Source organism: Pseudomonas sp. MDT1-85 (genome assembly GCF_054898065.1).
Genome location: NZ_CM142715.1, coordinates 4,697,517 through 4,812,859 on the forward strand (window position 1 = coordinate 4,697,517; position 115,343 = coordinate 4,812,859).

The window sequence follows — 115,343 nt, forward strand, 5'->3', positions numbered from 1 at the left end:
CGCACGGACTTGCTTGATCGAGGCAGCCCAGTTGCCGCGGACCAGCGCCATATAGCGCTTATCGACGCCATCGCCGCGTAATGCCGTGTGCAAGTGGCGCAACATGCTGCGCTTTTTGGCAATCATCAGCAGGCCGGAGGTATCACGATCGAGACGATGAACCAGTTCGAGCTCCTTGCAATCCGGACGCAACTGACGAAAGGCTTCAATCACGCCGTAGGTCAAGCCACTGCCACCATGAACCGCAATGCCGCAAGGCTTGTTGATCACGATCAGCGCTTTGTCTTCGTAGACAATTGAGGCTTCGAGCCGCTGCAGCAGCCCTTGGGCCAGCGGCACAGGCTCGTCGCGCTCAGGCACACGAACCGGCGGCACGCGCACGATATCGCCCGCCTGCAGCTTGTATTCGGGCTTGATCCGACCCTTGTTCACCCGCACTTCGCCCTTGCGCAAAATGCGATAAATCAAGGTCTTGGGCACGCCTTTGAGCCGAGCGAGAAGGAAGTTATCAATACGTTGGCCGGCATATTCCGGCGAGACCTCCAGCAGTTGTACGGCTGGGGTCGAAGGGGCAGTAGTCGTCATGGCGCGGATGATAACAATTTTTTATGGAATTGAAGCACTTAATCATTGCTGCTATAGTCGCGAACGCCGCCAAAAGCGGCCTGGACAGCGGAACCACGGTCAAAAACCGGCCCTGACCAACGCAATTCACCAGGACGCGAGGCCGTCCTACGGGGCTTTCGCTACGTAACGGTGGAGTTTGCAGTTGTAACAAGCGCAGGTGACATAAGGCCTGAATCATGCCGCAAAGCAGAGTTTTCACTCGCCTTCCGAGCAAATATTCACGGCCAGTTCACAAAGTGCAGTCAGCTGCGAACGACCCCGAGCGAACGCTTCGGAAACACCGCCTAAATTAGCCATGATGCGTGACCTCCCCTTTCGGAGCTTACGGTAAATGCCAACCCGCTGCGGATTCTGCGCGCGGCAGCACCCGAATTATCAGGGATACGTGTAGGGTGGAGATGCACAACCGCTGGACTGTGTAGCAATAGGCTTTATCAAGACGCTTCATCTCGTCCACAGCCGCCGGTTGATTCCTCCTCCTGACTGAGTGCTTAAGTAGCCACAGCAAGCAGGACGCGTACGTCGCGACACCGGCCCAATTGGCCGGGGTTCGCTAGACACTGGAGTGGCCAACCACTCCTGACGCACCTGACACCGACCATGAGAAGTCGTGTGTGCCGAACGCCGTTTCCGGCAGCCCGGAAACCGACGGTACTACATGAAAAGAATGCTGATTAACGCAACTCAACCCGAAGAGTTGCGTGTTGCACTGGTAGATGGCCAGCGCCTCTACGACCTGGACATCGAATCCGGTGCACGCGAGCAGAAGAAGGCCAACATCTATAAAGGCCGGATTACTCGCATCGAACCAAGCCTTGAAGCTGCCTTTGTCGATTTCGGCTCTGAGCGCCACGGCTTCCTGCCCCTCAAAGAAATCTCCCGCGAATACTTCAAGAAAGCCCCCGAAGGCCGCGTCAACATCAAGGACGTCCTGAGCGAAGGCCAGGAAGTCATCGTTCAGGTCGAAAAAGAAGAACGTGGCAACAAGGGCGCCGCCCTGACCACTTTCATCAGCCTGGCCGGTCGTTACCTGGTGCTGATGCCGAACAACCCGCGTGCCGGTGGTATCTCCCGTCGCATTGAAGGTGAAGAGCGCAACGAACTGCGTGAAGCCCTGAACGGTCTGGTTGCCCCGGCCGACATGGGTCTGATCGTTCGTACTGCCGGCCTTGGCCGCAGCAGCGAAGAAATGCAGTGGGACCTCGATTACCTGCTGCAACTGTGGACCGCCATCAAAGAAGCTTCGCTGGATCGTTCCGCGCCGTTCCTGATCTATCAGGAAAGCAACGTGATCATCCGCGCCATCCGCGATTACCTGCGCCAGGACATCGGCGAAGTGCTGATCGACAGCGTTGAAGCCCAGGACGAAGCCCTGACTTTCATTCGCCAGGTGATGCCGCAGTACGCCAGCAAAATCAAGCTGTACGAAGACAGCGTTCCGCTGTTCAACCGTTTTCAGATTGAAAGCCAGATCGAAACCGCCTTCCAGCGCGTTGTCGAACTGCCTTCCGGCGGCTCTATCGTTATCGATCCGACCGAAGCCCTGGTGTCCATCGACATCAACTCGGCGCGCGCCACCAAAGGCAGCGACATCGAAGAAACCGCACTGCAAACCAACCTTGAAGCCGCCGAAGAAATCGCCCGTCAGTTGCGCTTGCGCGACATCGGCGGCCTGATCGTCATCGACTTCATCGACATGACCCCTGCCAAGAACCAGCGCGCCGTGGAAGAGAAAGTCCGCGAATGCCTGGAAGCCGACCGCGCCCGCGTGCAAGTCGGTCGCATCTCGCGCTTCGGCCTGCTGGAAATGTCCCGTCAGCGCCTGCGTCCATCGCTTGGCGAAAGCAGCGGCATCGTCTGCCCGCGTTGCAACGGCACCGGCATCATCCGTGACGTTGAATCGCTGTCGCTGGCGATCCTGCGCCTGATCGAAGAAGAAGCCCTGAAAGACCGTACCGCCGAAGTTCGCGCCCAAGTGCCGATTCCGGTTGCAGCTTTCCTGCTCAACGAAAAACGCAACTCGATCACCAAGATCGAACTGCGCACCCGTGCCCGCATCGTCATTCTGCCGAACGATCACCTCGAAACGCCGCACTTCGAAGTTCAGCGTCTGCGCGATGACAGCCCAGAAGCCAGTATCAACCAGTCCAGCTACGAAATCGCGGCTGCCGCTGCCGAAGTCGAAGAAGTCCAACCCGCTGCCGCGACCCGCACCCTGGTTCGCCAGGAAGCCGCGGTCAAGACCGCTCCGGCCCGCGCCAACGCTCCGGTTCCGACCGAAGTCGCCGCTGCTCCGGTGGCTGCACCAGCGGCCGTAGCGCCAGAGCCAAGCCTGTTCAAAGGTCTGGTGAAGTCGCTGGTCAGCCTGTTCGCCACCAAGGAAGAGCCTGCTGCGCCGGTTGTGGTTGAAAAGCCAGCCACCGAACGCCCTGCTCGCAACGAAGAGCGCCGTAACGGCCGTCAACAGAGCCGCAACCGTAACGGTCGCCGCGATGAAGAGCGCAAGCCTCGTGAGGAACGTGCACCGCGTGAAGAACGCGCACCACGTGAGCCACGTGAAGCCCGCGAAGAAGCTCCAGCAGTCGCCCAGGAACGCGCTCCGCGTGAAGAGCGCGCACCACGCGCCCCTCGTGAAGAACGTGCACCGCGCGCCCCGCGTGAAGATCGCAAGCCACGTGGCGAGCGTGAAGAACGTCCGGTTCGTGAACTGCGCGAGCCTCTGGATGCCGCCGCTGCCAACGCTGAAGAGCGTCCAGCCCGCCAGCCACGTGAAGAACGCGCTCCACGCCCACCGCGTGAAGAACGTCAGCCACGTACCGAGCAAGCCGCTGCTGCCGTTGCTGAAGAAGAGTTGACCACCAGCGAAGAGCAACTGCAGGAAGACGGTCAGGAAGGCGCCGAAGGTGATCGTCCACGCCGCCGCTCCCGTGGCCAGCGTCGTCGCAGCAACCGTCGTGAGCGTCAACGCGATGCGAACGGCAACGTGATCGAAGGTTCGGAAGAGTCTGAATCGGCTGAACACGCCGAAGCGCCAAGCGCTGCCGATCTGGCCGCCGGCCTGGCTGTTACCGCAGCCGTTGCCAGCTCCGTGATCAGCGCGCCTGCTGAAGCACAAGCCAACGAGCAAGCTGAACGCGCCACTGCCGCCACGCTGGAAACCGCTCCGGTCGAAGCGCCAGTCGTTGAAGCGACCACGCCGGTAGAAGTCACTGCCTCTCCGGAAATCGAAGTGGCACCGGTTCGCGAAGCCCAGCCTGAAGTTGAAGCTGCCGCTGAAGCGGCCGTCGTCGCTGAACCAGTGGCTGCTACTGAGCCTGTGGTTGAAGCGCCGGCTGAACCGGTACGTGAAGTTCGCGAAGAACAAACCGCGTTCAACTGGGTTGCCGAGCCACCTGTAGCTGCCGAAGCTCCAGCGCCAGTCGCTGAAGCTCCGGTTGTTGAAGCCATGGTCTGCGAGCCAGTGGTTGCTGCGGCCGAACCTGCTCCAGCGGTTGTTGAAGCGCCGGTTGTTGCCGAAGAGGCTGCACCGGTGGCCGAAGCCGCCCCTGTCAGCGCTCTGACCCCAAGTGGCCGTGCGCCGAACGACCCGCGTGAAGTACGTCGTCGCCAGCGTGAAGCCGAGCGCCTGCAAGCCGAACTGGCTGCCGCTGCCGAGCCAGCACCGGTTGTTGCTGACGTTGTCGAGGCAGCCCCTGCCCCGGCCGCTGAAGTCACTGCCGAGCCGGTTGAATCCGCGATCGACGAAGCTCCGCGCTCCGTTCAGGAAGCGGTAGAGCAACACGAGCAAGCCCAGGAAAAAGAGCACGAGCCTAAACCCCTCGTCTGATTCCATCGGCCACTAAAAAGCCCCGCCTGGTGATCCAGGCGGGGCTTTTTTTATGCCCGAAAACAACACACATACCCTGTGGGAGCGGGCTTGCTCGCGAAAGCGGTGGGCCAGCTTGCATAGATGTTGGATGTTAAACCGCTTTCGCGAGCAAGCCCGCTCCCACATTGGATCTGCGCCAAGGTTACTTAAAGGTTAATGCATCAGGCACATCCACATCCCACAACACACCCGGATCCTCCACCGCCACCTCGACCACCCTCGCCTGTGCGAACAGCGACTTGGCGCCTTGATCACCGGTCAACGCCATCAATCCCGGACCAAAGCTTCGCCCGAACCCCACCGGGTGCCCAAATTGCCCCTCATGCACCGGCACGCTGATGGCATCCTCGGCAATATTCGCAACAACCTGTTCAATGCTGGACGGCAGGATAAACGGCATATCCCCCAGCATGATCAGCCAGCCACCGAGTTGCGAGCACGCCGCCACACCCGCGGCAATGCTGTCGCCCAGACCGGTCGACTCGATCCGCACAATCTCGCAACCATAGGCCTGAGCCATGCGAATCACTTGCGGGCGATCCGCCGTGGTCACCAGCACGCGCTTCTCAAGCGCGGCCGGCAGATTCACCAGCACCTGCTCAATCATCGAATGCACGGTGACGCCGTCACGACCTGTGCAGTCCACCAGCAGCTTGTCCTTATCGTCACCCGCTACCTGTCGAAACCGGCTGCCCTGCCCCGCGGCCACTACGATAACGCCGATGGGGTCGCTCATACGCCCTCCTGCAACGGCCTCTTCTGTTTCAGCTCGACGCCGTTCTTGATCGCCACAATTTCGGCCAGCAGCGACAAGGCGATTTCCGCCGGTGTGTGGCTGCCGATGTGCAAACCGATCGGGCCGTGCAAGCGCTCGATGGCCTGTTGTGACAAGCCTAGCTGAGCCAAGGTGTCCCGGCGCTTCTGGCTATTGACCCGCGAACCCAGCGCACCGACATAAAACGCCTTTGAGTCCAGCGCCGTGAGCAGCGCCATGTCATCCAGGCGCGGATCATGGGTCAGCGCGACAATGGCCGTGCGCTCGTCGGTCTGGATGGCCAGCACCGCTTCGTCGGGCATGCCCGGGACGAAGCGACCGTGCTGTTCTTCCCAGCCGTAGACGAACTCGGTGCGCGGATCGCAGATCAGCACTTCGAAATCCAGCAGCCGCGCCATCTCGGCAACGTAGCGCGACAGTTGGCCGGCGCCGATCAGCAACAACCGCCAGCGCGGACCATAAATGGCGCGCAAGGTCTGCCCGTCAAACACCAGCGGATCGGTCTTGCTCGCAGGCTGCAGAATCACTTCACCGGTTGCCAGATTCAGCTCCCGCGCAACGATTTCATGGGCCTCGCAGCGCGTCAGCAATTCGGCGACCCACACCGGATCGCCGACGCGCTCCTCCGTCAGACGCAACGTGCCGCCGCATGGCAAACCAAACCGCGCGGCCTCCTCACGGGTGACGCCATAGGTAATCAACTGCACCGGCGGCCCATCGGCCGGGATACGGCCATCGTGCAGCCGGGCAATCAGGTCATCCTCGACACAGCCACCGGACACCGAGCCAATCACCACACCATCTTCACGCAAGGCGAGCATCGCGCCAGGCGCCCGGGGTGCGGTGCCCCAGGTCTGGACCACGCTATACAACATCACCCGCTGACCGGCGCGGCGCCATTCCAGCACGCTGCGCAGGACGTTCAGATCGACGCTGTCCATCAGGCTTGCGCCTTCTGCCAGCCTTGCAGCTGATAACGCACTGGCAGGTCACGAATACGCTTGCCAGTGGCAGCGAAGATCGCGTTGCACAGCGCTGGTGCAATCGGCGGCACGCCCGGCTCACCGACCCCGCCCAACGGCACATCGCCCGGTGGCGTGACCAGATGCACGGCGATTTCTTTCGGTGCCAGAGACATGCGCGCCACCTCGTACATGTGGAAATTGTCCTGCTGAACCTTACCGTCCTTGAAGCTGATCTCCCCCAGCACCGCGTTACCCAGGCCCATGACGCAGGCACCTTCGAACTGCGAGCGAATCCTCTCAGGGTTGATCTGCGGACCGCAATCCACGGCGATGTCGGCCTTGTGCACGATCAACGTGCCATCGTCTTTGACTTCCACCTCGATCACCGCCGCCACATAAGTGACAAAACTATAGTGCACCGCCAGGCCCAAGCCTCGACCCTTGGGCAACTCACGCCCCCAACCGGCCGCTTTGGCGGCGGTTTCCAGCACGGTGCGCATCCGAGCGGTATCAATCGGGTAACGCTCGGGGGATTCACCGTAGTTCCACTCTTCACTCAAAGTGCGCGGATCGATCTGACGATCCGGGCCGAGCAGTTTGATCTGGTACTTGAGCGGATCCTGGCCGGCCTTGTGGGCCAGTTCATCGACAAAGCTCTGAATCGCAAAACCGTGGGGAATGTTCGACACCGAGCGATACCAGCCGACCCGCGTGTGGACCGCCGCTTCAGGGTTTTCCAGGCGCACGTTGGGGATCGCGTAAGCCATGTTGGTAAAGCCCATGCCCAGCTCGAAAGCCGCCTCATGGTTCATCCCCGGCGCGAACAGCGCGGTGATGCTCGGCGCCACCGTGCGGTGCAGCCAGCCGGACGGTAGGCCGTCCTTGTTCAGGCTGGCCTTCAGGTATTCGGCCGACACGGTGTGGAAATAGGAGTTGTGGATGTCGTCTTCACGGGTCCATTGCACCCGAACTGCCTTGCCCGGGAACTCCTTGGCCAGGATCGCCGCTTCAACGACGAAGTCCGGCTTGGATTTGCGGCCGAAACCGCCGCCGAGCAAGGTGACGTTGAACGTGACGTTATCGAATGGGATGCCGAGGCGCTCGCCGATCCGTTCGCGGGTGACTTGCGGTGCCTGGCTTGGGGCCCAGGCTTCGCACACGCCGTCCTTGAAACGGGCGATGGCGACCATCGGCTCCATTGGCGATTGCGCCAGGTGCGGCAGGTAGTAAGAGGCTTCGAGGGTGCTGTCGGCACTGCTCATGGCCTGGTCGATGCTGCCGGTATTGCGCACCACTTTGCCGGGTTTGAGGGACGCGGCCTCGATTTCCTTGCGGTAGGCGATCGAGTCGTAACTGGCGTTGGGGCCGTCATCCCACTCGATTTTCAGCGCCTCGCGGCCCTTGATCGCCGCCCAGGTGTTGCTGGCCACCACGGCCACACCGCCCAGAGGCTGAAACTCGGACGGCAATGGACGGCTTTCGACTTGCAGAACCTTGATCACCCCCGGGACTTTCATCGCGGCGCTGGCATCGAAGGATCTGACCTTGCCACCATAGACCGCTGGACGCGCGATGGTAGCGAAAAGCATGCCGTCGAAATGCACATCGGCGCCGTAAACCGCACGACCATTGACGATGTCCGCACCGTCGATGGCCTTCGTGCCTTCCTTGCCGATGTAACGGAATTCCGAGGGCTGCTTGAGCCGCAGGCTGTCGCGGGCCGGCACCGCCAACGCACCGGCAGCAGCGGCCAACGCGCCGTAGCCCAGTTCACGACCAGTCGGTTGGTGAATGACTTTATGCAGTTGCGCATGGCACTCGCTGACCGGCACTTTCCACTGCGCGGCGGCGGCTTGTTCAAGCATGGTTCGCGCGGCAGCACCGCAACGGCGCATCGGCTCGTACCAGTGACGCATGCTGCGCGAACCGTCGGTGTCCTGGTTACCAAAACGCACTTCGTCGCCCGGCGCCTGTTGCACTTTGACCAGCGCCCAATCGGCGTCCAGTTCATCGGCCACTACCATGGTCAGGCTGGTGCGCACGCCCTGGCCCATCTCCGAGCGGTTGCAAACCACGGTCACGCTGCCATCGGCGGCGATGCTGACATAAACCTTGGGATCATCGATCCAGCCGTTGGGCATGCCGTCGGCGCCGAATTTCTTGTCTTTCTCTGCGGCGAGCGCGTCCTGCCAGCCCCAGCTTGCCGCCAACACCAGCGCACTGGTGGCGCCCACGCCTTTGAGGAAACCCCGGCGGCTGAGGTTGCTCAGCGCAAAATCATTGGGTAGCTGGCTCATGCCTTGGCCTCCTTCAGGTGAGTGGATGCCTGGCGGATGGCGGTCTTGATCCGGTTGTAAGTGCCGCAACGGCAAATGTTGCCGACCATCGCCTCTTCAATCTGCTCGTCGCTGGGGTTCGGATTGGTTTTCAGCAAGGCGGTGGCCGACATGATCTGCCCGCCCTGGCAGTACCCGCACTGAGCCACGGCGCTGTCGAGCCAAGCTTGCTGGACGACTTTGCCAACCGGGTCGGCGTGCAGGTTATCGATGGTGGTGACGTTCTGGCCGACTACCGAGCCAATCGGCGTGATGCAACTGCGCGCGGGCGCACCGTCGATATGAATGGTGCAGGCGCCACACAGGCCCATGCCACAGCCGAATTTGGTGCCGTTGTAACCGGCCACATCACGGATCGCCCAGAGCAGCGGCATGTCCTCGGTGACATCGAGTTGATGATCTTGACCATTGAGTTTCAGGGTAATCATGGGCACGCCCGCATAGTTATAGAGGTTATGGGGTCGAGCAATCTGCCGCGTGGGTTCCTTCACGCAGATCGACTCAGGCTAATAGGCTCTCTTATGCGGACGGCGACGTCTGCACCGGGCCTTTGACGGAGCAAATGCTTGCATCGTTAGGTAGCTAAGTTAACCCAGCATTAACAAAAAAGCCCTGTACATTTGAAGATGTGCAGGGCTTTGGAATCAGCCTGAAAGCGTAGCCTCAATACCGGTTGGGTTCCATTTCCAGGTCGACATTAAAACGTTCTGAAATGTCTTTTTGAATGCGTTGCGCCAGGTTCAGCAACTGCAGACCCGTTGCGGCGCCGTAGTTGACCAGCACCAGCGCCTGTAATTTATGCACACCGGCATCACCGTCGCGAAAGCCTTTCCAGCCGGCCCGTTCGATCAGCCAGCCCGCCGCCAGTTTCATTTGCCCGTCGGGTTGCGCATAGGCCACCAGCTCCGGGTATTGCTCCTTGAGTCGCGCTACCAATGTCGCCGGCACCAAGGGGTTCTTGAAGAAGCTGCCGGCATTGCCCAGCACCGCCGGGTCCGGGAGCTTTTCGTTGCGAATACTGCAAATGGCCTGACTGACCTCGGTAGGCGTCGGGTGATCAATACCCAGCGACGTCAGGCGCTGGCGAACCGGGCCGTATTCCAGGTGCAGATGCGCGGTGCGATTGAGGATGAAACGCACGCGCAGGATCAACCAACGCCCCGGTTCCTGTTTGAACAGACTGTCACGGTAGGCGAAGTTGCACTCAGCCAACGTGAAGTCCCGCAGCTCGCCGGTCTGGCGATCGAGGGCCGTCAGGCCGGCAAACACGTCTTTTATTTCGACGCCGTAAGCGCCGATGTTCTGCATCGGTGCCGCGCCCACTGTGCCGGGAATCAGGCTCAGGTTTTCCAGCCCCGCCAACCCTTGCGCCAAGGTGTGTTGCACAAACGGATGCCACGGCTCGCCCGCCTCGGCTTCGATCACCACCTGGTTACCGTCATCGCTCAGCAGGCGAATCCCCCGTGTGGCCATGCGCAGCACCAGCGCCTGCACATCGGAGGTCAGCAACAAGTTGCTGCCGCCACCGATCACCAGCACGGGCACATCATGTTCCAACCCATAGGCCAGGGCTTCGCGCACGTCGGCATCGCTATGGGCCTCGGCAAACAGCCGGGCCTGAACGTCCACGCCAAAGCTGTTGAACGGCTTGAGCGATACCTGAGCTTGTACCTGCAAACTCATAACCGGCCCTTCAATTCGATCACCAGCAAATCGCTGGCGCGCTCGATCAGGTCCAGTACCGTTTCGAAACCCTGGTCGCTGTCGTGATAAGGATCCGGCACTTCATCGATTTCCGACTGGAAGCGACGCAGGAACAGGTCCAGTTCGGCCTTGCCCTTGGCCGGTTGCAGGGCCTTGAGGTGGCGCAGATTGCTGTTGTCCATCGCCAGAATCAGGTCGTAGGTGGCGAAATCGGCACGGTTCACCTGCTGCGCGCGCTGGGTCGACAGGTCGTAGCCGCGCAGTTTCGCCGCGGCCTGGCTGCGCTTGTCCGGGGCCTTGCCGACGTGCCAGTCACCGGTGCCGGCGGAAGCCACTTCGATTTGATCGGCCAGCCCCGCCTCGCGCAGTTTGTGTCGCAACACGCCTTCGGCCGTGGGGGAACGGCAGATATTGCCCAGGCAGACGAACAGAACCCGCATCAGGCCTCCAGCAAGCGACGAACGCGCTCGAGGTCTTCAATGGTATCGACGCCGGTGGGCGGTGCGATCAGCGCATCGGCGACGTGAATCCGCACGCCGTGCCAGAGCGCCCGCAGCTGTTCCAGAGACTCGGTGTTTTCCAGCCAGCACGGGCCCCAGGTGACAAAGTCATGCAGGAAACCGGCGCGATAGGCATAAATGCCGATGTGGCGGCGATAGGGCACACCTTCCGGCAATTGCTCGCGGCTCTTGGCGAACGCGTCCCGCGCCCACGGCAAGGTGGCACGACTGAACGTCAGCGCCAGGCCATTGAGGTCGCTGACCACCTTGACCACGTTGGGATTGAACAGGGTTTCCACGTCTTCGATCGGCTCGGCCAGGGTGGCCATGCGCGCTTCGGTGTGGGCGGCCAGGTTGGCAGCAACCTGATCGATCACGCTCGGCGGAATCAACGGCTCGTCGCCCTGAACGTTGACCACGATGGCATCCGGGGCCAGGCCCAGTTTCGCTGCGACTTCGGCCAGACGGTCAGTGCCGGAATTGTGGTCTTCGCGAGTCAGCACCACTTCGGCGCCAAAGCCTTTGCAGGCCTCGATGATGCGCGCATCGTCAGTGGCAACCACCACCCGCTGGGCGCTGCTTTTGCTCGCTTGTTCCCAGACGTGCTGGATCATCGGCTTGCCGGCGATCAGCAGCAGGGGTTTGCCTGGCAGACGGGTGGAGGCATAGCGCGATGGAATGACGACGGTAAAGGCTGCGGTCATTTATCCAGACGCTCGTCGGTGGTCAGGGTGCGCGCTTCGCTTTCGAGCATCACCGGGATGCCGTCGCGAATCGGATATGCGAGGCCAGCGCCCTTGCTGATCAGCTCGGTTTTGTCGGCGCTGAGCTTGAGCGGACCTTTGCAGATCGGGCAAGCGAGAATATCGAGCAATTTGGTGTCCATGAACATTCCCTGGATAGAAACGGAGTTAAGGCAAAAGACCAGCCGGCAACAGGCGTATCAGCTGCGTATCGAACCAGGCCACGAAGGCCGGCGATGGCGCAGCATCGACCGCCAGGTACCACCAATCGGCGGCGGCGAAGGCACGGCACTTCACCGCGTCCTTTTCCGTCATCACCACGGGCAATGACGGTGTGAAATTCAAGGCCTGCACGCTGTACTCGGCGTGATCGGCAAATGCATGCGGCACTGGCCGCCAGTGTAGCGTTTCGAGGGTCGTGAAGAAACGCTGGGGATTGCCGATCCCGGCCACGGCGTGAATGGCCTGGCCTGAGGGGAAGTGGTCGAGGGGACGGCGTTCGCCGCTTTGCAGGTTGACCAGTGCCGTGGGTTGCAGCTGGAAGGCAAAACCGTCGATGCGGTCGGCCGTGGCGCCGTTATAAAGCACCGCATCGACGCTTTGCAGACGCTCGATCGGTTCACGCAACGGCCCGGCCGGCAGGCAACGCTGGTTGCCCAGGCCCCGGGCGGCATCGATCAGTACCAGCTCCAGGTGCCGGGCCAGCCGATAATGCTGCATGCCGTCGTCGGAGAGGATCAGGTCCAGCGGCTCGCTCGCCAGCAAGGCTTTGGCTGCGCGGCTGCGGTCCGGGTCGATCATCAGCGGCACGCCGGTGCGCTGGACGATCAACAACGGTTCATCGCCCGCCACGTCCGCACTTTGATCGGCCTCGACCCGCCACGGCAGTTGCGCAGGTTTGGCACCGTAACCACGGCTGACCACGCCGACCCGCAAACCACAGCGCTGGCAGTGTTGGATCATCCACAGAATCAGCGGCGTCTTGCCGGTGCCGCCCACCGTGATGTTGCCGACCACGATCAGCGGCACCGGCGGTTGGTAGATTTCGCCTTCACCCGCCAGAAAGCGCTCGCGCTTGCCGATGACCACACGCCGATACAGCCACTCCAGAGGCTGCAACAGCTTCAGCGCCGGATGGCCTTCGTACCACGCAGCGAGCAATCGATCGGACATGGCCATCAGGACGCTGGTGCCGCCTCGACAGTGGTCATGCGCAAGTGACTGAAACCGAGTTTGCCGGCGGCGTCCATGGCAGTGATGACGGACTGATGGGGGGTCTTGCCATCAGCGCTGATGGACAACGGCATATTGGTGTCGCCATTGGATTCTTTCTGCAGCGCTTCCATCAGGCTGGTCAGGTCGTTCTTCGGCAACAACTGGTTGTTCACGGAGAACACACCTTCGGCGCTGATGGCGATGTCCAGTTGCTTGGGCTGCTGGTCTTCGGCCGGGGAACCGCTGACCGCTTCCGGCAGGTCGACGCGTAACTGGGTTTCACGGGTGAAAGTGGTGGTCACGACGAAAAACAGCAGCAGGATAAACACCACGTCGATCAACGACGCGAGGTTGATGTCTATCGTTTCCCGTGGTTTACGACGGAATTTCACGCTTTGCCCTCAGCCAGATCCACGTCGCGGTCACCCTGCACTACCTCGACCAGTTTGATCGCTTCCTGCTCCATGCCCACCACCAACTCATCTATACGGCGTTGCAGGAAACGGTGGAAGAACACGGCCGGAATACCGACCATCAGGCCAGCGGCGGTGGTGATCAGCGCTTTGGAAATACCACCGGCCAGCACTGAAGCGTTGGTGCCCATGCCCGTGCCCATGAACGCACTGAAAATATCGATCATGCCCAGCACCGTACCCAGCAGCCCCAACAACGGGGCCATCGCGGCGATGGTGCCGAGGGCGTTGATGTAGCGTTCGAGTTCATGAATCACCCGCGCAGCGGCCTCTTCGATGCACTCTTTCATGATCTCGCGACCATGCCTGGAGTTTGCCAGACCAGCGGCCAGGATCTCGCCCAACGGGGAGTTGGCGCGCAGTTCCTTGAGTTTTTCTTTATTGAGTTGTTTGTCCTTGATCCAGACCCAGACCTGCCCGAGCAAGTACTCCGGGGTCACGCGGCTGGCACGCAGGGTCCAGAGACGCTCAGCGACGATCGCCATGGCCGCGATGGAACTCAGAATGATCGGCAGCATCATCCAGCCGCCGGATTTGACCAATTCCCACACAGTGACAGTCCCCTCGAAAAAGTGCGCCACTCTAACATAGGGGGTGGACGCACCGAAGACCGCGATGTCGCATCCGGTCGGGCTTTGATAGTTCGGGTTACTGGCGCGATGGTGGCGGATCGCGCCAGAAGCGCCGTTCTTGAAGCATCGTCCACGGCGGCTTGAAGCGTCCCAGTTGCAGACGAATGGCACCTTGCTCGACGCTGTCGTAGATCGCCAAACCGCGCTTTTGATACCTCGCCACGACCGTGGGATGGGGATGGCCGAAAGAGTTGCCATTGCCACGGGAGATCAGCACCGCTTTGGGTTGCAAGACACTGAGCAACGCCATTGAAGACGAACTGCGACTGCCATGGTGCGGGGCTTGCAGCCAATCCGTCGGCACCGCCAATGGACCGTCGAGCAGCGCCCGCTCGGCTGCGGCATCGATGTCGCCGGTCAGCAGCAACCGCTCGTCATTGGCTTCAATCTGCAGCACGCAGGACTTCTGATTGCTGTCGGTGGCAGACGCCCACTGCCAGAGTTGAAACTTCACGCCGTCCCAGGTCCATTGCTGACCGCTCTCGCAGCCCTCGGCGTGCAGTTCGTCTGGCAGGGCCAGGTGATCGCCACTCAGTACTTGCTTCACCGGTATTGCGCTGGCAATCGCTCGCGCACCGCCGGCGTGATCGGCATCGGCGTGGCTGATCAGCATCAGATCGAGGCCGTTCACGCCCAGTTTGCGCAATGACGGCAGCACCACCCGCTCACCCAGGTCGATATCGCCGAACCGTGGCCCGGCGTCATACAGCAAGGTGTGATGGCGGGTACGCACCAGAATTGCCAAACCCTGACCGACATCCAGCTGCCAAACCTCGGCCATGCCTTCAGGCAACGTATGTCGGGGCGGAAAAACCAGTAACAGCAACATCGGCCAACCCAACGGGCGCAACGGCACGCCTCGCGGCAATAACAGCACAAAGGCCCCCAGCGTGCCGAGTGCCCATACCCACAACGGGACCGCCACCGGCACCCACGCGGGCAACTGCCCGGCTATTAACGCCAAGCCCTTGAACAAAAGATCGATCAGACCGCCGGCCAACCACAGCAATCCTTCGCCCACATAAGGAACCGGCAACAACATCGTCCCAAGCAAGGCCGGCGGCAGGACCACCAGACTGACCCAGGGCACCGCCAGCAAATTGGCCAGCGGCCCGCTGAGACTGATCGGCAACCCCAGCACCAACAACAGCGGGCATAGACCGATTGCGATCAGCCATTGGGCGCGAGTCCAGGTTTGCCACCAGCGCCACGGACCCAATCGGCCGCCAAAAGTGAAAATCAGCACCGCGACCGCCGCAAACGACAACCAGAAACCCGGTTGCAGACTCGCCAGCGGGTCCAGCAGCAAAACGCCGTCAAGCGCCAGCAACAGCGGCCACCATGCGCCGAGGTGACGAAACCGCAGTCGCCACAACAGCACCAGACCGATCATCAGGCAGGCCCGCCGCACCGGCACCTCGAAGCCGGCCAATAACCCATAACCGAGCGCCGCCGCGAACGCCAGCCCGCACGCCCATGGCAGCCACGGCAAGCGCCTGGGCCACAAACCATAACGTGCCAAACCGGCAATCAACAGATACACCACTCCCGCCAGCAAACCGATGTGCTGCCCGGAAATCACCAACAGATGCACGGTGCCGGTGTCTTGCAGCACCTGCCAGTCCTCACGGCTCAACCCGGCGCCATCCCCCAGCACCAACGCCGTCAGCGCCCCCGTTCGCCCTTGGGCATCCACGGCCTGCAGACGCTGACGGATGCCGTCACGCCAGGCCCACTGCGCCTCCCTCAGGCGCTGGCCATCTTTGACGGTCCCGGTGGCGCCGATGTGCCGGGCCAGCAACCAGGCGTCGTAATCGAACGCATGCGGGTTGAGCAACCCGGCAGGACGCTTCAATTTGACGGCCAGCCGCCAATGTTCGCCGCTGTTGACGGGAGGCCCGCCATACCAGGCCAGGCGCAGGTGCCTAGGCAGCTTGGCGCGACGCGATTGACTGTCCATCAGTTCGAACCGCACCACACCCTCGGCCTGCTGCGGTAACCCGGTCACACGACCTTCGACCCAGCGCGTCTCGCCATCAAGCTTCAGCGCTAGGCGATCATCCAGTGCCCACTGTGCATTCGCGCCCGCCCAACTGAAACCGAACAGAAAAAATGCCAGGGGAAAGGTGCGAAACGGCAGCAACATCAATCCCACTACCGGCAAGAACAGCCACAACCCCGCCGGCGGTAATACCGGTAAAAAACGCAGGGCCAGCAGACCCAACGCCAGCGCCATCATCCCTGTGCGCATAAGCCCGTCCTTGAGAGTCCCCGCCCTAGGCTTAGCTGGTCCGCCGCACGTCTGTCGTTATCAATTGTCACAAAGTCTGAATGGGCGGTTCGTAGAATCCAGACATACTTGCCGCCTGAACCGACCGAGAAGCCTTATGCCCCGGCGCTTATTCAAACGTTACATGCCAGACCCGACCAGCATCAGGGAACACAAATCCTTACGCTTTCTCGGCACTCTGCTGCATGACCCGAACCTCTGGCACCTCAATCGCCATTCCGTCGCGCGGGCGATGGCGGTCGGACTGTTCGCGGCGTTCCTGCCGATTCCATTGCAGATGCTGGTGGCGGCGTTCCTGGCCATCATCGCGCGCGGCAACCTGCCGATTGCCGTCAGCCTGGTCTGGTTGACTAACCCGATCACCATGCCGGCGGTGTTCTTCTGTACTTACCAGACTGGCGCCTGGTTGATGGATGTTCCCGCCCGCAGCCTGCCGAATGAGTTGACCTGGGAATGGATCAGCGGCGAACTCTCGAGCCTGTGGCAACCGTTCTTGCTCGGCTCGGTGGTAATGGGGTTGGTGCTGGGCGCCCTCGCCTATTGCCTGGTAATGATGTATTGGCGCTGGTGGGTGAGTCGACAGTGGAAGCGGCGCAAGAAAAGTCGAATGTGAGAATGTAAAACGGCCTCCGCTTGGGAGGCCGTTTTTTTTGCGGTGTCTGGACTGGCGTCATCGCGAGCAGGCTCGCTCCCACATTGGATCTATGCCGCCATGAAGATCCCTTGTGGGAGCGAGCCTGCTCGCGATTGAAGGCGACGCGGTAGCCCTTACGTACGCATCCCACGCCCGCTCACCAGCAACCGCGCACAACCGATATACAGCACAACAGTCGCCACCAGCATGAAGGTGATCGCCACGCTGATCCTGATATCCGACACACCGAGGATGCCGTAACGGAAAGCGTTGACCATGTGCAGCACCGGGTTGGCCAGCGACACGGTCTGCCAGAACGGTGGCAGTAAACTGATCGAGTAGAACACCCCGCCGAGGTACGTCAGCGGCGTCAGCACAAACGTCGGGATGATCGAGATATCATCGAAGTTGCGCGCAAATACCGCGTTGATAAAGCCCAGCAGCGAGAAAATCGTCGCCGTCAGCACCACCACCAGAACGGTCACGCCCAAGTGATGCACCTGCAATTGAGTGAAGAACAGCGACAGCAGCGTCACGATGATCCCGACCATCAACCCGCGCAGCACGCCGCCCAGGGTGTAGCCGATCAGAATCGTATGCGGTGACACCGGCGACACCATCAATTCTTCGATGGAACGCTGGAACTTGCTGCCAAAGAAACTCGACACCACGTTGCCGTAGGAGTTGGTGATCACCGACATCATGATCAGCCCCGGCACGATGTACTCCATGTAAGTGAAGCCACCCATGTCGCCGATCTGCCGACCGATCAGGTTACCGAAGATCACGAAGTACAAAACCATGGTGATTGCCGGCGGTAGCAAGGTCTGCGGCCAGATCCGGGTGAAGCGCTTGACCTCACGATAGACGATGGTATTGAGGGCAACGAGGTTGGGTTGCAGCTCGGAACTCATACCGCCACCTTCGACAGATTCTTCTCCACCAGGGACACGAACAACTCCTCGAGGCGATTGGTTTTGTTACGCAGGCTCAACACTTCAATGTTCTGCTGCGCCAATTGAGTGAACAGCGCGGTAATGCCCATGGCCTTGTCGACCTGGACTTCCAGGGTATGACTGTCGACCAGCTTGGCCGGGTAACCGAGCAATTGCGGCGCCACTTGCAAGGTGTTCTTCATATCCAGCAGGAAGGTTTCGACATGCAGTTGGCTGAGCAACTGCTTCATGCTGGTGTTCTCGACAATGGTGCCGTGGTCGATGATGCCGATGTTGCGGCACAACTGCTCAGCCTCTTCCAGGTAGTGAGTGGTGAGGATGATGGTGATGCCTTTCTTGTTCAGTTCGGTGAGGAAGGTCCACATCGAGCGACGCAATTCGATGTCTACCCCCGCCGTCGGTTCGTCGAGGATCAGCAGGCGCGGTTCGTGAACCAGCGCTCGGGCGATCATCAGTCGGCGCTTCATGCCGCCGGACAGGGAGCGCGACGGCACGTCGCGCTTGTCCCACAGGCCCAGTTGGGTCAGGTACTGCTCGGCGCGTTCCTTGGCGATTTTCGGCGGAATGCCGTAGTAACCGGCCTGGGTCACGACGATGTCGAAGGTTTTTTCGAACTGGTTGAAGTTGAATTCCTGAGGCACCACGCCGATGGAGCGCTTGAGTTGCGCAGGATTCTTGTCCAGGTCGTGACCGAAGATGTTCACTGTTCCACTGGTCTTGTTCACCAGGGTCGAGAGAATGCCGATGGTCGTGGATTTTCCGGCGCCGTTGGGGCCGAGCAAGGCGAAAAAGTCACCTTCGGCGACGTCCAGATCGATACCACTCAAGGCCTGGAAACCGTTGCCGTAGGTTTTGGTTAGCTGCCGGATGGACAGAGCGGAACTCATATCGGATTTACGCACCAGAAGGGAAGGAAGGAATAAATAAGGGCGGGCGGCGAGCAATGCAACCACGGCGCACGAGCGCAATGGTGCTTGTCGCTGCCACACAAGTACAGTCAAGTGTGTCGATAGTGAGTATTAAGTCAACGCGGTCATGACGGCTTTACGATACGCCGGACGCTGTTTCAATCGCGCATACCAGGCTTGGAGATGAGGCTGCGGCGCACGCTCGATCGGCATCTCGAACCAGGCATAAATGAAACTGCCCAGGGGAATGTCGCCCATACCGATCGCGTCGCCGGACAGGTACGGTTTAGCCGCCAGCGCTTGATCGGCCATCGACAGCAGATCGTCGCACTCCTTGATCGCGGCCTTGATGGCCGGCCAATCCTGCTGGTCTGCCGGGGTGCGCAATACGCCCCAGAACACCGTGCGGAACGGGGCGGCAAAACTTGAGGTGGTCCAGTCCATCCACTTTTCCGCCGAGGCTCGGGCCTGCAGGTCTGTCGGATACCAGGCCGTATCGCTGGCATGACGGGCCATCAGATAACGGACGATGGTGTTGGACTCCCACAGCACAAAACCGTCGTCTTCGATCACCGGCACGCGGCCGTTGGGATTCATCGCGCGGTACTCAGGCGTGTCGACCACGCCAAAGGCACCGCCGGCGTCGATGGCTTCATAGGCCAGGCCCAGTTCTTCGGCCGCCCACAACGGCTTCCTGACATTCGACGAATTTTTCCGACCCCAGATCTTCAGCATGACCGCCCCTTTTGGATGAATGCGCAGGCAGCATACGCCGGATCAGGCGCGACTCAAATCGCTCTGCATGGCACCCAGCAACACCGGCAGTTGCTCGTCGAACAGATGCGGATAGCACTTTTCCAGGTGTTCGAAAAAGAACGCTTCAGGCACATCGGTGAATTGCCCGTGATCGATCAGGTACTCCATCAACTGCTCGCCGTCCAGGTTGAAGGGGTGGAACACGCTGTCGTTGATCCCATCGAATTCCAGCGGCGCGACATTGAACAGTTCGCAGAGTTGTTGATTGAAAGCCGGCGTGGCTTTGACCCAACGATCGTTCAGATACAACTCGGTATAGCCGTGCATCGCGAACACATCGCTCTTGAGCAGTTCGAGCAGACGCGGCGTCGACAGATGATTGCGCACATCTGCCAGACCGATACGCGCCGGGATCCCGCAATGCCGGGCAGCACCGGCCAGCAGCGTGGCTTTGGGCACGCAATAACTCTCCCCTGCCGCCAGCGCATAGCTGCCGCGCAAGGTCTCTGGATCGCGGCTGAAGGTGTAAGGGTTGTAGCGCACGGCCTCGCGCACCGCGTAATAGAGATTGATCGCCTGTTCGAGCGGATCGCGCCCGGTGCCACGATGTTTTTCGGCGAACTCCACCACCGAGGGGTGGTCACTATCGATGAAGCGGCCGGGGCTCAGACATGCGTGCATGGGAACAATCTCCTGGGGGAAGCCACGAGTCTAGCGACACCTTCAGCACAGAGATAACGACGTTTCGGCCAAATATCAGCGTTTGCCGCCCTGTCGATAACAGCTCAACCGTCTGCCCTCGAAATAACTGACAAGTTTCAGCCGTTGCTTCCTACAAACTCAGACCTATCGCTCTGACCTCCACTTTTATGGATGCCGTCTAAGCTCTGAAAGTGGTTTTGCCCTTGGCTTCATGGAGAATTGAATATGTTGCTGTTGTGGATACTGGTTCTGGTGGTCGGGATTGCCTACCTGGCACATCGCCGCACTGCGCCTCTGCCCGCCTTGGGCATCATCGCTGTCTATCTGCTGGCGATGGGCATCTTCAGCCATGCCCCCGTCTGGCTAATGCTGATTTTCTGGGTGATGCTCGCAGCCGTGGCCGCTTTCCTGTTGCTGCCGGATCTGCGCCGAAAACTCTTCACGGCCCCGATGTTCAGCTGGTTTCAAAAAAACTTGCCGCCGATGTCGCAAACCGAGCGTGAAGCCATCGAAGCGGGCACGGTCTGGTGGGACGGCGAGCTGTTCAGCGGTCGCCCGGACTGGAACAAGCTGCTGGCCTATCCAAAAGCGCAACTGAGCGAAGAGGAACAAGCGTTCATCGATGGCCCGACCGAAGAGCTCTGCGCGATGGTCAGCGATTGGCAGATCGGCCAGTTGCTGGATCTGCCGCCCCAGGCTTGGGATCACATCAAACAACATGGCTTTTTTGCCCTGATCATCCCCAAAGAGTACGGTGGCAAAGGCTTCTCGGCCTATGCCCACTCCCAAGTGGCGATGAAACTGGCCACCCGCAGCGGCGACCTGGCCTCGACCGTCATGGTGCCAAACTCCCTCGGCCCGGCGGAACTGCTGCTGCATTACGGCACCGATGAACAACGCAATCATTACCTGCCACGGCTGGCCCGCGGCGACGATATCCCCTGCTTTGCCCTGACAGGCCCGATGGCGGGCTCCAACGTCGGCGGCATGACCGACACCGGGGTGATTTGCAAAGGTGAATGGGAAGGCAAGGAAACCCTCGGTCTGCGTCTGAACTGGGAAAAACGCTACATCACCCTCGGCCCGGTTGCGACCTTGATCGGCCTGGCGTTCAAGGCCTATGACCCGGACCATCTGCTGGGCGACAAAGTCGACCTGGGGATCAGCCTCGCCTTGATTCCGAGCCAGACCCCCGGTGTAGAAATCGGGCGCCGTCACCTGCCGCTGGGCGCCTCATTCATGAACGGTCCGAACTCCGGCAAGGATGTGTTTGTACCGCTGGAGTTCATCATCGGCGGTCAGGAGATGCTCGGTGAAGGCTGGATGATGCTGATGAACTGCCTGTCGGTCGGGCGTTCCATTTCGCTACCTGCCATCGGTACCGCTGCGGGCAAGTTCAGTAGCCTGGTCACGGGCCAATACGCGCAGGTTCGCGAACAATTCAACGCACCGCTGTCAGCCTTCGAAGGGATTCAGGAAGCACTGGCGCGGATCGGCGGCAATACCTGGCTGATGGACAGCGCACGAATGCTCACCGCCAACGCGGTCGACCTCGGCGAAAAACCGTCGGTACCCTCGGCCATTATCAAATACCACCTCTCCGAACGCGGCCGCGAATGCATCAGCCACGCCATGGATGTTCACGGCGGCAGGGCCATCATCATGGGCCCGAACAACTACCTGGCGCGTAGCTGGCAAGGTGCGCCCATTTCCGTCACGGTCGAAGGTGCGAACATCCTCACACGCAGTTTGATGATCTTCGGCCAGGGCGCTATTCGCTGCCATCCGTTCGTGCTCAAGGAAATGGCCCTCGCCCATCGCGAAGACAAACAACAGGCACTGGTCGAATTCGACGCATTGCTGCTCGACCACATTGGTTTTGCCGTATGCAACGCCGCCAGCACGCTGGTGCTGAACCTCGGCCTCGGGCATTTCGAACACATGCCCGGGGACAGGCTCAGCCAAGGCTATTTCCGCGCCCTCAACCGGCAGGCCGCAGCCTTTGCCATGCTGGCCGACCAGAGCATGATGCTGCTGGGCGGCGATCTAAAGCGGCGCGAACGGTTGTCCGCGCGTTTGGGTGATGTGCTCAGCTACCTGTATTTGGCCTCCGGCGCACTCAAGCGTTATCACGATCTCGACTCGCCCGAGCATATGCACCCACTGTTCGCCTGGGCCATGGAGGAGAGCCTCGGCCAGTCCGAACGTGCGCTGGACGAACTGCTGACCAACTTCCCGAACAAGGTACTCGGATGCCTGTTGCGGGTGTTGGTGTTTCCATTCGGTCGTCGCCACAGAGGCCCATCGGACAGGGTGGCGGCCCAAGTCGCAGCCGTCATCGGCCGTCCCAAGGGCGATCCAACGCTTGAGGAGTTGCTGGGAGGCTGCTATCGCCCACAATCGCCAGAAGATTCGGTCGGCGCCCTGCAGCACGCTTGCGATTTGCTGAACGCCGCCAAACCGCTACAGAAAAAACTCAATACGGCGCTGAAAAGTCGCCAGGTCAAACCCACTGTCGGAGAATCACCTATCGATGCCGCTCTGGAGGCTGGCGTCTTGCAACCGGTTGAAGCCCAGGTCTTGCGCGAGGCAGAAGTAGCGCGGCGCAAGGTGATCGATGTCGATGATTTCGATCCAAAGGAGCTGGTATTGGCCAAAGACAAGGTCCGCTGATCCGGCGGACGGTATGTCTGTCATGGGAAAAGGGGCGCAAGAGCTTTATACTCTTGCGCCCGTTTTGCTCTTGAGGACTTATCTCGTGTCCAACGTCGTTGCCGATCATCTCGTCTTGCTCGACCACCTGCGCAGCATCCTGGTCGCCGTAGGTGAGGCCGAACAGGTTCCCGAAGAAAGCCATGCCTTGTTCCTGGAGCGCTTCGACGAACTGCGTGCCCTGTTGCCGGTCGACCCGATCGAAAGCCAATACCTGGGCCAGGACATTCTGTGTCAGGTGATCACTCGCTATCCGCAAATCGCCCACCTGGTCCCGCGCGACCTGCTGTGGTACTTCGCCGGCGATTGCCTGCATTACATGCCCGATGATGAAATCGACCTGTACCAGGCCCTTGAAGAGCGTCGCTTCGAAGCCGAACAGAACGACGAGCCGTTCGACTGGAATCAGGAAAAACAGCTGCTGGCGATGTCGAACCAGGACAGCAAGCACTGATCTCACAGTCAGTCATGTAAAAGGCCCGCATGGTTGAACATGCGGGCCTTTTTTTGTGGCATTGCCGAGTGATGTGGTGTTTGGGCTACCGTCTTCGCGAGCAAGCCCGCTCCCACAATGGACTTTTGTCGTACACAGAATCTGTGTCCACTGAAGATCAAATGTGGGAGCGGGCTTGCTCGCGAAAGGGCCCGTCAAAGCAACCCATCACTCTCGGGTAACTCATACTCCACCGCGACCGCACCCAATGCACCTGGCTTGCCCGGCTTGCTCAAGGTCGGCTCCTTCTCCAGGCATTCCACCAGATAGTCGATAAACACCCGTAACTTGGGCGGTAGATAGCGGGTTGGCGAATGCAGTAGCCAGGCGCCTCCTTGGTAGGACGCCAGAAAAGTCCAGTCCGGCAGTACCTGCACGATCAGCCCCTGTTCCAGCGCATAACGGGCGGTGAAGTACGGCAGGCTGCCGATTCCGATGTGTTGCAATACCGCGCCCAATCGCACGCCCGTGTGATTGGCGGCATAACGTCCGCGCACGCCGACGGTCACGGCTTTGCTGCCTTTCTTGAATTTCCAGCGCGCATCGCTCGGGGTTTCGCCCAGATAGATGCAGCTGTGGTTGAGCAAGTCGTGGGGATGAGTCGGTGTGCCGTGTTCGGCCAGGTACTGCGGCGTTGCACAGAGCAAATGATCGATGGTCAGCAACTGCCGCCCCACCAATCCCGCAGGCGGGCGATCGGTAATACGGATCGCCAGATCGACGTTGTCGTCGATCAAATCCATCTGACGGTCCTCGAGCAACAACTCCACATTCACTTTGGGGTAACGCCGCAGAAATTCCGGCATATGCGGATGAATCACGAATCGCCCGACGGCCTTGGGCACACTGACACGCACCAGCCCTTCTGCTTCATCGGTGAATTGACCGCTGATTTCCATCACCGACTTCGCCGCGCTGACCATCTCCTGGCAACGCTTGAACACCTCTTCGCCACCGTCACTCAGACGTAGCTTGCGCGTGGTTCGTTGCAGAAGGCGCATGGCGAGCGCCTTCTCCAGCCGCGAAATACTGCGACTCACCGCCGAGGGTGAAGTACCTGACTGGCGCGCTACTTCGGAGAAGCTGCCGGTTTCGACCACCTTGACAAAAATCGCCTTTCACCGAGCAGCGGCAGGGGAAGATTTATGCTCACAGCGCAACAGTCCTTTGATGGTTGAACGGATTATCACGCAATTTCATGATTCATATAATAAAGGAAGAAATTTTAATAAGGGTATGAACTATGACGTTTCGCCTCTTTTTCCAGAGTGATGACCTCAAGGCTAATGTGGAAGTCCTGGATTGCACGCCCCGCGAGAACGAATTCGCCGTGGTGCTGCACGCCACCCTGTTTCATCCCCAAGGCGGCGGGCAACCCTGGGATACCGGCTGGATCGGCGAAAGCCAGGTACTTCGCGTGGTTCAGGATCCAGATCGGATCATTCATTTTGTCGACCACCCGGTAAAACTCGGCATGACCTGGATTCGGGTCGATGAGCAACGCCGCCGGTTCAATACGCGCATGCATTCGGCGGGGCACTTGATCGGTCACTGCGTCCAGGCGATGGGCTGGATGCCGACCAAGGCTCATCACTGGCCCGATGAAGGCCGTGTCCAGTTCAAACCGGGTGATGACGTGCAGGAGGTCGATGCCCAGACGATTCAGCACGGCATCACGCAATGGATCACTCATGACCTACCGCGCCAGACGTCATGGCACGAAGGCGCCCGGGAAATCGGTTTCGGTGAACTGCCCGCCTACGGCTGCGGCGGCACCCATGTACAGAGCCTGAAGGATTTGGGCACGGTCACGATCACTTCCCTTTCACAGAAGAAGGGAGCGCTGTCAGTCCACTACAGCGTGGACTGAACATTTGGGCGATGTCGACGCCGAGGACCTGTGTTCGCGGGTTCTGTTGACTATCTGACGTGGTCAAGGGAGTACGACATGGCCGTTCTGTATCTCATAGCATCGCCGTCAGCCCCGCCGCTGAGCACCCTTACCGAGGAATTCCCGGCCAGGTTGGCGGCCTTTAACGGCCTGACCCGCGACATGCGTGACACAGGCATTGCAATCAAAGCGTTAGTGCTTTCGAACAACATGATTTTCGTCGATTGCAAAAGCCTCGACCTGCTGTCCCGTCACTTTGGGCATGAGTTTCGCGGGATGCGCTGCAACGCTGAGGGCCAGGTTGCCCGCAATACGGCGATTATCCGGGGCATTGGCGTAGTCTGGTTCACGCTGGTCAAGAAGCAGGATTAAATGAGCCAGTCGCTCGAGAGCCTCCGAAGTCGTCTACTTGAACAGCCTCATGTGCCGCTCCATCACCTCCAACCTGCCTACCTCCACCCTTTGAACGGAAAGTTTTCGTTCAAAGCGTGGCGCTTTGCCTTGGTTGAACTACCTTTCAAACAAGAAGAAGACATATCGGTTTGAAATGCCACGTTAGGTTCAGCGATCAGATAGCGGATTGGCAAAAGGAGTTACCTCACTATGGTCCTGGCAAGCGTTTTCCGGCTCTTTGCTTTGATTGCCGGTTGCTTTTTAGGGGAGTCAGGTCGGCGAAAAGTGCCGCCTTTAGCTGATGTTGCTGTCGAGCCTGTGCACATCGTTCGGGTCGACAGCTCAGGTATCTGGATCACTAAAAACCGTTATAGCGGTCGCTCGTTGTTCAGTCAGAACAGCGTATTGCAGCGGCTTGCATGTAGCACCAAGGAATATTGCCGGGGCCATTAGTTCAGGGGTCTGGCGGGGTAGAGGGCCGACCAAGGCCCCTTGTAGTGATCCGAGGCAACCCAGTTAGCCTCAAAGATGGCCTATTCAGCGAGGATGCACTTAATGAGCTATCGTACCGTGCCCGCTTTCAAGCGAATTATCCATGGCCTGTTCTGGACGGGCCTCAGCGTGAATGCGGCTCAGGCCGCGCCGGCCAATTGTTCGCAACTGGATAATTTGCCGGCAACGTTCGAGGTCGGTCAGGGGCTCCAGAATGAACTGCGCGTCCCCGTCCCGGTGACACAGCTGGCAGTCGGCGATCCGAAAATCGCCGACGTGCAACCCAGCGGCAGCAACGCCTTCATCCTCACGGGCCTCGCGCCGGGGGCTACCAGCCTGATGGTCTGGACCGCCTGTTCGAAAACGCCGCGCCAAAGCATGGTGTTCGTCAAGGGCAAGGCCACTGCGGCGCTGACCAGCGTCTCGACAGTGCCTTCAGAAGACCCGCTGTTGCCGATCCAGGTGCAAACCGACATCCGCTTCGTTGAAGTCAGCCGGACCAAACTCAAGGAAGCCAATGCCTCGATTTTTGGCCGCCAGGGCAACTTCCTGTTCGGCTCACCGAGAACCTTGCCCACCATCGGCGGCATTGTCACGCCGTCGGTGCCGGTGAACAACGACATGTTCAACTTCGCTTTTGCGTCCAGCGATACTCTAGTGTCGATCAACGCACTGGAAGGCAGCGGTTTCGCCTACACCCTGGCACGGCCAAGCCTGGTAGCGCTCAGCGGGCAGAGTGCGAGCTTCCTGGCCGGTGGTGAGGTGCCGATTCCGGTGCCCAGTTCAGGCAGCGATAACGTGTCCATCGAATACAAGGAATTCGGTATCCGCCTGACCCTGACGCCGACCATCATCGGAAAAAACCGTATCGCGCTGAAGGTGGCGCCGGAAGTCAGTGAACTGGACTTCACCAACGCCGTGAGCATCGCCGGCACCATCGTTCCGGCGCTGACCATACGCCGCACCGACACCAGCATCTCCCTGGCCGACGGCGAAAGCTTCGTCATCAGCGGCCTGATCAGCACCCGTAACAATTCCCAAGTGAACAAATTTCCGGGGCTGGGCGACATCCCGATTCTGGGGGCGTTCTTTCGCGATAACACCATCAACCGTGAAGAGCGCGAACTGCTGATGATCGTCACCCCGCATCTGGTCCAGCCACTGGCTGCCAATGCACAACTGCCGTCATTGCCTGGCGAGCAGCTGCGCAATTACGACCCGAACTTCTATCGCATGTTCTTCCTCGAAAATGGCGATTTCGACAGTCGCTCCGGGCTTTCACAATGAGCCAGAGCCTGAATCAGACTGGCCTCGCCCTCATTCGTAACGGTGACCTTGAGCGCTTGCCGGGCCAGCTTTCTTGCCATTGGCCAGGCGTTCAACGTGTTGTAGCCAAAGGACATTCGATGAAAGCAGTCATTGCAATAATGGCGACATTAATGCTCACGGGTTGTGCCACTAATGGTTTTTCTTCGCGACCTCCTATCTGTGCCAAGCCCGATTCGGATCAAGAGTTGGCCCTGAGTCTGGCCGACAACATGGCCAACGACGGCCGTTTGTATGCCAGCCTGGCGAATCTTGAAGGTTTGCCCGACAACCTGGTTCAGGTTCGCCTGCGCAAGGCTCGGGTGCTGCGCTTGATGGGGCGTAACGAGGCGGGGCCGTTGTATCAAAGCTTGCTCGGCACCTGCATGGCCGCTGACGGGGAACATGGCCTGGGCCAGTTGGCCGCGGCCAAAAATGATTACGCCACCGCGACCACTCACCTTGAGCGTGCGGCGAAAATGGCCCCCACCGACGACAAGATGCGCAATGACCTGGGGGTGGTCTACCTCAATCAACGACGTATCCCTGAAGCACGCTTCGAGTTCATGACCGCCATGGAGCTCAAACAGTCCAATTCACTGGCGGCACTCAATTTGGTGACGCTGCTGATCTATCAGGATAACTGGAAGTCGGCTGCCGAACTCGCGAACCGTGCCAGCTTGAGTCCCCAGCAAGTCGCCGAGGCTCAAAGCCGCGCGGAAAAACTCAAGGCCTCCGCAAAAAAAGTGGCGGCTTCGGAGGGGAATCGCAAAACTGAGGTAGCCGCTGCCTCATCCAGTGCGACCAAGTAAAACGTACGAGGAGTCGAGATGAATACCAAGAGGCTGTTGATTGTGTGCATGGTTTGCCTGTCCACCAGTGCCTGGGCTATTGAACCGGGCCCCTCTTCGAAGGAGCAAAAAGGCACTGAGCAGTGGTTGGTGTTACAGAGTCGCGGTGTATTTGCCTCCCCTAAACTGCAAACCGCTTCGGCCACCGAACGTGACCTGGCCATGCAGCGTTGGCTGAACAGCTTCCTCTACCCGATTCCGGAGTTTTTTGACCAGGATGCGGGCGGCGACGCCACCAGCGGCAGCAACTGAGGGACGTCAATGATTCATCAGCCTCTGGCGTCGTCCAGAGTGGCCTGGCTAATAAGCCAGGCTTAATCATGTGCAGAAAAATACAAATCAGTACGAAGTGGAGCAGGCGATGGGAGTGAATGACCCTCCGCTCGCCTGCTCCACCTCGTACTGATGCAACACAGCCATCCTGTTCGACCGCAAGAAGCTCATTACTTCCCGAATGTCTTGAGTACCCCGATCATGGCGGGGCCTATGGCTATCAAAAAGAAGCTCGGCCACAGACAGAAAATCAGCGGGAATATAAGTTTGGTGCCAATTTTCGCCCCCGCCTCTTCGGCGGCCTGCGTACGCCGGTCACGGAACTCATCGGCATAGATGCGCAGAGTATCGGCCACGCTGGTACCAAAGCGGATGCTCTGCGCCAACAGACTGACCAACCCTTGTACGTCATCCAGACCGGTGCGCACAGCCAGTTGTTTGAGCGCTTCGGTACTGGAAATACCCGCGCGGATTTGTGCATTGACCAAGGCCAGTTCTTCAGCCAACTCAATCTGACTGACTGACATCTCTTCAGCCACTCGCTCGATCGTCAGAGGCAAGGCCAAGCCCGACTCCACGCAGACCACCATCAGGTCCAGGGCATCCGGAAAGGCGGCACGCAGCTTGCCCTGTCTAGCCTGCTTGCGTTTTCCGACATACAGCGCGGGAGCCAACCAGCCGACAGCAGCAGCCGCCAACACCAGCAACAACCCCGTAATCAGGGAAAGCTTGGGGATTATCGGCAACACCAACAGCGCAATGCCAACCAACACCAGTGGCAACAACAAGCGCACCGCCCAGTACATCTGGACCGCCGACTGTGAGCGGTAGCCGGCGTGCATCAATAGGGTTTGGGTGGCGGACGTCTGAGCGGCCTCAGTCGAGCCAAAGCGCTGGCCGACCCGCTCCAGCAATAACTGCAGATTACCCGGTGCGTCTTGCCCTGCACTGCCGGAATGACCGCGTTTGATCAGCGCCAAACGACGCTGCACGGGGTCCTGCAGCCCTAACAGCAGTAGCACCACGGTGACAATCGCGAGTACCGCACTCAGACTCATCGCACCGACAAACAACAGGCGTGCCATCTCCTCATTGCCTGTCACTCGATTGAACAACCCGAGCAAATAGTCCATGACCTGCACCTCCACATGGCGAATAACGCTTAAACCTGAATCCGAATGATTTTTCGAATCCAGAAGATCCCGACCAACATGCAACCAAACGCCCCAAATATCAGCTTATGGCCGATCGGGTCATTGAGCAGCACCGGCAAGTAGTTAGGGCTGGTGAACACGATCACTGCCGCCAACACGAAAGGAATGGCCACCAGTATCCAGGCCGACATCCGCCCTTCGGCCGACAAGGTCTTGACCTTGCGCTGAAAGCGGAAGCGGCCACGGATCAACCGGCTCAGACGCTCCAGCACTTCGGTCAGATTGCCGCCGGTCTCGCGATGGATGAGGATCGAGGTCACCAGCATCATCACCGTCATGCTTGGCATGCGCTCCAACAGGCCTAGCATGGCCCGGCGTACGTCGTTGCCATAGTTGATATCGGCGAAGGTCAGACCGAACTCATGAGCGACCGGTCCTTTGTGCTCCTCGGCGACCAGGCGCAGGGTTTCGTTGAACGGGTGTCCGGCGCGAAGGGCTCGACACATGGCATCCAGTGCATCTGGCAGGCCTTCCTCAAATTCAGCGAAACGTTTGCCACGGTCACGAAAAATTTTCAGCACGGGTAACCAGAACACTCCGAAGGTCACCAGCAGCGCCATCCACCAGACTGCCGAGATCATCCAGATCGAAATACCCGCACAGACGCCCAGGAACAGCCCGAGCAACAGTACCCGATACGCCCGGTATTCGTGTCCGCCCTGCTCGATCACCTGTGTCAGGTTCGCCATAAAAGGCAACTGCTCAAGCATGGCCTCCAGTGGCGACAGGCGCGTCAGGTATTTCTGCCGCAACACCGTCTGCATGTTGGGCAGATTGTTGGCTTTCTCCAGTACGTGCAAACGGCCGCGGATGCGTTTGCGCATCTTGCCGGCCTCGCCGAACACCGGCACCACCACGCCCTGGGACAGGAGGAACACGGCGATAAACACCATGCCGAGGAACATCAGAATGAATTCGCCAGGAATATTGTTCATGACTGCCGTGCCTCCATCCATTCAGGCCTGAACATGTTAAGCGGCAATTCGATACCGCGTTTGGCCAGGACATCGCGGAAGGCCGGGATCATGCCGCTGGGGCGATAATCACCGAGCACCTCACCGTTTTCGCCCATGCCTTGACGCGCAAAGGAGAAGATTTCGGTCATGGTGATGATCTCGCCTTCCATGCCGTTGATCTCTTGCACGCTGACCAGCCTGCGCTTGCCGTCCTCCTGACGTTCCAGCTGGATCACCACATCGATGGCCGAAGCGATCTGCTGCCGCATGGCCTTGATCGGAAAGGTCGCCCCGGTCATCGACACCATGTTCTCGATTCGTCCCAACGCATCGCGCGCGGTGTTGGCGTGAATGGTGGTCAAGGAGCCGTCGTGGCCGGTGTTCATGGCCGTCAACATATCCAGCGCCTCGGCGCCGCGCACTTCGCCGATGACAATGCGGTCCGGGCGCATCCGCAGACTGTTGCGTACCAATTCCCGCTGACTCACCTCACCTCGTCCCTCGATATTCGAAGGCCGGGTTTCCAGGCGCACCACGTGGGGCTGCTGCAGTTGCAGTTCAGCCGAATCTTCGATGGTGACGATCCGCTCGTTCTGTGGAATGAAACTGGACAGCACATTGAGCATGGTGGTCTTGCCGCTGCCGGTACCGCCGGAGATCAACACGTTCAAGCGTCCACGGACAATCGCCTTGAGCAGCAGGGCAATGGCCGGGGTCAACGTCCCCACCGAGATCAGGCTGTCGGTATTGAGCAGGTCCACCGCAAAGCGGCGAATCGACATGCTCGGGCCGTCGATGGCCAGCGGCGGGATAATCGCGTTGACCCGCGAACCATCCTTCAGTCGGGCGTCCACCAATGGCGAGGACTCGTCGATACGCCGCCCCAGGCTGGACACGATGCGGTCGATGATGTTCAGCAAATGCTGATCATCGCGAAAGCGCACATCGGTCCGTTGCAGTTTGCCGAAGCGCTCGACATAGACCGAGGCATGACCGTTGACCAGAATGTCGGACACGCTGTGATCGGCCAGTAACGGTTCCAGGGGCCCCAGGCCGAGCACTTCGTCGGTGATCTGCTTGATGATCAACTGGCGGCTGGCCGTACTCACCGGTGCCGAATGTTCATCGAGCAAGCGTTGGCAAATATCGCGAATCTGTCGCGTGGCTTCGGCCTGTTCAAGGGAGTCCAGCAAGGACAAGTCCATCACCTTGAGCAACTGCTGATAGATCTTTTCCCGCCACTCGGCCTCCACCGGGGTGACCTGGCTTCTGGTTTCGTAAAGAACGTCCGGGGCAGCACGCTCCCAAGCCATTATTTCCTCTGCCGGGTCCAGCAAGTCGTCGCCCTGAGCAGCCGACGATGAGGCGGGTTTACCGGACTGTTTGCGCAAGCGGTTACGAAAGTCGCTGATCATGGGTCATCCCCCGAAAAAACGGTTGAAGGCGCGTTTGAGTAAGCCTTTGTTCCCGGCCACCTGTTGACCGACCAAGTCTTCGGTCATGTCGCTCAGTGCAGCAGTGATCGCTGCCCTCGGCGCATGCAGCCCCAACGGCACGCCAGTGTTCTGACTCTGGCTGACCAGGTTGAAGTCGTTGGGTAATTTCGACAGATTGGTGCAGCGCAGCGCCTCGCCGATGTCTTTGAGGCTGATCGCTCCCGCCTTGTCAAAGCGGTTGACCACAATCTGCAATTGATCCCCGCGCACACCCAGGTCATCGCGAAGAATCCGCACCAGGGAGCTGGCATCGCGCAGATGGCTGACGCTCTGTTGCACCACCACGTACACCCGATCTACCTGTTCCAGCACAGAGCCGGTGAGGTGGTCGATTTGCCGCGGCAGGTCAATCACCACCCAGTCATAACTGGCGCGGGCCAACTTCAACAGGGTGTCAAGTTGCTCGGGTTGGGCATCTTGCGGCAGACACAGCTCACCGGCCCGACCACCCAGCACATGCAGGGTGGGGCTGAAGTGACTGCAAAAACCGCGTAGCGCGACGCTGTCCATGCCGTCGATCTGGTGCAACACCTCCAAATGGCTGTGCGACTGCGCCACATCCAGATAATGCGTTACGCTGCCAAATTGCAGGTCCATGTCCAGCAACAGGGTACTGCCGCCTCTGGCACTGAGCTGCTGAGCCAGGTTGCAGGCCACCAGGGTTCCGCCGGAGCCGCCCTTGGCGCTCATCACGGCGATCAATTTGCCTTCTGCCCCACTGCCGGTCCGAACCTCCATGACCAGCCGATTCAAGGCAGCAACCAACTCCGTCTCGGCGATGGGCTCGGGCAGCACGTCACGGGCGCCGGCCTGCATCGCCATACGCATGCCTTCCTGTTCGCTCAGCAGACCGCAGACCAACATCGGTGGACGCTCATGGGCCGGGTGCAGCAACAGCGCCGCCAGCTCCTCGCGCCACAGGTGGCTGACGCGCAACAGCAACAGATCGGGCATCCGGTCCAGACCGTAGAGCGGGTCGACATGCCCGTTGCTCACCAGGCGAGTGCTCACCTCCAGGCTGGGCATGCGTTGGCAGACGCTCTGCAGATCGCGCAAAGAGGTGGCGTCACGGCTGCTGATCAGCAACCGGAGCCCGGCTTTGCCGGTCGAGGTGGCGACTGGAGTTTCTTTAGTATTCAGCATGGCGTGATCTCCCCGGAATCGGAATGACGCCCGAGGCTTTCGCGTGGCAAGGTTGCCCTGAATACAGGCAGGGTAATGGGCACGCCGAACCCGGGAATAAACAGATTGAAAACGAAGTTTTGCAGACTCAACTGGACGTAGCGGATGGCACGAAATCCATTGGCTCCACTCGTGTCGGCAGGGTTGCCCACCTGAGCGCCGTTTACGTCCAGATAGGTCAACGTCAAGTTGGTGGTGGCCAGATCGGTGATGATCTGGCTCGCACCGGCGTCGGTCGCGGCATTGAAGATCGCCCGCCGCAACACCACCGGATCGCTGATATTGCACACCGACGCCAGGCGCACACCACGGCGCACGACTTCATCCAGCGCATTGATCGTGAAGTACAGGCGGCCGATTTCCAACGCGCCGAACAACAATGTGAATATCAGCGCGCCAATAATGGCGAACTCCACCACATAGGTGCCGCGCATGCGTTTGCGATTCATCACAGTGCCCTCATGACAGTGGTGGCGACCAGCGGAATGCTCAGCGCAATTGGATTACCGAAAAACCCGGGAAGCGATCCGGTGCAATTGCCACCGCCAATCACCGGGCAGAACATAAAAGTGATGGTGACTCGCACATGGTCGATGCCCACGGCGGCGACATCCACCATGCTGGTCGTCAACCCTGGCACCACCGCGGTCCCGGTATTTGCAGGCACGCCATAGACCGCGACGTTTCTCGTCTGGGCCTTCAACGCATCGCTCAGAGCGACAGCGCCAAGCGTCGAGTTCCAGGCCTGGCTGGCAACGAAACGGTCGGCATCACGGCTGGCCTGCAGCAGTACGTTGTACTGGTAGAGCATGCGGCCGAACTCACCCAGAGCCAGCAACAGCAACAGCAGCACCGGCAGAGCGAGGGTGAACTCCACCATGGCCAAGCCCTGCTGGCGCCGCGGATGTTTAAACGAATGAAGTCTCATGACGCCTCCTACGAGTCTGTGCTCGGAGTGCCGATGCCGAGATAGGTTTTGTAGAGCTGAATGATCTGCGGGCCGGAATCGTTCGTCGGATTAGGACCGGGCACGTTGTCGCCTTCGCACTCCTTCACAAACTGGCCGAAGATCTGCGCTTCCGTGCCGCCGTTACTCATCGGCTGCACCACGAAATAGCAACCAAAACCCAGGACGGGGACCGAGGTGGTACCGCCCTGTTGGCCGGTGCAGTTGCCCACCACGATTTTAAGCATCCGGCGCTCGAACACCCCATTGCTCTGACAGCCACTGCCAGTCCCTGCCACACATGCAGCAGCGCTCGCACGCCAGTCGTTGTAGTCCTGTATCGCGTTGCCGCCCGCCGTGAGATCGCCGTTGTTCGAGGTGACGGTTTGCCCCTGGTATTTCATTTGTGGTGGGGAAACCGAGTCGTCGTAAGTAATCGCGGGATTGCTGGACGTGGTCACCAGGTCTGGCGGATAGTCCGAGGCCCGAACCGGGCCGTTGTAGATGCCGAAGCGCGTATTCAAGCCTTGAGACGCAGGGCCCACCGTGTTGCCGGGTTTGGTCTGGACATTTTCCCCCACGTTGCGGCAGATCGAGCCGCCTCCGGCCATATCTGTCCTGACCGAACTGCCGCCCGAACCAAAATCGAGCAACTGAAAGTTGCCTGGACCAATGGGGGACGAATTGCCGGCAGCCGACTTCAATACTTGCAAACCACCAAACTGGAAGCCCCAGAACATACCGGCGTCCGGGTCGTATTGAGCCGGATCGCCACAGACCATCAAAGGTGCGAGATCACACGGGCTGGTAGGGCTGGGGCCTGCGGTGGCGATCGCCGACACTGCTTTGTTCCCCAGACCGCTAGTGCCGAATGTCTGAACGAAGTTCCAGAAAAAACCCGTCAAGCTATAGGTCGGTACCGATACCCGAACGTATTTGGCATCCGCAGGCCCGGGATAGGCGAATGGGCCATAGACGCTGCTTGCCAGTTCCACTACCGCGAAGCCTGCGTTGCCACCCATCGCCGTGGCCAATTCGCTATTACCCATGGCATTGGCATTTTGCGCCAGCGTATTGAGCGCGGCAGTGCGCGTTACGATGGCAGGGTTGCTACCACCTTCCACCTGGCTCAGGGTTTTGGCGCCACTCAGGGCGGCAGCGTCTACAGCGTTCTGCAGGCGCGTCTTGTTCAACAGCATGTGGCCCACGTCGAGCGTCAAACCCGCCATCATTAAAATCGCCGCCAACGCGATTACCATCAACACGCTCACCGATCCTTCCTGGCGCCTTGGCGTCGCAGTGAACGGCTGCTGAATTCGAAGATTCATCATCAAGCCCTCATTTGCCGAATCTGATCCGGATCGGCTCCGCCAATACCTTGGTGCCCAGCACCCCTACCGCTCTGTCAACGCTTGACTACACTCGCTTGGGTTCCGCGGATAATGGTGACAGACCCACCTCCCTCGCCATTACCGCGACGCACCACGCGTTTTGGCGCTGGAGCAGCGGCCACCGCCATGACCGGTGTGGCAGGCGCAACGGTCGCGATTTTTTTCTGGTCGTTCAGCGGATTGCGCAGGGTCAGTTGCAATTTCCCTTCCGTTTGCGCCGTGACCAGGGTTTCAGCCTCTGCCGTTGTCATCTCCAGCGTCACTGCACGCACCACCACCGGCTGGGTCTTGTCGGTACCCGCCGTCTGGTCCACCGCCAATACCCGCAAGTTCTCGAGGATGGTTTTGGACACGGCGTTATTGCCGGCGCCATCAGTGCGTTTAGTCGCCAATACATCGACCCGGTTGCCCGGCAAGAGGAAGCCGCCGACACCGACCACATCGTCCACGCGTACCGAGATGGCACGTTTGTCGGTTGCAATCAGAGAGGCCAGGGTACTGCCGCCCAAGTGCTCACTCAGACGCGCGCCGCGCATGATGTCGCCCTTCAAGATGTCGAACGTTGCGATCTTGCCCACTGCTTTGTCGGTGGAGTCGAAGGCATCGTCCGGGATCGTGTCCATGGGCATGCGCATGGTCGTGACCTGTTGGGCCTCGACCATCTGCCCGAATGGAATTTCTACCGTGGCAACCACCACGCTTCGAAGGTGATCATCCGGGCTGGCATTGAGCCGTGCGCTCAGCCAGGAGTCGGCCATCCATGCAGCACCAAGGCCCATGACCAAAGAAACGCCTACGAGGGTAAGAGTACGAGAGCTCATGTCAGTATCTCCGTATCAAAGAAAGTCGAGCTGGACGAAATAGTTGTGCCAGGCCCATTCCAACTCTTGTGGTGACAAGGCTCCGGAACCGCCCATATAACGCTGACGATCGAGGGCCATGTTCAGGAGATCGCGGGGATGGCAAGGCACCAGGGGCATGCCTTCACTTGCATAAAGCCTTTGCAGCACATAACGCAGCAGCAGCGGGTCAAAAGGAATGCCCAAACGCTCGCTTTCCTGACGCCAGATCTTTTCGTACTCCTCAGGCTTCAAGTAACCGAATTGCAGCTTGTAGCCAATCCGGCGAAGAAAGGCCTCATCGGCCAGCTCCAGGGGATTGAGGTTGGTGGAGAACACCAGAATCAGATCGAACGGCAATTCGCAGTGCCGACCACCGCCCAGATTGATGAAATCGCGCTTCTCTTCCATCGGGACGATCCAGCGGTTCAACAGCTCGGCAGGTGCCATGCGCTGGCGTCCCATGTCGTCGATGATGAACAAGCCATTGCTGGCTTTTAGCTGCAAGGCAGCCTGGTACTGACGGGTGGAGGAGTCATAGCGAACGTCCAGTTGTTCCATGCTCAGTTCGCCGCCCGTAATAACGATCGGGCGTTTGCAGCACAGCAGACGACGATCGATCCCTTCATTGAGCATCAGATTGTTCGGTTGATTGTTGTCATCCAGGCGCTGATGCACCTGCGGGTCATAGATCTCGATCACCGACTCGTTGATGACGATGGCGTGAGGCACCCAGATGGCCTCGGCGAACAGACGAATCAGCCGACTGCTGACATAGGTCTTGCCAGTACCTGCGGGGCCATAAATCATGATCGCGCGCCCGGAATTCAGCGCCACACCCAACTGATCAAGCATCCCTTCGGTAAGCACCACGCCAGCAAGGGCGTTGTGCATATCGTCGGCGTTGATGCGGCCGTGGTGAATGGTCTGGATTTTGATCAGGGAACGGTAAGTACTCACCGGGAAAGGTGCCGCGCCAATGTAGCCACTGCGTGACAAGGCGTCGCGGGCGGCACTGCGCCCCCGCTCAGTCAGGCCAAAACGTAGCATCTGCCCACCGGATTGCCCCATCTGGCCAAGCACTTCAACACGGCCGTCCTTGCGCAGAAACGCCAGGACTTCTTCAAGTACGGCGCCGGTCAATGCCAGTCGCTCCACCAGCCGCTGCATGTCGAGCACACCGGCGTCATGCAGATGTTTGCACACCAACTCGCCGAGAAAACTGTCGGTCAAACCAGTTTCGCGAATAGTGCAGGGCTGAGGAGCCAGTCGCTGCACCGCTTCCCGCTCGCTGGGGTAGACATCACTATCGACGATGACGTGCATGACTAACCTCCGAATCCACCGGCAACCAGTTGCCAGTAGACGCTGTTTAAAGTTCCAAGCAGGATCGCAACCGTATAAGGAAAGGGCTTGCCGGCCACTTCGCCCGAGCTCGGCGCCATATAGGAACGCGCCCGAAGCATCAACCGATAGCGCCCCAGGGTCTGCAATAATTGACCGCGCACCAGCACGATCAGGAAACCGCACAGACCTCCCCACAGCAGACTGAAAAACACTGCCCACAAGGCGTAATGGGGAGGTAGAAAACTGCCAACCATGGCCATCAGTTTGACGTCGCCGGCCGCCATGCCACCCAAGGCATACATAGGCATGAACAGCGCAAAACCGATCAGGAGGCCCATCAGGCTATCCCCCATCCCGTTGATCCCACCTGAATAAGTCTGGCCGGCCAATCCCAAGGCCAGACCTACCAGGATCAGCAGATTGGGAATGCGGTGGCGACGCAAGTCGCTCACCACCGCCACGCCCAGTAGTCCTATCAGCACAACGGTCGCTACCAGCTGTTCCATGGACATTGCGCATCTCCCTAACAGAGTTGTTGTTATCAGCAAGCACCAGGAACAATGGCGTTACAAATAGCCCTGATTCTTGTATCCACCACCCCGCCGAGAAGCGTGAACGCCCCGACCACAGCTACCGTGATCAGCCCACCCGCCACTGCGTATTCCACAATGGTCAGGCCGTCTTCGTCTTTGGCGAACTTCACTACCGAAGCCTTGATTGTTTGCATGATCATTTTGCCCACCTCACTCGAATGTTGTTTTTTGGAGGCAGTGCGTTCTGCTCTGCCTGGATGCAACACTAGTCAGGGGCAAGGCATGGGCGTTAGGAAGATTTTGCACATCACTAGGACTTTTTTGCGGGGACCCCAACTACCGTTAGTTGGCTTTTGGAAGGAACGGCGGGTAAGGAAGGAAATGACTTGCGAATGCGATTGTCGTTGATTCACAAGCGACGAGCGGGTGAGGCCTGGGACATTGATTCCACGCTAACAAACAAACGGGCAGGGTCGATTTTCAAACGAAATATAGAGCGCATAGAACTAAACCATGGGTTCCTTATAAGCATTTAGTCTGCAAAGTGATCGAACGTTAGCAATACTACTCAGCGAAGAGCGGCGCCAAGAACCCCAGAGTAGAGACATGACGTCCAATTTGACCAGAAGGCCATCGCTACTGTGGTTCGATCAGACTCACGATCGTTCCGCCAAGGAACTCATCGCGCAGTTCGAGGGTACTTGCGACTGCAAATTGGCGAAAAACTCCGTGTTGCCCCACGGGGAACAGGCAGACATGATCTGCGTCCATTTCGATCGCCCCGACACACCGGGCCTGAGGTTGTTGCTGGAGATCAAACGCACCACCCCCACCATCCCCATCACCATGTTCACCGTGCAGCACTCGGAAGAACTGGCCGTCTGGGCCATGCGCTCCAGCGTCTGGGAATACATGGTGCTGCCGCTCTCATCCACTGAGAGAAAGCGTTACCTGACGGCCGTGGTGCAGCTGTGCGAATTGCGCAGAAATGCCAACGGCCATGGCCAGACATCGCTGATCGATCACTCCCCGACCCTGCCGGACAGCATCCGGTTGACCTCGGGGCACCAAAAACACCAGGCGCTGAGCAACGTGATGCTGTACATCGATCAGCACTTTCGGGACAGCATCGATCAGAGGGATTTGGCGAAGCGCTGCGGCATGACGACCTTTCGCTTCAGCCGCCTGTTCAAGGAGGCCAATGGCGTTGGTTTCACGGATTACATTCTGAACAAGCGCATGAGCTTCGCCAAACAACTGCTCGACAATAGCCAGATGCCTATTACCAGCATCGGCTATGAGGCCGGCTTCAAGGATCCGTCCTACTTCGCTCGCGCCTTCAAGCAGTTCGTCAACTGCACGCCCAGCGAATACCGTTTGACATGCCAACTCAGAGCGGTAGCAGCGCAACCGGCGCTGGAGGATACAACTGCGGAAGTGCTCGAAAGCCTGGTGCAGAGCCTCGGGAGTTGAGACCGTTACGCAGGCTCGGCAGCTGCTCCCGGATTACCCGAAGGTTTTATTCCAATCAATGAAAATGACAAATAACGCGCATAAAAAAACGCCGCTCAATGAGCGGCGTTTTTTTGAATTTGGAGCGGGAAACGAGACTCGAACTCGCGACCCCGACCTTGGCAAGGTCGTGCTCTACCAACTGAGCTATTCCCGCAAATGGCGTCCCCTAGGGGACTCGAACCCCTGTTACCGCCGTGAAAGGGCGGTGTCCTAGGCCACTAGACGAAGGGGACACGCTGCCCGGAACACATGGTGTGTGTTTCGGTGCCCAGATCCGCATCCGAAGATTTGGTTCTGGTTTCACTCAGCCCTGCCCGAAAGCAAAGCCGTTTAAAACTGGAGCGGGAAACGAGACTCGAACTCGCGACCCCGACCTTGGCAAGGTCGTGCTCTACCAACTGAGCTATTCCCGCATTGGCGTCCCCTAGGGGACTCGAACCCCTGTTACCGCCGTGAAAGGGCGGTGTCCTAGGCCACTAGACGAAGGGGACACACGTACAACATTCACTCCCTACCGCGTTTCGCTGTGTGCTTTACGCTGTAAGTGGCGCGCATTCTATGGATGGATTGAGGGGTCGTCAACCCCCAGATATAAATTTATTTAAATCAATGACTTCGCCCTGCTTTCAGCAGCGATTCAGGCTTTTCCGTCGACTGACCTTTGGCGCCTATATTCTGGCATCCAGCAAGGCGCTATAGTCCACGCCGAGATGATGGCACTGTGCACCTCGCACGCTATTTACTTATATATGCAGCGTTACGGCCGATATAAGTAGAGCCATAGCCGATTCAACTCGTCGAGCGGCCCTAGGCGCCCAAATACCAAGCCACTACACTCGACTCGCATGCGAACCCTATAAAAGAGGTCTTACCGGTGACACCACTCATGATCACCCTGCTAGTCGTAGCCGGGATCGCACTATTGATCGCCATTGGCTACATTAACCATGTGGTGGAGAACAATAAGCTGGAAAAGGCCCGCACCAAGGTTGAACTCAACGATCGCCTGCGTCGTTGCGGCGAAATCACCGAGACCTTCCCCGGCCAATTGATGACACCAGCGCTCAAGCTGCTATTGACCCGTCTGGAACTGAACGTCTGCCAGCGCTTGCTGAACCTGGAAAAATCCAATGCCACTTTAAAGGCACGGATTACCGAGCTAAGTGCCCTCGTCGCCCAAGGCGAATCGATCCCGGTCAACAACCCGCCAGCACCGATCCAGACCGAAGCCAAAGCCAAAGACGTGCGCTTTTTGCTCGAAGCCCTGCATGGCCAGATCACCCGCGCCGCACAGGACGGTTTCCTGCCGACCAACGAAGCCAAGCGCTGGATCCGTGAGGTCCGCCATATCCTGGTCCTGCTGCACATCGAATTCTTCAACAACCTGGGCCAGCATTCTCTGCAACAGAACCAGCCCGGCCAGGCTCGCCTGGCCTTTGAACGCGGCGTGCAATACCTGCGCAAACAACAGGAACCGCAGATTTACGCTGAACAGCTGGAGTATCTGGAAAAGCTCCTGGCCCGCGCCAACGCTCAGGTCATGGACACCATCGCCCCGGTTGAAGGCGAGGTGAACCAATTGACCGAAGGCCTCAAAGACGTCGAGGCTGATGCCGACTGGAAGAAAAAAGCGATCTACGACTGATCATGCACATACCAGTCAGTTAGGCGAGCAAACTGCTTTCCGTAGGAGCCAGGCTTGCCGGCGAAGGCGCTTTCAAGAACGCCTTCGCCGGCAAGCCTGGCTCCTACATGTCCGATTTGCCCACACGGTGGCTTTTCAGCCTTCGGCAGCGCTTACAGCCTGAAGTGCCCCACCATCCCCTTCAACTCAACCCCCAGCTGCGCCAACTCTATACTCGACGCCGCATTGCCCCGCATCGCCAGCGACGACTGATCCGCACTGGCGCGGATACTGGTGACACTGCGATTGATCTCCTCGGCCACTGAACTCTGCTGTTCCGCAGCTGCCGCAATCTGCTGGTTCATCTGCTGAATCAACGACACCGCTGCCGCAATGCTCCCCAACGCGCTCTCGGTCTGCAACGCATCGCTCACCGCCAGCTTCACCAACTCGCCACTGTTCTGAATCTGCTGCACCGACGACTGCGCCGCCGAGCGCAAAGCACTGACCAGCCGTTCGATTTCTTCGGTCGATTGCTGAGTTCGCTTGGCCAGCGCCCGAACTTCATCGGCCACCACCGCGAAACCCCTGCCCTGCTCGCCGGCCCGCGCCGCCTCGATGGCCGCATTGAGCGCCAACAGGTTGGTCTGTTCGGCAACGCTTTTGATCACGCTGAGCACCGTGCCAATGTTCTGGATTTCCGCACTGAGGCTTTCGATGCTGGAACTGGCCGAGGCGGCCGAATCCGCCAATTGTTCAATCCGCGCCATGCTCTGACGCACCACCTGCTGACCGCTTTCGACCTTGCCATCGGCAGTCTGCGCCGCCTGGGCGGCCTCCTCCGCGTTACGTGCGACGTCATGCACCGTGGCGGTCATCTGGTTCATTGCGGTGGCGACCTGCTCGGTTTCTTCCTTCTGACTGCTGACTTCGAGGTTGGTCTGCTCGGTCACCGCCGACAGCGATTGTGCTGAGCTTGCCAGCTGTTCGATACCGGCCTGCAAACCACTGACGATATTGCTGAGCCCCGCGCCCATTTGCTGCATGGCTTGCATCAACTGACCAATCTCGTCACGGCGGGTCACTTCAATCGTTGCACTCAAATCGCCCGCGGCGATCTGCTGAGCCACACGAATCACACTGCGCAGCGGCGCGACGATCAACCGAGTGATCACCCAAGCAGCAATCAGCCCCACCAGCAAGGCCAGCGCCGAAGAGCCAATGATCAACAGCGAGTTCTTTTTCAGCTCTGCCTGCATCGACTGATCTTCGGCAACATAGGCCTGATCCACCCGCTCCACCACTTGAGCGGCGCGCTGGTGGAGTTGCTCGTAGACGGTTTTTTCCTGCGCCAATAACCCGGTGTACTCAGCGAGTTTTTCACTGAAACCGGCGATGTGACCGGACACTTCATTGAGGACGGTTTGGTAACCCTCATCCTTGATCGTGGTTTTCAGCTGCTCTGCTTGGGTCAGTGCCTGATCGGCTTGCTCGATCTTGCCCTGCCCGCCGCTGTCGTCGCCCTTGCGGCTCTGGTCCAGGCGGACACGCGCTTCATTCATGGCCTGCAACATCAACCGCGAAACCTGGCTGACCTGATTGGCCTGCTCGATGAATTGCGCGCCGTCCTTGCCCTCGGATTCCTTCAAGGTATAGGCACCATCGTCGGCGAGCCCGGCCTGCAACACGTCGAGGTTATTGGCCACGCTGGAGACCGACCAACTGGCCATTTCCAGCGCGAGGTCCTTGGCCTGGCTCAGCGAGACGAACTCATCAAACGCCTTGCGATAGGCCCCCAGAGATTGCTCGACGTCATTCATGACCGGCACATTGTTCGTCGACTGAGTCTTGAGTTCGATTGCCAGAGCGACCAGAGCGTCCACCCCGGCGCGCAAGGCCTCCGCGGTTTTCGGATTACCGTGCAAGGCGTATTCCTGCTCGAGCAGGCGAACCTTGAGCAAACCGCTGTTGAGCGACGACATCTGCTTGAGCCCGTCGAAGCGCTGACTGATGGTTTGCAGGGACCATACGCCAATGGCTGCCACCAGGGCTGTCAACAGCAGTACCAGCACAAACCCTATACCCAGTTTTTTCGCCATACCGAGGTTGGCAAAACGTCCTTGCACGGCCGAAATCATTGCGCTTAGTCCCCTGCCATTGTCTGTTGATGCAGATTCGCAACGGGCTTGAGCCAACACAAGGCTCTGGCGTCGGAATAATGGCAAAAAGCTACGCCAGCGTCGCTTTCAGAACGTTTGAGGTCGATCCCGAGCAGTGGCCTGAAAAAATGCCCGGGCGCGAGGATCACAGGCATAAGCAACGTTGATCCGCTGCCAATCATGAGCCTGGCCGGTTGGACTGAATGCCGTTGCGCAAGACAACAGGACACCGAAGCGCCGCCCCTGAGTTCGCACCTGAGCATAGTCAGCGTTGCGTGAGCGCGCCCAGATGAACAGGCCGCCCACCGGTTTGCCGAAAACCTCCCATTCGGCGTCTTCAAGTATTTGCAAGGCCGCTTCCCTGTCAGTATTTAATCGCTGACGTTGACGCTGCACCAACTTGCGATAGGCACCACTGGCCAACAAACAAGCCAGTACCGATTCGCTAAATCGTGAAGCGCCCATGCTGCTGATCATCTTGACCCTGGCCAGTCGCGAAATAACATCGGCACCCGCCACGACAAAGCCGACCCGCAACGAACTGCTGAGGGTTTTGGAATAGCTGCCGACGTAGATCACGTTGTCATCGATGCCCAGTGCCGCAAGGCGTGTGCCGGGGCCGTTGTGCAAATCCGCATAGACGTCGTCTTCGATCACCAGTACGCCATTTTTTTTGGCCAGTTGCAGAACTTGCTGAGCCACCGCCGGGGCCAGACTGCTGCCGGTGGGGTTGTGATAAAAGCTGTTGATGAACAAGCCACGGGGTTTGTGCTTCAGCAACATGCCTCGAGGGCATGGGTGTCTGGCCCGTGAGGGGTTCGCGGCACCTCGATCATGCTGACCCCGTGCAGCCTGAGCAGATCGAACAGCATTGAGTAGCCGGGACTCTCCACCACCACGCAATCGCCCGTTTTGAATAAAGTCCGTACGATCAAGTCGAGCCCATGACTGGCCCCCGCCGTGGTCAGGATTCGGCTTTCATCCACCGTGATATTCAGCTGTTTCAATCGTTTGAGGATCTGCTGACGCAAGGCAGGCAAGCCCAGCGGCGTGCTGTAGTTGAACAATCCGGCCATGTCGGTGCGACTGACCTGGCGTATGGCGTAGCTCAGGTCGTCAGTCTCGCGCCAGCTTTCGGGTAATCCGCCACAACCCAGTTTCAGTTCGCCGACGTGGCTGCTTTGCTTCTCCTCAACCCCTTCGAACCAGGGAAGATCCCGTTGCCCCTGAACGGCCAGCGCTGTTGCCGCGACAAAGAAACCCGCGCCGTTACGCGTCGCCAGTACCCCTTGAGCCACCAGCCGTTCACAGGCCTCGACGACACTGGATTGACTGAGCAGATTGATCCGCGCGATTTGTCGCACCGAAGGCAAACGCGCCCCCGGCGACACCTCGCTGCAACGGAGCCATTCGGCCAACGCGTCGACGATTTGCTGCACGACAGGCACCAATGCCTCTCGATCGATTCTCAACTCCATGAGCAAGCAAACTCCTCTCCGTTTTGCGGAAAACAGTTAATCACAGGAGCGCTCGAGAAGATGTGCGACAACGCCGTCAAAACCGTTGGTTCTAACCATTTGAAACACATTGACCGGAGTCGTCAGGGCACCGGTGCCGATCGATAAGGCGAAATGCGATCTGTAGCAGCTGCCGAAGGCTGCGTTCGGCTCGGGCCGCGTTCGGACGAGGCAGTCGTAAAATCAGAATTTGCGGTGCGTCAGGCAGACCGCGCCGACCGGAGTCACGACTGCTTCGCAGCCGAACGCAGCCTCGCGGGCTCGGCAGCTGCTACAAGGAATTCATCGCGACCTGGAACATTAAAACGCCGTAACCCCACCGTCCACCGCCAGCGAATGCCCGGTGGTGAATGCCGCGCCATCGCTGCACAGGTACAGCACCGCGCTGGCAATTTCTTCGACCTTGCCGATACGCCCGACCGGGTGCATGGCGTTGGCGAATTCACCCTTTTTCGGGTCCGCTTCATAAGCTCGACGGAACATGTCGGTGTCGATCACCGCCGGGCACACCGCATTCACGCGAATCTTTTTCTTGGCGTATTCAATGGCCGCCGATTTGGTCAGGCCGATCACCGCGTGTTTCGAGGCAGCGTAGATACTCATTTTCGGCGCAGCCCCCAGGCCGGCGACCGAAGCGGTGTTGACGATCGCACCGCCGCCCTGGGCCAGCAGCAACGGCAACTGATACTTCATGCACAGCCAGACGCCTTTGACGTTGACGCCCATGATCGCGTCGAACTCATCAATCGTGCCTTCGGCCAGTTTGCCTTTCTCGATTTCGATACCGGCGTTGTTGAAGGCATAGTCGAGACGGCCGTAGGTATTCACGACCTCGTCCATCAGATTTTTTACATCGCCTTCCAGAGTGACGTTGCAGCGCACGAAGGTCGCTTCACCGCCGGCGGTACGAATCAGCGCCACAGTGCCTTCACCACCCGCCGCGTCCAGATCGGCGACCATCACTTTCAATCCTTCAGCGGCGAACGCCAAAGCGGTCGCGCGGCCAATACCATTGGCCGCGCCTGTCACAACGGCAACCTGGCCAGAAAACGTCATGCTCATTGTTATGTCCTCAGAGGGAAGAATGCAGGGGATCGCGTGTGGCCAGTCTAGTCATAGCGGCGTATGGCACGGCAGCACTATCAGAAGGCCGGTGGGTTGCCCATGAGTAGCAGTGATAGAGCCGGCGCCCTGACTATCACTGCACTGGATCGATGTGCATTCGCAGCGTCAGCCAACCTTGCGACATCGCCCATGAAGGTCTATCAACAAGACTTCATTCATCTTGAGTGCCTGTCATGACTACCCAGACCAATCGCCAGTTCCTGCTCGCCAATCGCCCAGTGGGGGCGGCCACCCGTGAGACGTTCACGTATCAGGAAGTACCGGTCGGCGAGCCGGCGACGGGTCAGATCCTGGTCAAGAACGAATACCTGTCCCTGGACCCGGCCATGCGTGGCTGGATGAACGAGGGCAAGTCCTACATCCCTCCGGTCGGCATTGGCGAAGTCATGCGTGCATTGGGCGTAGGCAAAGTCATCGCATCGAACAATCCGGGTTTTGCCGTGGGGGACTACGTCAACGGCGCCCTCGGTGTGCAGGATTACTTCCTCGGCGAGCCGCGAGGCTTCTACAAGGTCGATCCGAAACTGGCACCGCTGCCGCGCTATTTATCCGCGCTGGGCATGACCGGGATGACCGCCTACTTCGCCCTGCTCGATGTCGGCGCGCCGAAAGCCGGCGACACCGTGGTGCTGTCGGGCGCGGCTGGCGCGGTGGGCAGCATTGCCGGGCAGATTGCCAAGATCAAAGGTTGCCGGGTGATCGGCATTGCCGGTGGCGCGGACAAGTGCAAGTTCCTGATCGACGAGCTGGGTTTTGACGGCGTCATTGACTACAAAAACGAAGACGTACAGGCCGGCCTCAAGCGCGAATGCCCTACAGGGGTCGATGTGTATTTCGATAACGTCGGCGGAGATATTCTCGATGCCGTGCTGAGCCGGCTGAACATGAAGGCGCGGGTGGTGATTTGCGGTGCCATCAGCCAGTACAACAACAAGGAAGCGGTCAAAGGCCCGGCCAACTACCTGTCGTTGCTGGTCAACCGTGCACGGATGGAAGGCTTCGTGGTGATGGATTACGCCGCGCAGTTCGCCGCTGCCGGGCAGGAAATGGCCGGCTGGATGGCCAAGGGGCAGCTCAAGAGCAAGGAAGATATTGTTGAAGGGCTGGAAACATTCCCGGAAACGCTGATGAAATTGTTCAGCGGCGAGAATTTCGGGAAGTTGGTGTTGAAGGTTTAACCCGATATCTGAAAGAACCACAAAACCAATGTGGGAGCGAGCCTGCTCGCGATAGCGGTGTATCAGCCAACATTGATGTCGACTGACACTCCCTCATCGCGAGCAGGCTCGCTCCCACATTTTGAGCTTCAGCGTTTGGTTAAGCGATTTCTGCGACGACCGCCGCCAACGCCTTCGCCGGATCCGCCGCCTGGCTGATCGGACGGCCGATCACCAGGTAGTCGGAACCGGCGTCCAGCGCCTGACGCGGGGTGAGGATGCGGCGTTGATCGTCCTGGGCGCTGCCCGCCGGACGAATCCCCGGAGTCACCAGTTGCAGCGACGGGTGAGCGGCTTTCAAGGCCTGGGCTTCCAGGGCTGAGCAGACCAGACCGTCCATCCCGGCTTTTTCCGCCAGCGCGGCCAGGCGCAGCACCTGCTCTTGTGGCTCGATGTCCAGACCGATACCCGCCAGATCCTCACGCTCCATGCTGGTCAGCACGGTCACGCCGATCAACAGCGGTTTCGGGCCGCTACGCTGATCGAGCACTTCTCGGCAGGCAGCCATCATGCGCAGACCGCCGGAGCAGTGCACATTGACCATCCACACGCCCATTTCCGCGGCGGCCTTGACGGCCATGGCGGTGGTGTTCGGAATATCGTGGAACTTGAGGTCCAGGAACACTTCGAAGCCTTTGTCGCGCAGAGTGCCGACGATTTCCGAGGCGCAACTGGTGAACAGTTCTTTACCGACTTTGACCCGGCACAGCTTCGGGTCCAGTTGATCGGCCAGCTTCAGTGCGGCGTCACGGGTAGGGAAATCCAGGGCGACGATGATAGGCGTCTGGCAGGCGGACATGAGCGGGCTCTCAGGCAAGTCGAAATCGGCGCGTATTGTAGCGGAACCAGCGCCGCTGCGGGACCCGATGATCGGTAAATCGTCGGCGCGGTCAAGACAAGACTAGCTCCTGCGGTAATTGTGTCGAGTTCGGTACACACACGACACGCCCCCCCCTTCAAGTCTAAACATACAAGCGAGCCTGCTCGCGATAGCCCTGAACAAAATGATCGCCAACCTGAGCAAGCAATACTCGCTCGACAACGTGGCGACTGTGGGCAAATACCTGAACGAGGCGACCTGAGTCAAAGCTTCGCGGGCAAGTCGGAGCGAGCGGTGCGGCGATCCGACTTGCCCGCGAAGAGGCCCTAAGCCCCAACAAAAAACTCAGGACCGTCGATATTCAACCCGGACCTGGCTTTTTTGCTCCAGGGACATAGGGTTGGTAGATCAAAAGATCGCAGCCTTCGGCAGCTCCTACGCGGGATTGTGCTCAACCGCAATAGGGCGGTGAACACCGAGTCCATAGGAGCTGCCGAAGGCTGCGATCTTTTGACTTTCAAAACCTCAAACAACAAAGAACCCGCCATTCCTTTCCACAGGAATGACGGGTTTTATCGTTTCAGCTCACACCGTATCCACCTTCAACGAATGGTCATTGAGCATCCCGTTGATGATGGTCGCGGTATCGTGACCGCCAGCAATCACCCCATCCACCCCCGGCGTGACGCCGTAGTGGCTGGCCAGGTTCACACCCGCCAGGTCGATGGTCTGGTTCGGCGTGGCGCCGGCCATGGCGCTGACGTCGATGCTGGTAATCACCGAGGCGCCACTGCCGCTGACGGTGAAGTGCAGGTAGTCATCCAGCGATGCCGCAGTGCCGTTTTCACCCTGCAGCAGTTGCGACAGGTCGAGTTTGTCGGTGCCTGGGGTGAAGTCGGTGATGACGTCGTGGCCGCTGTTGCCTTTGAGCCACTGGAAGGTGTCGGCGCCGCTGCCGCCGGTGAGGGTGTTGTTGCCGAGGCCGCCGATGAGGAAGTCGTCGCCGCCCCCGCCATTGAGCACATCGTTACCCAAACCGCCGTTGATGATGTTGCTGTTGTTGTTCCCCATGAGGCTGTCGTTGAAGTTTGAGCCGGTGAGGTTTTCGATGCCGGTCAAGGTGTCGGTGCCGGCGCCAAGGGTATTTTGCGCGGTAAGCAGGCCCAGGTCGACGGTGACCCCGGCGATGGCGTGGGCGTAGTTCGCGGTGTCGTTGCCGACGCCGCCGTCGAGCAGGTCATTGCCCGCTCCGCTGAACAGCAAGTCGTTGCCCGCGCCGCCGTGCATCTCGTTGTTGCCTGAACCTGCGGTGAGCACATCGTTGCCGTCGCCGGCATTGATGACGTTGTTGCCAGCGCCCGCCACCAGTACGTCGTCGCCCGAAGTGCCGGTCAGCGTATGGCCGTCCTGATAGCTGATGGTCACATTGGCCGAGTCGCTGCCGCCGTGGTTGTCGTTGGCGGTGTAGGTGTCGTGGTAGTCCGCAGCGCTGTCCTGAGCTGCGGCGTAGTTGACGGTCATGGTCAGCTGATAGTTTTCCGACCCCTTCCCGCTGTTGCCCGGCCCACCGTCGTCGATGTTAGTGATGTGGATCTGGTACGTGCCGTCCGCCGTGGCGGTGAGGGTCTGGCCGTCGGCGATGGCAATGAAAGCCCCGCCGTTGACCGAGTACTCCACGGTGATGTGACCCGCCGCCAGGTTGTGGTCCAGGTTGAGGGTTTCCCCCTGTTTGAGGTTGACGGTGATCCGGTCCTCATCATTGGTATTGTTGGTATTGACTGATCCCAGTGCCCCGCTGACCACCAGCACTGCCGTCATGGCCGCGGTGTTGGCGACGAATGCGCTGCGGGCGATGGTCACTGCCTGGTTATTTCCGGTGAAGCTGAAGTTCGGGTTGGTGCCGGTAAAGTCCGCGCCCCTGGCCGTCCAGCCGGTGTTGAAGGTGGTTGGCGATGCCGTGAGCGCATCGCCATTGACGTCAGTGTCGTTGACCAGCAGCAATTCACCCGGCACCACAATGCTGCCCGACAGCACGTTGGTGATGACGTGGTCATCGACCGCCACCGGTGGCGTGTTCGCAATCACGTTGATCACCAGCGTGGAGCTGGCCAGATCGCCATCGTTGTCGCTAACGGTAAAGCCGATGTTTTCAGTGATCACCGCGGCCGTGGTTTTCTGCGAGAGGTAGGTGTACTCGCCGGTATCGAGGTTCACCAGCAGGGTGCCGCTGTTGTCGGTGGCGATGCTCAGGGTGTTGTTGGCGGTGTTGAAGGTGCCGTGATTGGCGCCGCCGCTGAAGCTCAGCGCCCCCTGATTGCTGTTGGCTTTCGGGTCGTAGGTATAAGTGGTGCCGTCGATCGTGAGGGATTTGATGAATCCGCCATCGGCACCGAATGTACCGCCCTCACCCAGCAGCGAACCAGTGACCGGCGCGCCTTGCACAGTGCCCGAGAGTACCGAGTTGAGTTGATTGAGGTCAGTCACTATCACGGCGTTGGTGTTGGTGTGCGTGCTGCCGTCATAGGCCACTGGATCGAGGCTGGCGTTACTGACGCCGCTGCCCAGCCCGATGGCGTAGTTCTTGATGCCATTGGCGTCGAGGAAGGCTTTGAGCGCGGCCTCGTCCGCGGGGCCGATGTCGCCTTCGTTGGGTTTGCCATCGGAGAAGAAGTAACCGACGTTCTGCGCCCCGGTGAGTTTGCCCGAGGTGTTGAACGCGGTTTGCATGGTCGCCACGGCGGCGTCGTAGTTGGTGCCGCCGCCAGCTGTCAGCGTAGCGATGATCGCCTTGGCGGTCGCCACATCCACCCACATCGAGGTTTTGTCTGTGGCGCTGCTGCTGAAGGTGACGATCTGCACTTTCACATCGCCGAGGTCGTCGTACTTGTCGAGCAATGCGCTGATCGCCTGCTTGGCCAGGTCCAGCCGCGACAGCCCCGATACACCGGAAGGGTCGACCATGCTCCCGGACACGTCGATCACCAGTAAAAGGTTGGAGTCGATCTGCAGCGCGGGCACCGAACGGTCCGCGGCGACGGCGTTGGGCACATCATCGACGATGCTGACCACAAGAGTGCCGGTGGTGCTGTTGCCCACGGCATCGGTGGCGGTATAGGTGAAGCTTTCGTTCAGGGTGTTCGCGCCGTCGTTGGCGTCGGGCGAAGTTTTCGGTGCCGAGGTCAAGGTGTAGGTGTAGCTGCCGTCGGGGTTGAGCAGGATTTGCCCGTAGGTTCCGGTGGCGCTGCCGACCAGGGTGTAGGTGATCGCAACGCTGGCGCCGGTGACTGCACCGACCAGCGTACCGGAACCGGTTTCACCGGTGTTGCCCGGCTCGGAGCCAGTGACGCTGCCCACTGCCAGGTCCTGGCCGTCCTGGGTCAAATCCAGAGCTTTTTCGTAAACCGTCACGTCGGTATCGGTGACCGTTACGAGGCAGCTGTTGTGGACGTCGATGGTGATCGTGGTGGTGCTTTCATCGCCATCGGCGTCGCGCACGGTGTAGGTGAACACATCCGTGGCGCCCGGTTCGCCGACCGAGTTCGGGTTGCTGTGGTACACGGCGTTGCCGCTGGCATCCAGCGTCAGGTAACCATGGCTGCCGTTGATTTGCGTGTTCAAACCGCCGATGACCGAGGTCGACGTGTCGCTGCCGGCGCGCACGCCGACCACTGCACCTCCCCATGCCGGGCCGTCAGCACCGAGCACATCGTTGGCCAGTACATTACCGCTGACCGTACCGCCCTCCACCACCGAGACGGAATCGCAGTGAGCAGTCGGCACATCATCGACGATGCTGATCACGATGGTGCTGGTGACGCTGTTGCCCACGGCGTCGGTGGCGGTATAGGTGAAACTGTCGCTCAGGGTGTTCGGTCCGTCGTTGGCATTGGGGGTGGTCGCTGGTGCGGACGTCAGCGTGTAGGTGTAGGAGCCGTCCGGGTTGAGCAGGATCTGCCCATAGGTCCCGGTGGTGCTACCGACCAACGTGTAAGTGATCGCGCCAGTAGCGCCGGAGATGGAGCCGACCAAGGTGCCACTGGCGGTTTCTCCGGTATTGCCCGGCTCGCTGCCGGTGACGGTGCCTGCTGCCAGGTCCTGTCCATCCTTGGTCAAATCCAGCGCTTTTTCCTGAACCGTCACATCGGTATCGGGAGCAACGACGAGGGAGCAGTTGGCCACGTCGATGGTAATCGTTGTGGTGCTTTCATCACCGTCGGCATCGCGCACGGTGTAGGTGAACACGTCAGTTGCGCCCGGCGCGCTGACCGCGTTCGGATTGCTGTGGTACACGGCGTTGCCGTTGGCATCCAGCGTCAGGTAGCCATAGCTGCCGTTGATTTGCGTGTTCAGGCCGCCGATGGCTGAAGTCGACGTGTCACTGCCGGCGCGCACGCCGACTACCGCGCCACCCGACGCAGGGCCGTCAGCGCCGAGCACATCGTTGCCCAAGACATTACCGCTGACGGTTCCGCCCTCCGCCACCGAGACTGCATCGGCGTGGGCGGTGGGTACGTCGTCGACGATGTTGATCACGATGGTACTGGTGACGCTGTTGCCCAAGGGATCGGTGGCTTGATAGGTAAAACTTTCGCTCAGGGTATTCGACCCGTCGTTGGCGTTGGGTGTAGTCGTTGGCGCGGACGTCAGGGTGTAGGTGTAAGAACCGTTCGGGTTGAGCAGGATTTGCCCGTAGGTTCCGGTGGCGCTGCCGACCAGGGTGTAGGTGATCACGCCAGTGGCACCGGTGACGGAACCGACCAGTGTTCCAGAGGCAGTTTCGCCGGTGCTGCCAGGTTGACTGCCGGTGACGGTGCCCGCTGCCAGGTCCTGGCCGTCCTTAATCAAATCCAGCGCTTTTTCGTGAACCGTCACGTCGTTATCGCTGGCCGCTACGAGGGTGCAATCGGCCACGTTAATGGTGATGGTCGTGGTGCTTTCATCGCCATCGGCATCACGCACGGTGTAGGTGAACACATCCGTGGCGCCCGGTGCGCTGACCGAGTTCGGGTTGCTGTGATACACGGCGTTGCCGTTGGCATCCAGAGTCAGGTAGCCGTAGGTGCCGTTGATTTGCGTATTCAAGCCGCCGATGGCTGAAGTCGAGGTGTCGCTGCCGGCGCGCACGCCGACCACCGCACCACTGAGTGCCGGGCCATCGGCGCCACCGACGTCATTGTTCAGCACGTTGCCCGAGGCCGTTGCGCCCTCGCCTATCGTGGCGAGATCAGGGTTGGCGGTGGGCAAGTCATCGACGATGTTGACGTTGATCTGACCCAATGCCGTGCTGCCATCGACGTCCGTGGCGACGACGTTGAGGTTCTCGGTGATGCTGTTGGTGCCGTCGGCGTTCGGGTGGGTTTCGTTATCCGTCAGGGTGTAGCTGTAGCTGACCACGCCGGTCGTGCTGTTGAAACCGGTGATGGTCAGCATATTGCCGAGCGCAGTGACAATCGATTGCGGGAAGCCTGCGGCCACGCCACCGGTGACTACCGCGATGCCGCCCACGGTCAGGGTTTGCAAACCGTCGAGGGCGGTGACGGTGAAGGTGCCGCTCTGGGTCAAGGCCGGTGTGTTGGGGCTGCTGCCGTCGCTGAGGTTTTTCTCATAAACGTTGAGTTCACCGCCGTTGACGTTCAGGCCATCGAGGGTCACTGGGTCATCGTTGTTCTGGATACTCAGCACCAGGTTTGCGGTGCTGGTATCGCCGTCGGCATCCGTCAGGGTGTAGGTGAAGGTTTCCGTGGCATTGCCGCCACCGTTCAAGGCTTTGAAGTCGGCATCGCTGGTGTTCAGGGTGTAGGTGTACGTGCCGTTGGCGTTGAGTACCAGTGTGCCGTAAGTCCCGTTGAACGTACCGCCAATGATCGGCCCGCTGTCGGGGCCGGTGGCAATGCGATCGGCGCCCTGGAGGTCGTTGGGCAGCACGCTGCCGGTCAGGGTCAGCAGGATTTGCGAGGCGCTATTGGCGTTGGTGTCGTCGATGGCTTTGGGCACATCGTCGGTGATGTTGACGTCCAGCGAACCGGTGGCGGTATCGCCGTTGCTGTCACTGGCGACCACGGTGAACTGTTCACTCAGGTTGTTGGCGCCGGCGCCAGCCGAGTGGGTTTCGTTGCCGACCAGGGTGTAGCTGTAACTCACCACGCCGGTGGCCGGGTTGTAACCGGTGATCGTCAGGGTGTTGCCCAGTTGCGTGGTGATCGACTGCGGAAAACCGGCGGGCACACCGCCACTGATCACGTTGATCCCGCCGATGCTCAGGCTGGTCAGCCCGTCAGCAGCAATGACCGTGAAGGTGCCGTTTTGAATCAGTGCTCCGGGGTTGCTGGCCGAACCGTCCGCCAGGTTGGCTTCATTGAGGGTCAGTTCGCCCCCCGCCACCGAAAGGCCAATGAGGGTGACCGGGTTATTCGGCGTGCCTGTACCTCCTGCACCATTGTCCGGGTCCCGGCGTTCCAGGGGGAATTCGGGAATACCGTTGAAGCCCGCGGTGGGGAAACCGATCGTGGGATCGACCCGGCCCGCCACTTCCTCCAGCAACACAAAACTGTGACCACCACCCAATCCACCCGGCGCGCCCGAGGCGCCCGGCCCGGCGGCGGTGGCTTCACCGGTCTGGGTCGGGTCGGCACCGGCGGCAATAGCTTTTTGCAGTTGCTCGACATCGGTCAGTTGCGCCTGGCTCGGCGTCACCGCATCGGCGGTCTCCACGTGCGGGGCCTGATGCGCCAGTAATTGGGCCGTCATCTGCAGGCTGCTGTCACGCCCCAGAGTCAGCTCCTGGCCATTTTTCAATTGCACCGCCACCGCGCCTTCGGCCCCGGTGACCAGTTGCTCGCCGGCAAACAGCCGATCGCCCTCGACCAGGGTGCGTCGGGTGCCATCACCCGCCACTGCGTACACCTGACCGATGACCTTACTGACGATACCGATGAGCGTTGCCATGTGCATTTCCTCCGCTGCCAACGGGTGTCGGCATCCTGTTTGCGCGAAGAACGTGCCCACGGTTAAGCAGGTTGCCTGGCAGATCGTCTGCCGAGATAGCGTTTACCTGAGGTAAACCACTGCCTCCCGACTCTGTCGCCAAACGTGTCGCTGGCAAGGGGAATGTCTGGATAGGGATAAAACCCTCTGCAATCAATGGCATCGGGGTCCACTTCCAAAAATAACCGCCCTGCTAACGATGCGTAACGGTTTTGAATCACTTGAGTGACAAAAAATTGTCGCCTCTAAACCGTCCCGCCTCCTCCCCTCCAGCACTTCTTCGCTCTGTGTCGAAAAGTGGATTGAACTTTCATCAAGCCCTTCAATGCTCCTGAGAGCTCATAAACAAAGGCTTTCGCATTGAACAATGTGCTGGATTTTTCAGAGCGCATAAGTTTTTTTCGGCATAAGACTTATGAGAAATCCTTCTTAGCTTCGCGTCAGGATGTTCTTAGCTCTGTTGTAACAAGCGTGAGACGGTTTCACTTAAAAATAACGTCAAATATCTGGCGGATCACTAAGTACCATCAGGAATCAGGGAGAGGCATCCATGCGCGTTTTAACCCCCCTCTGCAGCGCGATTTTGCTGGCCATGGCCTGCACTTCTCAGGCTCAGGCGATGTCATTGACCGAGGCGATCCAGAGCACCATTGCGACCCACCCGGAACTGGCGTCGCGGGTCGATGCCCGGCTCTCGGCCGACGAGCAGATTAAAGTCGCCAAAGGGGGCTTTTATCCATCGGTGGATTTGAACGCCGGCTACGGGCGCGGGTACAGCGATAACACCACCACTCGGGCGCAGGGCAATCACCACACCGAGATCCTCACCTACACCCAGTCGGAACTGCGCCTGCGGCAAATGCTGTTCGACGGTTTCAACACCTCCAACGAGGTCGCGCGCACCAAAGGCGTGGCCAACTCGCGAGCCTATTACGCTCAGGGCACCGCCCAGGATCTGGCCCTGCGCACCGTCGAGGTGTACCTCGAAGTGCTCAAGCGCCGCGAACTGGTGACCCTGGCCAAGAACAACCTGCAAGCGCACATGCGGGTCAACGATCAGATCGGCCTGCGCACCGAACGTGGGGTCGGCAGCAACGCCGACGCCGACCAGTCCACGGCTCGCCGGGCACTAGCAGAGAACAACCTCGACACCGCCGAAGTCGATCTGGCCGATGCCGAGACGAATTTCTACAGCGTCGTGGGGCGCATGCCCGATGAACTCGAAGCACCGCCATCGACCCGCGGCGAATTGCCCGCCACCCTGCCGGAAGCCCAGCAGAGCATGGTGGAAAACAACCCGTACCTGAAATCCGCCCAGGCCGATGTGCAATCGGCCGAAAGCCAGTATGAAGTCTCCAAGTCGCCGTTCTACCCGCGTTTTGATGCTGAAGCGGCGGTGGGCGCGAACAACAATATTCAGGGCGACGAAGGCCACGACAACGAATGGCGAGTGGGTGTGGTGATGAACTACAACCTGTTCCGCGGCGGCAGCGACAAGGCCCGGCTGGCCTCCAATGCGCACCAGATCAACCAGGCGCTGGACATCCGCAACAACGCCCTGCGCCAACTCAACGAGAACATCCACCTGGCCTGGAACGCCATGCTCAACGCCAAGAAACAAACCCCGACCGCCCGTGAATACGCCGAAACCACCACCCGTGTGCGGGCCGCGTATCAGGATCAGTTCGGCCTTGGCCAACGGACCTTGCTCGACTTGCTCGACAGTGAAAACGAACTCTACAACGCCAACCGCCGCTACACCGAAGTGCGCTACACCGAGGAGTTTTCGATGTACCGCGTGCTGGCGAACATGGGTCAGTTGCTGAGCAAACAACGGGTGGTGCTGCCCGCCGATGCGATCGCCTCCACCGAAGTGAAAAACGAAGCTCGCTTGCCTGAACTGAAATGAAATAACCCTGTAGGAGCTGCCGAACGCGGCCCGAGCCTTCGGCAGCTCCTACAGGGCGATGTGTAGATATTTATGCCAATTGCCGTAGCTCAACAGGAGCGCTCATTGTGACCAGCATGGAACCCGGCAACACGGGTGTCGATCCGCGGCTGAGCTTCGATGACCCGCTTCTGGACGGTCTGTTGATTCTCTGCAAACTCCACGGCGCGACGGTCAGTCGCGCCAGCCTGAGCGCCGGGCTGCCAATGGCACACCAACGCTTGAGTCTGGACCTGCTGCCGCGCGCAGCGGCCCGGGCCAGTTTGCAGGCGCGTGTGTTGCGCCGTGAACTGGGGGAGATTTGCGCGCTCAACCTGCCTGTGATGCTGATCCTCAACCATGGCCGCTGCGCAATCTTGCGGCGCTTGGGCGATGACGGTCAGGCGCTGATTCTGCCGAGTGAAGCCGACGGCGGAGAACAATGGGTCAGCACGGACGAGCTGGCCACCAACTACAGCGGCCAGGCCTTGTTCGCCCGGCCGCGGCATGAACTCGAAGACTTGCGCGCGCCGCTGGTGCCGCGAGTCGAGGCGTGGTTTCGCGACACGTTGAAGTTGTCGAAGTGGCTCTACAGCGATGCGATTCTGGCAAGTTTTCTGATCAACCTCCTCGGGCTGATGGTGCCGCTGTTCGTGATGCAAACCTACGACCGTGTGGTGCCGAATCAGGCCACTTCAACCTTGTGGGTGCTGTCGATCGGCTTGCTGATCGGCACCGGCTTCGAACTGGTACTGCGGGTGGTTCGCGCGCATTTGCTGGACACCGCCGGGAAGAAAACCGACGTGATTCTTTCGGCGACCTTGTTCGAACGCATCACGGGCATGGCGATGAAAGCGCGGCCAGCAACCATCGGTGGTTTCGCCCAGAGCATTCATGACTTTCAGGGCCTGCGGGAATTTCTTACCGCCGTGACGCTGACCAGCCTGATCGACCTGCCCTTCGCGGTGTTGATGCTGGTGGTGATCGGCCTGCTCGGCGGCTGGCTGGTGGTGATTCCGCTGTTGGCCTTCCCCATCACGATCATCTTCGCCATGGTGATTCAGGCACGTTTGCGCGACACCGTGCAGAAGAGTCTGAGCCTTGGCGCCGAACGCCAGGCCCTGCTGATCGAAACCCTCGGCGGCCTGGAAACCCTCAAGGCGTGCAGCGCCGAAAGCGAACGCCAGCACACATGGGAAAGCACCCACGGCGCCCTCACCCGCCTCGACAGTCATGCGCGCAACCTCTCGGCGCTGGCCACCAACGGCACGTTGTTCATTCAGCAATTCTCCGGCATGGCGACCATCGTCGCCGGGGTCTACAGCATCATCGCCGGCAACCTCAGCGTCGGCGCGCTAGTGGCGACCTACATGCTCGGCAGCCGCGTGCTCGCGCCGCTGGGGCAAATCGCCGGGCTGATCACCCGTTATCAGCAAGCACAACTGACCATGAAAAGCACCGATGCGCTGATGTCGTTGCCGCAAGAACGTGACGCCAAACAGCGGCCGCTGGAGCGCACGCAACTGCAAGGCGCGCTCGACGTCAGCGGCGTGACGTTCCACTACAACGGCCAGAATGCTCCGGCCCTGGCCAACGTCAGCTTCAGCATGAAACCCGGCGAACGGATCGGCATCATCGGCCGCAGCGGCTCGGGCAAAAGCACATTGGCGCGGCTGGTGATGGGTTTCTATGCGCCGGAAGAAGGCCAGTTGCTGCTCGATGGCCTGGACCTGCGGCAGCTGGACGTCGCCGACCTGCGTCAACAGATCGGCTATGTCGCCCACGACCTGCCGCTGCTGGCCGGCAGCCTGCGCGACAACCTGACCCTGGGCGCGCGCTACATCAGCGACGCCCGAATGCTTGAAGTCGCTGAACTGACCGGCGTCACCGAACTGGCTCGCCAACATCCCCAGGGCTTCGACCGGCCGGTGGGCGAGCGTGGTCAGTTGTTGTCGGGCGGTCAACGGCAAGCGGTGTTGCTGGCGCGGGCCTTGTTGCTCGACCCGCCGATCATGCTGCTCGATGAACCCACCAGCGCCATGGACAACAGCAGCGAAGACGTCCTGCGGCAAAAACTCCACGGCTGGATTCAGGGCAAAACCCTGCTGCTGGTCACTCACCGCACCTCGATGCTCAGCCTGGTGGACCGGCTGGTGGTGCTGGACAACGGGCGGATCGTCGCCGACGGCCCGAAAGAAGCGGTCATCGATGCATTGCGCAAGGGCCGTGTCGGCTCTGCGGCGGTCTAGGAGTTTTGCCCATGGCTGATTCATCGTCCGCGTCATCAAAGGACAGAGGCTACTTTGGCAGTTTCAGCAAAAGCGCCGAAAGCGAGTTCATGCCGGAAACCGCCGGCGCGTCGTTGCAGGATTCGCCGCGCTGGTCGCGGATCACCGTGTGGCTGGCGGCGGCGCTGCTGATCACCGCGCTGGTCTGGGCCAAATTCGCCGTGTTGCAGGAAGTCACCACGGGTGAAGGCAAGGCGATTCCGTCGAGCAAGATTCAGGTAATCCAGAACCTGGAAGGCGGCATCGTCACGGAAATCTACGTGCGCGAAGGGCAAATGGTGAACAAGGGCGACACCTTGCTGCGCCTGGATGACACGCGATTTCTGTCGAACAAAGGTGAAAGTGAAGCGGATCGTTATGCACTGACTGCGCAAGTCGAACGGCTGTCGGCCGAAGCCGAAGGCCGGCCATTTAAGCTGTCCGCGGAAGTCATCGCCAAGGCTCCGCAAGTGGCCGAGGATGAACGCTCGCTGTACGAACAACGCCAGCGCCGACTGGCCAGCGAGCAGCGCACGCTAACCGAACAACTTCGGCAGAAGACTCAGGAGCTGGCGGAGTTCCGTTCCAAACAGGGGCAGTTCAGTTCCAGCCTGGCGCTGCTGCAACAAGAGATGAACATGTCTGCGCCGCTGGTGGGCACCGGGGCGGTTTCGCCGGTGGAAATCCTGCGGCTCAAACGCAGCGCGGTGGAAATCCGCGGCTCGCTGAACGCCACGACCCTGGCGATTCCCCGGGCGGAATCGGCGATCAATGAGATCAAAAGCAAGATCGACGAGTCCGAACAATCCTTCCGTTCGGACGCGGCAAAAGAGCTGAATGAGAAACGCACCGACCTGTCGAAAATCACCGCGACGAGCATTGCCATCGACGACCGGGTGACGCGCACCACCGTGGTGTCGCCGGTTCACGGCATTATCAAAATGCTGAAGGTCAACACCATCGGCGGCGTGGTCCAGCCGGGCAACGACATGGTGGAAATCGTGCCGCTGGAAGACAACCTGCTGATCGAAGCCAAGGTCCGCCCTCAAGACGTAGCGTTCCTGCACCCGGGCCAGAAAGCCATGGTCAAGTTCAGCGCTTACGACTACACGATTTATGGGGGGTTGAGTGCGAAGCTGGAACTGATCGGGGCGGACACTATTACTGATGAGAAGGACAACAGTTTTTATCTGATTCAGGTGCGCACCGACAAGAATCACTTGGGCGGGGATGCGAAACCGCTGCTGATCATTCCGGGGATGGTGGCGACGGTGGACATTATTACCGGGGAGAAAAGTGTGCTGGATTATCTGCTTAAACCGGTGTTGAAAGCGCGGACTGAGGCGATGCGGGAGCGGTAGTGATTATCCAGATACTGCGGTGATTGGTCCGGCCTCTTCGCGGGCAAGCCTCGCTCCTACAGGTTATTTGTCGTGTTCAACATTTGCGACCACGCAAATCCTGTAGGAGCGAGGCTTGCCCGCGAAGAGGCCGGCACAAACAACACTATTTCGGCCCATGATTGCGCAGAAAAACCTCCTCCCCCATCGCCGCAATCTGCCCCTCGATCAACGCCTCGAATGGCTTCAACAACGGCTCAAAACTGACGGGTGACTCAAGCGTTTGCAACGCCTGAACAATCGCCTCCACCGTCGACAACGCCCCCGGCCCCGGCGCCTTGCGCAAGCGATAACGCGACACCCCGTCCTCGGCCAATGTCACTCTGGGCAACGCCGCCAACAATGGATTGAGGTGCAGCATTTTGCGTGCCTTGCGCCAGGTGCCGTCCGGAACCACCAGCAGCAGCGGCTCATCATTCGCGGTGTAGGCCTGCATCGGCTGTGCCTCATCGCCGGGAAACAGCAACCGTGCCTGATAGCCCGGCTGATTCAACAGCACCGGCAAATCCTCGAACACCTCGCCAACAATCAACTCGGCATTCTTCAACCCCAATGCCGCCAACCGCGCGGTGTTCAGCGCATGGTTCACTTCGCTTGGATGCTGAAGCAGCAACACCCGAGTGCGGCTGTCGAGGCTCGGGATCAGCGGGCACAGGCAATGGGTTTGCGGACGCAGGCAACGCGGGCAGTGGATTCTGGACATTGCTTCTTTTTCCTTTAAGCGGCCTGATTGAGCTGCGCTTTAAGCAAATCACGAAAAGTCTGGATCAGCGGTTCGCGGCTGCGGCCACGGCGCACGATCATCGAAAATGGCGCCTGATAACCGAACGTCGCCGGCAGCAGCACGCGCAAATCACCTTTGTCGGCCCAAGCCTGAGCGTAGTGCTCCGGCAGGTAACCGATGTAGGCGCCGGACAGCACCAGAATCAACTGGGCTTCCATACTTTCCACGGTCGCCGCGCTGTGCTTGAAACCGTGGCGCGCCAGTTCGGCCTGGCTCCAATAGCCGCGACCGACCATGCGCTGTTGGGTGATGACTTGCTCGGGGATGCGCCGCTCGGTGAACAGCGGATGACGACTGCTGCAATAAAGCCAGTGTTGTTCGCGGTAGAGCGGCATGTAGACCAGACCGCTCATGCGCGTGGAAAAGGCACCGATGGCAAAGTCGAGGCGGTTGTCCTGCACGCCGAGCTGCAGTTCGTAGGGGCTCATGACCGACAGATGCAAATGCACCGCCGGGTGTTCCTGACTGTAGGCACCGATGGCCTCGGCGAACGGCAAGGCCTTGTCACTGACGGTGGAGTCGATCACACCGAGGTTCAAGGTGCCACGCAGCTCGCCTTTGAGAGCGGCGGCGTACTGTTCGAAACCTTCGAGTTCCGCCAATAGACGCAGGGTTTCCTGATGGAACAGCTCGCCCTTGCTGGTCAGGCTGAAACCACCGCGACCACGATGGCATAGCACCAGGCCCAGGGCCGCTTCGAGCTGGCTCATGTAAGTGCTGATGGCCGAGGTCGAGAGGTTGAGCTCTTGCTGGGCGTTGGCGAACCCCTGATGACGGACCACGCTGACGAAGATGCGTAATAGTTTCAGGTCGGGTAAAGCGTTGGCCATGGGTGCTCCAAAAACACTGGTCGAGATTCAGCTACATCCCTGTAGGAGCTGCCGATCTTTTGATCTTTAATGTGTGCGGCCATGACTCCGCCAAAATCAAAAGATCGCAGCCTTCGGCAGCTCCTACAGGGTTATTCGTCAGCGGCTACGAGACGTGTTGAGTCTATCGCTACACATTCCATTAGTTTAGAAAAATCTGAACTAAGTATTTGCCCGTAGCGATTCTTCCCGGCCACTACATTTCGCAGAATCGGCCCACAGCGGTGCCCGTCTCTCCCCGAGCGTGCAACCGACATAAATAAAACAACGACGATGAGGCCTTACCCGTGGACAAGATTCTTCACCAACCACTGGGCGGCAACGAAATGCCGCGCTTCGGCGGCATCGCCACCATGCTGCGACTCCCCCACTTGCCATCCGCTGCTGGCCTGGACGCTGCCTTTATCGGCATCCCGCTGGACATCGGCACTTCCCTGCGCCCCGGCACCCGTTTCGGGCCGCGTGAAATCCGCGCTGAATCGGTGATGATCCGCCCGTACAACATGGCCACCGGCGCCGCGCCGTTCGATTCGCTGTCGGTTGCCGACATCGGTGACGTGGCAATCAATACGTTCAACCTGCTGGACGCCGTGCGGATCATCGAAGAGGCCTACGACAATATCCTCGAACACGATGTGATCCCCCTGACCCTCGGCGGCGATCACACCATCACCCTGCCGATCCTGCGTGCCATCCATAAAAAGCACGGCAAGGTCGGCCTGGTGCATATCGACGCTCACGCCGATGTGAACGATCACATGTTCGGCGAGAAGATCGCCCACGGCACCACCTTCCGTCGCGCTGTAGAAGAAGGTCTTCTGGATTGCGACCGCGTGGTGCAAATTGGCCTGCGTGCTCAGGGTTACACCGCTGATGACTTCAACTGGAGCCGCAATCAAGGCTTCCGTGTGGTTCAGGCTGAAGAATGCTGGCACAAATCCCTGGCACCGCTGATGGCCGAAGTGCGCGAGAAAGTCGGCGGCGGTCCGGTGTACCTGAGTTTCGATATCGACGGTATCGACCCGGCCTGGGCACCCGGCACTGGCACCCCGGAAATTGGCGGTCTGACGACCATTCAGGCGATCGAAATCGTGCGCGGCTGCCAAGGCCTCGACCTGGTCGGTTGCGATCTGGTAGAAGTCTCGCCAGCGTACGACACCACCGGTAATACCTCGCTGTTGGGCGCCAACCTGCTGTACGAAATGCTCTGCGTACTGCCGGGCGTGGTCCATCGCTGAGGATCGGTCATGAGCGAACGTGATCAGGTACTCAAAGCCGCCGCCGAGTTGGTATCGGCCTTTGCCCGTAACGATCGCGAAGCCTACTTCGGCGCATTCAGCGTTGATGCCAGCTTCGTGTTCTACACCCTCGAGCAGCCCCTGCTGTCGCGCGATGCCTATCAGGCGTTGTGGGACATCTGGCGCGCCGAGGACGGCTTCGAGGTGCTGTCATGCGCCTCGAGCAATGCCTTCGTCAGCCTGCAGGGCGACGTGGCGATTTTCATCCATGACGTAGCCACCGAGCTACGCATGCAAGGGGAGCAACACTTCAGCCAGGAGCGCGAGACGATTGTTTTCAAGAAACAAGCGTCTGGCCAAGAACAACAAGGCCTATGGCTGGCCTGCCACGAACATTTGTCCGCTATGCCGGAAGGGCTGCCACCCCCTTAGCCAAACAGGTGACGCTCACGCACGATGAGCGCGCCTTTATGATCGGAGCAGATCATGAATAACAACAACAAAGACCAAAGCCTTAGCAGCATCGAAACAAACGGGGTCGAACAGATCCCGGACAATGAACGCGACGCCCGGCCCAGCGACCTGTTTCGCCTGATCTTCGGCGGCGCCAATACCTTTGCCACCGCCGTACTCGGCAGCTTCCCGGTACTGTTCGGCCTGTCCTTTGAGGCGGGCGTCTGGGCGATTGTGCTGGGCGTGGTGATCGGTGCGCTGATCCTGGCGCCGATGGGCCTGTTCGGGCCGATCAACGGCACCAACAACGCCGTGTCCTCCGGTGCACACTTCGGCGTGCATGGGCGAATCGTCGGTTCTTTCCTGTCACTGTTGACCGCTATCGCGTTCTTCTCGCTCTCTGTGTGGAGTTCGGGCGATGCGCTGGTGGGCGGCGCCAAACGCCTGATCAACCTGCCGGAAACCGACCTCACCCTGGGCCTGGCCTACGGTCTGTTCGCGCTGCTGGTATTGACGGTGTGCATCTACGGCTTCCGCTTCATGCTGTGGGTCAACCGCATCGCGGTGTGGGCCGCCAGCCTGTTGTTCCTGCTCGGCATCTTCGCCTTCGCCCCGGCATTCGACAGCCAATACGCCGGCAGCGTGGCTCTGGGTCAGGCGGGGTTCTGGGCGGCGTTCATCGGCGCGGCGCTGGTAGCCATGAGCAACCCGATTTCCTTCGGGGCGTTCCTCGGCGACTGGTCGCGCTACATCCCGCGTGATACGCCGAAAGGCCGGATAATGCTGTCAGTGATTGCCGCACAACTGGCCACGCTGATTCCGTTCCTGTTCGGCCTCGCCACCGCCACCATCGTAGCGATCAAGGCGCCGGACTACATCGCGGCCAACAACTACGTCGGCGGCTTGCTGGCGGTGTCGCCGAGCTGGTTCTTCCTGCCGGTGTGCCTGATTGCGGTGATCGGCGGCATGTCCACCGGCACCACCTCGCTGTATGGCACCGGGCTGGATATGTCCAGCGTGTTTCCGCGGGTGCTGTCGCGGGTCAAGGCAACGCTGCTGATCGGCGTGATGTCGATTGCCTTCATCTTCATCGGGCGCTTTGCGGCGAACCTGGTGCAGAGCGTGTCGACCTTCGCCGTGCTGATCATCACCTGCACCACCCCATGGATGGTGATCATGATCATCGGCCTGTTGGTACGTCGCGGCTTCTACTGCCCGGATGACCTGCAAGTGTTCACCCGTGGTGAGAAAGGTGGCCGTTACTGGTTCACCCACGGCTGGAACTGGCGTGGCCTGGGTGCCTGGATCCCGAGTGCGCTGGTGGGTTTGTGCTTCGTGAACCTGCCGGGGCAGTTTGTCGGGCCACTCGGAAATCTGGCGGGCGGCATCGACATCAGTCTGCCGGTGACCCTCGGTCTGGCCTCGCTGGTGTACCTGACGCTGCTGAGCCTGTTCCCGGAACCGGCCACGGTGTTCGGCCCCAACGATCCACGCAGCAAGGGCACGGATTCGCTCGGTAAACCGGCGATGCGACAAGCCGCCTGATTCAACACATTACCTGTGGTCAACGCATGACCTGTAGGAGCGAGGCTTGCCCGCGAAGAACGATAACGCGGTCGGCCTGATGGACCGCGGCGCTCCCTTCGCGGGCAAGCCTCGCTCCCACAGGGGTCGATTTTCCACAAAGATTGATTTTCGCCTCACCATAAAAAAGACAATCGGAGACACGCCATCATGGCTTTGGATTTACTCGTCGTACTCATCTACGCCGCCGCGATGCTGATACTCGGCTACTACGGCATGCGCAAGGCCAAGACCAACGAAGACTTTTTGGTCGCCGGTCGTAACCTCGGCCCGAGCCTGTACATGGGCACCATGGCCGCTACCGTTCTGGGCGGCGCATCTACCGTCGGCACCGTGCGCCTGGGCTACGTCCATGGCATCTCCGGTTTCTGGCTCTGCGCGGCCCTCGGTTGCGGGATCGTGGCGCTGAACCTGTTCCTCGCCAAACCGCTGCTGAAACTGAAAATCTACACCGTTACCCAGGTGCTGGAAAAACGCTACAACCCGATGGCCCGCTCCGCGAGCGCGGTGATCATGCTGGCGTATGCGCTGATGATCGGCGTGGTCTCGATCCTGGCCATTGGCACCGTGCTGCAAGTGCTGTTCGACCTGCCGTTCTGGCTGTCGGTATTGGTCGGCGGTGGCGTGGTGGTGATTTATTCGGCGATCGGCGGCATGTGGTCCCTGACCCTGACCGACATCGTCCAGTTCGTCATCAAGACCGTGGGCCTGATGTTCATCCTGTTGCCAATCTGCCTGTACCAAGTCGGTGGCTGGGATGAGTTGGTGCTGAAACTGCCCGCAACCGCCTTCAGCTTCACCACGATTGGCTGGGACACCATCATCACCTACTTCATGATCTACTTCTTCGGGATCCTGATCGGCCAAGATATCTGGCAGCGTGTGTTCACCGTCAAGAGCGCCAAAGTGGCTCAGGTCGCCGGTACATTCGCAGGCTTCTACTGCATCCTTTACGGACTGGCCTGCGCCCTGATCGGCATGGCCGCTCATGTGCTGATCCCGGACCTGGACAACGTCAACAACGCCTTCGCCGCCATCGTCAAACTGTCCCTGCCGGACGGTATCCGTGGCCTGGTGATTGCGGCTGCCCTGGCGGCCATGATGTCCACCGCCAGCGCCGGCCTGCTCGCCGCCGCCACGACCCTGACCGAAGATCTGCTGCCGAAACTGCGCGGCGGTAAACAGTCGAGCCTGGGCATCAACCGCCTGTTCACCCTGCTGACCGGCATCGTGGTACTCGGCATCGCGCTGGTAGTGAACGACGTGATCAGCGCGCTGACCCTGGCCTACAACCTGTTGGTGGGCGGCATGCTGATCCCGCTGATCGGTGCAATCTTCTGGAAACGCGCAACCACCGCCGGCGCTATCGCCAGCATGGGCCTGGGCTTTGCCACCGCATTGCTGTTCATGATCAAGGACGGTATGGACGCCAACACCCCGATCTACTACAGCCTCGGCGTGGGTCTGGTGAGTTTCGTGGTAGTCAGCTTGCTGTCCCGTCGCCCGGCACCGGTAGCGAGCGCCATCTAAGAATTTCTATAACGATTTGATGCTTTCTTCGACGGGTGTGGCGTCGGTGCCACACCCGTTTTTTTTCGCCTGAAGGAATCTGCTATTTGCGCACGATGATTGACGAGTGGCAGCGCCGACACGCTTGAAGCCTGCTGTACTCAGCACCAGGGACAACAACAATGACGCCCTCGAAGAACAACCATGACAAGAGACGCCGTTCGTACAGCCGTGCATCGCCTTATCAGCCGCCTGCTGGAAAATCAGAAGGACTTTGACGACAACACTCGCCTGGTGCAGTTGGGACTGGATAAAGAAGATATTGAAGATCTGATTTTCCATCTGGAAGATCAGCTGGGATTGACGGCGTTTACCGCCGAAGAAGACCGGATGCTCAAGACTGCGACGACCGTCGACGACTTGAGCCGGTTTTTGATTGAGATCGGGCGGTATTAACCGCCACACCTGATCTAACTGTCGACCGCCAAGATCGCAGCCTTCGGCAGCTCCTACAGGTGTACCCGAAATCGCAGCACAAGCGCACTCCTGTAGGAGCTGCCGAAGGCTGCGATCTTTTTCAGGATTAACGGCTTACCGGCGGCGCTGCTGGCGGCGACGTTGTTCGTCGTCAGTGCGAATAGGCACGGGTTGCAGAGGCGGTTCGATCAAACCGAGTGCGACACCCAGGTCATGCAGCCAGTTTTGGATTTTCTCTTTCATGGTGCCCCCTTCAGGGTAGTGCCGAGCGGCCGAAGTTCTGTAGCCCCTTCGCACTGATAATAGTCCGAAGTCCTACGTAATGCTCGTCCAACATCGCAATGATCTGTTACTGAATTGATCCAAATCCCTGACCGTCAGTTCAAGCAAATGCCTGGGCCTGCATCGCTGCCGACGGGTATACCGCCTGCTGCTGCTCGATCCATGCATTCAGGTTGGCCCCGACCATGCCTTTGCGCCACATCAGCCAAGTGGTTGCGCTGGCGAACGGCTCGGCCAACGGGTGCACCGCCACGCTTTCGCGCCCCGGCAGGCTGGCGAGCATCGACTCCGACATCAGCGCCACGCCGGAGCCGGCAATCACGCAGGCGAGCATTCCCGGGTAAGACTCGATCTCCATCGCCCGGCCCATGGCCGCGTGATCATGGGCGAACCAGGCTTCCAGACGCATCCGATGGTCACATCTGGTGTTGCGTTTCGGTACGGGCGTGGCCAGCGCCTGGGTGTTGGTGATGATTACCGCATTGAGTCAACCGCTGGCAGCGGCGGCCGGTCGTCCGCGGCTCGGCGCGCTGGTCTTTGCCGGGCCGGGGCTGGGGATTTTTCTGACAGGATTATTGGCCTTGGGCTCGAACCTGCTCGGTCAGACGTCCGCGACCTTGTGGCTGGTGTATGCCGGTGTCGGGCTGGTGATGCTGCTGGGGATTCTGCCGTTCCTGCCGCAGCCGGCCGTCCCTTCTACTGCGACATCACCTACTGCTACATCGGGCGTACACGGTGTCGGACGTTTACCGGTGATCTATGGGTTGTACGGTTTGGGCTACATCATCCCGGCCACTTTCCTCTCGCAAATGGCCAGCACGCAGTTCCATGGCCAATGGCAAGCCGATCTGTTCTGGCCATGCTTCGGCCTCGCGGCGGCAATCGGGGTGGTGTTGGTGAGCCTGCGTCGACACAACCCGAACGCCACTCGCCATTGGCTGATAGCCACGTTGTGGTTGCAGGCGGCCGGGGTATTCGCCTGCCTGTTGGGCAGCGGTGCCGGACTGGCGTTGGGGGTCATCCTGTGTGGCGGACCGTTCCTGGCCTGCATGCAACTGGTGATGCAACGCTCCCGGGAACTGGCGCCCCACGCCACCCAGCGCAACGCCGGCCTGCTGACCGCGTGCTTCGCCGTGGGTCAGCTCAGCGGGCCGTTGCTGGCCGCGCTGAGCAGTCATTTCAGCGGTGGATTGCAACCCGCGCTGATAATCGCCGGCAGCGGTTTGCTCATCGCCGGCGCTTTATTGCTGCGCCCGGTCAGGGTTGCCCAAGTGCTTTGCGCAAACGACGGCGGACCCACTGTTCTGCGCTCACAAAAGTGATCCCGAGCAGAACCAGAACCGCGCCGATCACAAAGTTAAGGCTAAGCTCTTCGCCCAGCAGCACCACGCCGAACGTGACGCCGAACAGCGGCGTCATGAACGAAAACACCGCCAGGTTCGCCGCCAGATAACGGCGCAGCAGCCAGAACCAGGTCAGGTAACTGAAGAACGACACCACCAACCCCTGGAACAGCACACTGGCCACGGCAACAGTTGTAAGGCTGACATGGGTGACCTGCCCACTGAGGATCGCGATCAACAGCAGGCCGACGAAGCCGACGATCAGTTGATAAAACAGCGTCAGGGTCACCGGCGCTTCCGACAGACGAGAGGCGCGCACCACCACGGTGGTCGCGCCCCACGATGCTCCGGCCAGCACGCCCAACGCATCGCCCATCAGCATGCGGTGATCGAGGTTGTCCCACGACACGCCACCGGCAAACGCAATGGCAATACCGATGAAGGCGAGAAAAATCCCCAACCACTGCACCGGTCTTAAACGCTCACTCGGCAGCAGCCAATGCACGCCCAACGCGGTGAAGATCGGCGCGGTGTAGAGGAACACCGACATGTGCGCCGCCGTGGTCAATTGCAGGCCTTCGGAAATGAAGAAGAACTCCAGACCAAACAACGCACCCGCCAGCAAGCCGCCGCGCCAGGTACTGCCGACCTGATCCCAGCCACCCTTCCAGCAGATCAACAATCCTACGAGCAGTGCGGAAATACCCGACCGCCCCGCCGCCTGCATGACCGGCGCGATGTCGGGCGCGGCCCACTTGATCATCACCTGTTGCACGCCCCAGATCAGGCACAGCCCGACCATCACTTGCAGGGCAAATCCATCGGCGCTACGCCGGGTGGCGCTCACCGGAATACCTCGACAACACAATCCATGGCCGTGACTCGACAGTAAAAATAAAGCCCCGACCTTCTGGCTGAGCAGAGTGCCGGGGCGAAAAATGATGCTGCCGATTATTAACCAGATGGACAGAAAAAGGTGTCTGCGAAAGACCTTTAAATCGTTGCTTGCGTCATCCGGTTGTAGTCCTCTTGTAACAACCGAAAATAACTCCCTGTAGGAGCGCGTAGGGTCAGCTGAGTTCGATACGATCAGCGTGAATGACGATCTGGCCGTTCTTGTACAGCGCACCGATGGCCTTTTTGAAGTTGCCCTTGCTGACGCCGAACATACTGCTGATCAGCGTGGGGTCGCTCTTGTCGTTGACTGGCAGGGTGCCGTTGTTGTCGCGCAACTTGGCGAGGATCTTCGAATTCAGACTGGTGGCGGCTTCCTCGCCCACCGGTTGCAGGCTCAGGCTGATCTTGCCGTCGGCGCGAACTTCTTTGATAAAGCCCTTCTCTTCTTTGCCGGCACGCATGAACTTGAAGATTTCGTTCTTGTGGATCAGGCCCCAATGCTTGTTGTTGATGATTGCCTTGAAGCCCATATCGGTCGCTTCGGCCACCAGCAAATCAACTTCCTGACCCGGGGTGTAATTGGCCGGGGTCTTGTCCAGGTAGCGATCCAGACGTGCCGTCGCGGTGATGCGCCGCGTGTGTTTGTCGAGGTAGACATGCACCACGACATACTCGCCGGCCGTCATCTGGCGCTTTTCTTCGGAATACGGCAGCAGCAGATCCTTCGGCAAACCCCAATCCAGGAACACGCCGATGCTGTTGACTTCAACGACTTTCAAACTGGCGAACTCACCGACCTGAACTTTCGGCTTTTCGGTGGTGGCGATAAGTTTGTCATCGCTGTCCAGATAAATAAAAACGTTGAGCCAGTCTTCATCTTCGCTGGGAATATCTTTGGGGATATAACGGTTAGGCAGGAGGATTTCACCCTCCGCGCCACCGTCCAGATATAAACCGAAGTTAGTATGTTTAACCACTTGCAAACTGTTGTAGCGCCCGACTAAAGCCATGTCCAATACCCTCATTGCGTGGGCGGCATTCTACCCGGTTTTGCGGGCGGCGTTCGGCGGCCGGCCCGGTGGCGCAAGAAAATCCACGGAAGGCCTTAATTTTCCTGGGTTTTGCCCTGTGCGTTTGGCCGCTCGTCAGGCCATTTGGGTGCCCCACACCTTGGTTTGGCCATCCGAAAAGCGCTTTTTCTCCACTTGGGTTCTTAGTTAAAACAGCAGCTTAGGGGAACATTGCGAATAATAACTTGCGATAAATCGCGCTGCTCCAATGTGTATTTCGGGAGGATATTTACCAAGCAATTGTCAAGTATTTCCTGTACGATGCCTGGCCAAGTTAATTTCTACAGGTTAATGGCCGCCATGCGTGTAAAAGCATCCAACAGCAAAGCAAAGCCAGCTCCAGCCGTTGAAACCAGCGAATCGATCAACAACCAGATCGCTGCGTTCCTCAAGTCCGGCGGCGAGATCCAGCAAATTGCCAAAGGCGTCAGCGGCCAGACGTTCGGCCCGTCCAAGCAGATCACCTTGGGCAAGAAGTAACATCCCCCAAAGATCCGCCGCGTCACCTGGTCCCTAAGCGCTTTGAGCTTCGAAGCGCTTGGACTGGAACCCTTCCGCAAGACCCCATAAAACAAATCAATATTTCAAAAATCGACGAACGGCCCTTGATGCCGAACATTCGCCGGTATGCTTGCACGTGTCTGGATCAAGCGTTTCAGCAGGTTTTCAGAACCTGCTCCTCGCAGCTCATGGAGTGACGCATGCTCAAGCCCTCTCTATTCCTGCTCGGCAGCCTGCTGTGGTGTTCGGTCGTGCATGCGCAAGTCTTCCAGCGCGAACTGGGCGACTTCGATCTCAAACTCGCCACCACCCCGAGCCGCAGCATGGCCCAAGGTCTGGTCAAACCCTCGACGACCGGCTCGTTCCACGGTGGTCTCGACCTGAGCCACGACAGCGGCTTCTACGTGGGTCAATGGTCCCCCAGCATGGGGCTGAGCCCGTCGAGCAACCTTGAAGTCGATTCCTACATGGGTTTTAAACAGCCTTTCGATCACTCCCTCGGCTACGAAGTGGGCATGATCCATTACAGCTACCCGAAAGCGGACACCTTCGACAGCCAAGAGCTGTTCGGCGGCCTGACCCTGCTGGGCAGTCGGTTCGGCGCGGCCTTCAGCAACGATCCGGACAAGCAGAACAGCACCCTGTTCGCCGACCTCAGTGGCAATCAGCCGTTCGGCATCGGGATCAGCCTGAAATACACCACCCACCAACTCAACACACCGGTGTCCGTCGACGATGGGTATGTAGGAAGTTTTACCGACTGGTCAGTGAAATTGTCCCGGCCATTCATGGGCATCGATCTGGACTTGATCTACAGTGATTCAAGCCTGAGTGGCAATGATTGCTCCGCCTATTCCGGCCACAATAGCGAGTGCGATGGTCTGGTTACGCTCAAGGCTGCACACAGTTTCTATTAATCGGCTGAACTGCCGGACTCGGCTCGCGATCACATAAGAGAACCCAATAAGAAACCAGGTCTTCGCAAGGACTCGTCATGTCGCACTGGTTGAAACAGATCGGCGTCATCCTCACCCTCAGCCTTACCGTCGCCGCGTGCAGCCGCGTGGGCCTAGCTTACCGCAACCTCGACGTGATCATTCCCTGGACGCTGAACGACTATCTGGAAATGAACCACGAGCAAAAAGACTGGTTCAACGAGCGCCTCAAAGAACACCTGAGCTGGCACTGCACTACGCAATTGCCTGGTTACCTCGACTGGCTGGATCGCTTACAGGCCATGGTCGAGGCCAACCAAATCACCGACGCCGCGCTGCAAACCCGCACCCAGGAAGCCAAACAGGCCATCGCCGAAACCGCCCGGCAGATCACCCCATCGGCCATCGAGTTGTTGCAGGGCCTTGATGACAAGCAAGTCGCGGAAATGAACGATGCCTTCGCCAAGGACCAGCGCAAACGCCAGGAGGCCTACCTCAAACCGTCTCTGGAACAACAGATCAGCGAGCGGAGCAAGCGCATGGAGAAACGCCTGAATGTCTGGCTCGGACCGCTAAGCCCGAACCAACAGCAACGGGTAGTGGCTTGGTCGAATGCCTTGGGTGATCAGAACAAACAATGGATTGCCAACCGCGCCCATTGGCAACAGCAATTCAGCGCGGCGGTTGCGCAACGGCAGAGTCCAGAATTCCCACAACGAATCGAGACGCTTCTGGTGAATCGCGAGAGCTTGTGGACGCCGGCTTACCGCGAGGCCTACGCCAACACCGAAGCCCAGGCTCGGGCGTTGCTGGTGGACGTGATGGCCGAGAGCACGCCGGTTCAGCGTCAACAGTTGCTGAAGAAGATTGAAGGCGTGCGCAAGGATTTCACTGATTTGCAATGCCTGAAAGCGGCGCGGCAGGAATAAAAAAAAGCTTCGCGGGCAAGCCTCGCTCCTACTGGTAAGCGTTGTTCACACATTTTGTGAACAACACAAAACCCGTAGGAGCGAGGCTTGCCCGCGAAGCTTTTTACGGTATCAAGCAATCTGCGCCTTCGACGCCACTTCATCAAACGTCAATTCCTCCAGCGCATCCTCCTGTTCATCCAGCACCTGCCGCGGATGCTCATTACCCGGAATGCTGCTATCGATCAGGCTCAACAACCTCGAGCCCCGGGGCGTTAAAATGTAATTCTCGCCATTGCCACCCTGATCCTCCGGTCGAGGCTCGATATAACCCCGCAGCAGCAGTAACTTTTCGTACTTGCCAGCCACCGTTTTCAAGTGGTCCAGATTCTCAAACGGCTCGCCCGCGTTGGCTTTCGCCGCCGCATACTGCTCGGCATAAGGCCGTGGAGTGAAACTGTGGCCGGCGCCGTTCTGCACTTCATGCAGCAAGCGTTCAATCAAATCCCAGTTATAAGTCGTCATCCTGATTCAACCTCCAATGCCCGCGAGTGAAATGGCCTTCATCAGTTGTGACCGACGCGGTGAGCAGCCGTTCAGCCGAGGTATTTCGCCCTACCGACCGGCGGTATGTCGAATAGGGCACAGACCAAACGACTAGGCTGTGTAAGAAGGTTTAACCCGCAGCGCGAATCGACTTTCGCCAAAGCATGCAGGAGAAATCACCATGAACATTCAGAATCATCCGGTCGTGTCCCGAGAAGAATGGCTCGCCGCCCGCAAACAACACCTGGCCCACGAAAAAGCCTTCACCAAGGAGCGAGACAAACTCAGCGCCGAACGCCGCGCCCTGCCCTGGGTGAAAATCGACAAACCCTACCGCTTCCAGGGCCCCCACGGCGAACTGAGCCTGGCCGACCTGTTCGGCGGCCGCAGCCAATTGATCATCTATCACTTCATGTTCGCTGCTGGTTGGGACGAAGGCTGCCCCGGTTGCTCGTTCTTGTCCGACCACATTGACGGCGCCAACCAACACCTGGCCCACCATGACGTGGCCGTGGTCGCGGTTTCCCACGCCCCCTTCGCCGAATTCCAACCCTTCAAACAGCGCATGGGCTGGAAATTCGACTGGGTCTCGTCCGAAGGCTGCGACTTCAACTATGACTTTGGCGTATCGGCCCGAGCCGAAGACGTCGCCGCCGGAAAAGCTACCTACAACTACGAAAAATCCGACGGAGTTGAAGAAGAACTTCCTGGCCTCAGCGTGTTTTATCGCAATGAAGCGGGGGATATTTTCCATACCTATTCCACCTATGCCCGAGGCCTGGACCTGCTGGTCGGCGCCTACAACTATCTGGACCTCACGCCAAAGGGGCGTAATGAAGAGGAAATCATGGATTGGGTGAGGCATCACGATCGGTATGAGGACAAGGCACCGGGCAGTTGCTGCCATGGGGGATAGGCCGCAGCCATCGCGGGCATTGGATCGGGTTGAACACAACATCCGCCAACACCACAAATCCCCTGTGGGAGCGAGCCTGCTCGCGATGACTGACTAACATTTAACATAGATGTCGACTGATACACCGCTTTCGCGAGCAGGCTCGCTCCCACAAGGTTGCGTGGTGTTCTGTAGGTGCATCCAATTGCCTAACTGCAACTACGGCAAACGCCCTACATCAACCTCGGAATCTGGCACCTTGCACCGCTGGAACGACGTCCTGCAAGCCATGGCCGACTACCGAATCCGCACCGTCACTCAGGTACTGGAAAACATCGCCTTTCGCGCCGAGATCGGTTGCGACACGGTTGTACTTTCCAACTGTTCAAAACTGCTGACCATACCGTTGCGTGATGGCTGTGATTTGATGGACGTGATTGGTCGAAGGTTAAGGGCGCAAGCAGCGGAGTGAATGAAAAACGGGCGACCTATGGGCCGCCCGATTTACATAGGGAATACAAATAAATGAGCCTTACGCTGAAGGCACGCTCGTCACGGGAATGCGTTCCTGAGGCTGCGTTATATCGTAGATATGCTGCTCACAACGACTACCAACAAATTGAAACTCCACCAAATAGACCTTGCTTCTTTCCGGTGTGAAAGTGGTTTTGAGCGGACCGCAGCTATAAGTATTCCCGACTCCCCCACCCTTCGAATAACCCGACACCTGGAACGGCTGATCGGCATCGGCCTGTACTTCCAGCTGTGGGAAGCGTTTAAGGGTAGCGCTGTTGGCTGCTTCGTTGAGTTTGGCAATCCAGCCGAACACCTTCCCCTGGCCTGAATCCACAACGGTTCCAAGCACCTCCATACGCTGGTCAGGATCCGCTGCGCGGCGGATCGAGAACTCTACTGGGGAAGTGTTACCTGATGCTTTCATGATGACCTTGGCGTGTTGCGCATCGACTGTCACCTTGTTCTGGCGCAGTTGGATACCGTCCTTCAGTAGGCTGGGAGAAGAGTCCCTGACGTTGGAATGGCAACCTGGTAATGCCAGAATCAGGGTCAGAGTTAACAGCGTGCTTCTCTTCACGTAGGAAAGTCCTTATAAACGTATATTCGGCTGATGAGAAAATATTTTTCAAAACGGCGAATCATAAATACTGAACTAGCCAGAGGCAGACCTATCAGCAGAAAAAATTGACAACTTTATTTTCTGGCCAGCACACCCGAAACCAAAAAAATTCGCCCCCTTTCTTTATTATTTTTACCAATTTTTTTATATGCTCACTCTTCCGCCGAGCGCATACCTTTCAATTGTAGCTCTGCACTCCACCCCTGCGGGGGACATTGATTCCCACTCCACCACCTCATACCGTTCTCCTTCCATTTCTGACGTAAAGCAAGATGCGTAACTGAGGAATCATCATAACCAAACTCCGTACCGCAACACGGGCAGATATTGTATGAAGCACATCCAAAACTATCATAGGGTGCTTCATCAAGATCGGGATACATGCATACAGGACAGATGAATATCGTTTTTATGAGCATTAAAGTAATCCAAGTTGCGCCCCCATCACCATGAACAACCACATCGGGCAACACCAAACTCATCTACTTTCAGATTAAAACGAACAACATCCCATTAGCTCTGACTCTTGGACTTGTAGCACTAAGACTTTAAAGAGGACAGATTTATTTTCTGGCCACCACTCTCAGGAGATAAATTCGTCCGACTCTCATTCCTAACACCTTACACTCACAACTCCCCAATACCTTTAACCACATTAATTACAGTACCCACAGACATTATTTTCTCATGCACGGTCTTTCCAAAATCACAACTCCAGACAAGACGATCACTATTTGTCAATTGCTGGAAGTAAATAAAGCAACCACAGTCACTCAGATATGTACATGTCAGGTCCTGCACGCTTGAAATCAAGTGAGCCCCTCCGCAAAAAAAATAATCATGTGCGGTTTTAAAAAGATCTTCTGCCGTAATTTCGGGATCCCCATCTATAACACGATCGAACTCCATTTTGGCATAGAAGTTAACGGCAACTTTAAGCTCTGTCACCTCGACTGCCTCTACCATGCGCCGACCATCAACGAACATGCAGAACATTCCATTCAGCCAATAGCCATCCGGATCAGTCCAGCAATCAACCACATCAAACTGTATTGCGAAATCAAATGGTTCGCCGTAAATCATCTAAGTTTCACTCCCAAAGCTTTCTGAACCTCAGAGGGAACATAGTTCGCTCCTAGAGGATTCTTAGCATCACCTGTACTGCCATTCCAGTGAAAAATGCCATTGGTACCCTCAAATCGGTGAACATTACCATTTTCATCCTTAGCGAAGGTAACAACTTTGTTTGGATAGGTGATGGGACTTTTGATGGACTGTCCAAATAAATCTAGCGAGTTTTGTGGTTCGATACCCGCGTTGGGACGATTACCTATCTGACCAAGAGTATGTTTGGAATTTGATTGATACGTCAGCCCGTTGGAAGCGACAGTTGGGTGAGCAACAGGAATCGGACTCCCTCGATTCTTGCCTACCACCGCAGCCACAGATGTCTTGCTTCTGGACGCTAGGCCGCCGGCGCCCAGAACCTCGATCGTATCCTTCCCTACTAGTGCAACCTTTTCCCATGTCGGCAAGGCGTCATACAGTAACGCCATATCATTCTGATTTTCATCAGTGACGTACTGACGAATCCGACCAGCTTCCTCAGACGACAGATCAAAAAACCAGGTAAGCGCACTGACGCCGTCCGCAGCGGTGATTCCCATATCCAAGTCAGATTGATAGTAGATTGTGCAAACGCCGCCAGTGCCGGCGCAGTCCGCAAGCATTTCTGCACGTTTTTGCGCGCTCAGCCCCTTGTACTTTTCCCAGATCCCCTCTGTAGATTCGCCTTTCTTATTTGCGGCTATCAGCTCTCTAGCCCAATTACTCACGTCTTGGGCACTAAGCCCGTTATTTTCTACCGCATTTTTCCCAACAAGAGCCGCCGTAACGGCATCCAGCGAATCAGTCCCCGTGAACGCACCGCCAATGCCAGCAACCAGCGTAGCCAAACTAGAAATGGTCTGTTTCTGCTCGGCGGTCAGCCTGTCGTTACTCATGTCACCGTAGAGTTCTTCCTTGATGATCCGAGCAATCTCTTCCGCAGCAACAGCACCCACCGCACCCGCAAGGGCTGAGCCACCATTAGCTTTGGCAACCAGCGCCCCCAACACGGCGTGAGCCATCAGATTGGCCGTTTTATCTCCCTCAGTTGCATCTCTGATGGCCTGAGCAACGTATGGCGCAGCGGCCCCGGCAAAAGCGCCGGCGATGTTGCCACTGAGCACGCCTTGCACGATCGAAGTCACGGCCTGAGCGGCCTTTTGGAAACTGCTGCCCATGCCGTAGTCACGCTGAATTTGCTGGCTGATCTGTTCGGCCGTCGGATTGACGAACCCTTGATCTTTCAGTTTCTGAATCGCAACCTTCGAGGTCTCGCTGTTCGGGTCCTCGGCTTCTTTCATCTTCGCGGCAGCAATGGCGTCACTGATGCCCTTGGTCAGCTCGATGGCGCTTTTTACAAGCTCGACGCGCTCTTTCATTGCCTCCGTGTCGGGCTTGTCGAGTTGCTGATTGGCGTTCGCTGTGTCCCGGTTCAACCCCACGAGATCGTTGGCGCCTTCAGGGTTGCGCACGATGATCGTGCCTTCACTGACCGCGCTGCGGGTTTTGCTTTTATCCGAGTCTGTAAGTGCGACACCGTACAATCCACCTACTGAAGCGCTTGCAGCCCCACCGCCATAGCTACTGGAAACACTCACGCCTCCCGATTGCGCGCTGATCTCACTGACATTTTTTATGTCGCTGACGATCAGACGATCAGTGCTCAGCACGTTTTTATCAGCGGAGGCGTCGCTGGCGATCACGCCGCCTTGCAAGGTCGTATTTTTGCCAACATCCAGGTTGTAACCACCCGCCCCGGCAAACAGGCCAGTCTGCTCCGTGACCGCTCGATACTCACTGTCCATGTTGCCGAAGGCCAGGCTTCCGGAAGCCGTCACCGGCGTGCCATAACAAAAAGGCGGGATACAAATGCTTGCACCGAATCCGCCGCTGCTCTGTTTGTTTTCCTGGGTTTCAACATCCTGGCGGGAAATGATGTTGAGGTTCCCTTCAATCTTCGCATTGATGCTGTCAGCGTTAACCTGAGCCCCCGCCAATGTGGTATCGCCACCACTACGTAGCACCAGCGTTCCCGCATTCAGCGTGGTGTTAACTTGGGTGATCGAGCTGCCGCTCCCGGTACCTTTCGCGCCCGAAGCACCGAGATCCAGGGTAAAGCCGTTTTGTTGGCCAATGTTGAAACTGGCACCGATGGCAGTTTTGTTGCTGGAGTTGTTATTGGCCCATTCAGCAGTGTTTTGGGCGCTCTCCAGAACAACGTTGTGTTTGGCATCCAATACAGCGGTGCCGCCCGTACTCAGGCTACTGCCAATGACGTGAATGTCACCCTGAGAGCCTGCCGCGCTGCCATTTGCAATGATGGTGAGGCCGGTCCCCGCGTTGACCGTGCTTTGCTTGGCTGTCTGACTGTTGTATTCACTCGTGCTTTTGTTGTGGGTATTGGCAAGCTCGGTGCCGATTTTTATCAACGAGCCATTACTGGCGGAACTACCCTGTTTGTCTTTATAAGCCGTGGTCGCGTCGTCGGCCTGGGAACCCATGCCGCCCAAGTTGTAGGCCGCCAATGCGGCTTGTGCCAACTTCACGGCTTTGAGTCGTGGATCTTCAGCATCATTGGCCGTCTTGACGGCTGTGCGAATGGTGTTGACGGTGTCGATGATCGCACCACCGAGAACTCGTCCCACACCCAAGTTGTTGCTTTTGTCTGTGGTGCTTTGGTTCGAGCTTTCCATGCCTGCCGCGATGGTGACATTCGACCCCATTAGGGTCATGTTTTTGATGCTGAACAGATCGCTGGCGATAACATCCAGATCACCTCCCGCGACGAGGCTGACATTGCCCGCACTTGAGCCAATGGTGCTACCGGTCAGCGTGGTTTGCGACATCGTGCCATTGTGTTTTTGGCCACCAACCGACAGGTGCTGGTTGCCAGTGATGTCATCGACACCAAGATTGTTGGCCGTCAGTACACCAGTAAAATCGCGGTTCTTCTCCTTATGCACTTCGGTGCGGGTGAAGGTGTTTTCGGCAGCGTTGATTGTCAAGTCACGCCCCGCGCGCACTGTCAGATCCTCAGTGCTGACCACGGCCGAGCCTGTGATGTCGACATCGCGCTTGGCGCTCACCGCAACGGTGTTACCCGAGATCAGGCTACCCACTGCAGTGGTTTGAGTCTCCGAAACGTTGTCTTGGACTTTGCTCGATTTCAAACCACCCCAGCTGCTTTTGCTGGAGCTGCTCTCATGGCGAGCACTTGATGAATCGGTGACGGCCACAATTTTCACATCATTGCCAGCACCCAGACCGACGCTGCTGGTCTCGGAAACCACGTTGCTGCCTTCGATCAGCAAGTCTTTACCAGCCACCAGGACGCTCTTGCCCTGAGAAGTGACCGCACTGCCAATGTTCATCGTACTGGAAGTCTCCTGAAGGAGGCTCTTTTTACCCGACGAACTTTTCTTGGTCTTGCTGTAGAAACTGTAGTCTTCGTCTTGAGCCGCCCCCAAAGACAGATCACCACCGGCAACCAGATACGCCTCGTCCCCGGCACTCACCCGGCTGGCGATCAGCCCCAAGTCCTTACCCGCGCTGAGGGTAATGCTGCCCCCTGCATTAACAGTCGTAGACACCTGACTGACATGGTCTTCCTGACTGGTGAACTTTTTGTTTTGGCTGAAGGAGTGCTGTTCATCCGCCGCAGAGGCCAGTGTCAGGTCACCGACTGCGTTCATGCTGACGTCACGTTTGGCGTCGATCTGACTGGCGATAACGGTGAGATCTCGGCCGGCATTGACCTTCAGGTCCCGCCCCACATCCACGTCTGAACCATATTGGGTGATGGTTTGATCGCGGTGTGTGCCGACTTCGTGGTTGACGATCTGTTCGGCGGATACGATGTTGACGTCACGACCGGCGCTGATCGTGGTATCGGCACCGCTTTTCAGCACGCCGCCGGTGTTGTTGACGTCGCGCCCGGCGTTGAGGGTCAGCGCGTTGGCGGCTTCGATGCGGGCGGCGCTGTTGACGAAGTCCGTGCGTTCGTTGGTGTAACCCGTACCACTTTCGTGGGTGGTGACGGTGCGTTCGTTGATCACGTCGCCACGGGTGGCGGTGAGCGTCACGTCCCGCCCGGCAATAATCCCCCCCGCCTTGTTGGTCAGGTTATTGGTGGCCAGCACCTTCAACTGCTCCCCCGCCTCCAGCAACCCGCTGCTGACCAGATCATTCTTGGCCGTCGCATCAAGGTTCTGGCTGGCGCGCAGGGTGCCGGCGTTGTTCAGGTCTTTGCCGGCGATGAGGGTTACGTCGCTGCCCTGGATCAGCGCGCCGTTGGCGGCCAGGCGGTTGTTGGCGTTGGCCAGGTACAGCACCGGCACCAGGACTTTTTCGCCGTTCACTTCATGCTCTTCGAGCCAGACGATGTCGTGGGTCAGGGCCGCGACTTGCTGTGAAGTGAGGGTCACGCCGAGGCTCAGGTTGAGTTGGCTCTTGCTGGCGATGGCGTTGTTCATCAGGTACTTGTAGAGCGCTTCGTCCGAGGTCTGGCCGTCGATGAAGCGTTGGCCGGTACGGGCGACCACGGCTTGCTGGATGAGGCGTTGTTCGTAGAGACCATCGCCCAAACGCTTGGCGCTTTGGTCGGGGTTGTAGCCCAGACCGGACAGCAGGTAGTCCGAACTCATGAATTGCTTGAGGTCGGTGAGTACCGGGTTGGTTTCGATCAGGTATTTGTGCGGCTGGGATTTGCCGGCGCTGTTCGGCAGGCCTTGCACGCGGTTGATGGTGACCGGCGTAGACGATGCACCGGCGGTGACTTTGCCGCCGGTAAGCGTCCAGCTTTGCGGGCCGGTGCCGGTTGGGTGGGTGCTGCCTTCCTGGCTCAGACGGAACAGGCCGTTCTGGCTGGTGGGCAGGCTGAAGCCGGGCAGCGCCAACGGGTTGACTTGTTGCTGGGCCAGATCGGGGGCGAGTTGCTGGTTGATCTGGATTCGCGTCGAGTAGCCACTGCCCGCGCCGGTGTCGGTTTGGGTACGACCCGCCGCCACATAGGCATAGTAGGGGCGAACCACGCTGTTGTTGATGTTCTGGGCGGCATCGAGGGTGACGTTTCCGCCCGCCTGGATGATGGCATCCAGAGATTCGCCGCTGATGACGCGGCTGCTGGTCGGCAGTGTTTCGCCCATCCAGGCCAGAAAGTTGCTCATGTCCTGTTCGACGGTGGCCGAAGGTGTCGGGTTGTTTCGTTGGGTGAAGAGGTCGGCCATTCTAATGGCCGAAGCGGTTTCGTTGACCCAGCTGACGAATCGTCGGGTGGATTCGATTTCCTGCTCTTGCACACCCTTGTTGTTGATCGTCGACGCCGTGATCGTTAAATCCCCGGCGGCCGTCACGCTGCTGCTGGTGTTGTTCACTTCGCCGGCGTTAATCGTCAGGTCCGCGCCGCTGTTGATCGTGGAGGCTTGCGAATGAAGCGTGATCTTCAAACGATCGGTTTCAGCGATCTCCCACAAGCCGTTTCTGCGGCCACCGCCACGGCTGTCACAGCCACCGGCGATCTGTTCGCAGGGCAACTCAGTGATGGTCGCGACACTTTTCTCATGCTCGGTGTACTCCAACACATCCATGACGTTGTTAACCGTCGTGGCGGCGATCGTCAGGTCGCCCGTGCTATCAATCCCTGCGGACCTGTTGTCCAGCAGATCGGCCTTGGTGTGGGATTTGACGAATGTCATGCGGGCGATTGCCTGTGCGGACAAAGTCCTACGCAAACCTCGGAATCAGACGCCTTGCACCGTCGGAACGATGAAGCTTATAGTCCGCCCGTCGTCCACATGGCGACCGGGTTTGGCGACCTGACTAACGAGTGCGAGAGCTGTCTGCTTATTTGCAGGCGCCTCTGCATCCGCAAAACTGCTTTTTATGGCAGTTGTGCGCGGGAGACCTTCGGGTCTGCCGGTTACTCGTTTCCGGTTCGCCAACCTGCGTACAGCTGCCACCCTCTTCGTTTGGCGACGATTTGTTGGCACTCTCAATAAACTAAACGAGGCTCCACCGATGGATAGATACATGCCCCTCACCGGAATCGACTTGATCCCGGCATCTCTGCTGATCGACACCCAAGCTCCACTCGATGTTCTGCACGCCATGGCTGACTACCGCATCCGCGCCGTTACTCAGGTACTGGAAAACATCGCGTTTCGCGCCGAGATTGGTTGCGATACGGTTGTGCTTTCCGACTTTTCGAAACTGCTGGCCATTCCGTTGCGCGATGGTTGTGATTTGATGGATGTGATTGGTAGACGGTTGCGGGCACAGGCTGCGGAGTGAATGAAAAAGGGCGACCTGTTGGTCGCCCATTTCCCGATATGCGAATAAGTAAGATCTGATGCGTTTGGATTTTTTCTACGGCAGTTTTACAGTAACTACTGTTTCCAAGGATTCGGGCAGTCCAAGGAAATATCCCCACTGCTCCAGTACAAGACGCCATTCCTGCGGGGTAAATTTACCCGCGGGCTGTCCGACCCAGTCGTCGTTGATCAGGATATCACTGCGAGAAACGGCGACAGACTACCATTCCCAATAAAAACGTGGTCTGTCCCCGTTTACCATAAAAACGTGGTCTGTCCCCGTTTACCCCCAGGGACTGCCCCGTTTATCCTCTAGAATTTGCCCATGTGCCTTTCTATTTTTAAAACCTTAATCTTCCGTCTTCGTCAGTGCCTGTAAATATTTAAAAGGAGAATTTCCGACTTCAAACCCCATATCTAATGCTAACTGCTGAATCTCTTTAAGCTCATCAACAGCCAAAGCCACATCATATTCACAAATATGTTCACAAAGAATCTCTAAGGCCAAGCTCTCTTCATTATATTTAACATAGTCCAATGCCCCCTCAAGAAACACCGCATCCAAACGCCCTTCAAACTTAGCACCTAACTTTAATATCCGTTGCGAGTACATAGCAGCCTACTTAATCGATTTATAGGGTGGTATAGGTGCGTCATCAGGAAATGCAGTTACGACATTGCTTATCGCGGGTTGATAGACAACACGCATACGAACCCCATCTCGCACCTCGTAAGCAACCCACTTCGCTGGATCGCCATTTTTTGTGTACAAACCGCCCGTTCCTGTCTGGGCATACCACTTCGTATCTGGCGAAGTCACAATATCACCCACTTCATGAATTACCTTATCTGCGGACCAGCTTTCCGGAAAAACTGTTTTTCCGGGTTGCCCCGGCCAAAGGTGACCACCGCTCCCTGGCCCATCGCCATACAAAATATGCTTCTTCGACTCATCCGATAGGATGTCGATGAAATCTGACGGGACTGTGGTCTTCGGTGGCGTTACCGGCTTCGTCGGATCAAGCACCGGCACATCCGAATCCGGCATCAGATCTTGCAGTTTGTTGATTTGAGTTTTGACAACGTTGATGTCAACCGATGCGCCGATTTTTTTGACGGTGTTGACCGAAACGTCAATCCCCATTCTCGAAAGGGTCAGCGCGCTGTTGGCGGAGCTGCTCCCCCCGCCAATCATGAGCTGTACGACAAGCGCCAATGCCTGCCCCATTTGGTTGCCAAGATTTTCTGCGTTTGCATCGCCGCCTTCGACGACCGCTTTTCCAATTTGGTCCATTTGAGACTTGAACGCATCGGCGATTGCGTTACCCAAAATCGCCTTGGCCTCATCGGAGGATACGAACGCCTTGGCGGCCTCCCAACTCTGCACCGGGTCACTCATGAACATGACGGCGCTATCCAAGGTTCCTAAACCCGCGCCAGCCATCCCGTCCGTGAAGCCTTTGAGGATCCCCGAACCGGTCAATACATCCTGCCGTAGAGAAGTGATCTGCCACTTTAGAGCGATCGCCAGTTTCTTAAGCGGATTAGGTTCAGCATCAATTTCTTTCTTTGCCTGAACGTACTGCTGCGTCGCCAACCAGTTGTTATCGACGTTCGCCGTAGCCGCGTTATTCGCGGTAGCCGCACCGTTCGGGTTGCTCATGGCCGCAATACCGGTCACCAGGCTGGTGATGATGTTGCGTTTGGCTTCTCGCTCTACTGCGGTTTCGTTCGGATCGGAATCGGCGAACAGACCGGCGAGCACGCTGGCGGCAGAACCACCCAAGGCACCAGCCGAGCAGCTCTGGTTGCTGGCAGCCGCGCCAGCACAACCGAGAATTGCATGCAGGGCCGCGTGTTCCGGGCTGCCTTCCTTGAGGCCCTTTTTCACCAGTTCGCCGATGTACGCCGAGCCTTGCTGCTGGACGTAGTTGACCACCATGTTTTGCGCGAACTGGGCGCCACTGCCGGCCACATTTCCGCTGATCCCGGCGACCAGGGCTGTTGCGATTTGCCGGTAAGTGCCGCCGGCTCCCCAGTTATCGCCGACCTCCTTGATCTGCTGATTGAGCTGCAGGTAGTTCTCGTGGTGGGCTATCCGCTCCGCGATAGGCAACGTCTCATTATTAGCAGCAGCCTTTTCCTTATTGGCCTGCTCCTTCATCTGGTCGATTTCTCGCGCACGACTCTCGATGTATTGGGAAACGTTCTGCACAAACTTGCCGACAATCTCAAAGTCCACGCCGATTTCTTGCGCGTCGAAAATCGGTTTGAGCGTGTTGCTGCCGTCGCGATCGCTGGAGACATCAGTATTGATTGCAGCAATTGCCTGCTCTGCCGTCTGACCGGTCAACTCCTGCTGCTTGACGGTATTAGTGATGGTGATCGCTGCGCCACTAATCCCGCTGTGGGTGGTGCTGCTGGAACTGTCACCGGCATACAACACGACCGGAGTGGAAACACTAAACCCACCTTTACTCGGCACCTTCGGTCCATTTGGGTTGGCCGTGGCGCTGGCATTGCCTTTTGCATCACGGCCTATGTCACCGCCGTAACCCCCGCTCAGGTTAATGCTGGTGGCGTCGTACTCAGCTTTGTTCTTGATGTCGGAGCTGGTGAGTGTTCCGGTGCTCAGGGTGTTTTTTCCATCGGCTACCGCTTTGTCGGTACTGGCGATGACCGCTCCCTTGAGGTCGGTATTGCCGGTGACCTCTACCTGAAACCCGCCATTACCCGCCTTGATGCCCGATTGCTCGCTAACGCTGGCGTACTCGCTTTGCATGTTTTGCGCTGCGATGCCGCCACTGACACTGCTGGTGCCATAACAGAATGGGGGAACACAGATGCTGACGCCGACGTTCGCGCTCTCTTGTTTGGAGGTGTAGGTGCTAGTGTCCTGCCGGCTCTCAATGTTCAGATCGCCGCCCACTTTGACCTTGACCTGATCAGCGGATACGACCCCGCCTTTGATGTTGGTGTCCCCACCACTCTCCAGATTGACGCTCTTACCACCCTTGATATACGTGTTGGTCTGGGTGACGTCGTCGCCGTCAGCATTGCCGCGCCCGGCATTCGCCGCCAGGTCCAGCGAGAAGCCGTTCTGCGCCCCACCGAAGCTGAACCCAATCCCGGCACTCCAGCCGCTGTTGCTGTTGGTGCTTTCCTGATGCGCCGTGTTTTGCGCCGACAGCAGGTTAATTTCACCGTCAGCCTTCAAGCTGACATCGCCGCCGCCCTCGATCCGGCTTCCTACTACGTTGATATCGCTGCCAGCTCCGTCGCCGGTGGCAACGATCTTGACATTACCGCCCGCCACTACATCGCTGCCCACCACATTGCGGCCGCTTTGACTGCTTTCGCTATGACTGCGGCTGTCACTGGCGCTGATCTTGACGCCAGTTGTCGGGTTTTTCATCAACGCCTGACCGGCATCCATGGCCTGTTTAGCACTCATGGCCGCATTCACGGCAGCCAACGCGACCATCCGATCATCACTGGTTTTCTGCGCCGCTTCGCCCATCTGCTGAATGCCACGCAACGCGTCAAGCAGCGGAATGCTCACTGACCCACCGATGGCGGTACGACTGGTACTGGCGGTTTTAGTGGAGTTGAGGGTGTCGAAACCGGCCTCGATGTCGACATGTTTGGCGGTAATGCCGATATCACCCTGAGGTGTGACTAACTGACTGGCTGTTTGGGTGTAATGGTCGCCCGCCGTGAGGCTGATATTGCCGCCCAGCGATGCGATCTGGCTGCCCGACTGGCGGGTAGAGGTGTATTGATCGGCTTCTTTGTGCTTGACGATCCCTGTCGCACCCTGCCACCAGGAGCCTATTTCACCAACCTTTTTACTGCCGGATTTGGAGCTTGAAGTCTCGGTATTTTCAGCGCTGATGATCTCCAGATTGCGACCGGCATCGATGCCGATGTTCTTGTCGGCCACCAGCGTACTGCCCTCAACGACAGTGTCGCGGCCACTCTTGATCTGAATGCTGCCGCCACTGATATCACTGCCAATGCTTTGGGTTGAGGTCGTTTTCCCTTGTTGCGATTTTTGTGTGGAAGACAGCAAACCCGTGAACGTTGCACTGGCCTTGCTGGAGCTTTTCGCCTGTTCGGTTGTTTGAGTTTCCTCGCCCGCACCAATCAATACGTCGTTGCCGGCGGTGAGTTTCACCGCCTCTTCAGCACGCAGTGCAGCGGCCGTCAGCGAGATGTCATTATCGGCTTTCAGCTCGATGTTTTTTGCGACCAGCTCAGTGCTGTTCAAGCGGGTCTGCGTGACTTCCGAGCTGCTGGACTTGCTGGAGGACCATCCCTTTTTAGACGATGCGTTAGCCTGGCTTGCGTAGTCTTCGGCGGCATCGAGATTGATGTCGCGGCCAGCGGTAGCGAGCAATGTCCCATCGCTGTTCAGCTTGGCGCCGGTGGCGTTGAAATCCTGCCCGGCAGAGATCACCAACTTATTCCCTGCCTCGACACTCGAACTGACAGACATGACGCTGTCGGTTTCGGTCGTCGTCGACTTTTTCTTGCCGAATGAACCCTTCTTGGTTTTCGAGTAGTAGGAGTAGTCGACGTTATCCGCTGTCTCCAGATTCACATCATCGCCAGCAAACAAATAGGCCTCATCCCCGGCACTCACCCGGCTGGCAATCAGATCCAGATCCTTGCCAGCGCTGAGGGCAACGCTGCCCCCCGCATTAACCGTGCTAGACACCTGCCTGACATGGTCTTCCTGACTGGTGAACTTTTTGTTTTGACTAAAGGAGTGCTGTTCATCCGCCGCCGAGGCCAATGTCAGGTCACCGACTGCGCTCATGCTCACGTCACGTTTGGCGTCGATCTGACTGGCGATGACTGTGAGGTCTCGACCCGCAGTCACCTTCAGGTCCTGCCCCACATCAACGCTTGAACCATATTGGGTGATGGTTTGATCGCGGTGTGTGCCGACTTCGTGGTTGACGATCTGTTCGGCGGATACGATGTTGACGTCACGACCGGCGCTGATCGTGGTATCGGCACCGCTTTTCAGCACGCCGCCGGTGTTGTTGACGTCGCGCCCGGCGTTGAGGGTCAGCGCGTTGGCGGCTTCGATGCGGGCGGCGCTGTTGACGAAGTCCGTGCGCTCGTTGGTGTAACCCGTACCACTTTCGTGGGTGGTGACGGTGCGTTCGTTGATCACGTCGCCACGGGTGGCAGTGAGCGTCACGTCACGACCGGCGATAATGCCGCCGGCCTTGTTGACGAGGTTATTGGTGGCGAGCACCTTCAACTGGTCCCCCGCCTCCAGCAACCCACTGCTGACCAGATCATTCCTGGCCGTCGCATCGAGGTTCTGGCTGGCGCGCAGGGTGCCGGCGTTGTTCAGGTCTTTGCCGGCGATCAGGGTTACGTCGCTGCCCTGGATCAGGGCGCCGTTGGCCGCGAGGCGGTTGTTGGCGTTGGCCAGGTACAGCACCGGCACCAGGACTTTTTCGCCGTTCACTTCGTGCTCTTCGAGCCAGACGATGTCGTGGGTCAAGGCCGCGACTTGCTGTGAAGTGAGGGTCACGCCGAGGCTCAGGTTGAGTTGGCTCTTGCTGGCGATGGCGTTGTTCATCAGGTACTTGTAGAGCGCTTCGTCCGAGGTCTGGCCGTCGATGAAGCGTTGGCCGGTGCGGGCGACCACGGCTTGCTGGACCAGTTTCTGCTCGTAGAGGCCGTCGCCCAGGCGCTTGGCGCTCTGGTCGGGGTCGTAGCCCAAACCGGACAGCAGATAATCCGAACTCATGAACTGCTTAAGGTCGGTGAGTACCGGGTTGGTTTCGATCAGGTATTTGTGCGGTTGGGATTTGCCGGCGCTGTTCGGCAGGCCTTTCACACGGTTCAGGGTGATCGGCGCACTGGTGGACGAGGTAACGGTGGCGCCGGTGAGGGTCCAGCTTTGTGGGCCGGTGCCGGTCGGGTGGGTGCTGCCTTCCTGGCTCAGGCGGAACAGGCCGTTCTGGCTGGTGGGCAGGCTGAAGCCGGGGAGCGTCAGCGGGTTGACGTGTTGCTGGGCCAGATCGGGGGCGAGTTGCTGGTTGATCTGGATCCGCGTCGAATAACCACTGCCCGCGCCGGTGTCGGTTTGGGTAAGACCCGCCGCCACATAAGCATAGTAGGGGCGAACCACGCTGTTGTTGATGTTCTGGGCGGCATCGAGGGTGACGTTTCCACCCGCCTGGATGATGGCATCCAGAGATTCGCCGCTGATGACGCGGGTGCTGGTCGGCAGTGTTTCGCCCATCCAGGCCAGAAAGAAATCGAAGGAGCGAGCCCTACCCCCCTCTCAAGAGAAAACGTGATTTGTACTGGTTTACCTCAGCCAACCAAATAATTAAATTTGCCACTTTACGCTGACGGTATGCTCGTCACGGGAATACGTTCCTGAGGCTGGGTGATATCGTAGACATGCTGCTCACAGCGGCTACCAACAAACTGGAACTCTACCAAATAGACTTTGCTTCTTTGCGGTGTGAAAGTGGTTTTGAGGGGACCGCAGCTATAAATATTTCCAACGCCCCCACCCTTTGAATAACCCGACACCTCGAACGGCTGATCGGCATCGGCCTGTACTTCCATCTGCGGGAAGCGTTTAAGCGTGGCGCTGTTGGCCGCTTCGTTGAGTTTGGCAATCCAGCCGAACACCTTCCCCTGACCTGAATCCACCACGGTTCCAAGCACTTCCATACGCTGGTCAGGATCCGCTGCGCGCCTGATCGCGAACTCTACTGGATAAGTGTTACCTGATGCTTTCATGATGACTTTGGCGTGTTGCGCATCGACTATCACCTTGTTCTGGCGTAGCTGGACACCGTCCTTCAGCAGGCTGGGTGAAGAGTCCCTGACGTGGGAATGGCAGCCTGACAATGTAAAAATCAGAGTCAGTGTTAGCAGCGTGATTCTGTTCACGAATGAAAGTCCTTATAAGCGTATATTCAACTGATGAGAAAATACTTGTCAAAGTGATGCGTCATAAATATTGAAAATCGCCGCAGCATACCTTCACGTAAATTGGAGGACAGGCTACAACCGCCCTTCTACTTTCAGGAAAGGCGTGATCTGCTCCAATTCATCTCTTTGTTATGTAAGACTTCACCTCTAGAACCTCTAACAACCGAGCAAACACCTCCTCTGCCAGCTCCTTTTCTTCAGGCGAAAGCAAAACATTCAAAACTTGATCATCTAAAGAGCAATCATAAACATCAACACCCATCCATCCCATAGACCAAAACTCCACCCCCCACCTTGTTAAACCCCTCAAACTCAATCCGTTCAAGATCACCAAAATCACCATTAGCAAACGAGGAATATCTAAAACAATAACCTTTCAATAACGGTTTAACATTCTCATTGAAATATTCAACATTCATTACAGCCTCCTCACTTGCTATCCAGAATACGAAAAAAAGCTCTTCGTACATTCCTGGCTCGTTACGTAGAAAATCCTCCGAATAAAACCAAATCCCCATCAACATAATTTATGCCGGCCTCCAAAACAGAAATCCGTCGTCCTTCCTGACACACAAATAAAAAATAAATAATCCGCAGGTTAATTTCACACACTTATTAATCACCTTAAAGACTGAAGATACCAAACCTCTTTAGTGACAGGATTATACACCATCTCCATCGAATCATTCGTATAACGATAGAACCCTGCCATCCTATCCGGGGTAACTGTTGTTGCTGTTTTTAATACCTCATCTAGAAACCGGGGACAGACCAAGTTTAAATCGAAAGAGTATTGCCCCCACTTTCAGGAAAAACTTGGTGCCTCCGTTTTTCTGTCCCCAATCATGACGAAAAAAAACAGCCTTTCTCATCGACCCAAATCACAGCTGGAATTTCATAAAAATAAATCGTGAGAGCTTCATCATCCTCACTCACTACACCTTCAGGCCATTTGCTTTCCAAATACGAAACGATCTGCCTCGGGCTTAACACCCAATGAGATTCACTGTCATTAATGGAGAGTTTAGGATGTAGATTATCTGGGGAGATATAGCAATCCGCATCTGGCGCGATGAACTTTATTCTCCCCATTGTTAGTAGGTACTCAACCACAGTAAAGAAAGCATCTTTCTGCTGAGAGAATGTTAAATCTGGATTCCGTGCTCCAACAGCACTAAATAGAGCCGAAATCCACAAACCAAATGAATCCTCTACTATCTCTTCAAGAAACTTAATAGTCATTATTTCCCTCCTATTAGAAATTTTATTTCTGGGTTATATGTTGTACTTGTTGCACCTTTAGGAACATCTATAGTCCAAGCTGGACCAGTCTGCCCCGATGATGACGAAAAATTTCTAAGCGTGAAGTTCCCGTGCGGCGTATTAACAACATATATCTCTCCTTTCCCAGGAATCATGCGAGGAGGAGGCAAATAAACAGCGTCTGTCAACTCCGAAAAATATTGCTTTATCTCATTTTCAGTCGCGCCAGAAAATATTTTCGCATTCCCCGTATTTGGCAGCTCCGTAAGCGTACGGCTTCCAATTTGAATACTATTCCTCGAACTGGCAGAGCTAAATAGTTCTGTTATTTCAGTACTACGACTGACACCTGAAATCTTTAGACCACCAGTATAAACGGAGCCAAATAGTCCCCAAGCATTTAATATAGCTCCTACGCCCCACATTACCTGCTCGGTACCTGACGCACTCTTCCCTGTAATCGGGTTCGCCCCCCCTGCGGCCATGTAGCTCTGACAAGCTATACCAAGGATTCCCGCCCCGCCACAACCCGCCACGAAAAGCTCGTTGGATACTCCATCAAGACGAGCCTTCGCTTCCGCGTCGCGTAATTTTCTTTCAGTTCCCCCTCTGATCGACTGCTCATAAGAAGCAGGTTGTAGGATCCACTCCTCGCCCTGATCCGTTGTGACCGACTTATCAGTGGCGACGCAATAACCATTCGTGGACGTAACGCAGGAAACGATATCTCCAGGTTTGGTACTGAAAACAAAAGCACGCGTGAAATCACTGTCCTCTACGATTCTTTCGTCCTTGAGTACGCTGGAGCCCTTAGCGATAAGGTCAGCAATGTCGCTGGACAGCCCCTGACAGTAACTTGATGTAACTCCGGTACATGCCGCCTCGTACTCTCTCTGCGCTACACGAAGCGAGTATTGTTCAACCACGCTCAGATGATTGTTTTCTACAGCATTTTTTGATGTCCAGGCACCCAACGCTGCTCCTGCGGAACTCCCGGTAACCATAGCCCCAGCCAACCCACCAGCCAGCGTCGACAGTGCTGAAACCGTCTGTTTCTCCGATTCAGTCAGTTGATCGCTGGTCTTGCCCGGATAAAGCTGTTTGGCAATCAGCTCACCAATAGTCGCTCCCGCAGCACCTGCCAATGCCGAACCACCTTGCGCTTTCGCAAGCACCGCCCCCAACAAGGCGTGCGCCATCAAGTTGGCCGCGTCATCGCCCTCGGTCATTTGCTTCACGGCTTGAGCCAGGTAAGGCGCAGATGCTCCGGCGAAGGCACCGAGAATGTTCCCGCTCAGCACCCCTTGGACTATGGCACTGACCGCCTTCGAGGCTTTTTGGAAGCTGCTGCCCATGCCGTAATCTTGCTGAACTTGCTGCGCAATTTGTTCAGGAGTCGGGTCGGCAATGCCCTTGTCGTTAAGCTTCTGCCTTGCAGCGTTGGATGCGTCGCTATTCAGATCCTTGGCTTCATCGATTTTTGCGGCAGCGATTGCATCACCAATGCCCTGTGCTAACTGCATCGCGCTTTTTACAAGCTCGATGCGCTCGTCCATTGCCTCCTGGTCTGGCTTGTCGAGCTGTTCATTGGCATTGGCGGTGTCGCGATTCAGGCCAACCAGATCGTTCGCGCCTTCTGGGTTGCGGACGATGATGGTGCCTTCACTGACGGCGCTACGGGTTTTGCTTTGGTCTGAGTCATTAAGTGCGATGCCATACAAACCACCGGCAGAACCACTCCCGCCACCTGCACTGCTGAAACTGGCCGAAATGCCTCCAGACTGAGCCTCGATTTCACTGACGTTCTTGATGTCGCTGACAATGAGTCGGTCGGTGATCAGCAGGTTGTTGTCCGGCGTCGCGTCACTGGCAATAACCCCACCGGTCAGGGTGGTGTTTTTGCCAACATCAATGGTGTACCCGCCCGAGCCGGCAAACAGCCCGGTTTGGTCAGTTACAGCCCTGTACTCGCTGTTCATATTGCCAGCGGCAAGATTTGCCGAGCCGGACACCGGTACGCCATAGCAAAACGGAGGAATGCAAATGCTCGCGCCGAAACCACCGCTACCTTGCTTGTTCTCTTGGATCTCTACGTCTTGACGGGAAATGATGTTCAGGTTGCCGTCGATCAATGCATTGATGCTGTCGGCATGGACTTGAGCACCCGCAAGAGTGGTGTCGCCTCCACTACGCAGCAGGAGCGAACCTGTGTTCAGTGTGCTGTTAACCTGCGTGATGGAGCTGCCGGTCCCGGTGCCTTTCGCGCCCGACGCACCGAGATCCAGGGTAAAGCCGTTTTGTTGCCCAATGTTGAAACTGGCACCGATGGCAGTTTTGTTGCTGGAGCTGTTATTGGCCCATTCCGCAGTGTTTTGCGCGCTCTCCAGAATGATGTCGTTTTTCGCGATCAAGGCAGTGTCAGCTGCTTTTAAAGTACTCCCGATGACATGTATGTCGCCGGACTCACCCTCCGCGTTCCCCGTGGCGATGATCGAAAGCGTGCCGCCAGCATTGACGGAGCTCTGTCTCGCCGTTTGACTGTTGTATTCACTGGTACTTTTGTTGTGAGTATTGGCAAGCTCGGTACCAATTTTAATCAGCGACCCATTGCTGGACGTACCGCCAGTCTTGTCTTTGAAACCGGTGCTGTTCGCCTCCGCATCACCCGCCATGCCATTGAGGTTGTACGCAGCCAATGCAGCCTGGGCAAACTTCACCGCTTTAAGACGAGGATCGTCCGCATCGTTTGCGGCTTTGACCGCCGTGCGAATGGTGTTAACGGTGTCTATGATCGCCCCACCGATAACACGTCCTACCGCCAGACTATTGGATTGGTCAGCGCTGCTTTGACTTGAGCTTTCCATGCCCGCCGCAATAGTGACGTTAGAGCCCCGTAAACTCATACTTTGGGTACTGATCAAATCGCTGGCGATAACGCTCAGATCCCCCCCGGCCACAAGGCTGACATTGCCGTTGCTGGAACCAATGGTGCTGCCGGTCAGGGTCGTTTGCGACATCGTGCCGTTGTGGCGCTGGCCACTGATGGACAGGTGCTGGTTGCCAGTAATGTCATCGACGCCAAGGTTGTTGGCCGTGAGTACACCGGTCAGGTCACGGTTCTTTTCCTTGTGTGATTCGGTGCGGGTGTAGGTGTTTTCAGCGGCGGTGATGTTCAGGTCGCGGCCTGCGCGAACCGCCAAATCGTCAGTACTGACTAAGGCCGACCCGGTAATTGCCACGTCCCGTTTCGCGCTCACTGCGATGGTGTTACCCGATATCAGGCTACCCACCGCAGTGGTTTGAGTCTCCGAGACGTTGTCTTGAACTTTGCTCGATTTCAAACCACCCCAGCTGCTTTTGCTTGAGCTGCTTTCATTGCGTGCGCTGGTTGAATCGGTGACGGCAACAATCTTCACATCATTGCCAGCAGCCAGACCGATACCGCCTTTCTCAGAGATCACATTGCTCCCTTCGATCAGCAAATCGTTGCCGGCGGACAGCACGGTTTTACCCTGGGCAGTGACTGAACTTCCAACATTGGTCGTGCTGGAAAACTCCTGAAGCTGGCTCTTTTTACCCGACGAACTTTTCTTGGTCTTGCTGTAGAAACTGTAGTCCTCGTCTTGTGCTGCTCCTACCAATAGATCACCGCCGGCAACCAGATACGCCTCATCCCCGGCACTCACCCGGCTGGCAATCAGGCCTAGATCTTTACCCGCGTCTAGCGAGACGGTACCGCCCGCATTAACCGTCGTAGACACCTGCCTGACATGGTCTTCCTGACTGGTGAACTTTTTGTTTTGACTAAAGGAGTGCTGTTCATCCGCCGCCGAGGCCAATGTCAGGTCACCGACGGCGCTCATGCTGACGTCACGTTTGGCGTCGATCTGACTGGCGATAACGGTGAGATCTCGGCCGGCATTGACCTTCAGGTCCCGCCCCACATCCACGTCTGAACCATATTGAGTGATGGTTTGATCGCGATGTGTGCCCACCTCATGACCGACGATCTGTTCGGCGGAAGCGATGTTGACGTCACGACCGGCGTTGATCGTGGTATCACCAACGCTTTTCAGCACGCCGCCGGTGTTGTTGACGTCGCGCCCGGCGTTGAGGGTCAGTGCGTTGGCGGCCTCGATGCGGGCGGCGCTGTTGACGAAGTCCGTGCGCTCGTTGGTGTAACCCGTACCACTTTCGTGGGTGGTGACGGTGCGTTCGTTGATCACGTCGCCACGGGTCGCGGTCAGCGTCACGTCCCGCCCGGCAATGATCCCCCCCGCCTTGTTGGTCAGGTTATTAGTGGCAAGCACCTTCAACTGATCCCCCGCCTCCAGCAACCCACTGCTGACCAGATCATTCCTGGCCGTCGCATCGAGGTTCTGGCTGGCGCGCAGGGTGCCGGCGTTGTTCAGGTCTTTGCCGGCGATCAGGGTTACGTCGCTGCCCTGGATCAGGGCGCCGTTGGCCGCGAGGCGGTTGTTGGCGTTGGCGAGGTACAGCACCGGCACCAGGACTTTTTCGCCGTTCACTTCGTGCTCTTCGAGCCAGACGATGTCGTGGGTCAGGGCCGCGACTTGCTGTGAAGTGAGGGTCACGCCGAGGCTCAGGTTGAGTTGGCTCTTGCTGGCGATGGCGTTGTTCATCAGGTACTTGTAGAGCGCTTCATCCGAGGTCTGGCCATCGATGAAGCGTTGGCCGGTGCGGGCGACCACGGCTTGCTGGACCAGTTTCTGCTCGTAGAGGCCGTCGCCCAGGCGCTTGGCGCTCTGGTCGGGGTTGTAGCCCAGACCGGACAGCAGGTAATCCGAACTCATGAACTGCTTGAGGTCGGTGAGCACCGGGTTGGTTTCGATCAGGTATTTGTGCGGTTGGGATTTGCCGGCGCTGTTCGGCAGGCCTTGCACGCGGTTGATGGTGACCGGCGTAGACGATGCACCGGCGGTGACTTTGCCGCCGGTAAGCGTCCAGCTTTGCGGGCCGGTGCCGGTTGGGTGGGTGCTGCCTTCCTGGCTCAGGCGGAACAGGCCGTTCTGGTTGGTGGGCAGGCTGAAGCCGGGAAGCGTCAGCGGGTTGACTTGTTGCTGGGCCAGATCGGGGGCGAGTTGCTGGTTGATCTGGATCCGCGTCGAGTAGCCACTGCCCGCGCCGGTGTCGGTTGTGGTGCGACCCGCCGCCACATAGGCGTAGTACGGGCGAACCACGCTGTTGTTGATGGTCTGGGTGGCATCGAGGGTGACGTTTCCACCCGCCTGGATGATGGCATCCAGAGATTCGCCGCTGATGACGCGGCTGCTGGTCGGCAGTGTTTCGCCCATCCAGGCCAGAAAGTTGCTCATGTCCTGTTCGACGGTGGCCGAAGGTGTCGGGTTGTTTCGTTGGGTGAAGAGGTCGGCCATTCTAATGGCCGAAGCGGTTTCGTTGACCCAGCTTACGAATCGTCGGGTGGATTCGATTTCCTGCTCTTGCACACCTTTGTTGTTGATCGTCGACGCCGTGATCGTTACATCCCCGGCGGCCGTCACGCTGCTGCTGGTGTTGTTCACTTCGCCGGCGTTAATCGTCAGGTCCGCGCCGCTGTTGATCGTGGAGGCTTGCGAATGAAGCGTGATCTTCAAACGATCGGTTTCTGCAATTTCCCACAAGCCGTTTCTGCGGCCACCGCCACGGCTGTCACAGCCACCGGCGATCTGTTCGCAGGGCAATTCAGTGATGGTCGCGACACTTTTCTCATGCTCGGTGTACTCCAACACATCCATGACGTTGTTAACCGTCGTGGCGGCGATTGTCAGGTCGCCGGTGCTATCAATCCCACCCGATCTGTTGTCCAGCAGATCAGCCTTGGTGCCGTTTTTGTCCCTGGCGATGAGCGTGTTGCCCAGGCTGTAGACCTGCCCGTAGCTGTTAGTGAAGCTGGGGCTCAGGAGCTGCATGTCGGCGCCACTGAAGATCAATCCGCGGTCGTTGCGTAACACGCCGGTGCTCAACGTCAGGTTCTTGCCGGCGCCCACAGTGCCGGTGTTGTTTACGCCACCGGCCGTCAGGTTCAGGTCGGCCGCCGAGGTCAGGCGGCCTGCGTTAGTGAGCAGTCCCCCCACGGAAATGGTTGTGTTGCCACCACCGGCGATGGTCGATGCGGCAGTGAGGTTCAGTTGTGCAGCGCTGAGGCCAAGCGTCCCCAGGCTGCTGACCCGACCATTGCCCGAGTACGTGCCACCCAGATTCAGGCTCAAGCTGCCGTCACTCGCGATCAGGCCATCGTTACTCCAGTTGCCGCCGCTGCCGGTCAATGTGCTGACGGCCAGCAGTTGACCGCTGGCCGTCTGGTTGAGGCTGTTGATGTTGACGGTCAGGCGGTCGGCCTGGATCACGCTGCTGTTGGTCCAGCCGTCGGCGGTGAGGGTCAGTCCGCCACGGGTGACGAAGTTGCCGCCAGCGCTGCCCAGTTGCCCGGTGGCGATGTCGAAGAGGCCGGTGCCGACGTGCAGCACGTTGCCGCCGACGTTCTGCAAGCTACCGGCAGCGAGAGTCAGGTTGGTGTTGGCGGATTCCACAGCGCCATTGCGGTTATCGAACAGGCCGCCGATGGCGAACGTGGTTTTACCATTGCCGCCTAGCGCGCGAAGTTGACCGGTCTGGTTGTCGAGGCTGGCGGCGGAGATGGTGAGGGTGCTTTCGCTTTCGATGATGCCCAGGCGGTTGTTCAATGCGCCGCGCAGGCTCAGGTCGATCTGTTTCCCGCCGATCTGCCCGTCGTTGTCGCCGCTGTTGTCGAAGTCTTTAGCGGTGACGCTGACCAGCCCCTTGGCGTAAAGGCCGCCATTGCGGTTGTCGAAGCTGCCGTTGGTGCCGGTGTCGACAATGGCATCGCCGGTTTGGGCGGTGATCCGCCCGCCATAGTTGTCGATGCCGGCCAGTGCCTCGAGGTCCAGGCTCTGGGCCTGAATGATCCCGCCCTGACGGTTGTTGTTCAGGTCATAGCCGTTGCGCAGTACACCCGTGATGTGGCTGCTGAAGGCGCCTTTCAGGCTGGAGAGCACACCGCCGCGGCTGTCGAGGCTGGCGGCGGTGATGTCGAGGTTGCCGTTCTTGGCGACGATGCGCCCGCTCTGGTTGTCGATGGCGCCGCGGGTTTTTACCGTCAGGTCGCCCTCGCTTTGCAGAGAGCCCTTGGCGTTGTCGAGGCTGGCGGCATTGAGTGTAAGGCCGGCGACGCTGCTGAAGATCTGACCGCCTGCGCTGTTCTGCACGGAACCACTGGCCGTGAGCGTCAACAGATCGTTGGCCCCGACAATGCCGCCATTGCGGTTATCGAGACCACCGGTCAACAGGCTCAGCAAACCCTGGCTGATCAATTTGCCGTTCTGGTTGTTGATCTGCTGCACGCGCTGAATGACCAGCGGGCCGTTGCTCGCCACTTTGCCGTTGGTATTGGTCAGGGTGCCGAGCAGATCAAGGGTGATCGCGCCATTACCGGCCAAGGTACCGGCGCTGTTGTTCAGGTCGGTGCCGGTGAAACGGATGTCTTGTTGGGCGTTAATGGTGGCGTTGGTGTTGTTGAGGGTTTGGGCCTGAATAGTCAGAGTGGCGCCGCTGTCGATCAAACCACCTTGGGCGTTATTCAATGCTGCGGCGATGACAACGGTTTGCGCGCCGGCACTGGAAAGAATGCCGTTGTCACTGTTGTCGAGGCTGGCCGCCGTGACCTTCAACGTGCCGTTACTGACCAGAGCGCCGGCGTTGCTGTTGCGCACGGCGCCGGTAAGGTCCACCAGCACGTCACCGTCGCGGCTCGACAAGGTGCCTAGATTACGGTTGTCGAGGCTGCCGCCCAAAAGGCTCAGGCTTTGCCAACCGGAAATCAGACCATTGAGGTTAGTGGTGCTAGCGGCGGTAAGGTCCAGTTGCTGACGGCTGAAGAGTGTGCCATCGCTGTTGTCCAGATGGCGGCCCGTCAGCGTGTAGCTTTGGCTGCTGGAGATTTCACCACTCTGGTTGTTCAAATCCCGCAGGTTGCGGATGCTCAGTTGGCCGGTGGTGGTGATCAGGCCGTTGGCGTTGCTCAGGTCACCCATGGCGCCGCTGAAGTCGATGGCAATGGCGCTGCCAAGCAACGAGCCGCCATTCTGGTTGTTCAAACTCGCGGTGTTGATGGTCAGGTTGTCGGTGGCGTTGATCAGCCCTTGGTCCTGATTGTCGAGTTGGCCGTTAACCCGAAGGTCGAGGCCGGTGCGACTGGTGAGGGTGCCGCCGTTGTTGTTCAGGCTACCGGCCTGTACATCGACGCTTGCCGCCGCGATCAGGCCTTTGACGTTGGTCAGCGCCTGTTGCACGCGCAGGGTCACTGCCTGATTGCCGAGCAGTTTGCCGTTGCTGTTGTCGAGGCTGTCGGCCGTCAGCGTGAACGCTTGGGCGCTGGATATTTCGCCGTTGCGGTTGTCCACCTGCGCAAGGTTTTTCAGCACCAGCAGTGGGGCGTTGATCAAACCGTTCTGGTTGTTCAACTCGCCATGATTCAGATCCAGAGTCAGCGACGTGCCACTGGTGAGTTGCCCGCCATCGTGTTGGTCGAGGCTGCCGACGCTGGCCGTCAGGGCCTTATTGCTGGCGATCCGGCCTTTGTTGCTGTTATCGACCTTGCCGGCGCTGAGGCTCAGGCTGTCCAGGCTGGTCAGTTTGCCGCTCTGGTTGTTCACCACCCCGGTGGCGGTAATGCTCAAAGCCTGACCGGCGTTCACCAGTCCCGCTACGTTATCCAGAGTGGCCATGCGCAGCGTCGCGGCGGCCAGGCTCGAGACCTCGCCATTGCGGTTGTTCAGATGTCCAAGGGTGGCGTTGAGATTACCGGTACTGGTGATCAGGCCGTTGCTGTTGAGGACCTGATTGGCCGTGAGATTGAGGTTGCCCTTGCTCAACACCCGGCCGTTGTTCTGGTTATCCAGGGTCCCGGCGGTGATGTTCGCGGTTTGCCCGGCGCTCAGCGTGCCGTTCTGGTTGCTCAGGGTCTGGCTGGTGTTGACCGTCAGGTTGCGACTGGCGAACACGCTCTTGCCGGTGTTGGTGAGGTGCTGCGCGCTCAGGCTCACATCACCGCTGGCGTTGCGGCTGGTGTCGGCGTTGACTCCGGCTTCGATGATGCCGTTGTTGGTCAGTACACCGCCGGCGTTCAGGGTGATGCTGTCCCGTGCGGCGAGGGTTTGCTGGTTGGTCAGGTTGCCTTGGGTTTGCACGTTGACGGCGGTGCCAGCGTAAACCGGTCCTTGGGCATCGAGACTGACGGCTTTGACGTTCACTGCCCCCGTGGCAGAAGTCTGCGCGAGGCTGAGATGTCCATTGGCATCGAGCTGGATATCACCACCACTGGCCGCCAGGTTACCGTCGAGTTTCACCCCGACCCCGGCTTCGGTGCCCACCAGTTTGATCGCCCCGGCGTACATGCCGCCCAACGCCGAGGAATCGATGGCCAACCCTGGTTTGCCGCTGCCGTCATCGGCGCGGGCAGTGGCGTTGAGGCTGTCGGCGTTGACGTCGTTACGGCCGGCGACGATGGTCAGGTTCCTGGCCTGAATCTCGGCATTGATCTTGGCGCTGCGGGTGATGATTTCGAAGCGGTCGACGTTGTTGGCATTCAGCCCGGCACCGTCGATGGAAACGCTGCCCTGATCGACCTGAAAACGATCCAGACGACCGTTGTCCAGCACCGGTTTGCCGGTGGTCAAGGTCACGCGCGGTGTGTTGATGAAGCCGCAGCCGTTGCAGCTGATGCCGTAGGGGTTAGCGACGATGACCCGCGCCGACTGCCCCGCCACTTCGGTGTAACCACGCAACTGGCTGGGGCTGCCGCCGACCACTTCGTTGAGGATGGTTTGCGCCGCGACTCGGTTGGTGAGGTTGGGGTTGCCGACGATGATGCCGCCCAGCTGCGTCGCGCCGGTCTGGTTGGCGACGTTGTTGAGGATCACGCCCTGAGTGCCGACGTTGTAATCGTGAAACTGGTTATGCGACAGGCCGCTGCCGTTGGGCGTGGCGATTTGGATAATCGGCACGCCGTTGCCTGCCTGCCCGAGACTGGTGCCCGGCGAGGCCACCACGATCCCGTCGGCCTGCGCCCACATCGGCTGCCAGAACATGACGTTGGCCAACAGGAACGCCAAACCACGCTTGGGCATGCCCCAGAAATGCTCACGGTTTTTGACCGCTGCAGAAGGCTGGCGAGCAAGAAAGGCGTAGTGGCGAACGTCCATGTCAGTGTTCTCGAAGAGGCGTAACTAGAGGAAGAAATCCACGCGGAAATAGATCGGCGCTTCACGCTCGGTCAGAGTGTCCGGGCGTTCCAGGGAATGAGCAAAGGTCAACCTGAAGCCCAGATGCGGCCCCGTTGCCGAAAACTCGAGTGCGTTGCCCGACAGACGCCCATGCTGCTCGCCGTTGTAGCGATCGTTGCGGATCACGCCCACGTCGTAACCCAGGCCGGTGCTGTATTCGGTGAAAAACGGCCGCATCCAGTCCAGAGTCACCGGATGGGTCCAGCTCAGGTCGTTGCGCCAGTAGCCGCCGCTGTCGCCGGACAAGGATTGATCCTTGTAACCACGAATCGACGATTGTCCGCCAAGGCTGGTGCGTTGCGAACTGAAGAGCACGTCTTCACTGCGTTGGCCGGTGAGCATGTTGCCTAACAGGAACGACTCGCCCCACAGTTTGAACGGGTGCAGGTAGCTGAGGGTCGCGGCGTATTTGCGGTAGCGTGCATCCGGCTCGCCCGGGCCGGGATGGCCGTTATCCTGAGCGCCAAAAGCGCCGATGCCCTCCTGCATACCCAGGTCGAAGTTTGCGTAAGCCCCGCCGATGCGCCGACCGTGGTTGACCCCTAACTGCGCTTCGCTGATGCGGTTGCTGCTCAAGTCGAGCTTGCTGTCTTCGATGTAGTTATTGGTGCCCAGCCAGGAAAGACCGGACGTCAGCGACGTCTTGCTTTGTGCGTCTCGGTAAATCACTCGTTCGGCGTGCAACTGATGGTTTTCACTGTCGCCGGTCTGCTTGAAGTTGTAGCCATTGGCGGCGATCTGCGAGCGGTACTCGGTGTGGTTGTATACGTAACTGAAGTTCCACCAGCCCCACGGCAAGGTGTAATTGAGCATTGCGCTGCCGGAGGTGTGCTGGTGATCGCTCATCGCATCGTGGCTGCCGCGCATGGACAACTGATCCGCCAGGCCCAGCGGGCTGTCCCAATCAAACGTTGTCCCCCACTGTTGCTCGCCGGTGCTGCGCTGGCCTTCATTGCTGCGGGACAACCCGGCACGCCAGGGCTTTTTCGGGGTGTTCTTGACCAGCACTTCACTGCCACCGACGTTCTTGCCCGGGGCCAACTCCATCTGCACCTGGTTCGATGGCAAGCGGTTCAGTTGATCGACCATCTGCTCGATTTCCCGCAGATTGACCAGATCACCGCTCTTGCCGGGAAAAGCCATACCCAATTCACGGTCCGACAGCTTGCCGCCCTCCGCGCCCTTCAACCCTTCGAGCCTGCCCTCGACCACCAGCACCTTCAAATGTCCGCCGGACAAATCCTGCTGCGGCAAGTAGGCGCGGCTGGTGACCAGGCCTTTCTCGATGTAGTGATCGGTGATGACTTTCAGCAACTCGTTGAGCTGCGTGACACCCAGGCACTGACCGATGTAAGGCTTGAGCAGACGATTTTTATCGCCGTCCGAGAGACTGTCGGCGCCTTTGAGCTCGATGTCCTTGATGGGGAAACAACGGGCATCGGCCGGGGCCGTCGGTGGCGTGGGTTTGGCTTCCTTGCCGGGTAATTCCTTGAGCTCTTCGAGACGCCGACGCTGCTCTTCGAGCAACCGATCCTGACGTTCGCGGATCAGATCGGTTTCACCGGGGGTGGGGGCGGCGTGAGCAAGATTCAGCGGAGAAAGGCACAGCAAAGCCAGGCACAACCTCGCCACGAGGGCGGGTGGGTACATGTTCGATCCCTCGAATGGAGAGTGATAGCAGAATGGTGGCGCGATATTAGATGGCCAGTATTCTGGCGTCAATGAATGGATCCGTTTGGGGGTGGGGGTCGATGGACAGTAGAGGGGCGTTGCGTTCGCCTTTTGCTTAGGCATTTCGTTGCATGAGGTGGCCTGCTGATCGACACCCAAGCTCCACTCGATGTTCTGCACGCCATGGCTGACTACCGCATCCGCACCGTTACTCAGGTGCTGGAAAACATCGCGTTTCGCGCTGAAATTGGTTGCGATACGGTGGTGCTTTCCGACTTTGCAAAACTGCTGGCCATACCGTTGCGCGATGGTTGTGATTTGATGGATGTGATTGGTAGGCGGTTGCGGGCGTTGGCTGCGGAGTGAATGAAAATGGGCGACCTGTTGGTTGCCCGTTTCCCGTTATGCGAACAAATAAATCTGATGCGTTTGGATTTTTTCTACGACAGTTTCACGGTGACTACTGTTTCCAAGGATTCAGGCAGTCCAAGGAAATACCTCCACTGCTCCAGTACCAGACGCCATTCCTGCAGGGTAAATTTACCCTCGGGTTGTCCGACCCAGTCGTCGTTGATCAGGATGTCGACCTGTACACCTGAAGCGTCCATGGTCAGCTCAACATCATTTCCCCCGCCCTTAACGGATATTTCCGAGCCATTTTCGATTGATGTAATGCAATGAAGCAGTCGGTCGCATCCCTGTTGGGTTTGAGCAATAGCGTCCAGCACAGAGCATATATACAGCTCATAGCGCTGGGCATTTTCTCCCGATGAAACCATCGCTGCCAGGTAAAGTACCTCCCCTGAAATAGCGTGATGCCCCCCGAATATATAGTAATACTTCAGTTCCATGCGTCTCCCCTGCTTCAAGGTTTATGGAACAAAAGGGACGGAACAAAAGGGGACCGATTTATTTTCTGGACAAGCCAGACAAATAAATCCGCCCCCCTTAGATCCCGCTTATTGCTCATAATCAAAATTTTCCGGTATTTCAGGCCACGACTTATCTCTTACAAGAGTGTCGATATCGTCATAAATATCTCTAAAAAAATTGGCCAAATCCATAAAGTCCACACGAGCATGCAATAGAGCCGCCTTCAACATAACTTCATCTTCGCTTTTTCTTGCAGACATTGCTTTTGCGATATTAAAAAGTCCTTTCCCCATTCTCTCGGCAAACTCGGAGTCCCAATTCAACTTGTAATCAGCCTCCCACACACCATCATCAAAGCTACCTTTTCTGTCCTGCACCAACTGAACAATAAAAACCTTCACCACATCTAAATCATTCATTTTAGTTTCCTGCCTGCCGCGATTGCCTTATCCGTTTTTTCAATATTTCTTGAACCATCCAGATTCAAAACAAACCTTACATCACCAAATTTATCAAAAACCTCCAAGTGATCCTTGTGCAGGTTATCCAAATATATTTGATCACCTTTCTTAATATTTTCCCCAATTTTTTCAGTCGCTTTAAATACCGTTTGCCCTTGATATCTTTTTGACGTTTTTCTAGTACCTTCCGACAGTTCACTGCCAAAACCAGGTTGTTTGAAAAAATCTTCCATTTTTTCAATTTTTGTAACCGTGGGCCTGCTTGGGGTTGTATCAGGGTCTGGTTGCCTGCCACTTCCTTTTGTGCTGACAGCCAGTACCCTGCTTGCCCCCCTTATACCAAGCGATTTAACCTCACCCAGCACAGCATCAATCAAAAACTCAGTAGCCACAACATACGGATCGCCTTTCAGAACGCTGTCGGCGTTCGACTTGGCGTCCTCATGCAACGTCTTCAAATACCCCGCAGGACGGTCGGTGAGCAGAGCCGCCAACTCGATCGCTTTTTCCTCTTTAAGCCGATCGACTTTGTCTTTTAATTCTGTCTGCTCGATCACCACATTAGCTGCCAAGCTGACCACGAGCTTCAGAGGCCCCATGATTGCCTGGATAGACAGCGAAATCGCCTGTATCTGCTCTGGATTGACATTGGTGGCAAGTTTCAACGCATTTACGAGCGGGAGGAGCATGGCCTCGCCCGTGTTACGAGGACCGTCAGTGATGACTACCTCTCCAAGATTAAACGTAGTGCCCGGTAGCCAGCCAGACTGAGTGCCACCGTTGCCATCTTGACCGTCATTGAGCACATGCAGCTTGCCATCGAAAGCCGCCGCTTGATTGGCAAAATCACCCAGTGCGTTCAGCACCTTCTCATCAAGGGACTCGAGCGTTTTTGGATCTGCACCTGCGCGCACAAGATTCTTGGTGATAGTAAGGGCACGCTCTTCGCCAAACATGTCCCGCACGTTTTTCGGCACATCGCTGCTATCGACGTGCTGTGCCTGGATTTCATTCCATTTGTCGGCAATGGCATCGAAGACTTGGGTGACCTGCTCCTTCTGGTTCTTGGGGAAATCAACGACGTTGTTCTTCCAGTCATTGACGGTTTTTACCGGATCCATGACCGCATCAATCGAAGAACTGCTTACATACAGATCCGTCCGATGTTCCTCATCCCGAGTCACCTCGTAAGCCTTGTTCACATCGCGGTTGAGCCCGGCCGTGGAGTCCTGCCCGGTTGCCTTGTCATGGCGCACGACAATCTCTCCCGCACCCACCGTGGCATTCAGCGTCTGCTCACGATCCTTGGTGTAGTTGTAACCCTCTACCGCCCAACTGTTCTTGTCCGGCGCTTCCATGCCTTTGTTGGGTTTGTCGGCTTGGGAGCCACCCTCCGCGCCGTAGCTACCACTGACATTCAGGTAGTAACCGTGCTCGTTGTCCTTGCCGGTAATATTGCGGAAACCCAGAGTATCGGTATCCAGCTTGAGATTGCCATTGTCGGCGGTCAGTACTGCGCCATCCAGCTGCGTGTGGCCTTCGGTGCGGATATCGACTTTGTTTTTGCCGTTGATCACCGTCTGGTTTTCGACCCAGTTGGTCTGGCCAGTGGTTTTGCCATACCCGACCGAGCCACTAACACCGTAAAACGAACCAGTGATGCTCAGGTCCAGTTCCTGCCCACGCACTTTTCCAGTATCCGGCACCGAGCTCACTGTTAGATTGCGACCCACATCACCAATGACTTCATCGCCACGCAATGTGGCGCCAGCGATCTTGGTGTCACGTCCACTTTCAAAGTCCAGCTTGTTGCCTGCGTACAGGTAGGCTTCCTGCTGCTTCACACCTTCACGGTTAAGATCGCCAATACCGATATTGGCGGAGCCATAGATGCCAAACCCGTCTTTGCCGAGGATGATGCCGCCCTCTGCTCCCCAGCTGCGGCGGTCGTTTTCACTGCTGTAAGCATTTTGTGTGGACAACACGTTCAGGTCGTTGCCGGCCTTGAGTTTGATATCCCGTTCGGCAGTCGCCTGAGTGGCGATCAGCGTCAGATCGTTTTTCGCGTCCAGATTGATGCTGCCACCGGCATTGAGTTGCGTCGCGGTAGAGGTGCCTTGACTCGACTCGCCCTGGTTGCCAGCATTACTGATACCTACACCCAGTTTGAACCCGCCGCTGGTGCCCCCCTTGATACCGCCCTTGCTTTGGGTCTGATTGTCTTCGCTGTTTTCGGCGCCGTGCGCTACATCGAAGGTGATGTTACGGCCAGAGACATTGATATCGCGCCCGGCATCGAACTGGCTGCCTTTCACGTTGACATCATTTTCAGCTTCAAGCGTGATGTCGCCACCGGCCGACAGACTGGATGGGCGATTGGTTATCGATGTTTGGGTGTGAGTCTGGCTAGTACTGGATGAGCCCAGATGACCATCAAACTTAGGCCCGCTGAAGAACTGATCAAGGGCATCGACTGACTTCAGAACGCTGGAACCCTTGCTGACCCCATCCTCACCGTTGCCAGTGCCTTTGAGGCTATCAACAGTGTTGCCGTAGTTGTAAGCGACGGTGGTGGTCGAGCCGGTACGTTTCACGCTGTCGCGAGTGGTGACGATGCTGGCTTCTTCCGCCGCATCAATATTGATGTTGTGACCGGCCTTGAGCTTGATGTTGTTTTCAGCCGCCAAGTCAGAGCCCTGCTGATTTACATCGCGACCAGCCGTTACCTTGAGGTTCCATCCGGCATCGATGGAACTGCCGGCGGCGGTATAACCGCTGCTGTCGACCCCGTGCTTGATGGTTTCATTGCCGACAAACGTGGTGTACCCGTTGTTATCGACGTTTTGCTTTAGTCCGGTGCTTTTATCGGTTTCCCAACTGTTGCTGCGCTGTTGATCGGTGGAGGCGACGACGTTGACATCACGCCCGGCATCCAGCTTCGCGTTGTTTCCGGCGCTGATGCCGCTGCCGATGACATTAATGTCACGGGCCGCATTCAGAATCGCGTCATTTCCGGCGTTGACCTGGCTGCCAACACTGTTGGAACTGACCACCTCGCGCCCTTCTTTGTGTGACGAGTTGACAGTAATGTCACCCCCGAAACTTGGCGTACCGACCGCCCAGCCGATAGCGTCCTTGAGCGTCAGACCCAGCTTTTTCTTGTACTCCTCGGCACGGCTGTAGGCCAGATCATCGGAGGACGACAGCGTGATGTCACCGGTTTTGTCCACCAGCCCGGCGTGCAGTTCGGCATCATTTTCGGCATTGACTTCACTGGCGTTCAACCGCACATCGCGCCCCGCCAGAATGACCGCATCGTGGCCTGCATCCAGTTCACTACCGATCTGGGTGACTGTGGTCTGCAACTGACTCTTGCCGCTGCTCGACATGCCGAACAGACCGGTTTTGGTTTTCTTGCTGTAGTCACCGGTTTCTTCGGTGGCAGACAGGATGGCGACGTCGTTGGTCGCGCCCACCACCAAATCGTTACCGGCCTTCAACTGACTGCCGATGATGGTGACGTTACGCCCACCATCGAGGCTGACCGCTCCGTCTTCATCTTTGGAACTATTGACGGTCAGATCGTGGCCGGCATCAATCACCGAGGCCACATTGGTGCTGTCGTAGCTTTCTTTTTGAGTGGTACTGCTGCGACCGAACGAGCCCGTTTTCTTCCTGTAGTAATAGGAAGAACTTTCGTCCTTTGCCGAAGCGACAGTGATGTCCTGCACCGCGTCGAGGCTGATGTCTTCCTGGGCCTTGATCCGGCTGGCGATGATGCCCAGGTCGTTGCCCGCATTTAGTGCAATATCCCGACCGGCATTCAATACGGAGGCTTGTTGCGTGGTGCTGTGGGTTTCCTGCGCTCGTTTTTTGCTGCGCGAGACGTAATCGCTCTCGTTGGCCGCAGAGGTGATGACGATGTCGTTACCGGCATCGACGCTGATATCACGTTTGGCGTCCAGGCGACTGGCAACGATGGCGACGTCACGATCAGCACTGATCGACAGATCCCGACCAGACGTCACCTCAGCAGCATGCTGGGTGATGGTCTGGTTGAGAAAATGGCTGCCACGCGCATTGGTGCTGCGATCCTGGACCGAGGTGATGTTGACGTCCCGACCGGCATCAAACTCAAGGTCCTGGCCACTCTTCATCACGCCGCCGATGTTGTTGATGTCACGACCGGCCTTGATGGTCAGATCATTGGCCGCTTCGATTCGCGCAGCACTGTCCAGGTAATCGCGATGGAGCAGACTTCCACCCCGGCGGACATCAACACCGGTCACGTCACGCTGGTTGATCACATCGCCATTGGTGGCAGTCAGCGTCACGTCACGACCGGAAATGATCCCGCCCGATTTGTTGACGATGTTGTTTCCCGCCTTCAGCGTCAGGCGATCACCCGCCTCGATCAAGCCGGTGTTGGTGAGGTCGTTGCCGGCTTCGGCCGAAAGGTTGTTAGTGGCGCGCAGGGTGCCGGCGTTGTTCAGGTCCTGGCCGGCGATCAGGGTCACGTCGCCGCCCTGGATCAATGCGCCATTGGGTGCCAGACGGTTGTTGGCCTGGGCCAGATAGAGCACCGGCACCAGGACTTTTTCACCGTTCACTACGTGCTCTTCGAGCCAGACGATGTCGTGGGTCAGGGCGGCAACTTGCTGGGAGGTCAGCGTCACACCCATGGACAAGTTCAGTTGGTCCTTGCTGGCGATGGCGTTGTTCATCAGGTACTTGAACATTGCTTCGTCGGAAGTCTGGCCGTCGATGAAGCGTTGGCCGGTGCGAGCGACGATCGATTGCTGGACCAGACGTTGCTCGAACAAGCCATCGCCCAGGCGTTTGGCGCTGGTGTCCGGGTTGTAGCCGAGGTTCGCCAACAGGTAGTCCGAACTCATGAACTGCTTGAGGTTGGTCAGTACCGGGTTGGTTTCGATCAGGTATTTGTGCGGGTTGGAGCGCACGCTGGTGTCAGGCAGCCCCTGCACACGCGGCACATTGAAGGAAGGGTTCCCGGGCAACAGCACACCGACCGGACCGTCACCGGCGGCGGCAGTGACGTTGATCTGAGCGGCTTTGTCGTTGAGATTCACCGACGGGCGACTGGCCAGGGCCAGCTCGCGATTTTTGACCGAGACCGGGTCGTTTTTGTCGAACTGGAGTTCGGTGGCTTGCCTGACAGGCATGCCGTCCGAGCGTTGCGTGGTACTGGCCGTAACCGAACCAATAGTCCAGCTCTGCCCGGGTACCATCGTTTGCTCGGTGCCGCCTTTGCCGCTAAGGCGGAACAGACCGTTATCGCCCGTTGGCAGGGTGAAACCGGGTAGCGTCAGCGGGTTGACCTGTTGTTGGGCCAGGTCCGGTGGCAACTGCGGATTCAAAAAAACCACGGTCGGTTTGGCGGAATTTTTGACCCCGGTGTCCGCCGTGTCCTTGGTAACTCCGCCAAAATTGGTGTAAGGGTTGAGGTTGCCGTTGTTGATCGTGGTTTTAGCGTTGATTTCTACCGTTTGCCCAGCCTGAACAATCGAGGGCACGCTGCCGCCGCCATTGGTGAAAATGCGGTCATCATTTTTCAGTTCACCGGCCAGAATAGGTGCAGGCACCGCGACTTCAGGCCCGATGCCGTATTTTGGGTTGATCTTGCTGGTTAATTGTTTGTTTAGACTCACATAGTCCCAATGAGTCCCACCCTTATCGGGCTCATGCCAACTTTCCGTGTAGTCATAAACATACTTGGAGTTTCTGTTTGCATAGTTCTCCAGATCCACAGTTATCCAACTGGGCCGGCGATCGGGAAGCCCACCGAGCTTGTAAATTCGCGAACGGGTGAAACTGCCCGACTGCAGCCCAAAGTTATCGAAGGTATCAACGTCGAGTTTGATGTTCTTGCCCGCCGAGATCAACGAAGCGGTGTTGGTGAAGGCCCCGACATTCCCGGTCAGATTTCCGGCCACAGTGAGCGACGCACGAGGTCCGCTGATCGAAGATTGCGACTCATAGCTTTCATTGACGTAGAAGGTGGCGGAACCATCAAACGTGATGTCGCCGGATATAAACTTTTCCTCGCCAATGACACCCTCGGTTTTATTGTTGAAGCTGTTGGCTGACAGTGAAAAATCACCGTCAACATTGATCGAGGCCGCCAGGTTGCTGACGGTATTGGCACGACCACCATCCCTTCCGGCAATCGTCAGATTTCCAATGCTGTAAACATCGCCAGTCTGGTTGGTGAAGTCATTGACCAGTAGGTTCATGTTGCCGCCGCTGAAAATCAGCCCGCGGTTGTTTACCAGGCTCGCGGTTTTAATCGTCAGATCCTGCGCAGCCCCCAACGTCCCGGTATTGCTCACTCCACCGGCGTTGATCGTCAAGCCGCCATTGGAAGTCAGCCGTCCGCCGGAGTTGCTCAGCAACCCACCGATGTTGAACGTGGTTTGTGCGCCACCGCCGATGCTTGCGGTGCTGGTCAAGCCGAGTTGCGCAGCCGTCAGCGTCAGATTGCCCAGGCTGCTCACGCGACCATTGCCGCCATAGTTCCCGCTCAACTGCACATCCAGGCTGCCATCACTGGCAATCAAACCATCATTGGTCCAGTTCACGCCCCGACCTTCGAGGTGGTTCGAAGCCAACAGTTGTCCGCTTGCGGTTTGCGCGAAGTTATTGACGTTGACCGTCAACCGTCCCGCCTGAATCACACTGCTGTTAATCCAGCTATCCGCATTCAACGTCAGCCCGCCACGCGTCACCAGCGAACCTCCAGCATTCATGACGTTAGCCGTCGAGATATCGAACTCACCCACGCCCACATGAGTCACGGTACCGCCCGAGTTCAAGAAGCTCGGCGTCGCGAGGGTCAGGTCAGTGTTGGCTGTTTCCACCAAACCATTGCGGTTATCGAACAGGCTACCGATCTGGAAATTGGTTTTCCCGCCGACGCCCAACGCTCGCAGTTTGCCCGTCTGGTTATCGACGCTGGCGGCACGCACGGCGAGGGTGGCTGCACTTTCGATCAAACCGCCGCGGTTGGTGAGATTGCTATCGAGAACGACGTCGATACCATCGCCGCTGATCTTGCCGGCGTTGTTGTTCAGCGCACCGCCAATAACCTTGATCAGGCCTTTTGCGTAGATCCCGCCGTTGCTGTTATCGATAGCGGCGTTGCCGGCGTTAAGCAGAATGTCGCCGGTGTTGGCGGCGATGCGTCCGCCGTCGCTGTAGATTCCGCCCAAGGCCTGAAGGTCTAGGCGATTGCCTTCGATCTTGCCGCCCTGGCCGTTGCGCAATACGCCCGTCAGGCGGGTCTGCAGCAAACCTTTGAGGCTCGACAGCACACCGGCGCGGCTGTCGAGGCTGGCGGCGGTGATGTTCAGTTCACCGTTCTGGGCGATGACCTTGCCGCCTTGGTTGTCGATGGCGCCGCCCTTCACGTCCAGGGTCAATGCCCCCAGGCTTTGCAGCGCGCCGCCGGCATTGTTGAGGGACGCGGCTTTGAGGTTGATGCCTGCGTCGCGACTGGAGATCAGGCCGCCGACGTCGTTGCGAATACTGCCGGTGGCGGTGAGGTCGAGCTGCCTATTGGCAGCCACTGTGCCCTCCTGGCTGTTATTCAGGTTTCCAGTCAACAGGCTCAACAACCCTTGGCTGAGTAGCTGGCCGCCCTGGTTATCGATGCTGCTGGAACGCTTGATCACCAGCGACCCCGTACTACCCAACGAGCCTTTGATGTTGGTCAGCGTACCGAGCAGATCGAGGGTGACGCTGTCTTCGCCGACCAGACTGCCGTTGCTGTTATCCAGGCTCGTACCGGTGAAGGTCAGGGCTTTGTTCGCAGTGACTGTCCCCGACGCGTTGTTCAAGGAGACCGCGCTGATAGCCAGTGTGCCGCTGCTTTCGATCAGGCCACCCGAGGTGTTGTTGATCGCGCCTTGAGTCATCGTCAGGGTCTGCTTGCCGCCGCTGGTGACGATGCCGTTGCTGTTGTCGAGACTGGCGGCAGTGATGGTCACCTCGCCTTTACCCGCCAGGCCGCCCTTGGCGTTGTTGATCAGCGCGCCGCTGAGGTCGATGTTCAGATTGCCGAGCAGGCTGGAGAGCGTGCCTTCCTGGCTGTTGTCGAGACTACCGCCGCTGACGGTGAGTTTGTTCCAACCGGAAACCAGGCCGCCCTGGTTATTCAGGCGGGTAACGTTGAGGGTCAATTGATCATTGCTGATCAGGTTGCCGCCGCGGTTGTCCAGCGTGTTGCCGGTCAGACTGAAGCTGTTGACGCTGGAGATTTCGCCTTTCTGGTTATTCAGGTCACGCAGGTGCGCAATGCTCAACACGCCCTTGGTGTTGATCAGGCCGTTCTGGTTATTCAGGTCGGCAGGTGCTGCCCCTAGATCGATGCTCAGGCCAGTGCCACCCAGCAGCGTACCGCCCAGGTTATCCAGCCCGTTGCTGTTGAGGGTGAGTTGTTGGGCGGCTTTGATCAGGCCTTTGTTCTGGTTGGTCAGCAGACCGTCGACGGTCACTTGCAGATCGCCATCGCTGAGCATTGTGCCGGTGCTGTTATCCAGACTGGCGGCGCGGACTTGCAATGCTGCGGCGGCGATTTTGCCTTTGACCGAGGTCAGCGCGTTGTCGATGTGCAGCGTGAGTCTCTGATTGCTGAGCAGTCGACCATCGCTGTTATCCAGTTGTTTGGCGACCAGGTCGAAGGCTTCCTCGCTGGAGATTTCACCGTTGCGGTTGTTCACGTCAGCAAGGTTTTTCAGCAGCAACTGGCCTGGTGCGCTGATGAAACCGTCTTGGTTATTCAGCGCGCCGCCGTTCACGTCCAGGCTCAAGGTGCCCTTGCTGAACAGTTTGCCGCCTTGCTGATCGAGGCCGCTGATGTTGGCAACCAGCGAGGTGGCCGCGCCGATGCTGCCGCCGGTGTTGGTGACTTGGCCGGCGCTCAGCTCCAGATTGTCGCCCGCATAAATACTGGCCTGGCTGTTATTGAGTGCGCCGGTGGTGATGCTCATGCCACCTTTGCTACTGATCGCACCTTTTTGCTGGTTATCCAGGCTGGTGCTAGTGAGGGTCAGTGTGGTGTCGGTCAGCAGTTTGCCGCCTTGGTTGCTGACCGCGCCTTTGCTATCGATTGTGAGCGCCTTGGCGCTGGAAATCGTGCCGCCGTTGTTGCTCAGGCTCTGGGCATCGATTGCCAGTTCGCCCTCGCTGACGAGGCTGCCCTGATTGTTGTCCAAGTCCGAAGTGAGGTTCACCGTGAGGTTGTTCAGCGTGGTCAGGCGACCGCTGTTTTCCAAGGTTTGCCCGGTCAGCGTCAGCCCGGCGTCGCCGGACAGCAGCCCTTTGTTGCGGTTGATGACCTTGCCTACGGTCAGTGCAAGGTTGCCACCGGCCAGGATGTAACCGGCGTCGCTGTTGTCGAGTTGTTGGCCGACCAGTGTCACATCAGCCTTGCTCGACAGTTCGCCGTTACGGTTATCGATGTCATCGACGGTCAGTTTCAGCGCTTTTGTGGCGCCTACCAAACCCTCCTGGCGGTTATCGAAGCTGGCGGCTTTTATGGTCAGCCCGTCATCGGCAATGACCACGCCGGCCTGGTTATCGAAAGCGTCGGTGACCGTGAGATCTACTTCGCCGCGACCACGGATTTCACCACTGGCGTTGTTCAGGCTGGCACTGCGACTGTCGAGGCCGGCGGAGGCGATCAACCCTTTGACGTTGCTCAGTGCACGGTCGATGACGAGGGTGAGTTTCTCGTTGCTCAGCAACTTGCCGCCATCGTTGTTCAGGCTTTTCGCAGTGAGGCTGTAGGCCTTGGCACCGGAGATTTCACCACCGCTGTTGTTCACCTCATTGAGGTTTTTCAACAGCAACAGACCCGGTGTATGGAGGTTGCCGCGCTGGTTGTTCAGCAGACCGTTGTTCAGGTCTAGGGTCAGGTCGCTGTTGCTGAACAGCTCGCCGTTGTCTTGATCCAGGCTGGTG

Annotated in this window: 76 protein-coding genes, 4 tRNA genes and 10 pseudogenes (2 of these 90 cut by a window edge); 29 read left to right on the forward strand and 61 right to left on the reverse strand. The window is 58.3% G+C overall.

The genetic code is table 11. The annotated features are described in order from the left end of the window. Positions 1-585, reverse strand: partial view of a 23S rRNA pseudouridine(955/2504/2580) synthase RluC gene (gene rluC / locus ACYZT2_RS21220; RefSeq protein ID WP_461967067.1) — the 5' portion only. Its footprint begins 378 nt before the window's first position; only the first 585 of its 963 coding nucleotides appear in the window; the start codon lies at positions 583-585; the stop codon falls past the left edge of the window. A 700-nt stretch (positions 586-1,285) separates the two neighbouring features. Between rluC and rne the strand changes: the two genes are divergently transcribed. Continuing rightward, positions 1,286-4,453: a ribonuclease E gene (gene rne, locus ACYZT2_RS21225; protein WP_461967069.1), complete on the forward strand. Its 3,168-nt coding sequence runs from the start codon at positions 1,286-1,288 to the stop codon at positions 4,451-4,453. A 184-nt stretch (positions 4,454-4,637) separates the two neighbouring features. Here rne and ACYZT2_RS21230 read toward each other — a convergent pair whose 3' ends face one another. From ACYZT2_RS21230 to ACYZT2_RS21285, 12 genes are all read right to left on the reverse strand, one after another. Next, positions 4,638-5,231, reverse strand: coding sequence for a nucleotidyltransferase family protein (locus ACYZT2_RS21230; RefSeq protein WP_461967071.1), 594 nt, complete (start codon positions 5,229-5,231; stop codon positions 4,638-4,640). After that, positions 5,228-6,211, reverse strand: coding sequence for an XdhC family protein (locus ACYZT2_RS21235; RefSeq protein WP_461967073.1), 984 nt, complete (start codon positions 6,209-6,211; stop codon positions 5,228-5,230). The genes ACYZT2_RS21230 and ACYZT2_RS21235 overlap by 4 nt, the downstream gene beginning before the upstream one ends. Further along, positions 6,211-8,532: a xanthine dehydrogenase family protein molybdopterin-binding subunit gene (locus ACYZT2_RS21240; RefSeq protein ID WP_461967075.1), complete on the reverse strand. Its 2,322-nt coding sequence runs from the start codon at positions 8,530-8,532 to the stop codon at positions 6,211-6,213. Before ACYZT2_RS21240 ends, ACYZT2_RS21235 begins: the two co-directional genes overlap by 1 nt. After that, a complete protein-coding gene (locus ACYZT2_RS21245) occupies positions 8,529-8,999 on the reverse strand; it encodes a (2Fe-2S)-binding protein (RefSeq protein ID WP_038982082.1) in 471 nt (156 codons plus the stop codon). The genes ACYZT2_RS21240 and ACYZT2_RS21245 overlap by 4 nt, the downstream gene beginning before the upstream one ends. A 235-nt stretch (positions 9,000-9,234) precedes the next feature. After that, positions 9,235-10,254, reverse strand: a complete 1,020-nt coding sequence (gene murB, locus ACYZT2_RS21250; protein ID WP_461967077.1) for a UDP-N-acetylmuramate dehydrogenase — start codon at positions 10,252-10,254, stop codon at positions 9,235-9,237. Continuing rightward, the gene (locus ACYZT2_RS21255; protein WP_461967079.1) at positions 10,251-10,715 is read right to left on the reverse strand and encodes a low molecular weight protein-tyrosine-phosphatase; all 465 of its coding nucleotides are present in this window, start codon (positions 10,713-10,715) and stop codon (positions 10,251-10,253) included. The genes murB and ACYZT2_RS21255 overlap by 4 nt, the downstream gene beginning before the upstream one ends. Then, positions 10,715-11,479, reverse strand: coding sequence for a 3-deoxy-manno-octulosonate cytidylyltransferase (gene kdsB, locus ACYZT2_RS21260; protein ID WP_461967081.1), 765 nt, complete (start codon positions 11,477-11,479; stop codon positions 10,715-10,717). Before kdsB ends, ACYZT2_RS21255 begins: the two co-directional genes overlap by 1 nt. Continuing rightward, positions 11,476-11,661 carry a Trm112 family protein gene (locus tag ACYZT2_RS21265; protein WP_003174668.1) on the reverse strand — a complete coding sequence of 62 codons (186 nt, stop codon included), beginning with the start codon at positions 11,659-11,661 and terminating at the stop codon, positions 11,476-11,478. Before ACYZT2_RS21265 ends, kdsB begins: the two co-directional genes overlap by 4 nt. A gap of 25 nt (positions 11,662-11,686) precedes the next feature. Beyond that, positions 11,687-12,697, reverse strand: a complete 1,011-nt coding sequence (lpxK, locus tag ACYZT2_RS21270) for a tetraacyldisaccharide 4'-kinase (RefSeq protein ID WP_461967087.1) — start codon at positions 12,695-12,697, stop codon at positions 11,687-11,689. Further along, on the reverse strand, positions 12,697-13,125 hold the full coding sequence (locus ACYZT2_RS21275; protein ID WP_461967089.1) for an ExbD/TolR family protein: 429 nt from the start codon (positions 13,123-13,125) through the stop codon (positions 12,697-12,699). The genes lpxK and ACYZT2_RS21275 overlap by 1 nt, the downstream gene beginning before the upstream one ends. Then, entirely contained in the window at positions 13,122-13,757 is a 636-nt protein-coding gene (locus ACYZT2_RS21280; RefSeq protein WP_253550178.1) for a MotA/TolQ/ExbB proton channel family protein, read from the reverse strand. Before ACYZT2_RS21280 ends, ACYZT2_RS21275 begins: the two co-directional genes overlap by 4 nt. 97 nt (positions 13,758-13,854) lie before the next feature. After that, positions 13,855-16,089 (reverse strand): DNA internalization-related competence protein ComEC/Rec2, encoded by a 2,235-nt coding sequence (locus tag ACYZT2_RS21285; RefSeq protein ID WP_461967092.1) that lies wholly within the window; start codon positions 16,087-16,089, stop codon positions 13,855-13,857. 136 nt (positions 16,090-16,225) lie between these two features. Here ACYZT2_RS21285 and ACYZT2_RS21290 point away from each other — a divergent pair, with 136 nt between their 5' ends. Beyond that, positions 16,226-16,741 (forward strand): DUF2062 domain-containing protein, encoded by a 516-nt coding sequence (locus tag ACYZT2_RS21290; RefSeq protein ID WP_461967093.1) that lies wholly within the window; start codon positions 16,226-16,228, stop codon positions 16,739-16,741. Between the two features lie 155 nt (positions 16,742-16,896). On the opposite strand, the gene ACYZT2_RS21295 is transcribed toward ACYZT2_RS21290, so the two are convergent. From ACYZT2_RS21295 to ACYZT2_RS21310, 4 genes are all read right to left on the reverse strand, one after another. Further along, positions 16,897-17,676, reverse strand: coding sequence for an ABC transporter permease (locus ACYZT2_RS21295; protein WP_461967095.1), 780 nt, complete (start codon positions 17,674-17,676; stop codon positions 16,897-16,899). Next, positions 17,673-18,605 (reverse strand): ABC transporter ATP-binding protein, encoded by a 933-nt coding sequence (locus tag ACYZT2_RS21300; protein WP_461967097.1) that lies wholly within the window; start codon positions 18,603-18,605, stop codon positions 17,673-17,675. The genes ACYZT2_RS21295 and ACYZT2_RS21300 overlap by 4 nt, the downstream gene beginning before the upstream one ends. Before the next feature lie 132 nt (positions 18,606-18,737). Beyond that, the gene (locus ACYZT2_RS21305) at positions 18,738-19,361 is read right to left on the reverse strand and encodes a glutathione S-transferase family protein (protein ID WP_461967100.1); all 624 of its coding nucleotides are present in this window, start codon (positions 19,359-19,361) and stop codon (positions 18,738-18,740) included. Between the two features lie 42 nt (positions 19,362-19,403). Continuing rightward, complete coding sequence (locus ACYZT2_RS21310) at positions 19,404-20,063, reverse strand: transglutaminase-like domain-containing protein (RefSeq protein ID WP_461967102.1); 660 nt, start codon at positions 20,061-20,063, stop codon at positions 19,404-19,406. Positions 20,064-20,309: 246 nt separating this feature from the next. Between ACYZT2_RS21310 and ACYZT2_RS21315 the strand changes: the two genes are divergently transcribed. Together ACYZT2_RS21315 and ACYZT2_RS21320 are read left to right on the forward strand one after the other, a co-directional pair. Then, positions 20,310-22,757 (forward strand): acyl-CoA dehydrogenase, encoded by a 2,448-nt coding sequence (locus ACYZT2_RS21315; RefSeq protein ID WP_461967104.1) that lies wholly within the window; start codon positions 20,310-20,312, stop codon positions 22,755-22,757. 85 nt (positions 22,758-22,842) lie between these two features. After that, on the forward strand, positions 22,843-23,250 hold the full coding sequence (locus ACYZT2_RS21320; protein ID WP_007905217.1) for a PA2817 family protein: 408 nt from the start codon (positions 22,843-22,845) through the stop codon (positions 23,248-23,250). A 194-nt stretch (positions 23,251-23,444) separates the two neighbouring features. Here ACYZT2_RS21320 and ACYZT2_RS21325 read toward each other — a convergent pair. Beyond that, positions 23,445-24,442: pseudogene (locus ACYZT2_RS21325) on the reverse strand (LysR family transcriptional regulator). Between the two features lie 90 nt (positions 24,443-24,532). Between ACYZT2_RS21325 and ACYZT2_RS21330 the strand changes: the two are divergent. The 5 genes from ACYZT2_RS21330 (at position 24,533) to ACYZT2_RS21350 (ending at position 28,473) form a co-directional block, all read left to right on the forward strand. Then, positions 24,533-25,159, forward strand: a complete 627-nt coding sequence (locus ACYZT2_RS21330) for an alanyl-tRNA editing protein (protein ID WP_461967106.1) — start codon at positions 24,533-24,535, stop codon at positions 25,157-25,159. Positions 25,160-25,237: 78 nt separating this feature from the next. Then, positions 25,238-25,552 carry a hypothetical protein gene (locus ACYZT2_RS21335; protein WP_461967108.1) on the forward strand — a complete coding sequence of 105 codons (315 nt, stop codon included), beginning with the start codon at positions 25,238-25,240 and terminating at the stop codon, positions 25,550-25,552. A gap of 576 nt (positions 25,553-26,128) precedes the next feature. Continuing rightward, a complete protein-coding gene (locus ACYZT2_RS21340; RefSeq protein ID WP_461967110.1) occupies positions 26,129-27,352 on the forward strand; it encodes a type II and III secretion system protein family protein in 1,224 nt (407 codons plus the stop codon). Positions 27,353-27,471: 119 nt separating this feature from the next. Further along, positions 27,472-28,182, forward strand: a complete 711-nt coding sequence (locus ACYZT2_RS21345) for a tetratricopeptide repeat protein (protein ID WP_461967112.1) — start codon at positions 27,472-27,474, stop codon at positions 28,180-28,182. Positions 28,183-28,200: 18 nt separating this feature from the next. Continuing rightward, positions 28,201-28,473, forward strand: a complete 273-nt coding sequence (locus ACYZT2_RS21350) for a DUF3613 domain-containing protein (RefSeq protein WP_461967114.1) — start codon at positions 28,201-28,203, stop codon at positions 28,471-28,473. 191 nt (positions 28,474-28,664) lie between these two features. Here the strand turns inward: ACYZT2_RS21350 and ACYZT2_RS21355 are convergent, their stop codons facing one another. The 11 genes from ACYZT2_RS21355 to ACYZT2_RS21405 all read right to left on the reverse strand — a co-directional run bounded on the left by ACYZT2_RS21355 (position 28,665) and on the right by ACYZT2_RS21405 (position 38,598). Continuing rightward, positions 28,665-29,627, reverse strand: coding sequence for a type II secretion system F family protein (locus ACYZT2_RS21355; RefSeq protein WP_461967116.1), 963 nt, complete (start codon positions 29,625-29,627; stop codon positions 28,665-28,667). A 29-nt stretch (positions 29,628-29,656) separates the two neighbouring features. Continuing rightward, a complete protein-coding gene (locus ACYZT2_RS21360) occupies positions 29,657-30,643 on the reverse strand; it encodes a type II secretion system F family protein (RefSeq protein WP_461967118.1) in 987 nt (328 codons plus the stop codon). Next, entirely contained in the window at positions 30,640-32,079 is a 1,440-nt protein-coding gene (locus tag ACYZT2_RS21365; RefSeq protein WP_461967120.1) for a CpaF family protein, read from the reverse strand. Before ACYZT2_RS21365 ends, ACYZT2_RS21360 begins: the two co-directional genes overlap by 4 nt. Positions 32,080-32,082: 3 nt before the next feature. Next, positions 32,083-33,303, reverse strand: a complete 1,221-nt coding sequence (locus tag ACYZT2_RS21370; RefSeq protein WP_461967122.1) for an AAA family ATPase — start codon at positions 33,301-33,303, stop codon at positions 32,083-32,085. Next, positions 33,297-33,791, reverse strand: coding sequence for a TadE/TadG family type IV pilus assembly protein (locus ACYZT2_RS21375; protein WP_461967124.1), 495 nt, complete (start codon positions 33,789-33,791; stop codon positions 33,297-33,299). The genes ACYZT2_RS21370 and ACYZT2_RS21375 overlap by 7 nt, the downstream gene beginning before the upstream one ends. Continuing rightward, positions 33,791-34,270 (reverse strand): TadE/TadG family type IV pilus assembly protein, encoded by a 480-nt coding sequence (locus tag ACYZT2_RS21380; RefSeq protein ID WP_461967126.1) that lies wholly within the window; start codon positions 34,268-34,270, stop codon positions 33,791-33,793. Before ACYZT2_RS21380 ends, ACYZT2_RS21375 begins: the two co-directional genes overlap by 1 nt. An 8-nt stretch (positions 34,271-34,278) precedes the next feature. After that, positions 34,279-35,619 carry a pilus assembly protein TadG-related protein gene (locus ACYZT2_RS21385; RefSeq protein ID WP_461967128.1) on the reverse strand — a complete coding sequence of 447 codons (1,341 nt, stop codon included), beginning with the start codon at positions 35,617-35,619 and terminating at the stop codon, positions 34,279-34,281. 74 nt (positions 35,620-35,693) lie between these two features. After that, positions 35,694-36,500: a Flp pilus assembly protein CpaB gene (gene cpaB, locus ACYZT2_RS21390; RefSeq protein WP_461967130.1), complete on the reverse strand. Its 807-nt coding sequence runs from the start codon at positions 36,498-36,500 to the stop codon at positions 35,694-35,696. Between the two features lie 15 nt (positions 36,501-36,515). Further along, positions 36,516-37,844, reverse strand: a complete 1,329-nt coding sequence (locus ACYZT2_RS21395) for a P-loop NTPase family protein (protein ID WP_461967132.1) — start codon at positions 37,842-37,844, stop codon at positions 36,516-36,518. 2 nt (positions 37,845-37,846) lie between these two features. Beyond that, positions 37,847-38,377, reverse strand: a complete 531-nt coding sequence (locus tag ACYZT2_RS21400; protein ID WP_461967134.1) for an A24 family peptidase — start codon at positions 38,375-38,377, stop codon at positions 37,847-37,849. Between the two features lie 29 nt (positions 38,378-38,406). Further along, on the reverse strand, positions 38,407-38,598 hold the full coding sequence (locus tag ACYZT2_RS21405) for a Flp family type IVb pilin (protein WP_461967136.1): 192 nt from the start codon (positions 38,596-38,598) through the stop codon (positions 38,407-38,409). 406 nt (positions 38,599-39,004) lie between these two features. Between ACYZT2_RS21405 and ACYZT2_RS21410 the strand changes: the two genes are divergently transcribed. Then, positions 39,005-39,871, forward strand: coding sequence for a response regulator transcription factor (locus ACYZT2_RS21410; protein ID WP_461967138.1), 867 nt, complete (start codon positions 39,005-39,007; stop codon positions 39,869-39,871). A 120-nt stretch (positions 39,872-39,991) separates the two neighbouring features. Here ACYZT2_RS21410 and ACYZT2_RS21415 read toward each other — a convergent pair. From ACYZT2_RS21415 to ACYZT2_RS21430, 4 genes are all read right to left on the reverse strand, one after another. Then, a tRNA-Gly gene (locus tag ACYZT2_RS21415) sits at positions 39,992-40,067 on the reverse strand. A gap of 3 nt (positions 40,068-40,070) precedes the next feature. After that, positions 40,071-40,146, reverse strand: a tRNA-Glu gene (locus tag ACYZT2_RS21420). A gap of 104 nt (positions 40,147-40,250) precedes the next feature. Continuing rightward, positions 40,251-40,326: transfer RNA gene (locus ACYZT2_RS21425), tRNA-Gly, on the reverse strand. Positions 40,327-40,328: 2 nt separating this feature from the next. Beyond that, positions 40,329-40,404 (reverse strand) — tRNA-Glu (locus tag ACYZT2_RS21430). A 395-nt stretch (positions 40,405-40,799) separates the two neighbouring features. Here ACYZT2_RS21430 and ACYZT2_RS21435 point away from each other — a divergent pair. Next, entirely contained in the window at positions 40,800-41,558 is a 759-nt protein-coding gene (locus ACYZT2_RS21435; protein WP_461967140.1) for a hypothetical protein, read from the forward strand. 152 nt (positions 41,559-41,710) lie between these two features. Here ACYZT2_RS21435 and ACYZT2_RS21440 read toward each other — a convergent pair whose 3' ends face one another. The 4 genes and pseudogenes from ACYZT2_RS21440 to ACYZT2_RS21455 all read right to left on the reverse strand — a co-directional run bounded on the left by ACYZT2_RS21440 (position 41,711) and on the right by ACYZT2_RS21455 (position 46,275). After that, positions 41,711-42,592 (reverse strand): methyl-accepting chemotaxis protein, encoded by an 882-nt coding sequence (locus ACYZT2_RS21440; RefSeq protein ID WP_461973208.1) that lies wholly within the window; start codon positions 42,590-42,592, stop codon positions 41,711-41,713. 27 nt (positions 42,593-42,619) lie between these two features. After that, positions 42,620-43,675, reverse strand: a pseudogene (locus ACYZT2_RS21445) (methyl-accepting chemotaxis protein); the annotation flags it as partial. A gap of 108 nt (positions 43,676-43,783) precedes the next feature. Further along, a pseudogene (locus ACYZT2_RS21450) lies at positions 43,784-45,174 on the reverse strand (aminotransferase-like domain-containing protein). A 339-nt stretch (positions 45,175-45,513) separates the two neighbouring features. Continuing rightward, positions 45,514-46,275, reverse strand: a complete 762-nt coding sequence (locus ACYZT2_RS21455; RefSeq protein ID WP_461967142.1) for an SDR family oxidoreductase — start codon at positions 46,273-46,275, stop codon at positions 45,514-45,516. A gap of 236 nt (positions 46,276-46,511) precedes the next feature. Here ACYZT2_RS21455 and ACYZT2_RS21460 point away from each other — a divergent pair, with 236 nt between their 5' ends. Then, positions 46,512-47,516 (forward strand): NADP-dependent oxidoreductase, encoded by a 1,005-nt coding sequence (locus ACYZT2_RS21460; RefSeq protein ID WP_461967144.1) that lies wholly within the window; start codon positions 46,512-46,514, stop codon positions 47,514-47,516. A 139-nt stretch (positions 47,517-47,655) separates the two neighbouring features. Here the strand turns inward: ACYZT2_RS21460 and pyrF are convergent, their stop codons facing one another. Next, positions 47,656-48,354: an orotidine-5'-phosphate decarboxylase gene (gene pyrF, locus ACYZT2_RS21465; RefSeq protein WP_461967146.1), complete on the reverse strand. Its 699-nt coding sequence runs from the start codon at positions 48,352-48,354 to the stop codon at positions 47,656-47,658. A 193-nt stretch (positions 48,355-48,547) separates the two neighbouring features. On the opposite strand from pyrF, the pseudogene ACYZT2_RS21470 reads away from it, so the two are divergent. Continuing rightward, positions 48,548-48,637 (forward strand): annotated as a pseudogene (locus tag ACYZT2_RS21470) (histidine kinase); the annotation flags it as partial. Positions 48,638-48,960: 323 nt separating this feature from the next. Here the strand turns inward: ACYZT2_RS21470 and ACYZT2_RS21475 are convergent. Continuing rightward, entirely contained in the window at positions 48,961-55,320 is a 6,360-nt protein-coding gene (locus ACYZT2_RS21475) for a retention module-containing protein (RefSeq protein ID WP_461967148.1), read from the reverse strand. 589 nt (positions 55,321-55,909) lie between these two features. Here ACYZT2_RS21475 and ACYZT2_RS21480 point away from each other — a divergent pair. From ACYZT2_RS21480 to ACYZT2_RS21490, 3 genes are all read left to right on the forward strand, one after another. Beyond that, complete coding sequence (locus ACYZT2_RS21480; protein WP_461967150.1) at positions 55,910-57,268, forward strand: TolC family outer membrane protein; 1,359 nt, start codon at positions 55,910-55,912, stop codon at positions 57,266-57,268. Between the two features lie 107 nt (positions 57,269-57,375). Beyond that, entirely contained in the window at positions 57,376-59,535 is a 2,160-nt protein-coding gene (locus tag ACYZT2_RS21485; RefSeq protein WP_461967152.1) for a type I secretion system permease/ATPase, read from the forward strand. An 11-nt stretch (positions 59,536-59,546) separates the two neighbouring features. Continuing rightward, positions 59,547-60,914, forward strand: a complete 1,368-nt coding sequence (locus ACYZT2_RS21490) for an HlyD family type I secretion periplasmic adaptor subunit (protein ID WP_461967154.1) — start codon at positions 59,547-59,549, stop codon at positions 60,912-60,914. A 145-nt stretch (positions 60,915-61,059) separates the two neighbouring features. On the opposite strand, the gene ACYZT2_RS21495 is transcribed toward ACYZT2_RS21490, so the two are convergent. After that, a complete protein-coding gene (locus ACYZT2_RS21495) occupies positions 61,060-61,656 on the reverse strand; it encodes a tRNA-uridine aminocarboxypropyltransferase (protein WP_461967156.1) in 597 nt (198 codons plus the stop codon). Positions 61,657-61,670: 14 nt separating this feature from the next. Continuing rightward, positions 61,671-62,567, reverse strand: a complete 897-nt coding sequence (locus ACYZT2_RS21500) for a LysR family transcriptional regulator (protein WP_461967158.1) — start codon at positions 62,565-62,567, stop codon at positions 61,671-61,673. Positions 62,568-62,893: 326 nt separating this feature from the next. Here ACYZT2_RS21500 and speB point away from each other — a divergent pair, with 326 nt between their 5' ends. The 5 genes from speB to ACYZT2_RS21525 all read left to right on the forward strand — a co-directional run bounded on the left by speB (position 62,894) and on the right by ACYZT2_RS21525 (position 67,846). Continuing rightward, positions 62,894-63,844, forward strand: coding sequence for an agmatinase (gene speB, locus ACYZT2_RS21505; RefSeq protein ID WP_030131905.1), 951 nt, complete (start codon positions 62,894-62,896; stop codon positions 63,842-63,844). A gap of 9 nt (positions 63,845-63,853) precedes the next feature. Next, positions 63,854-64,276, forward strand: coding sequence for a YybH family protein (locus tag ACYZT2_RS21510; RefSeq protein WP_461967160.1), 423 nt, complete (start codon positions 63,854-63,856; stop codon positions 64,274-64,276). 54 nt (positions 64,277-64,330) lie between these two features. After that, positions 64,331-65,842 carry a purine-cytosine permease family protein gene (locus ACYZT2_RS21515; RefSeq protein WP_461967162.1) on the forward strand — a complete coding sequence of 504 codons (1,512 nt, stop codon included), beginning with the start codon at positions 64,331-64,333 and terminating at the stop codon, positions 65,840-65,842. A gap of 189 nt (positions 65,843-66,031) precedes the next feature. After that, complete coding sequence (locus ACYZT2_RS21520; RefSeq protein ID WP_461967164.1) at positions 66,032-67,411, forward strand: sodium:solute symporter family protein; 1,380 nt, start codon at positions 66,032-66,034, stop codon at positions 67,409-67,411. A 183-nt stretch (positions 67,412-67,594) separates the two neighbouring features. Next, positions 67,595-67,846 (forward strand): acyl carrier protein, encoded by a 252-nt coding sequence (locus tag ACYZT2_RS21525; RefSeq protein ID WP_461967166.1) that lies wholly within the window; start codon positions 67,595-67,597, stop codon positions 67,844-67,846. 135 nt (positions 67,847-67,981) lie between these two features. Here the strand turns inward: ACYZT2_RS21525 and ACYZT2_RS21530 are convergent, their stop codons facing one another. Together ACYZT2_RS21530 and ACYZT2_RS21535 are read right to left on the reverse strand one after the other, a co-directional pair. Further along, a complete protein-coding gene (locus ACYZT2_RS21530; protein WP_007914492.1) occupies positions 67,982-68,110 on the reverse strand; it encodes a PA1414 family protein in 129 nt (42 codons plus the stop codon). Positions 68,111-68,249: 139 nt separating this feature from the next. Then, a pseudogene (locus ACYZT2_RS21535) lies at positions 68,250-68,570 on the reverse strand (LysR substrate-binding domain-containing protein); the annotation flags it as partial. Between ACYZT2_RS21535 and ACYZT2_RS21540 the strand changes: the two are divergent. Then, positions 68,563-69,471: pseudogene (locus ACYZT2_RS21540) on the forward strand (YbfB/YjiJ family MFS transporter); the annotation flags it as partial. The pseudogenes ACYZT2_RS21535 and ACYZT2_RS21540 sit on opposite strands and share 8 nt — an antisense overlap. Here the strand turns inward: ACYZT2_RS21540 and ACYZT2_RS21545 are convergent. Together ACYZT2_RS21545 and ACYZT2_RS21550 are read right to left on the reverse strand one after the other, a co-directional pair. Then, positions 69,407-70,339: a DMT family transporter gene (locus ACYZT2_RS21545; RefSeq protein WP_008013548.1), complete on the reverse strand. Its 933-nt coding sequence runs from the start codon at positions 70,337-70,339 to the stop codon at positions 69,407-69,409. The pseudogene ACYZT2_RS21540 and the gene ACYZT2_RS21545 sit on opposite strands and share 65 nt — an antisense overlap. 223 nt (positions 70,340-70,562) lie before the next feature. Further along, a complete protein-coding gene (locus ACYZT2_RS21550; protein WP_461967169.1) occupies positions 70,563-71,399 on the reverse strand; it encodes a CvfB family protein in 837 nt (278 codons plus the stop codon). A 351-nt stretch (positions 71,400-71,750) separates the two neighbouring features. Here ACYZT2_RS21550 and ACYZT2_RS21555 point away from each other — a divergent pair, with 351 nt between their 5' ends. From ACYZT2_RS21555 to ACYZT2_RS21565, 3 genes are all read left to right on the forward strand, one after another. Continuing rightward, positions 71,751-71,939, forward strand: a complete 189-nt coding sequence (locus ACYZT2_RS21555; RefSeq protein ID WP_017337097.1) for a hypothetical protein — start codon at positions 71,751-71,753, stop codon at positions 71,937-71,939. Between the two features lie 221 nt (positions 71,940-72,160). After that, on the forward strand, positions 72,161-72,877 hold the full coding sequence (locus ACYZT2_RS21560; protein WP_461967171.1) for a TorF family putative porin: 717 nt from the start codon (positions 72,161-72,163) through the stop codon (positions 72,875-72,877). Between the two features lie 77 nt (positions 72,878-72,954). Continuing rightward, positions 72,955-73,824, forward strand: a complete 870-nt coding sequence (locus tag ACYZT2_RS21565; RefSeq protein ID WP_461967173.1) for a DUF6279 family lipoprotein — start codon at positions 72,955-72,957, stop codon at positions 73,822-73,824. Between the two features lie 111 nt (positions 73,825-73,935). Here ACYZT2_RS21565 and ACYZT2_RS21570 read toward each other — a convergent pair whose 3' ends face one another. Continuing rightward, positions 73,936-74,328 carry a transcriptional regulator gene (locus tag ACYZT2_RS21570; protein WP_461967175.1) on the reverse strand — a complete coding sequence of 131 codons (393 nt, stop codon included), beginning with the start codon at positions 74,326-74,328 and terminating at the stop codon, positions 73,936-73,938. A gap of 202 nt (positions 74,329-74,530) precedes the next feature. On the opposite strand from ACYZT2_RS21570, the gene ACYZT2_RS21575 reads away from it, so the two are divergent. Together ACYZT2_RS21575 and ACYZT2_RS21580 are read left to right on the forward strand one after the other, a co-directional pair. After that, positions 74,531-75,265 carry a DUF899 domain-containing protein gene (locus tag ACYZT2_RS21575; RefSeq protein WP_461967177.1) on the forward strand — a complete coding sequence of 245 codons (735 nt, stop codon included), beginning with the start codon at positions 74,531-74,533 and terminating at the stop codon, positions 75,263-75,265. A 238-nt stretch (positions 75,266-75,503) separates the two neighbouring features. After that, positions 75,504-75,716: a hypothetical protein gene (locus tag ACYZT2_RS21580; RefSeq protein WP_461973210.1), complete on the forward strand. Its 213-nt coding sequence runs from the start codon at positions 75,504-75,506 to the stop codon at positions 75,714-75,716. Between the two features lie 60 nt (positions 75,717-75,776). Here the strand turns inward: ACYZT2_RS21580 and ACYZT2_RS21585 are convergent, their stop codons facing one another. The 3 genes and pseudogenes from ACYZT2_RS21585 to ACYZT2_RS21595 form a co-directional block, all read right to left on the reverse strand. Then, on the reverse strand, positions 75,777-76,337 hold the full coding sequence (locus ACYZT2_RS21585; RefSeq protein ID WP_461967179.1) for a hypothetical protein: 561 nt from the start codon (positions 76,335-76,337) through the stop codon (positions 75,777-75,779). A gap of 669 nt (positions 76,338-77,006) precedes the next feature. Continuing rightward, entirely contained in the window at positions 77,007-77,462 is a 456-nt protein-coding gene (locus ACYZT2_RS21590) for an Imm42 family immunity protein (protein WP_461967181.1), read from the reverse strand. Beyond that, a pseudogene (locus ACYZT2_RS21595) lies at positions 77,459-83,155 on the reverse strand (hemagglutinin repeat-containing protein); the annotation flags it as partial. The gene ACYZT2_RS21590 and the pseudogene ACYZT2_RS21595, both read right to left, overlap by 4 nt. Before the next feature lie 346 nt (positions 83,156-83,501). Here ACYZT2_RS21595 and ACYZT2_RS21600 point away from each other — a divergent pair. After that, complete coding sequence (locus ACYZT2_RS21600) at positions 83,502-83,774, forward strand: hypothetical protein (RefSeq protein ID WP_461967183.1); 273 nt, start codon at positions 83,502-83,504, stop codon at positions 83,772-83,774. Positions 83,775-84,143: 369 nt separating this feature from the next. Here the strand turns inward: ACYZT2_RS21600 and ACYZT2_RS21605 are convergent, their stop codons facing one another. From ACYZT2_RS21605 to ACYZT2_RS21645, 9 genes and pseudogenes are all read right to left on the reverse strand, one after another. Further along, complete coding sequence (locus ACYZT2_RS21605) at positions 84,144-84,407, reverse strand: MafI family immunity protein (protein WP_253555085.1); 264 nt, start codon at positions 84,405-84,407, stop codon at positions 84,144-84,146. Positions 84,408-84,413: 6 nt separating this feature from the next. Further along, a pseudogene (locus tag ACYZT2_RS21610) lies at positions 84,414-84,767 on the reverse strand (EndoU domain-containing protein); the annotation flags it as partial. Positions 84,768-86,714: 1,947 nt separating this feature from the next. Then, positions 86,715-87,971, reverse strand: a pseudogene (locus tag ACYZT2_RS21615) (hemagglutinin repeat-containing protein); the annotation flags it as partial. A gap of 147 nt (positions 87,972-88,118) precedes the next feature. Beyond that, a pseudogene (locus ACYZT2_RS21620) lies at positions 88,119-89,702 on the reverse strand (hemagglutinin repeat-containing protein); the annotation flags it as partial. A 467-nt stretch (positions 89,703-90,169) separates the two neighbouring features. Beyond that, the gene (locus tag ACYZT2_RS21625) at positions 90,170-90,730 is read right to left on the reverse strand and encodes a hypothetical protein (protein WP_461967185.1); all 561 of its coding nucleotides are present in this window, start codon (positions 90,728-90,730) and stop codon (positions 90,170-90,172) included. A gap of 293 nt (positions 90,731-91,023) precedes the next feature. Then, positions 91,024-91,242 carry a hypothetical protein gene (locus ACYZT2_RS21630; protein ID WP_461967187.1) on the reverse strand — a complete coding sequence of 73 codons (219 nt, stop codon included), beginning with the start codon at positions 91,240-91,242 and terminating at the stop codon, positions 91,024-91,026. Between the two features lie 373 nt (positions 91,243-91,615). Beyond that, positions 91,616-92,014 carry a hypothetical protein gene (locus ACYZT2_RS21635; RefSeq protein ID WP_461967189.1) on the reverse strand — a complete coding sequence of 133 codons (399 nt, stop codon included), beginning with the start codon at positions 92,012-92,014 and terminating at the stop codon, positions 91,616-91,618. Beyond that, entirely contained in the window at positions 92,014-102,276 is a 10,263-nt protein-coding gene (locus tag ACYZT2_RS21640) for a two-partner secretion domain-containing protein (protein WP_461967191.1), read from the reverse strand. The genes ACYZT2_RS21635 and ACYZT2_RS21640 overlap by 1 nt, the downstream gene beginning before the upstream one ends. Positions 102,277-102,300: 24 nt before the next feature. Further along, positions 102,301-104,007 carry a ShlB/FhaC/HecB family hemolysin secretion/activation protein gene (locus ACYZT2_RS21645; RefSeq protein ID WP_461967193.1) on the reverse strand — a complete coding sequence of 569 codons (1,707 nt, stop codon included), beginning with the start codon at positions 104,005-104,007 and terminating at the stop codon, positions 102,301-102,303. A gap of 162 nt (positions 104,008-104,169) precedes the next feature. On the opposite strand from ACYZT2_RS21645, the gene ACYZT2_RS21650 reads away from it, so the two are divergent. Further along, positions 104,170-104,394, forward strand: coding sequence for a hypothetical protein (locus tag ACYZT2_RS21650; RefSeq protein ID WP_461973212.1), 225 nt, complete (start codon positions 104,170-104,172; stop codon positions 104,392-104,394). Positions 104,395-104,468: 74 nt separating this feature from the next. Here ACYZT2_RS21650 and ACYZT2_RS21655 read toward each other — a convergent pair whose 3' ends face one another. From ACYZT2_RS21655 to ACYZT2_RS21665, 3 genes are all read right to left on the reverse strand, one after another. After that, entirely contained in the window at positions 104,469-104,879 is a 411-nt protein-coding gene (locus tag ACYZT2_RS21655; protein ID WP_461967195.1) for a hypothetical protein, read from the reverse strand. A 108-nt stretch (positions 104,880-104,987) separates the two neighbouring features. Continuing rightward, positions 104,988-105,320, reverse strand: a complete 333-nt coding sequence (locus tag ACYZT2_RS21660; protein ID WP_461967197.1) for a hypothetical protein — start codon at positions 105,318-105,320, stop codon at positions 104,988-104,990. Next, positions 105,317-115,343: the 3' portion of a hemagglutinin repeat-containing protein gene (locus ACYZT2_RS21665; RefSeq protein WP_461967199.1), read on the reverse strand. The gene runs 2,780 nt beyond the window's last position; only the last 10,027 of its 12,807 coding nucleotides appear in the window; its start codon lies beyond the right edge, outside the window; its stop codon occupies positions 105,317-105,319. The genes ACYZT2_RS21660 and ACYZT2_RS21665 overlap by 4 nt, the downstream gene beginning before the upstream one ends.

Excerpts from the sequence above, each read along its gene's own strand:
- ACYZT2_RS21575 (WP_461967177.1), top strand. The coding sequence starts at position 74,531 with ATGAACATTCAGAATCATCCGGTCGTGTCCCGAGAAGAATGGCTCGCC.
- ACYZT2_RS21360 (WP_461967118.1), bottom strand. The coding sequence starts at position 30,643 with ATGAACAATATTCCTGGCGAATTCATTCTGATGTTCCTCGGCATGGTG.
- lpxK (WP_461967087.1), bottom strand. The coding sequence starts at position 12,697 with ATGGCCATGTCCGATCGATTGCTCGCTGCGTGGTACGAAGGCCATCCG.
- ACYZT2_RS21530 (WP_007914492.1), bottom strand. The coding sequence starts at position 68,110 with ATGAAAGAGAAAATCCAAAACTGGCTGCATGACCTGGGTGTCGCACTC.
- ACYZT2_RS21315 (WP_461967104.1), top strand. The coding sequence starts at position 20,310 with ATGTTGCTGTTGTGGATACTGGTTCTGGTGGTCGGGATTGCCTACCTG.
- ACYZT2_RS21335 (WP_461967108.1), top strand. The coding sequence starts at position 25,238 with ATGGCCGTTCTGTATCTCATAGCATCGCCGTCAGCCCCGCCGCTGAGC.
- ACYZT2_RS21525 (WP_461967166.1), top strand. The coding sequence starts at position 67,595 with ATGACAAGAGACGCCGTTCGTACAGCCGTGCATCGCCTTATCAGCCGC.
- ACYZT2_RS21440 (WP_461973208.1), bottom strand. The coding sequence starts at position 42,592 with ATGCAAGCCATGCAGCAAATGGGCGCGGGGCTCAGCAATATCGTCAGT.
- ACYZT2_RS21410 (WP_461967138.1), top strand. The coding sequence starts at position 39,005 with ATGACGTCCAATTTGACCAGAAGGCCATCGCTACTGTGGTTCGATCAG.
- ACYZT2_RS21520 (WP_461967164.1), top strand. The coding sequence starts at position 66,032 with ATGGCTTTGGATTTACTCGTCGTACTCATCTACGCCGCCGCGATGCTG.
- pyrF (WP_461967146.1), bottom strand. The coding sequence starts at position 48,354 with ATGTCCGCCTGCCAGACGCCTATCATCGTCGCCCTGGATTTCCCTACC.
- ACYZT2_RS21255 (WP_461967079.1), bottom strand. The coding sequence starts at position 10,715 with ATGCGGGTTCTGTTCGTCTGCCTGGGCAATATCTGCCGTTCCCCCACG.
- ACYZT2_RS21480 (WP_461967150.1), top strand. The coding sequence starts at position 55,910 with ATGCGCGTTTTAACCCCCCTCTGCAGCGCGATTTTGCTGGCCATGGCC.
- ACYZT2_RS21300 (WP_461967097.1), bottom strand. The coding sequence starts at position 18,605 with ATGAGTTCCGCTCTGTCCATCCGGCAGCTAACCAAAACCTACGGCAAC.
- ACYZT2_RS21290 (WP_461967093.1), top strand. The coding sequence starts at position 16,226 with ATGCCCCGGCGCTTATTCAAACGTTACATGCCAGACCCGACCAGCATC.
- ACYZT2_RS21495 (WP_461967156.1), bottom strand. The coding sequence starts at position 61,656 with ATGTCCAGAATCCACTGCCCGCGTTGCCTGCGTCCGCAAACCCATTGC.
- ACYZT2_RS21355 (WP_461967116.1), bottom strand. The coding sequence starts at position 29,627 with ATGGACTATTTGCTCGGGTTGTTCAATCGAGTGACAGGCAATGAGGAG.
- ACYZT2_RS21395 (WP_461967132.1), bottom strand. The coding sequence starts at position 37,844 with ATGCACGTCATCGTCGATAGTGATGTCTACCCCAGCGAGCGGGAAGCG.
- ACYZT2_RS21345 (WP_461967112.1), top strand. The coding sequence starts at position 27,472 with ATGAAAGCAGTCATTGCAATAATGGCGACATTAATGCTCACGGGTTGT.
- ACYZT2_RS21560 (WP_461967171.1), top strand. The coding sequence starts at position 72,161 with ATGCTCAAGCCCTCTCTATTCCTGCTCGGCAGCCTGCTGTGGTGTTCG.
- ACYZT2_RS21435 (WP_461967140.1), top strand. The coding sequence starts at position 40,800 with ATGATCACCCTGCTAGTCGTAGCCGGGATCGCACTATTGATCGCCATT.
- ACYZT2_RS21385 (WP_461967128.1), bottom strand. The coding sequence starts at position 35,619 with ATGATGAATCTTCGAATTCAGCAGCCGTTCACTGCGACGCCAAGGCGC.
- murB (WP_461967077.1), bottom strand. The coding sequence starts at position 10,254 with ATGAGTTTGCAGGTACAAGCTCAGGTATCGCTCAAGCCGTTCAACAGC.
- ACYZT2_RS21660 (WP_461967197.1), bottom strand. The coding sequence starts at position 105,320 with ATGAATGATTTAGATGTGGTGAAGGTTTTTATTGTTCAGTTGGTGCAG.
- ACYZT2_RS21655 (WP_461967195.1), bottom strand. The coding sequence starts at position 104,879 with ATGGAACTGAAGTATTACTATATATTCGGGGGGCATCACGCTATTTCA.
- ACYZT2_RS21510 (WP_461967160.1), top strand. The coding sequence starts at position 63,854 with ATGAGCGAACGTGATCAGGTACTCAAAGCCGCCGCCGAGTTGGTATCG.
- ACYZT2_RS21565 (WP_461967173.1), top strand. The coding sequence starts at position 72,955 with ATGTCGCACTGGTTGAAACAGATCGGCGTCATCCTCACCCTCAGCCTT.
- ACYZT2_RS21490 (WP_461967154.1), top strand. The coding sequence starts at position 59,547 with ATGGCTGATTCATCGTCCGCGTCATCAAAGGACAGAGGCTACTTTGGC.
- ACYZT2_RS21340 (WP_461967110.1), top strand. The coding sequence starts at position 26,129 with ATGAGCTATCGTACCGTGCCCGCTTTCAAGCGAATTATCCATGGCCTG.
- ACYZT2_RS21400 (WP_461967134.1), bottom strand. The coding sequence starts at position 38,377 with ATGTCCATGGAACAGCTGGTAGCGACCGTTGTGCTGATAGGACTACTG.
- ACYZT2_RS21635 (WP_461967189.1), bottom strand. The coding sequence starts at position 92,014 with ATGACTATTAAGTTTCTTGAAGAGATAGTAGAGGATTCATTTGGTTTG.
- ACYZT2_RS21305 (WP_461967100.1), bottom strand. The coding sequence starts at position 19,361 with ATGCTGAAGATCTGGGGTCGGAAAAATTCGTCGAATGTCAGGAAGCCG.
- ACYZT2_RS21380 (WP_461967126.1), bottom strand. The coding sequence starts at position 34,270 with ATGAGACTTCATTCGTTTAAACATCCGCGGCGCCAGCAGGGCTTGGCC.
- ACYZT2_RS21405 (WP_461967136.1), bottom strand. The coding sequence starts at position 38,598 with ATGATCATGCAAACAATCAAGGCTTCGGTAGTGAAGTTCGCCAAAGAC.
- rne (WP_461967069.1), top strand. The coding sequence starts at position 1,286 with ATGAAAAGAATGCTGATTAACGCAACTCAACCCGAAGAGTTGCGTGTT.
- ACYZT2_RS21475 (WP_461967148.1), bottom strand. The coding sequence starts at position 55,320 with ATGGCAACGCTCATCGGTATCGTCAGTAAGGTCATCGGTCAGGTGTAC.
- ACYZT2_RS21330 (WP_461967106.1), top strand. The coding sequence starts at position 24,533 with ATGACGTTTCGCCTCTTTTTCCAGAGTGATGACCTCAAGGCTAATGTG.
- ACYZT2_RS21370 (WP_461967122.1), bottom strand. The coding sequence starts at position 33,303 with ATGCTGAATACTAAAGAAACTCCAGTCGCCACCTCGACCGGCAAAGCC.
- ACYZT2_RS21515 (WP_461967162.1), top strand. The coding sequence starts at position 64,331 with ATGAATAACAACAACAAAGACCAAAGCCTTAGCAGCATCGAAACAAAC.
- ACYZT2_RS21590 (WP_461967181.1), bottom strand. The coding sequence starts at position 77,462 with ATGATTTACGGCGAACCATTTGATTTCGCAATACAGTTTGATGTGGTT.
- ACYZT2_RS21265 (WP_003174668.1), bottom strand. The coding sequence starts at position 11,661 with ATGGACACCAAATTGCTCGATATTCTCGCTTGCCCGATCTGCAAAGGT.
- ACYZT2_RS21500 (WP_461967158.1), bottom strand. The coding sequence starts at position 62,567 with ATGGCCAACGCTTTACCCGACCTGAAACTATTACGCATCTTCGTCAGC.
- ACYZT2_RS21460 (WP_461967144.1), top strand. The coding sequence starts at position 46,512 with ATGACTACCCAGACCAATCGCCAGTTCCTGCTCGCCAATCGCCCAGTG.
- ACYZT2_RS21605 (WP_253555085.1), bottom strand. The coding sequence starts at position 84,407 with ATGTACTCGCAACGGATATTAAAGTTAGGTGCTAAGTTTGAAGGGCGT.
- ACYZT2_RS21235 (WP_461967073.1), bottom strand. The coding sequence starts at position 6,211 with ATGGACAGCGTCGATCTGAACGTCCTGCGCAGCGTGCTGGAATGGCGC.
- ACYZT2_RS21645 (WP_461967193.1), bottom strand. The coding sequence starts at position 104,007 with ATGTACCCACCCGCCCTCGTGGCGAGGTTGTGCCTGGCTTTGCTGTGC.
- kdsB (WP_461967081.1), bottom strand. The coding sequence starts at position 11,479 with ATGACCGCAGCCTTTACCGTCGTCATTCCATCGCGCTATGCCTCCACC.
- ACYZT2_RS21375 (WP_461967124.1), bottom strand. The coding sequence starts at position 33,791 with ATGAATCGCAAACGCATGCGCGGCACCTATGTGGTGGAGTTCGCCATT.
- ACYZT2_RS21570 (WP_461967175.1), bottom strand. The coding sequence starts at position 74,328 with ATGACGACTTATAACTGGGATTTGATTGAACGCTTGCTGCATGAAGTG.
- ACYZT2_RS21555 (WP_017337097.1), top strand. The coding sequence starts at position 71,751 with ATGGCCGCCATGCGTGTAAAAGCATCCAACAGCAAAGCAAAGCCAGCT.
- ACYZT2_RS21230 (WP_461967071.1), bottom strand. The coding sequence starts at position 5,231 with ATGAGCGACCCCATCGGCGTTATCGTAGTGGCCGCGGGGCAGGGCAGC.
- ACYZT2_RS21285 (WP_461967092.1), bottom strand. The coding sequence starts at position 16,089 with ATGCGCACAGGGATGATGGCGCTGGCGTTGGGTCTGCTGGCCCTGCGT.
- ACYZT2_RS21600 (WP_461967183.1), top strand. The coding sequence starts at position 83,502 with ATGGATAGATACATGCCCCTCACCGGAATCGACTTGATCCCGGCATCT.
- ACYZT2_RS21240 (WP_461967075.1), bottom strand. The coding sequence starts at position 8,532 with ATGAGCCAGCTACCCAATGATTTTGCGCTGAGCAACCTCAGCCGCCGG.
- ACYZT2_RS21455 (WP_461967142.1), bottom strand. The coding sequence starts at position 46,275 with ATGAGCATGACGTTTTCTGGCCAGGTTGCCGTTGTGACAGGCGCGGCC.
- ACYZT2_RS21630 (WP_461967187.1), bottom strand. The coding sequence starts at position 91,242 with ATGTACGAAGAGCTTTTTTTCGTATTCTGGATAGCAAGTGAGGAGGCT.
- ACYZT2_RS21550 (WP_461967169.1), bottom strand. The coding sequence starts at position 71,399 with ATGGCTTTAGTCGGGCGCTACAACAGTTTGCAAGTGGTTAAACATACT.
- ACYZT2_RS21365 (WP_461967120.1), bottom strand. The coding sequence starts at position 32,079 with ATGATCAGCGACTTTCGTAACCGCTTGCGCAAACAGTCCGGTAAACCC.
- ACYZT2_RS21350 (WP_461967114.1), top strand. The coding sequence starts at position 28,201 with ATGAATACCAAGAGGCTGTTGATTGTGTGCATGGTTTGCCTGTCCACC.
- ACYZT2_RS21295 (WP_461967095.1), bottom strand. The coding sequence starts at position 17,676 with ATGAGTTCCGAGCTGCAACCCAACCTCGTTGCCCTCAATACCATCGTC.
- ACYZT2_RS21245 (WP_038982082.1), bottom strand. The coding sequence starts at position 8,999 with ATGATTACCCTGAAACTCAATGGTCAAGATCATCAACTCGATGTCACC.
- ACYZT2_RS21310 (WP_461967102.1), bottom strand. The coding sequence starts at position 20,063 with ATGCACGCATGTCTGAGCCCCGGCCGCTTCATCGATAGTGACCACCCC.
- ACYZT2_RS21640 (WP_461967191.1), bottom strand. The coding sequence starts at position 102,276 with ATGGACGTTCGCCACTACGCCTTTCTTGCTCGCCAGCCTTCTGCAGCG.
- cpaB (WP_461967130.1), bottom strand. The coding sequence starts at position 36,500 with ATGAGCTCTCGTACTCTTACCCTCGTAGGCGTTTCTTTGGTCATGGGC.